The 113,648-nt window shown below is 57.3% G+C and carries 108 protein-coding genes, 1 tRNA gene and 1 riboswitch (2 of these 110 running past the window's edge); of the genes, 61 read left to right on the top strand and 48 right to left on the bottom strand.

From position 1 onward, the window contains the following. The 3 genes in view from EE949_RS18065 to EE949_RS18055 are tightly spaced (at most 3 nt apart) and all read right to left on the bottom strand, a layout consistent with a single transcriptional unit that may run on beyond the window. Positions 1-106 carry the 5' portion of an AdeC/AdeK/OprM family multidrug efflux complex outer membrane factor gene (locus EE949_RS18065; protein ID WP_122665516.1) on the bottom strand. Its footprint begins 1,355 nt before the window's first position, so only the first 106 of its 1,461 coding nucleotides appear in the window; the start codon lies at positions 104-106; its stop codon lies off the left edge, out of view. After that, complete coding sequence (locus EE949_RS18060) at positions 103-3,264, bottom strand: efflux RND transporter permease subunit (RefSeq protein ID WP_122665515.1); 3,162 nt, start codon at positions 3,262-3,264, stop codon at positions 103-105. The genes EE949_RS18065 and EE949_RS18060 overlap by 4 nt, the downstream gene beginning before the upstream one ends. Before the next feature lie 3 nt (positions 3,265-3,267). After that, a complete protein-coding gene (locus tag EE949_RS18055; RefSeq protein ID WP_122665514.1) occupies positions 3,268-4,422 on the bottom strand; it encodes an efflux RND transporter periplasmic adaptor subunit in 1,155 nt (384 codons plus the stop codon). Between the two features lie 249 nt (positions 4,423-4,671). On the opposite strand from EE949_RS18055, the gene EE949_RS18050 reads away from it, so the two are divergent. The 3 genes from EE949_RS18050 to EE949_RS18040 all read left to right on the top strand — a co-directional run bounded on the left by EE949_RS18050 (position 4,672) and on the right by EE949_RS18040 (position 7,675). Then, the gene (locus EE949_RS18050) at positions 4,672-5,304 is read left to right on the top strand and encodes a TetR family transcriptional regulator (protein ID WP_122665513.1); all 633 of its coding nucleotides are present in this window, start codon (positions 4,672-4,674) and stop codon (positions 5,302-5,304) included. A gap of 285 nt (positions 5,305-5,589) precedes the next feature. Then, complete coding sequence (locus tag EE949_RS18045) at positions 5,590-6,723, top strand: type VI immunity family protein (protein ID WP_430735942.1); 1,134 nt, start codon at positions 5,590-5,592, stop codon at positions 6,721-6,723. Between the two features lie 97 nt (positions 6,724-6,820). Further along, positions 6,821-7,675, top strand: coding sequence for a cache domain-containing protein (locus tag EE949_RS18040; RefSeq protein ID WP_122665511.1), 855 nt, complete (start codon positions 6,821-6,823; stop codon positions 7,673-7,675). Between the two features lie 115 nt (positions 7,676-7,790). Here EE949_RS18040 and EE949_RS18035 read toward each other — a convergent pair whose 3' ends face one another. Continuing rightward, the gene (locus EE949_RS18035; protein WP_205505005.1) at positions 7,791-9,281 is read right to left on the bottom strand and encodes an MDR family MFS transporter; all 1,491 of its coding nucleotides are present in this window, start codon (positions 9,279-9,281) and stop codon (positions 7,791-7,793) included. 556 nt (positions 9,282-9,837) lie between these two features. On the opposite strand from EE949_RS18035, the gene EE949_RS18030 reads away from it, so the two are divergent. Next, on the top strand, positions 9,838-11,475 hold the full coding sequence (locus tag EE949_RS18030; RefSeq protein WP_122665509.1) for a 5-guanidino-2-oxopentanoate decarboxylase: 1,638 nt from the start codon (positions 9,838-9,840) through the stop codon (positions 11,473-11,475). Positions 11,476-11,520: 45 nt separating this feature from the next. On the opposite strand, the gene EE949_RS18025 is transcribed toward EE949_RS18030, so the two are convergent. Beyond that, complete coding sequence (locus tag EE949_RS18025; protein WP_122665508.1) at positions 11,521-12,450, bottom strand: AraC family transcriptional regulator; 930 nt, start codon at positions 12,448-12,450, stop codon at positions 11,521-11,523. A 314-nt stretch (positions 12,451-12,764) separates the two neighbouring features. Between EE949_RS18025 and EE949_RS18020 the strand changes: the two genes are divergently transcribed. Together EE949_RS18020 and EE949_RS18015 are read left to right on the top strand one after the other, a co-directional pair. Beyond that, the gene (locus EE949_RS18020; RefSeq protein ID WP_122665507.1) at positions 12,765-13,106 is read left to right on the top strand and encodes an antibiotic biosynthesis monooxygenase family protein; all 342 of its coding nucleotides are present in this window, start codon (positions 12,765-12,767) and stop codon (positions 13,104-13,106) included. Between the two features lie 52 nt (positions 13,107-13,158). After that, positions 13,159-13,398, top strand: coding sequence for a hypothetical protein (locus tag EE949_RS18015; RefSeq protein WP_122665506.1), 240 nt, complete (start codon positions 13,159-13,161; stop codon positions 13,396-13,398). Positions 13,399-13,416: 18 nt separating this feature from the next. Here EE949_RS18015 and EE949_RS18010 read toward each other — a convergent pair whose 3' ends face one another. The 6 genes from EE949_RS18010 to bglX form a co-directional block, all read right to left on the bottom strand. Then, positions 13,417-14,040: a flavin reductase family protein gene (locus tag EE949_RS18010; RefSeq protein ID WP_122665505.1), complete on the bottom strand. Its 624-nt coding sequence runs from the start codon at positions 14,038-14,040 to the stop codon at positions 13,417-13,419. Positions 14,041-14,182: 142 nt separating this feature from the next. Next, positions 14,183-14,602 (bottom strand): hypothetical protein, encoded by a 420-nt coding sequence (locus EE949_RS18005; protein WP_122665504.1) that lies wholly within the window; start codon positions 14,600-14,602, stop codon positions 14,183-14,185. A 354-nt stretch (positions 14,603-14,956) separates the two neighbouring features. Next, positions 14,957-16,282: an MFS transporter gene (locus tag EE949_RS18000; RefSeq protein ID WP_122665503.1), complete on the bottom strand. Its 1,326-nt coding sequence runs from the start codon at positions 16,280-16,282 to the stop codon at positions 14,957-14,959. Between the two features lie 311 nt (positions 16,283-16,593). Further along, positions 16,594-17,922 carry a sigma-54-dependent transcriptional regulator gene (locus EE949_RS17995; protein ID WP_122665502.1) on the bottom strand — a complete coding sequence of 443 codons (1,329 nt, stop codon included), beginning with the start codon at positions 17,920-17,922 and terminating at the stop codon, positions 16,594-16,596. Then, positions 17,916-19,685, bottom strand: coding sequence for an ATP-binding protein (locus EE949_RS17990; protein ID WP_122665501.1), 1,770 nt, complete (start codon positions 19,683-19,685; stop codon positions 17,916-17,918). Before EE949_RS17990 ends, EE949_RS17995 begins: the two co-directional genes overlap by 7 nt. Positions 19,686-19,866: 181 nt before the next feature. Further along, entirely contained in the window at positions 19,867-22,176 is a 2,310-nt protein-coding gene (gene bglX / locus EE949_RS17985; RefSeq protein WP_122665500.1) for a beta-glucosidase BglX, read from the bottom strand. Between the two features lie 365 nt (positions 22,177-22,541). On the opposite strand from bglX, the gene EE949_RS17980 reads away from it, so the two are divergent. Continuing rightward, complete coding sequence (locus EE949_RS17980) at positions 22,542-23,759, top strand: class I SAM-dependent methyltransferase (RefSeq protein WP_122665499.1); 1,218 nt, start codon at positions 22,542-22,544, stop codon at positions 23,757-23,759. On the opposite strand, the gene EE949_RS29980 is transcribed toward EE949_RS17980, so the two are convergent. Beyond that, entirely contained in the window at positions 23,752-23,886 is a 135-nt protein-coding gene (locus EE949_RS29980) for a hypothetical protein (protein ID WP_275899020.1), read from the bottom strand. The two genes, EE949_RS17980 and EE949_RS29980, sit on opposite strands and share 8 nt — an antisense overlap. A gap of 83 nt (positions 23,887-23,969) precedes the next feature. Between EE949_RS29980 and yiaY the strand changes: the two genes are divergently transcribed. Beyond that, complete coding sequence (gene yiaY / locus EE949_RS17975) at positions 23,970-25,118, top strand: L-threonine dehydrogenase (RefSeq protein ID WP_122665498.1); 1,149 nt, start codon at positions 23,970-23,972, stop codon at positions 25,116-25,118. A 32-nt stretch (positions 25,119-25,150) separates the two neighbouring features. Beyond that, a complete protein-coding gene (locus tag EE949_RS17970; RefSeq protein ID WP_122665582.1) occupies positions 25,151-25,474 on the top strand; it encodes a DUF2025 family protein in 324 nt (107 codons plus the stop codon). A gap of 160 nt (positions 25,475-25,634) precedes the next feature. Here EE949_RS17970 and EE949_RS17965 read toward each other — a convergent pair whose 3' ends face one another. Next, positions 25,635-27,266, bottom strand: a complete 1,632-nt coding sequence (locus EE949_RS17965) for a methyl-accepting chemotaxis protein (RefSeq protein WP_122665497.1) — start codon at positions 27,264-27,266, stop codon at positions 25,635-25,637. Positions 27,267-27,375: 109 nt separating this feature from the next. Here EE949_RS17965 and EE949_RS29500 point away from each other — a divergent pair, with 109 nt between their 5' ends. Then, the gene (locus EE949_RS29500) at positions 27,376-27,516 is read left to right on the top strand and encodes a hypothetical protein (RefSeq protein ID WP_162874431.1); all 141 of its coding nucleotides are present in this window, start codon (positions 27,376-27,378) and stop codon (positions 27,514-27,516) included. Between the two features lie 16 nt (positions 27,517-27,532). Here EE949_RS29500 and EE949_RS17960 read toward each other — a convergent pair whose 3' ends face one another. The 3 genes from EE949_RS17960 to EE949_RS17945 all read right to left on the bottom strand — a co-directional run bounded on the left by EE949_RS17960 (position 27,533) and on the right by EE949_RS17945 (position 29,184). Further along, positions 27,533-27,775 carry a pyocin activator PrtN family protein gene (locus EE949_RS17960; RefSeq protein ID WP_122665496.1) on the bottom strand — a complete coding sequence of 81 codons (243 nt, stop codon included), beginning with the start codon at positions 27,773-27,775 and terminating at the stop codon, positions 27,533-27,535. Between the two features lie 297 nt (positions 27,776-28,072). Further along, entirely contained in the window at positions 28,073-28,324 is a 252-nt protein-coding gene (locus EE949_RS17950; protein ID WP_122665494.1) for a DUF1654 domain-containing protein, read from the bottom strand. 143 nt (positions 28,325-28,467) lie between these two features. Then, positions 28,468-29,184 carry an XRE family transcriptional regulator gene (locus EE949_RS17945; RefSeq protein WP_122665493.1) on the bottom strand — a complete coding sequence of 239 codons (717 nt, stop codon included), beginning with the start codon at positions 29,182-29,184 and terminating at the stop codon, positions 28,468-28,470. 196 nt (positions 29,185-29,380) lie between these two features. On the opposite strand from EE949_RS17945, the gene EE949_RS17940 reads away from it, so the two are divergent. The 23 genes from EE949_RS17940 (at position 29,381) to EE949_RS17830 (ending at position 45,803) form a co-directional block, all read left to right on the top strand. After that, positions 29,381-29,797 (top strand): hypothetical protein, encoded by a 417-nt coding sequence (locus tag EE949_RS17940; RefSeq protein WP_122665492.1) that lies wholly within the window; start codon positions 29,381-29,383, stop codon positions 29,795-29,797. Positions 29,798-30,287: 490 nt separating this feature from the next. Further along, on the top strand, positions 30,288-30,656 hold the full coding sequence (locus tag EE949_RS17935) for a putative holin (protein ID WP_122665491.1): 369 nt from the start codon (positions 30,288-30,290) through the stop codon (positions 30,654-30,656). Further along, positions 30,649-30,942: a phage holin family protein gene (locus EE949_RS17930; protein ID WP_238599512.1), complete on the top strand. Its 294-nt coding sequence runs from the start codon at positions 30,649-30,651 to the stop codon at positions 30,940-30,942. The genes EE949_RS17935 and EE949_RS17930 overlap by 8 nt, the downstream gene beginning before the upstream one ends. A 176-nt stretch (positions 30,943-31,118) precedes the next feature. Next, positions 31,119-31,289 carry a Com family DNA-binding transcriptional regulator gene (locus EE949_RS17925; protein ID WP_122665490.1) on the top strand — a complete coding sequence of 57 codons (171 nt, stop codon included), beginning with the start codon at positions 31,119-31,121 and terminating at the stop codon, positions 31,287-31,289. 182 nt (positions 31,290-31,471) lie between these two features. Beyond that, complete coding sequence (locus EE949_RS17920; protein WP_241152858.1) at positions 31,472-31,963, top strand: hypothetical protein; 492 nt, start codon at positions 31,472-31,474, stop codon at positions 31,961-31,963. Positions 31,964-32,150: 187 nt separating this feature from the next. Next, complete coding sequence (locus EE949_RS17915) at positions 32,151-32,741, top strand: phage tail terminator protein (RefSeq protein ID WP_122665488.1); 591 nt, start codon at positions 32,151-32,153, stop codon at positions 32,739-32,741. Next, a complete protein-coding gene (locus EE949_RS17910; RefSeq protein ID WP_122665487.1) occupies positions 32,738-32,929 on the top strand; it encodes a DUF2635 domain-containing protein in 192 nt (63 codons plus the stop codon). Before EE949_RS17915 ends, EE949_RS17910 begins: the two co-directional genes overlap by 4 nt. Continuing rightward, the gene (locus EE949_RS17905) at positions 32,926-34,422 is read left to right on the top strand and encodes a phage tail sheath C-terminal domain-containing protein (RefSeq protein ID WP_122665486.1); all 1,497 of its coding nucleotides are present in this window, start codon (positions 32,926-32,928) and stop codon (positions 34,420-34,422) included. Before EE949_RS17910 ends, EE949_RS17905 begins: the two co-directional genes overlap by 4 nt. 61 nt (positions 34,423-34,483) lie before the next feature. Continuing rightward, positions 34,484-34,831 (top strand): phage tail tube protein, encoded by a 348-nt coding sequence (locus tag EE949_RS17900; protein WP_087264743.1) that lies wholly within the window; start codon positions 34,484-34,486, stop codon positions 34,829-34,831. Continuing rightward, a complete protein-coding gene (locus EE949_RS17895; RefSeq protein ID WP_122665485.1) occupies positions 34,831-35,130 on the top strand; it encodes a phage tail assembly protein in 300 nt (99 codons plus the stop codon). Before EE949_RS17900 ends, EE949_RS17895 begins: the two co-directional genes overlap by 1 nt. Positions 35,131-35,259: 129 nt before the next feature. Then, the gene (locus tag EE949_RS17890) at positions 35,260-37,119 is read left to right on the top strand and encodes a phage tail tape measure protein (RefSeq protein ID WP_162874432.1); all 1,860 of its coding nucleotides are present in this window, start codon (positions 35,260-35,262) and stop codon (positions 37,117-37,119) included. A 24-nt stretch (positions 37,120-37,143) separates the two neighbouring features. Next, complete coding sequence (locus tag EE949_RS17885; RefSeq protein WP_122665483.1) at positions 37,144-38,385, top strand: DNA circularization protein; 1,242 nt, start codon at positions 37,144-37,146, stop codon at positions 38,383-38,385. 3 nt (positions 38,386-38,388) lie between these two features. Further along, positions 38,389-39,423, top strand: coding sequence for a phage baseplate assembly protein (locus EE949_RS17880; protein WP_122665482.1), 1,035 nt, complete (start codon positions 38,389-38,391; stop codon positions 39,421-39,423). 53 nt (positions 39,424-39,476) lie between these two features. Further along, complete coding sequence (locus EE949_RS17875; RefSeq protein ID WP_122665481.1) at positions 39,477-40,013, top strand: phage baseplate assembly protein V; 537 nt, start codon at positions 39,477-39,479, stop codon at positions 40,011-40,013. An 8-nt stretch (positions 40,014-40,021) separates the two neighbouring features. Then, positions 40,022-40,417: a phage GP46 family protein gene (locus tag EE949_RS17870; RefSeq protein WP_430735949.1), complete on the top strand. Its 396-nt coding sequence runs from the start codon at positions 40,022-40,024 to the stop codon at positions 40,415-40,417. Continuing rightward, the gene (locus tag EE949_RS17865; RefSeq protein ID WP_122665479.1) at positions 40,407-41,450 is read left to right on the top strand and encodes a baseplate J/gp47 family protein; all 1,044 of its coding nucleotides are present in this window, start codon (positions 40,407-40,409) and stop codon (positions 41,448-41,450) included. The genes EE949_RS17870 and EE949_RS17865 overlap by 11 nt, the downstream gene beginning before the upstream one ends. Next, the gene (locus EE949_RS17860; protein WP_122665478.1) at positions 41,441-42,046 is read left to right on the top strand and encodes a YmfQ family protein; all 606 of its coding nucleotides are present in this window, start codon (positions 41,441-41,443) and stop codon (positions 42,044-42,046) included. Before EE949_RS17865 ends, EE949_RS17860 begins: the two co-directional genes overlap by 10 nt. Next, entirely contained in the window at positions 42,046-42,702 is a 657-nt protein-coding gene (locus tag EE949_RS17855) for a gp53-like domain-containing protein (protein ID WP_122665477.1), read from the top strand. Before EE949_RS17860 ends, EE949_RS17855 begins: the two co-directional genes overlap by 1 nt. A 1-nt stretch (position 42,703) precedes the next feature. Then, on the top strand, positions 42,704-43,156 hold the full coding sequence (locus EE949_RS17850) for a tail fiber assembly protein (protein WP_122665476.1): 453 nt from the start codon (positions 42,704-42,706) through the stop codon (positions 43,154-43,156). Positions 43,157-43,291: 135 nt separating this feature from the next. Beyond that, on the top strand, positions 43,292-44,374 hold the full coding sequence (locus EE949_RS17845; RefSeq protein WP_162874433.1) for a hypothetical protein: 1,083 nt from the start codon (positions 43,292-43,294) through the stop codon (positions 44,372-44,374). Continuing rightward, positions 44,371-44,781 carry a hypothetical protein gene (locus EE949_RS17840; RefSeq protein ID WP_162874434.1) on the top strand — a complete coding sequence of 137 codons (411 nt, stop codon included), beginning with the start codon at positions 44,371-44,373 and terminating at the stop codon, positions 44,779-44,781. The genes EE949_RS17845 and EE949_RS17840 overlap by 4 nt, the downstream gene beginning before the upstream one ends. 93 nt (positions 44,782-44,874) lie before the next feature. Continuing rightward, complete coding sequence (locus EE949_RS17835; protein ID WP_122665473.1) at positions 44,875-45,312, top strand: cell wall hydrolase; 438 nt, start codon at positions 44,875-44,877, stop codon at positions 45,310-45,312. Beyond that, complete coding sequence (locus EE949_RS17830; RefSeq protein WP_122665472.1) at positions 45,309-45,803, top strand: lysis system i-spanin subunit Rz; 495 nt, start codon at positions 45,309-45,311, stop codon at positions 45,801-45,803. The genes EE949_RS17835 and EE949_RS17830 overlap by 4 nt, the downstream gene beginning before the upstream one ends. 74 nt (positions 45,804-45,877) lie before the next feature. Here the strand turns inward: EE949_RS17830 and EE949_RS17825 are convergent, their stop codons facing one another. From EE949_RS17825 to EE949_RS17810, 4 genes are all read right to left on the bottom strand, one after another. Continuing rightward, entirely contained in the window at positions 45,878-46,285 is a 408-nt protein-coding gene (locus EE949_RS17825; protein WP_122665471.1) for a type II toxin-antitoxin system HicB family antitoxin, read from the bottom strand. A 22-nt stretch (positions 46,286-46,307) separates the two neighbouring features. After that, a complete protein-coding gene (locus tag EE949_RS17820) occupies positions 46,308-46,490 on the bottom strand; it encodes a type II toxin-antitoxin system HicA family toxin (RefSeq protein WP_095094432.1) in 183 nt (60 codons plus the stop codon). 469 nt (positions 46,491-46,959) lie between these two features. Beyond that, positions 46,960-47,781 carry an alpha/beta fold hydrolase gene (locus EE949_RS17815; RefSeq protein WP_122665470.1) on the bottom strand — a complete coding sequence of 274 codons (822 nt, stop codon included), beginning with the start codon at positions 47,779-47,781 and terminating at the stop codon, positions 46,960-46,962. A 531-nt stretch (positions 47,782-48,312) separates the two neighbouring features. Beyond that, on the bottom strand, positions 48,313-49,203 hold the full coding sequence (locus tag EE949_RS17810) for a LysR family transcriptional regulator (RefSeq protein ID WP_027901660.1): 891 nt from the start codon (positions 49,201-49,203) through the stop codon (positions 48,313-48,315). Between the two features lie 168 nt (positions 49,204-49,371). Between EE949_RS17810 and EE949_RS17805 the strand changes: the two genes are divergently transcribed. The 3 genes from EE949_RS17805 (at position 49,372) to EE949_RS17795 (ending at position 53,349) form a co-directional block, all read left to right on the top strand. Next, the gene (locus EE949_RS17805; protein WP_122665469.1) at positions 49,372-50,457 is read left to right on the top strand and encodes a 4-oxalomesaconate tautomerase; all 1,086 of its coding nucleotides are present in this window, start codon (positions 49,372-49,374) and stop codon (positions 50,455-50,457) included. A gap of 124 nt (positions 50,458-50,581) precedes the next feature. After that, complete coding sequence (locus EE949_RS17800) at positions 50,582-51,886, top strand: CitMHS family transporter (protein WP_122665468.1); 1,305 nt, start codon at positions 50,582-50,584, stop codon at positions 51,884-51,886. 194 nt (positions 51,887-52,080) lie between these two features. Further along, positions 52,081-53,349 (top strand): OprD family porin, encoded by a 1,269-nt coding sequence (locus EE949_RS17795; RefSeq protein ID WP_240350579.1) that lies wholly within the window; start codon positions 52,081-52,083, stop codon positions 53,347-53,349. Positions 53,350-53,645: 296 nt separating this feature from the next. On the opposite strand, the gene EE949_RS17790 is transcribed toward EE949_RS17795, so the two are convergent. Then, on the bottom strand, positions 53,646-54,437 hold the full coding sequence (locus tag EE949_RS17790; protein ID WP_122665467.1) for a substrate-binding domain-containing protein: 792 nt from the start codon (positions 54,435-54,437) through the stop codon (positions 53,646-53,648). Between the two features lie 159 nt (positions 54,438-54,596). On the opposite strand from EE949_RS17790, the gene EE949_RS17785 reads away from it, so the two are divergent. The 4 genes from EE949_RS17785 to EE949_RS17770 all read left to right on the top strand — a co-directional run bounded on the left by EE949_RS17785 (position 54,597) and on the right by EE949_RS17770 (position 59,016). Continuing rightward, on the top strand, positions 54,597-55,274 hold the full coding sequence (locus EE949_RS17785; protein WP_122665466.1) for a response regulator transcription factor: 678 nt from the start codon (positions 54,597-54,599) through the stop codon (positions 55,272-55,274). After that, positions 55,258-56,631, top strand: coding sequence for a sensor histidine kinase (locus tag EE949_RS17780; protein WP_122665465.1), 1,374 nt, complete (start codon positions 55,258-55,260; stop codon positions 56,629-56,631). Before EE949_RS17785 ends, EE949_RS17780 begins: the two co-directional genes overlap by 17 nt. 100 nt (positions 56,632-56,731) lie before the next feature. Continuing rightward, on the top strand, positions 56,732-57,910 hold the full coding sequence (locus tag EE949_RS17775; RefSeq protein ID WP_430735943.1) for a D-alanyl-D-alanine carboxypeptidase family protein: 1,179 nt from the start codon (positions 56,732-56,734) through the stop codon (positions 57,908-57,910). 590 nt (positions 57,911-58,500) lie between these two features. Then, positions 58,501-59,016, top strand: coding sequence for a BRO-N domain-containing protein (locus EE949_RS17770; RefSeq protein WP_122665464.1), 516 nt, complete (start codon positions 58,501-58,503; stop codon positions 59,014-59,016). Between the two features lie 177 nt (positions 59,017-59,193). On the opposite strand, the gene EE949_RS17765 is transcribed toward EE949_RS17770, so the two are convergent. The 14 genes from EE949_RS17765 to EE949_RS17700 all read right to left on the bottom strand — a co-directional run bounded on the left by EE949_RS17765 (position 59,194) and on the right by EE949_RS17700 (position 77,497). Then, positions 59,194-59,676 (bottom strand): OsmC family protein, encoded by a 483-nt coding sequence (locus tag EE949_RS17765; RefSeq protein ID WP_122665463.1) that lies wholly within the window; start codon positions 59,674-59,676, stop codon positions 59,194-59,196. A 273-nt stretch (positions 59,677-59,949) separates the two neighbouring features. Further along, positions 59,950-60,023 (bottom strand) — tRNA-Gly (locus tag EE949_RS17760). 165 nt (positions 60,024-60,188) lie between these two features. Then, positions 60,189-61,082: an alpha/beta fold hydrolase gene (locus EE949_RS17755; protein ID WP_122665462.1), complete on the bottom strand. Its 894-nt coding sequence runs from the start codon at positions 61,080-61,082 to the stop codon at positions 60,189-60,191. Between the two features lie 301 nt (positions 61,083-61,383). After that, positions 61,384-62,076, bottom strand: coding sequence for a pseudouridine synthase (locus tag EE949_RS17750; RefSeq protein ID WP_122665461.1), 693 nt, complete (start codon positions 62,074-62,076; stop codon positions 61,384-61,386). A gap of 285 nt (positions 62,077-62,361) precedes the next feature. Then, positions 62,362-62,595: a cysteine-rich CWC family protein gene (locus EE949_RS17745; protein WP_122665460.1), complete on the bottom strand. Its 234-nt coding sequence runs from the start codon at positions 62,593-62,595 to the stop codon at positions 62,362-62,364. Next, positions 62,592-64,073, bottom strand: coding sequence for a sensor domain-containing diguanylate cyclase (locus EE949_RS17740; RefSeq protein ID WP_122665459.1), 1,482 nt, complete (start codon positions 64,071-64,073; stop codon positions 62,592-62,594). The genes EE949_RS17745 and EE949_RS17740 overlap by 4 nt, the downstream gene beginning before the upstream one ends. A gap of 132 nt (positions 64,074-64,205) precedes the next feature. Then, a complete protein-coding gene (locus EE949_RS17735; RefSeq protein ID WP_122665458.1) occupies positions 64,206-67,328 on the bottom strand; it encodes a dermonecrotic toxin domain-containing protein in 3,123 nt (1,040 codons plus the stop codon). A gap of 352 nt (positions 67,329-67,680) precedes the next feature. Continuing rightward, the gene (atzF, locus tag EE949_RS17730) at positions 67,681-69,498 is read right to left on the bottom strand and encodes an allophanate hydrolase (RefSeq protein WP_122665457.1); all 1,818 of its coding nucleotides are present in this window, start codon (positions 69,496-69,498) and stop codon (positions 67,681-67,683) included. 28 nt (positions 69,499-69,526) lie between these two features. Next, positions 69,527-73,201 (bottom strand): urea carboxylase, encoded by a 3,675-nt coding sequence (uca, locus tag EE949_RS17725; protein ID WP_122665456.1) that lies wholly within the window; start codon positions 73,199-73,201, stop codon positions 69,527-69,529. 251 nt (positions 73,202-73,452) lie between these two features. Then, positions 73,453-74,073 carry an urea amidolyase associated protein UAAP2 gene (locus EE949_RS17720; RefSeq protein WP_122665455.1) on the bottom strand — a complete coding sequence of 207 codons (621 nt, stop codon included), beginning with the start codon at positions 74,071-74,073 and terminating at the stop codon, positions 73,453-73,455. 11 nt (positions 74,074-74,084) lie between these two features. Then, the gene (locus EE949_RS17715; RefSeq protein ID WP_122665454.1) at positions 74,085-74,810 is read right to left on the bottom strand and encodes an urea amidolyase associated protein UAAP1; all 726 of its coding nucleotides are present in this window, start codon (positions 74,808-74,810) and stop codon (positions 74,085-74,087) included. 12 nt (positions 74,811-74,822) lie between these two features. Then, positions 74,823-75,587 (bottom strand): ABC transporter ATP-binding protein, encoded by a 765-nt coding sequence (locus EE949_RS17710; RefSeq protein WP_122665453.1) that lies wholly within the window; start codon positions 75,585-75,587, stop codon positions 74,823-74,825. Then, the gene (locus EE949_RS17705; RefSeq protein WP_122398367.1) at positions 75,584-76,399 is read right to left on the bottom strand and encodes an ABC transporter permease; all 816 of its coding nucleotides are present in this window, start codon (positions 76,397-76,399) and stop codon (positions 75,584-75,586) included. Before EE949_RS17705 ends, EE949_RS17710 begins: the two co-directional genes overlap by 4 nt. A gap of 27 nt (positions 76,400-76,426) precedes the next feature. Beyond that, positions 76,427-77,497 carry a putative urea ABC transporter substrate-binding protein gene (locus EE949_RS17700; RefSeq protein WP_122665452.1) on the bottom strand — a complete coding sequence of 357 codons (1,071 nt, stop codon included), beginning with the start codon at positions 77,495-77,497 and terminating at the stop codon, positions 76,427-76,429. Positions 77,498-77,556: 59 nt separating this feature from the next. Further along, positions 77,557-77,658, bottom strand: a riboswitch (guanidine-I (ykkC/yxkD leader). 384 nt (positions 77,659-78,042) lie between these two features. Here EE949_RS17700 and EE949_RS17695 point away from each other — a divergent pair. After that, a complete protein-coding gene (locus EE949_RS17695; protein WP_430735950.1) occupies positions 78,043-78,462 on the top strand; it encodes a hypothetical protein in 420 nt (139 codons plus the stop codon). A gap of 503 nt (positions 78,463-78,965) precedes the next feature. Here the strand turns inward: EE949_RS17695 and EE949_RS17685 are convergent. Further along, complete coding sequence (locus tag EE949_RS17685) at positions 78,966-80,078, bottom strand: enoyl-CoA hydratase/isomerase family protein (protein ID WP_122665449.1); 1,113 nt, start codon at positions 80,076-80,078, stop codon at positions 78,966-78,968. Positions 80,079-80,242: 164 nt separating this feature from the next. Here EE949_RS17685 and ung point away from each other — a divergent pair, with 164 nt between their 5' ends. Further along, positions 80,243-80,935 (top strand): uracil-DNA glycosylase, encoded by a 693-nt coding sequence (gene ung / locus EE949_RS17680; protein ID WP_122665448.1) that lies wholly within the window; start codon positions 80,243-80,245, stop codon positions 80,933-80,935. 94 nt (positions 80,936-81,029) lie between these two features. Here ung and EE949_RS17675 read toward each other — a convergent pair whose 3' ends face one another. The 4 genes from EE949_RS17675 to EE949_RS17660 form a co-directional block, all read right to left on the bottom strand. Continuing rightward, positions 81,030-82,064: an AbrB family transcriptional regulator gene (locus EE949_RS17675; protein ID WP_122665447.1), complete on the bottom strand. Its 1,035-nt coding sequence runs from the start codon at positions 82,062-82,064 to the stop codon at positions 81,030-81,032. Further along, positions 82,057-83,571 carry a tripartite tricarboxylate transporter permease gene (locus EE949_RS17670; protein WP_087264701.1) on the bottom strand — a complete coding sequence of 505 codons (1,515 nt, stop codon included), beginning with the start codon at positions 83,569-83,571 and terminating at the stop codon, positions 82,057-82,059. Before EE949_RS17670 ends, EE949_RS17675 begins: the two co-directional genes overlap by 8 nt. 3 nt (positions 83,572-83,574) lie before the next feature. After that, positions 83,575-84,033: a tripartite tricarboxylate transporter TctB family protein gene (locus EE949_RS17665; RefSeq protein ID WP_122665446.1), complete on the bottom strand. Its 459-nt coding sequence runs from the start codon at positions 84,031-84,033 to the stop codon at positions 83,575-83,577. A 61-nt stretch (positions 84,034-84,094) separates the two neighbouring features. Next, positions 84,095-85,084: a Bug family tripartite tricarboxylate transporter substrate binding protein gene (locus EE949_RS17660; RefSeq protein WP_162874477.1), complete on the bottom strand. Its 990-nt coding sequence runs from the start codon at positions 85,082-85,084 to the stop codon at positions 84,095-84,097. 432 nt (positions 85,085-85,516) lie between these two features. Between EE949_RS17660 and EE949_RS17650 the strand changes: the two genes are divergently transcribed. Both EE949_RS17650 and EE949_RS17645 read left to right on the top strand, forming a co-directional pair. Beyond that, the gene (locus EE949_RS17650; RefSeq protein ID WP_027899765.1) at positions 85,517-86,194 is read left to right on the top strand and encodes a response regulator; all 678 of its coding nucleotides are present in this window, start codon (positions 85,517-85,519) and stop codon (positions 86,192-86,194) included. After that, positions 86,181-87,569 carry a sensor histidine kinase gene (locus tag EE949_RS17645; RefSeq protein ID WP_122665443.1) on the top strand — a complete coding sequence of 463 codons (1,389 nt, stop codon included), beginning with the start codon at positions 86,181-86,183 and terminating at the stop codon, positions 87,567-87,569. Before EE949_RS17650 ends, EE949_RS17645 begins: the two co-directional genes overlap by 14 nt. Positions 87,570-87,712: 143 nt before the next feature. Here EE949_RS17645 and EE949_RS17640 read toward each other — a convergent pair whose 3' ends face one another. Both EE949_RS17640 and EE949_RS17635 read right to left on the bottom strand, forming a co-directional pair. Then, positions 87,713-88,534, bottom strand: coding sequence for an HDOD domain-containing protein (locus tag EE949_RS17640; protein WP_122665442.1), 822 nt, complete (start codon positions 88,532-88,534; stop codon positions 87,713-87,715). A 106-nt stretch (positions 88,535-88,640) separates the two neighbouring features. Continuing rightward, positions 88,641-89,582 carry a YgfZ/GcvT domain-containing protein gene (locus EE949_RS17635; protein ID WP_122665441.1) on the bottom strand — a complete coding sequence of 314 codons (942 nt, stop codon included), beginning with the start codon at positions 89,580-89,582 and terminating at the stop codon, positions 88,641-88,643. Between the two features lie 143 nt (positions 89,583-89,725). Between EE949_RS17635 and EE949_RS17630 the strand changes: the two genes are divergently transcribed. Continuing rightward, on the top strand, positions 89,726-89,980 hold the full coding sequence (locus EE949_RS17630; RefSeq protein ID WP_122665440.1) for a succinate dehydrogenase assembly factor 2: 255 nt from the start codon (positions 89,726-89,728) through the stop codon (positions 89,978-89,980). Continuing rightward, on the top strand, positions 89,964-90,434 hold the full coding sequence (locus tag EE949_RS17625; protein WP_122665439.1) for a protein YgfX: 471 nt from the start codon (positions 89,964-89,966) through the stop codon (positions 90,432-90,434). The genes EE949_RS17630 and EE949_RS17625 overlap by 17 nt, the downstream gene beginning before the upstream one ends. Here the strand turns inward: EE949_RS17625 and nadB are convergent. After that, positions 90,403-92,019, bottom strand: coding sequence for an L-aspartate oxidase (nadB, locus tag EE949_RS17620; protein ID WP_122665438.1), 1,617 nt, complete (start codon positions 92,017-92,019; stop codon positions 90,403-90,405). The genes EE949_RS17625 and nadB overlap by 32 nt on opposite strands. 496 nt (positions 92,020-92,515) lie before the next feature. On the opposite strand from nadB, the gene rpoE reads away from it, so the two are divergent. From rpoE to pdxJ, 11 genes are all read left to right on the top strand, one after another. Beyond that, positions 92,516-93,097, top strand: coding sequence for an RNA polymerase sigma factor RpoE (gene rpoE / locus EE949_RS17615; RefSeq protein ID WP_020288878.1), 582 nt, complete (start codon positions 92,516-92,518; stop codon positions 93,095-93,097). Positions 93,098-93,128: 31 nt separating this feature from the next. Continuing rightward, positions 93,129-93,719, top strand: coding sequence for a sigma-E factor negative regulatory protein (locus EE949_RS17610; protein WP_122665437.1), 591 nt, complete (start codon positions 93,129-93,131; stop codon positions 93,717-93,719). Between the two features lie 8 nt (positions 93,720-93,727). Then, entirely contained in the window at positions 93,728-94,690 is a 963-nt protein-coding gene (locus EE949_RS17605; protein WP_122665436.1) for a MucB/RseB C-terminal domain-containing protein, read from the top strand. Positions 94,691-95,040: 350 nt separating this feature from the next. After that, the gene (locus tag EE949_RS17600; RefSeq protein ID WP_240350610.1) at positions 95,041-96,429 is read left to right on the top strand and encodes a DegQ family serine endoprotease; all 1,389 of its coding nucleotides are present in this window, start codon (positions 95,041-95,043) and stop codon (positions 96,427-96,429) included. 352 nt (positions 96,430-96,781) lie between these two features. Then, complete coding sequence (gene lepA / locus EE949_RS17595; RefSeq protein ID WP_122665434.1) at positions 96,782-98,578, top strand: translation elongation factor 4; 1,797 nt, start codon at positions 96,782-96,784, stop codon at positions 98,576-98,578. 9 nt (positions 98,579-98,587) lie between these two features. After that, positions 98,588-99,442, top strand: coding sequence for a signal peptidase I (lepB, locus tag EE949_RS17590; protein WP_122665433.1), 855 nt, complete (start codon positions 98,588-98,590; stop codon positions 99,440-99,442). Positions 99,443-99,554: 112 nt separating this feature from the next. Next, a complete protein-coding gene (locus tag EE949_RS17585; RefSeq protein WP_122665579.1) occupies positions 99,555-99,932 on the top strand; it encodes a DUF4845 domain-containing protein in 378 nt (125 codons plus the stop codon). Then, positions 99,929-100,618 (top strand): ribonuclease III, encoded by a 690-nt coding sequence (gene rnc, locus EE949_RS17580; RefSeq protein WP_122665432.1) that lies wholly within the window; start codon positions 99,929-99,931, stop codon positions 100,616-100,618. The genes EE949_RS17585 and rnc overlap by 4 nt, the downstream gene beginning before the upstream one ends. Next, on the top strand, positions 100,611-101,513 hold the full coding sequence (gene era / locus EE949_RS17575; protein ID WP_122665431.1) for a GTPase Era: 903 nt from the start codon (positions 100,611-100,613) through the stop codon (positions 101,511-101,513). Before rnc ends, era begins: the two co-directional genes overlap by 8 nt. Before the next feature lie 75 nt (positions 101,514-101,588). Further along, positions 101,589-102,275, top strand: a complete 687-nt coding sequence (gene recO, locus EE949_RS17570) for a DNA repair protein RecO (RefSeq protein ID WP_162874435.1) — start codon at positions 101,589-101,591, stop codon at positions 102,273-102,275. A gap of 50 nt (positions 102,276-102,325) precedes the next feature. Then, the gene (gene pdxJ, locus EE949_RS17565; protein ID WP_122665430.1) at positions 102,326-103,072 is read left to right on the top strand and encodes a pyridoxine 5'-phosphate synthase; all 747 of its coding nucleotides are present in this window, start codon (positions 102,326-102,328) and stop codon (positions 103,070-103,072) included. Positions 103,073-103,186: 114 nt separating this feature from the next. Here pdxJ and cmoB read toward each other — a convergent pair whose 3' ends face one another. The 4 genes from cmoB to lon all read right to left on the bottom strand — a co-directional run bounded on the left by cmoB (position 103,187) and on the right by lon (position 107,891). After that, entirely contained in the window at positions 103,187-104,146 is a 960-nt protein-coding gene (gene cmoB, locus EE949_RS17560; protein ID WP_122665429.1) for a tRNA 5-methoxyuridine(34)/uridine 5-oxyacetic acid(34) synthase CmoB, read from the bottom strand. Beyond that, positions 104,143-104,919 (bottom strand): carboxy-S-adenosyl-L-methionine synthase CmoA, encoded by a 777-nt coding sequence (gene cmoA, locus EE949_RS17555; protein ID WP_205504980.1) that lies wholly within the window; start codon positions 104,917-104,919, stop codon positions 104,143-104,145. Before cmoA ends, cmoB begins: the two co-directional genes overlap by 4 nt. Positions 104,920-104,978: 59 nt before the next feature. After that, positions 104,979-105,371 carry a protease inhibitor I42 family protein gene (locus EE949_RS17550; RefSeq protein ID WP_122665427.1) on the bottom strand — a complete coding sequence of 131 codons (393 nt, stop codon included), beginning with the start codon at positions 105,369-105,371 and terminating at the stop codon, positions 104,979-104,981. 99 nt (positions 105,372-105,470) lie between these two features. Continuing rightward, complete coding sequence (gene lon / locus EE949_RS17545) at positions 105,471-107,891, bottom strand: endopeptidase La (RefSeq protein ID WP_122665426.1); 2,421 nt, start codon at positions 107,889-107,891, stop codon at positions 105,471-105,473. Between the two features lie 266 nt (positions 107,892-108,157). Here lon and EE949_RS17540 point away from each other — a divergent pair, with 266 nt between their 5' ends. Genes EE949_RS17540 through EE949_RS17525 form a run of 4 tightly spaced genes read left to right on the top strand, consistent with a single transcriptional unit; the run spans position 108,158 to position 112,469 of the window. Further along, complete coding sequence (locus EE949_RS17540) at positions 108,158-108,832, top strand: methylamine utilization protein (protein WP_122665425.1); 675 nt, start codon at positions 108,158-108,160, stop codon at positions 108,830-108,832. Then, on the top strand, positions 108,829-111,180 hold the full coding sequence (locus EE949_RS17535; protein WP_122665424.1) for a bifunctional diguanylate cyclase/phosphodiesterase: 2,352 nt from the start codon (positions 108,829-108,831) through the stop codon (positions 111,178-111,180). Before EE949_RS17540 ends, EE949_RS17535 begins: the two co-directional genes overlap by 4 nt. 3 nt (positions 111,181-111,183) lie before the next feature. Further along, entirely contained in the window at positions 111,184-112,047 is an 864-nt protein-coding gene (locus tag EE949_RS17530) for a DUF3034 family protein (protein ID WP_122665423.1), read from the top strand. A 2-nt stretch (positions 112,048-112,049) separates the two neighbouring features. Beyond that, positions 112,050-112,469: a group I truncated hemoglobin gene (locus tag EE949_RS17525; RefSeq protein ID WP_122665422.1), complete on the top strand. Its 420-nt coding sequence runs from the start codon at positions 112,050-112,052 to the stop codon at positions 112,467-112,469. 174 nt (positions 112,470-112,643) lie between these two features. Here the strand turns inward: EE949_RS17525 and EE949_RS17520 are convergent, their stop codons facing one another. Beyond that, positions 112,644-113,648 carry the 3' portion of a glucose/quinate/shikimate family membrane-bound PQQ-dependent dehydrogenase gene (locus tag EE949_RS17520; RefSeq protein WP_122665421.1) on the bottom strand. The gene runs 1,410 nt beyond the window's last position, so the window shows 1,005 of its 2,415 coding nt (coding positions 1,411-2,415); its start codon lies beyond the right edge, outside the window — the gene reads right to left on this strand; it ends in the stop codon at positions 112,644-112,646.

Below are 113,648 nucleotides of genomic sequence, written 5' to 3'. Positions count from 1 at the left end.
GGTACTGCGCCGCGACCGGAGCCGCAGGTTGTTTGTATTCAGGGATCAACGAGCAACCACTGAGAATGACCGCAGTGACTGCCAGGGAGATCAGGGACTTGCTCATTGGCCAGCCTCATCATGTGATGTTTGTTTCTCGTGTTCCTTGTCGTACTTGCTCTTGAACATCGACGACACGGCAACGTAGAACATTGGGACCCAGAAAATTGCCAGGACGGTGGCGGTGATCATACCGCCGATTACGCCCGTACCGATTGCGTGCTGGCTACCTGAACCGGCACCGGTGGAGATCGCCAGCGGTACCACGCCGAGGATGAACGCCATGGAGGTCATGATGATCGGGCGCAGACGCATGCGGCAGGCTTCCATCGCCGCATCCACCAGACTCTTGCCCTGTTCATGCAGCTCTTTGGCAAACTCGACAATCAGGATCGCATTCTTCGCCGCCAGCCCGATCGTCGTCAACAACCCGACCTGGAAGAACACGTCGTTGGACAGGCCCCTCAGACTGGTTGCCATAAGTGCACCGATGATACCCAGCGGTACAACGAGCATGACCGCAATCGGAATCGACCAGCTTTCATACAGGGCTGCCAGACAGAGGAACACCACCAGCATCGACAGGGCATACAGCGCAGGCGCCTGGGAGCCGGACAAACGTTCTTCGAAAGACAGGCCGGTGAAGGCATAGCCGATACCCGATGGCAGCTTCTTGGCAATCGCCTCGACCTCCGCCATGGCTTGACCCGAGCTGTAGCCCGGAGCCGGTGTACCGAGAATTTCCATTGCCGCTACGCCGTTATAACGCGACAGCTTCGGCGAACCGTAGATCCATTTGCCGCTGGCAATAGCCGACAGAGGCACCATGGTCCCTGCGTCGTTGCGTACATACCATTTGCCCAGATCTTCAGGGGTCATGCGGCTGGCCGCTTCACCCTGCACGTAGACTTTCTTGACCCGACCGCGGTCGATAAAGTCGTTGACGTAGCTGCCACCCAGAGCGATAGACAAGGTCTGGTTGATGTTTGACAAGGTAATGCCCAGGGCACTGGCCTTTTCATCATCGACAGTGAGCTCGTACTGCGGCTCATCGCCCAGACCGTTCGGACGTACGCCTGCAAGGATCTTGCTTTGCGCCGCCATGCCGAGGAACTGGTTACGTGCTTCCAGCAGTTTCTCGTGGCCTACGCCGCCCTGATCCTGCAGGTAAACGTCGAAACCGGTGGCGTTACCCAGTTCGAGTACCGAAGGTGGAACGACTGCGTACACCATGGCGTCACGGAAGCTGGCGAAGTGTGCCTGAGCACGTTGAGCAATCTTGAATACGGTATTTTCCGAGTCACGCTCGTCCCACGGTTTGAGCATGACGAACGCAAGGCCCGAGCTCTGACCACGACCGGCAAAGTTGAAGCCGTTGACGCTGAACACCGAGTTCACGCCGTTGCCTTCACCGTTTTCCTTGTCGAGCAGGAAGGTACGCATCTCGTCGATGACTTTCTGCGTACGCTCGGCGGACGAGCCCGCGGGGGTTTGAACCTGAGCGAAAATCACGCCTTGGTCTTCTTCCGGCAGGAACGCGCTCGGGATGCGGGTGAACAGGAAGATCATGCCCGCAACGATGAGCAGATACACGCCGAACGCTGGCAGCTTGTGAGTCACCATGCGTTTCACGCCGCGCTCGTAGCTGTCTACGCCACGATCAAACGTACGGTTGAACCAGCCGAAGAAGCCTTTTTTGGGTTGGCCGTGTTTTTCCGGATCAATGGGCTTGAGCATGGTGGCGCACAGCGCCGGGGTGAAGATCAGCGCAACCAGAACCGACAGGGCCATTGCCGAAACAATAGTGATCGAGAACTGTTTGTAAATAACCCCTGTAGACCCGCCGAAGAACGCCATTGGCAGCAGCACCGCCGAGAGCACCATGGCGATACCCACCAGTGCGCCCTGGATCTGGCCCATGGATTTCTTGGTCGCCTCTTTGGGCGATAAGTGCTCTTCGGCCATGACCCGTTCGACGTTCTCCACCACCACGATGGCATCGTCCACCAAGAGTCCGATGGCCAGAATCATGCCGAACATGGTCAGGGTGTTAATCGTGAAACCGAACGCTGCGAGGATGCCGAATGTACCGAGCAATACCACCGGCACGGTCATCGTCGTAATCACGGTGGCGCGGAAGTTTTGCAGGAACAGGTACATCACCAGGAACACCAGCACGATCGCTTCGATCAGGGTGTGAACAACCCCGGAGATCGATTCGGTCACGGTTGGTGTGGTGTCGTACGGGTAAACCACTTTCATGCCAGCCGGGAAGAAGGGCTCCAGGTTGGCGACAGTGGCGCGAATGGCCTTGGCAGTGTCCAGAGCGTTGGCGCCGGAAGCCAGTTTGATCGCCATACCTGAAGCCGGCTTGCCGTTGAACTGAGCGTCGATGCTGTAGTTCTGGCCACCCAGGCCAATACGGGCGACGTCATGCAGGCGTACTTGCGAGCCGTCGGTGTTGACCTTGAGCAGGATGTTGCCGAACTGCTCAGGTGTCTGCAGACGTGTCTTGCCGATGATCGTGGCGTTCAGCTGGGTGCCGGGCAGGGCAGGGAGACCGCCCAACTGGCCTGTGGCGATCTGAACGTTCTGTGCCGAAATCGCCGTGCTCACATCAACCGGTGTCAGCTGGAAGTTGTTGAGCTTGGCCGGGTCCAGCCAGATACGCATGGCGTATTGCGAACCGAACACCTGGAAGTCACCCACACCGGACGTCCGGGAAATCGGGTCCTGGATGTTGGAAACGATGTAGTTGGACAAGTCTTCCCGGGTCAGACCGCTGCCGTCTTCGGCAACCAGACCGATTACCAGCAGGAAGTTCTTCACCGACTTGGTAACGCGCAGGCCCTGTTGCTGTACTTCTTGCGGCAGCAGCGGGGTGGCCAGGTTGAGCTTGTTCTGGACCTGAACCTGAGCGGTATCCGGGTTGGTACCCTGATTGAAGGTCACGGTGATGGTCATGCTGCCGTCGGAGTTACTGTCCGAGGAAACATAACGCAGGTTATCAATACCGTTGAGCTGTTGCTCAATGATCTGAACGACGGTGTCCTGCACAGTCTGCGCCGAAGCACCTGGGTAGGTAACCTGAATGTCGATGGCTGTCGGCGCAATGGCCGGGTATTGGTTGATCGGTAGTTTCAGGATCGAAAGCGTACCCACCAGCATGATCACCAGGGCTAATACCCAGGCGAAAATGGGGCGGTCGATAAAGAATTTAGACATCGGTTACTCACCTTTGCCAGTGGCGGCAGGGGCGGACTCAGCGGACTGGGCTGGCGTGAGGTTGGTCGCTTCCTTGACCGTCACTTCTGCGCCTGGCTTGACGAATTGCAGACCTTCAGTGATTACGCGATCACCCGGTTCCAGACCTTTCTCGATCAACCAGTAAGCACCAGCAGTGCGGTTGGCGATGAGTTCACGCTGTTCAACCTTGTTGTCTTTGTTGACCACCAGGGCAGACGGCTTGCCGCGCATGTCACGGGTCACGCCTTGCTGTGGAGCAAGGATGGCTTCGCTTTTCATGCCAGCCTGCAACTGAGCGTGAACAAACATACCTGGCAACAGGGTGTGATCAGGGTTCGGGAACACAGCGCGCAGGGTCACGGAGCCAGTCGCCTGATCTACCGAAACTTCGGAGAATTCCAGTTTGCCCGGCTTGCTGTATTCGCTGCCGTCTTCAAGGGTCAGCTTGACCGACGCCGCGTTGTCACCTGCCTTTTGCAGTTTGCCGCTTTCCAGGTCGCGACGCAGTTTGAGCATCTCGGTGGACGACTGAGTCACGTCAACGTAGATCGGGTCCAGTTGCTGGATCGTTGCCATGGCGTTGGTCTGACCGCTGGTAACCAGTGCGCCTTCGGTCACATCGGAACGCCCGATACGGCCGGAAATCGGTGCCATCACCTTGGTGTAGCGCAGGTTGATCTGGGCAGTCTGCAGAGTGGCCTGGGCTTCCTGACTGGAGGCCAGAGCCGTGTCGTATTCCTGACGGCTCACCGCTTGCTCGTTGACCAGTTGCTTGTAGCGATCTGCCAAAGACTTCGCCGATTGCAGAGTCGCTTTTGCGCTATTGGCGGTGGCTTCGTAAAGCGCTGGGTCAATCTGATACAGCTGTTGGCCGGCTTTGACATCGCCGCCCTCTGTAAACAGACGCTTGAGAATGATGCCGTTGACCTGTGGCCGAACTTCAGCGATGCGGTAAGCCGTGGTACGGCCCGGCAGTTCCGAAGTCAGGGTGTAGGGCTGAGCTTTGATGGTCACGACGCCGACCTGAGGAGGTGCAGCTGCAGGAGCTGCGGCTTCTTCCTTTTTACTGCATCCACTGAGCAGTGTTGCCAGGGCGACGGCAGTGACCAGTACGGTAACAGCTGGCTTGAATTGCATGAAGATCCTCGGGTCAGGAGCCTGGGTGCTCAAGAAAAGTGAAAGGGTGTGAAAAATTCTGGCTGGATAAGTAGTAGGCTAATGAATATACTTACATTCACGGTTGTTTGTAAATACCTTATCCTGTGCCGCGAAGCCGCGCAGGGCGGGGATTGCAGGTTCGGGACAAGGCGATACAAATGCCGCCCGGTGTTGCTTCAGTGCCACATGATTCGTGGTGTGTAGCATTTTCAATGAGGTTTTAATGCCATGGTCCGTCGTACCAAAGAGGAAGCTCAGGTTACCCGCAGCCAAATTCTCGAGGCCGCTGAAAAAGCGTTCTATGAGAGAGGTGTTGCGCGTACGACTCTGGCGGACATCGCAGCCTTGGCAGGTGTGACACGCGGCGCTATTTACTGGCATTTCAGCAACAAAGCTGATCTGGTGCAGGCGATGCTCGACAGCATCCAGGAGCCTCTGGAAGAGATGGCCAGGGCGAGCGAGAGCGAGGACGAAGCCGACCCATTGGGTTGCATGAAAAAACTGCTCATTCATTTGTTTCATGAAATTACACTGGACCCAAAAACGCGTCGCATTAACGAGATCTTGTTTCATAAATGCGAATTCACCGATGAAATGTGTGACTTTCGCCACCAGCGTCAGGTTAATGCCCTGGAGTGCAACGACCGTATTGGCCTGGCATTGAGCAATGCGGTCCGCAAAGGCCAACTGCCTGCAGACCTGGATACCGTCCGCGCCTCCATCGCCCTGCATGCTTATATAGATGGCATGCTCGGTCAGTGGCTGCTTGTCCCGGACAGCTACTCGCTCAATGACAGGGCCGAAAAATGGGTGGATGCCGGGCTTGACATGCTGCGCCTAAGTCCCGCGCTACGCACCTGAAACTTCTGTCAGATTCTCCCCCGCCAAACGCACTGCATATCTATATCGAAATATGCAGTGACTGCCCAGTCAGTTTACCGACTGCTTACACTGGTGTCGCAATGCTACTACGACTGTGGTTAGTCGAAAGCGTTCGGCAGAGGCTATTTTTGTAGGATTTGAGTAGGACACTTCTTGAAGTGTGTAGCTGATTTCCCAAAGTGCTTTTCCCGTATTGTTCACGCTGGCAACTCCCTTCACTCTTCCGTCGCATTCTTGTTTCTGGATGACCGGGAGAATAAAAACGTGTTGCAAACCGTATCTGAAGCATCAGGAACTCTGGGAAGGCTCAAGTGCCAGGCCAATCAATTACTGACCGACGCTGCGCAGTGCCGACCTGCTGCCCGACTTGGGTTGATGACGACGTTGTACTTCAAGCAAGGCCATACAGCGCAGGCCCGGCAACGGATCGAAGCGTGTTTTACGCATTTTTACGAGACGTTTCGGCCCGCCCTTGAATGGCAGTCTTATCAGCGGCTCCGAAAGCTGTCCCCCAGCAGTTTTTCCATCTGCCGACGGCAAGTGCTTGAAAGCTCGCCTGACCAGCCACTGTTATGGTCGATTTCCAGTGCCCGGCCAGTTGAGGCCGCGACTCATTGCATATCGGTCATGGCTCCTCCCCGGAGCCAGGCGGCCACTGATCACTCTTGCCTGAAAATGCTTCTGCCGTGGACCGTACTCATGGAAAGGGACGGAGCCAAGGTATACGAGGGGTGGATCAAGTACCTGTGCAATCAGACCCAGGCCGAGCACGGCTATGGCAGTCTCGTCTGTGTCTTGCCGGGCGATGGTCTGCGATACCTGCCTCTGGAGTACGAGCTGGCGCAACGTTATGTGGGCTTGATGGTGGACGCCGGCCCACATATGGAGAGCCTGCGTTTGCTGGACCGGATCAAGGGCGTCAGTTGGTACAGCGTTTTGGGCAGCCGCTTTGTTCAGCAGTTGGGAGGCAGCGACCGGCTGCGCAGTGTGCTCAGTGCTAACAGCGATGTGGTTTTTCACACCTATGAAAGCGGCCTTATGATTCGTGCGGGTGTGTTGCCGATGCTGGGGAGCAGGGGCGAGGGGCCGTCGAGCGCCTATATGGCGGTCAATAAGGTACTCAAGCCCATCCGGGTGCAGGATACCGGGTGCTTGCACCCTTGTCCGGGGCGCGGGATTGGTTTTACGGAGCAGTCCACTGCCCAGTGGTATGCACGTTTCGATGAAAAACCCATGGCCTCGGTACGTGCCGGTCAACCATGCCCGCAGACCGGGCACTGGTTCAGCAGCGCCATGGCGCGCTCTCGCCGTTTCTTCAATAAAGGTGAAGTCATGCCCGCTTTCGAGCACCTCAAAGCGGATCGAACCCAGTGGTTCTGGACTGATTTCAGCGGGTGACGGAGCGGCGGCGCTCACCTCTTCCTCATGAATGATTCTTCATCATCCGGCGTTTGGCTAAGCTCTGCACAGACTTATAAAAATGAGGGGGCCTGTCATGCAGTTTTCGCCACGACGTTTCGGTGTTGTCCTGGGGTTTCTATGCTCCGCCTGGCTTGGCCAGGCCGGGGCCGGCGTCGAGAGCCCGGAACAGGGGCCTGCTGCGAGGGCGCTGCTGGAGAAGGCAGTGGCACGCTACCAGCAGGCCGGGGACAAATCATTTGCCGAGTTCAGCCGTCAAGGCGAGTTCGTTGACGGGGAGCGCTATGTGTTCGTTGTCGACACTCATGGCGTCATGCTCGCCAGCGGGGGTCCCTCGGTGGTGCTGATAGGTCGGGATGTATCTCAGGTGCTGGAGCCGGACCTGCAAAAGGCGTTCAAGGAAGTTTTGCAAACCCCCGAGAGCAAAGGTGTGCAGCAGGCCGAGTACCGCTGGCATAACTGGGCTGACGGTAAGGTCGAGCGCAAGCGTGTTTACTTCCAGCGTGTTGGCGAGCGGATCCTCGCGGTGGGCTACTACGTTCCTCGGGCTTCGCCTGAGCAAGCCAGGGCATTGCTGGATAAAGCAGTCAGTGAACTGAATCGTGACCAAAAAGGCACCCTCAGTGCGATTAATAGCCTGCGAGGCGGCTTTCTGCAGGATGACCTTTATGTGTTCGTGGTCGATCTGAACAGCAAGCGTTACGTCGCGCACGGTACCAATCTGCGACTGATCAATACTGACTTTCGCAAGGTAAAAGACCCTGAGGGCAAACCTGTTGGCGAACCGATGCTGGCTTTGATCGAAAAACAGGACGCCGCTGAATACGAATACCGCTGGCGCAACCCGGTAACCGGCAAGGTAGAGAACAAGCATGCGTATGCGCGCAAGGTTGGGGATTACCTGGTGGCGGTGGGGTATTACAGCAAGTAGTTCCTGTGGGAGCAGAGCTTGCTCGCGATGCAGCGATGCAGTGCTTCAGATAACACGGGTTGTGCTTATCGCGGGCAAGCCCGGCTCTCACAGGACCGTTCGACCCAAACTCATTTCAGGCTTCCTTGTGCTCCTTGCCCCGCAACAGATTGTTGGGCATCGCCAGTGCGGCAGCCAGGCCCAACAGCGAGATTGCTGCGCTGACGATCATCAGGTGGCGGAACGTCAGCGACAGTTCATCACGCAAGGTTTGCAGGGCAGGGCCGCTGGCGGCGTTGAGGCTGTCCATCAGGACATTGCCGGATGCGCCCTCAGCGCCGCCGATGGAACCTGTGGTGACGCCGCTCAGCCCGGTTTCTTGCAGCATTGCCAGCAATAGCGCAGACATCATGGCCACTCCCACTGCACCGCCCAGAGAGCGGAACAGATTGGTGGTGCTGGTTGCCACACCCATGTCGTTTCTCGCAACCGAGTTTTGTGTCCCGACGAGCGAGGTCGGGAACTGCATGCCGCTGGCAATTCCCGTCATCATCATGAACAGGCTGGTCAGCAGCAACGATTGCGGCGGCGTGAACGCCATGCCCAGGATCGCTATCGGCATCAACATCGCGCCGGTAAGGATCATCGGCTTGTAGCGGCCGGTGAGAGACGTACGACGGCCAGCAAAAAAAGCCCCCATCGGCATGCCTATCGCCAAAGGTAAAAGGTGTACTGCAGCGCTGTCGGCACCACCGCCGGTGACCGTCTGGAAACGCAGCGGCACCAGAACGATCAGCGAAATAGCCTGGAAACTGGTGAAGAAAATCGTGCACCAGCAAAGCACGGCGCTACGGTTGGCGAACAGGTGCATCGGCAGGAGAGGCTCAAGTGTGCGACGTTCGTACCAGACAAAGCAGATCAGGGCCAGCAGTGCCACGCCGAGCAGCGTCAGCACTTGCCCATCACGCCAGCTGTGGCCCTGGCCAATTTCAGTGATGCCCAACAACAGCGCGCTCAGGCCGATAATCATCAGCACTGTTCCAAGGTAATCGATGACGGGTTTACGTTGCGGGACGGGCAGGCCGAGAAGGGTACGTTTGGCGAACCACCAGGCGATCACGCCCAGTGGCAGGTTGATCAGGAATACCCAACGCCAGGACAGGTACTGCGTCATGACGCCCCCCAACAATGGACCCGAAACACTGGCCAGAGCGTACATGCCGCTGAAATAGCCTTGGTAGCGTCCTCGCTCTCGCGGTGGCACGAGGTCACCGATGATTGCCTGACTGACTGAAACCATACCGCCCGCGCCAATCCCCTGAATAACCCGCGCGAGTACCAATTGCTCCATGCTTTGCGCCATGCCGCAAAACAGCGATGCCAGCGTGAAGAGCCCAAGCCCGAACAGCATCAGCTTGCGCCGACCATACAAGTCGCCCAGTTTGCCGTAGATAGGTACTGCCACAGTCAGCGCCACCATGTAGGCGGAGATCACCCACGCCAACAGGTCGAAGTCATTGAACTGGGTGGATATGGCAGGAATGGAGACGGCGACGATTGTCTGGTCCAGCGCACTGAGAAATACGGCCATCATCAACGCAACCAGGACGCTACGGATGGAAGGCATGGTGGGGGGAAGACTGGTCAAGGCAGAACCTGATCGACAGTAATGCCCGCCGAATACCGACGGGGGAAGCAGTCAGTCTAAGCCGATAGCTCCCTAATCGATAGGTGCCTCATACAGTTCTCGCGACTTAAACGCTTCAGCCTCGTTTCATCGCAATGCGCTGAATGTCGCATTACTGGGGACGCAATGACCAAAGTTGCAGGTCGCGACTTGCGGCGCCTGACGGGCCAGTTCATTGCGATATACGCCTGCCGCATACACTGCGATGACGGCGCTGATACCCAGTACAGTGACGCATCTTTTTATTTTTATGTTCATGCCGCTTCCCTCATTCCGACTACATGACAGTTCTGAAAGGATTATCAGAAGTGTAGGGCAGGCGTTTTAAAGCTGTAGGAAAGAATTGATCTAGCAGGCATGGCTGAATGCCTTAAAAGTTATAGCCATGTCGAAGCTAATGTACGTTGAGCACGATATTTGCTTTTTCAGCTGTAGCACTGGCGTTTCAAGTGAACACGTATCGGAGCGCCTTCCGGTCAATTGAGGATCAATAACAATGGCAACCTGCGGCGAAGTGTTGGTGAAGTTACTGGAAGGTTATGGTGTTGAGCGGGTGTTCGGCATTCCAGGTGTGCACACCGTTGAACTCTACCGTGGGCTGGCGAGTTCGAGTATCAGGCACCTCACGCCGCGACATGAGCAGGGTGCGGGTTTCATGGCTGATGGATACTCACGTACCCGTGGCAAACCGGGGGTGTGTTTCATTATTACCGGCCCTGGCATGACCAACATCACCACGGCCATGGGCCAGGCTTATGCGGATTCGATTCCCATGCTGGTCATTTCCAGCGTGCAGTCACGCAACCAGTTGGGCGGCGGGCGCGGCAAGTTGCATGAATTGCCCGCGCAAGGTGCGCTGGTTGCCGGCGTCGCGGCCTTTTCCCACACACTGATGTCCGCCACTGAACTGCCGGGAGTCCTGGCGCGGGCGTTCGCGGTATTCCAGGCCGGACGTCCGCGGCCGGTCCATATCGAAATTCCGCTCGATGTATTGGTGGAGAATGCCGATGCGCTGCTGGCTTGCGAGCCGGTCAGGGTCAGCCGCGCCGGCCCTTCACCGGCAGCCATTGCGCAAATGAGCCGCCTGCTCGCTGGCGCCCGACGGCCTTTGATCCTTGCCGGAGGCGGCGCTATTGATGCTGCTGCCGCGCTGACTCGTCTGGCCGAGCAACTGGATGCTCCCATTGCGCTGACGATCAACGCCAAAGGCATGCTGCCTGCCAGTCATCCTCTGCTGATCGGCTCGACTCAGGCACTGGATCCGACGCGTGAGTTGATCGAGGCCGCTGACGTCGTCTTGGCGATTGGCACCGAGCTTGCGGAAACAGACTACGACATCACCTTTCAGGGGCATTTCAAGATCCCGGGAACGCTGCTGCGTATCGACATTGATCCCGACCAGACCGTGCGTAACTTCCCGCCAACGGTGGCGCTGGTCTCTGATTCCAATGCTGCTGCACAGGCGCTGCTCACAGAGATGGCACACGAAACACTCAGCGAGCGCCTGTCAGACTGGGGCGCCAGCCGCGTGCGCGCATTGCGCAAAACCCTTCATGCGTCATGGGACGCGGCGACCCTTGGGCAGACGGTCTTTTTGCGAACGGTATTGGAGGTGCTTGAAGGGGTGGTCATCGTGGGCGACTCCACCCAGCCGGTCTACACCGGGAATCTGACGCTGGACCTGGATCAGCCGCGGCGCTGGTTCAACTCTTCCACCGGTTACGGCACGCTGGGCTACGCGCTGCCAGCCGCGATAGGGGCGTGGCTGGGGAGCGTCGATGCGGGGGAGCAGCGTCCGGTGGCCTGCCTGATTGGCGATGGAGGCCTGCAGTTCACGTTGGCGGAACTGGCCAGTGCAGTCGAAGCGCGCACGCCGATCATCATCCTGCTGTGGAATAACCAGGGTTACGAAGAGATCAAGAAGTACATGGTCAATCGTGCTATCGAGCCTGTAGGCGTGGATATTTATACGCCCGATTTTATCGGCGTCGCCAAAGCGCTGGGGTGCGAGGCTGAAGCGGTGGAAGGCGTGGACTCGCTCAAGGCTGCTTTGCGTGTCGCGGTGGAACGGCCAGGGCCGACCTTGATCGAGATTGATCAAGGTGCATGGATGAGGGCGATGGTGGCTGGGTAACGGGGCCTGCTAAAGAGCTCCTTGAGAGAGCCCCGCCACACCAGGCTAAACCGTCGCTCTCAGTCGAGCGAGGTCGCGAAGCGGCGGGGCTCCGAACAGTCGACTGTATTCCCGGCTGAACTGCGAAGGGCTTTCGTAGCCAACTTTGTAACCAGCCGCCGAAGCATCGAGGCCATCGGCAAGCATCAAACGTCGCGCTTCCTGAAGTCGCAGCTGCTTTTGATACTGCAACGGGCTCATTGCCGTCACCGCTTTGAAGCGATGGTGCAGGGTTGAAACACTCAGGTTCACCTCTCGGGCCAGTTCTTCTATGCGCAATGACTCAGTGAAATTCTGATTGAGCCACCTGATCGCCTGGGTTACGCGATGCGTCTGGCAGCTGGTGATAGCGATTTCATAAAGACGGTGACCTTGAGGGCTGCGCAGCAGGCGATAGAGGATCTCGCGTTTGATCAGCGGCGCAAGCATGGAGATGTCCTTCGGGCTGTCCAGCAGCTTTGAAAGACGCAGCACCGCATCCAGCAACTGCGCATCGATTCGTTCTATATAAAGACCGCGTCCGCTGGGACGGGTAGGGACGCTCATGGGGCCTGCTTCGGCAATCAATGCGTTGATGTCCGCAGGATCAATATCCAGCCTTAGCGCCAGGTTTGGATTTTCCGGAGTGGCATCAAGGATTCTGCCGCTCAGAGGTAATGCCACGGACAACACCAGATAGTTGAGCGGATCGTAGGTGTAGGTCTCATCACCCAGGCGCACCTCTTTGCTGCCGTGAGCAAAGATGCACAGCGCAGGCTGGATAAGGCTAGGCAGCGATTGCGCCGGGCTTTCATAACGCACCATGTGCAGGGGCGAGATTGCGGTCTGGAAAGCACCTTCAGAGGGCGCGAAACGGCGAATCAGCTCAGCCAGTTCTGCACGCTGCTTTTCCATGTCTTCGCTGACCGGTTCTGTGGGGTGTTGGAGTTGCGACATGGGGAGTCCTTAATCCTTCGTTAATGTGCCCAGCTTATTTTTGTGCAAGCCAAAGCACTACGCCAATCCTGCGGGATGATTGCCTGATCCTGCCGGTGTGCAGCATTCGGGCCGCAGGATCGGATCAAGCATTGCCTGGTACTGTTCAGAGTGACCACCCGGATGAGGCAATGTCCTTAGGGCCGTTTCAGCAGTGCTGCAGGATCAGGCAAGAAGCCGACAGGAACCGACTAACGATGATTGCGCCCAGGCCCTAATCTCGGTTCCTGCCGTCAAACCCTGAAAATCATCCTGATACACAAGGAGCCATGACCATGCCTCAGTCATCAACAGTGAGCCATCTGGTTTTCGCCCGCGCCAGGACAGGTCAAAGCGAGCAATTGGGCGAGCGTCTGCTCTGCCTGGTCGAACCCTCGCGTAACGCCGACGGTTGCCTGAGTTTTACCTTGCAGCTTTCACTCAAGGACCCGGATCTATGGCTGATTTCCGGCTGTTGGGCCAGTGAAGCAGCAATGAACAGCTGGCTGGCCGCTCCTGAGTTGCAAGTGTTTTCCGACGTCATCCAGACCTATAGCGTCAGCAGCCTGGATTTCCGAACGTTCTCCACGCCTGATGGCGCAGACATTGAAGTCGCTCGCTGGATGAACACAGTCTGAGCGCTGCCGGTTAGAATCCCCTGTTTTAAAGCATTAAGCAGGATCACTATTCATGGCACGCAAAGAACTCAATGGCTTCGAAGCCGTTTCCGCAGTGGTCCCGGGCGAGGGTGGCTACGATGCCGCTATCGCAGTAAAGGGGCTGGGAGCCGGTGGCGCACCGGTATTTCATCGGATACTGCCAGGCCAGAAATTCAAGACCGCCTACGATGCCGACGTTGCAGCCACTGCCGAGCTGGACCGTCTGGTCGACATTGATGCGGAGGGCGGTCTGTCATTTCAGACGCTTTGATCTGTCTTCAATCAATTCTCAGGCTTTAGGGCGGTGCATCCTGAACAGCGCTTCGGGTCCCAGCTGGAAGTAGTCGGCCGGGCCGCCGCCACGCAGAATAGGTTCGCCTGCTGCCGTGTCGTAAATCCCGTCCTTGAGCAGCGACTTGGCAATATGCACTGCCACCACCTCGCCAAGAATCAGCCAGCTGGGCACAAGCTCTTTATCGGCGCGCTGTAGCTGGATGATTTGGGTGACCTTGCATTCGAACGAAACCGGCGTCTCCTTCACGCGTGGAACCGCCACGATCTGCGATGCCAGAGGTGTCAGGTTCGCCAACTCAAACTCACTGACGTCAGCTGCAACGGGGGCACAGCTCTGATTCATGGCCTCTGCCAGCGAGCGTGTGGCCAGGTTCCAGACGAACTCGCCGGTCTGTTCGATATTGTTCAGGCTGTCTTTGCGGCCAACACTGCAAAACCCGATGATTGGCGGGATGTAGTTGAACGCGTTGAAAAAGCTGTAAGGCGCCAGGTTCAACTTGCCGTTGGTATCCTGCGAGGAGATCCAGCCGATGGGGCGGGGGCCCACGATGGCATTGAACGGATCGTGAGGCAGGCCATGGCCTTGGGAGGGCTCATAAGAGTAAATATCGTCAGACATGATAAGGGTCCTGTTTAGCCGCTAAGGCGCATGAAATTTTGCGTCCATAGTGCCTGACAATTCGCCGTGCCTGACAGTTCTGCGTGGTTCAAAAACGATTAAGCCCGGCACGAGGCCGGGCTAAAGGGGACACGTCGAGCGATTACACTCGACGGTTTGCACCAACGCGATCTGCACCATCTGCAGCGAGACGATTTGCACCGACGTGATCAGCGCCATCAGAAGTCAGGCGGTTTGCGCCAACGCGATCAGCACCATCTTCAGCCAGACGGTTTGCACCGACGTGATCAGCACCATCGGAAGTCAGGCGGTTTGCACCAACGCGGTCTGCACCATCTGCAGCCAGACGATTTGCACCGACGTGATCAGCACCATCAGAAGCCTGGCGAATGCCACCGACGTTAGTGTGTTTGCTACCGCCTTCAGCAACAGTCAGCGTCGAAGTCTGCTCAACCGCATTAGTGTGGTCGTTACCTGGCAGGCTTGGCAGTTGTGGAGAAGCGAATGCGCTTGAAGCCAATACAGAGAAAGCAAGACCAAAAATCAGTTTGTTAGTTTTCATGATGTTTACTCCAATCGAGTTGTTTGTCAGTTCGGTATGGAGTGAATGCTACGCGCCTGAAATTTATTCAGAAGTGAATAGGATTGCTAACGACCATCGTTAAAAATGATAGTAAGCCGCTGGGCGCTGTTTTCGGGCTGTGAGAGGTGGATTGCATCAGTGTGGTGCATTTACCTGAAAAACTTTGTAATAAGCCCTCTTGACAAATTTTATTGTTTGTTAAATTTGCGGATATCTCAGGTTTTTTAGCCTCAAATTGCACTGATCTGGAAGCAGCTGGTACGCCGTGCTGCTGATAAAAAAGGGCGGCCGCAAAAAATGCGGCTGCCCTTCATCATTAGCGATGATATGACCTTAGTCAGTCTCGATCCGCGAATGCTTGCGAGTGTCCTTCATGAAGACATACACCAGCAGCGAACAGGCAATGCAGGCTGTGACGTACCAGTAGTAACCGGTCTCCATGCCAATGCTCTTGAACCACAGTGCGATGTATTCGGCGGTGCCGCCAAAGATCGACACGGTCAGGGCATAGGGCAGGCCGACGCCCAGAGCGCGAATCTCCGTCGGGAACAGCTCGGCTTTAACCACTGCGTTGATCGAGGTGTAGCCGCTGACGATGATTAGCGCCGCCATGATCAGGAAGAATGCTCCCCACCAGGTTTGAATCGTATGCAGCGTCGTGAGGATCGGTACGGTACACAGCGTTCCCAATACCCCGAAGGCGATCAGAATCGGTCTGCGACCGACTTTGTCCGACAGTGCGCCTACCAGTGGCTGGATCACCATGAACAGGAACAGCGTCGCTGCCGAGATGGTGGTCGAGTCACTGATGCTCATGCCGACCGTGTTCACCAGATACTTCTGCATGTACGTGGTGTAGGTATAGAAAGCCAGCGTACCGCCCATGGTCAGACCGACGACGGTCATCAGCTCCTTGGGGTGGCGCATCAATGTGCGCATCAGGCTTTCCTGTGGTTTTTCTTTCTTCTTGCGGGTGAACGATTCCGTCTCTTCCATACCGCGACGCAGGAACAACGCAACCACCGCACACAGCGCGCCGATTACGAACGGCACACGCCAGCCCCACGAGTACAGTTGCTCGGTGGTCAGCGTCTGTTGCAGCACGATCAATACGGCAAGAGCGATGAGTTGCCCGGAAATCAGCGTCACGTACTGGAAACTGGAGAAAAAGCCGCGGCGTTCCTTGGTCGCCATTTCACTGAGGTAGGTTGCCGAGGTGCCGTATTCACCACCCACCGACAGGCCCTGCAGCAAACGGGCGAATACCAGAAGGATAGGGGCGCCAACGCCGATAACTTCGTAGCCCGGCGTCAAGGCAATGATCAGGGAGCCGAAGCACATCAGCAGTACCGAGGCCATCAGCGCGGCCTTGCGACCTTTGCGGTCAGCGTACAGCCCCATCAGCCAGCCGCCGATTGGGCGCATCAGGAAGCCTACGGCGAAAATAGCGGCGGTGTTGAGCAGTTGCGCAGTGGTGTCGCCTTTGGGGAAGAAGGACTTGGCGAAGTAGAGGGAGAAGGCAGCATAGACGTACCAGTCATACCACTCGACCATGTTGCCGACCGAGCCGCTGAAAATTGACTTGAGACGACTTGAGGTGGTTTTTGCGGCCGCTGGTGCGCTGGCCGACCCGATAGGGGCAGAGTTGGGAGTGTCCATCATGTTCCTTTTATTCATTGTTTTTAGAATGGCGCGTCAATGCGCAACCTTGCTATGGCTATAGCAGGAGCTGTGCCATGTGAAGAAAGGCCGGTTTAGAGGGGATGTAGCAAGCTGGATGAGCGGAAATCCGCTTATTGAAGGGGGTGGCGTAAGCGGAAAGTTGCCGATGACTCATCGCTAACGCTAATACCTGTAGGAGCTGCCGGAGGCTGCGATGGCGTTATGTCAGGAAAAAAGCTTCGCAGCCTTCGGCAGCTCCTACATGGACTGTGTTTTCAGATTGATCAGTAAATGCCCATGAGGCAGATCTACTCGACAAACATCTCTCGCAACAGACCATGCCGCTGCATCTTCTCGTTCAGCGTGCGGCGAGGCAGTTGCAGTTCTTCGAGGACGGCTTTGATATCCCCTTTGTGCCTTGTCAGAGCAGCACGCAGGCACTGGGCTTCAAACGCCTCTTGTTGGGCGGCGAGGGATTGCCCGGTATCACCATTCATCAGAGGGGCCGATTCCAGGCCGAGAATCTGCCTCTCTGCCGCATTGGCCAGTTCGCGAACGTTGCCGGGCCAGTCGTGACTCAGCAGTTGGCCCAGTTGTGCGCCGCTGAGTGGCGGGGCGTTGCGGCCCAGGCGCTGCGCTGCCGTACTCGCGAAGTGCGCGAACAATAGCGGGATGTCTTCACGACGCTCGCGCAGTGGCGGCAGGCGCAACTCGGCAACCGTAAGCCGGTAAGCCAGGTCTTCGCGAAAGCGTCCTGCACGGGCCTCTTCCAGCAGGTCTGGCTTGGTCGCCGCGACGATACGCAGGTCGACATCAATGGCCTTGTTGGACCCCAGACGCTCAAGCTTCTTGTCTTGCAGCACCCGCAGCAGTTTGACCTGTTGTGCCAGCGGCATGCTTTCGATTTCATCGAGAAACAGCGTACCGCCATCGGCGTATTCCAGCTTGCCGATGCGTTTGCCCTGGGCGCCGGTAAACGCCCCGCTTTCGTGGCCGAACAGTTCGGCTTCGAACAACTGCTCCGGGATCGCCGCACAGTTCAATGCCACAAAAGGTTTGTGCGCCCGGGGACCAAAATCATGCAGGCAGCGAGCGACCATTTCCTTGCCGCTGCCGGTTTCACCTCTGATGACCACGTTCACCGGCAGTTGCGACAGGTCCAGCACTTGGCGGCGCAGGGTTTGCAGGCCGGGTGAGACGCCCAGCAAGGTCGCTTCCAGCTGGGTGCGGGAGTCGGCCTGATCATGAAGGCGACGGTTTTCCAGAATCAGCTGGCGTTTCTCCAGGGCGCGTCGCAGGTTACGTAGCAACGTCTCCGGGCTGAAGGGCTTTTCGAGAAAGTCATAGGCACCTTCACGCATGGCGTCCACCGCCATGGGTACGTCGCCATGGCCGGTCAGCAAAATAACCGGCAGGTCGGCATCAATCGCCTGTAATCGGTTCAGCAACTCCATACCGTTCATTCCCGGCATGCGCACGTCAGTGAGGATTACGCCGGGGAAGTGCTCCGGCAACTGCGCCAGGCAATCCTCGGCGCGGCTGTAAACCTGAACGTTGAAGCTCGACAGCGTCAGCCATTGCTCTACCGCTTCGCGAATCGGAGCTTCATCGTCGACCACAATTACTGAGTTCAACATGCGGGGGCAGGCTCCAGATAGTCGTTGGGCAAGCTGAACCAGAACAGCGCTCCATCGTGCTTGTTTTCGGCGCTGAGCCGACCGCCCAATTCATGGACGATGGCATAAGACACGGCAAGTCCCAGGCCTAGACCATCGCCAACCGGTTTGGTGGTGAAAAACGGGTCGAAGATGTTTGCCAGATGATCTTCATCAATGCCGCCACCGCTGTCACTGACGCTGATAAGCCAGCGTGTCTGTTCAGGGTGGATGCGGATTTCCAGGCGTTTAACCGGTTTGTCGCGCATGGCGTCCAGAGCATTGCGCAGCAGATTGATCAGCACCTGCTCAAGACGGATCGCATCGCCACGTACCCAGGCCGGTCGCGTCAGATTCAGGACGCAATCGACATGCTCATCGCGCAACCGTGAGTCCAGCAGCAACAGGGCTTGATCAACGACGGCTGCGAGATCCAGCCTTTCGCGCAGTCCACCGGGGCTTTTACGGGCGAATGTTTTCAGGTGACCGGTCAACGCCGTCATCCTGACCAGTTGTTGATCCAGCGGTCCGAGCGCTTTATAGGCATCGTCAACACGTCCGTGATCAAGCAACAGCCGGACGGTCGCCAGCTGCATGCGCTGAGCCGTCAGGGGTTGATTGATTTCGTGAGCCAACGCTGCGGACATCTGCCCCAGCGCGGCCAGTTTAGTGGACTGTACAAGGCCTTCTTGTGCGGTGCGCAAGTCCCGGGTGCGCTCCTGTACCTGACGCTCCAACTCGTCACGGCTGCTTTCGCGCAATCGTGCCAAACGCCAACGCTGGTAGAGAAACAGCCCCAGAAATATCAGGGTCAGCCATGTGCCTGCCGCTGCAAGGCCAGCGTTGCGGGCGTCTTCGCTGGCCAGTTGAGGTCTGCGCAGCAGGTGCAGAGTCCAGTCTTCGCCCGTGAGTGGCATGGATTGCCACAGATAATCGGCTCTGCCGTCCGGTCCATCCACGCGAGTCAGGTGGCTTTGCTTGCTGAATTCGCGTATCTCGGTGCGTGGCAGGGGAGACAATGGTTGTTTGTCGTATTGGCGCGTTGTGGCCAGTTCGGCGCGATCCTTTACCGAGATGGGCAGCAGTTCGCGATAACGCCAGCGCGGTTGGTTGGCAATGAAGACGATGCCTTTGGCGTCACTGACCAGTAGCAAGTCATCGCCCTTGGCCCACTCGTGTTCAAGATCGGGAAACTCCAGCTTCACGACCATTGCACCCATAAAATCGCCTGCATCAGTGGTGACCGCGTGGGACAGGAAATACCCAGGGATGCCACTGGTTACGCCGACTGCATAAAAACGCCCTACACCGGTGGCTTTGGTTTGCTGGAAGTAAGGGCGGAACGCGTAATTGTGACCCACATAGCTGGTCGGTAGACGCCAGTTGCTGGCACCGATAGCCAGGCCATTGCGATCCATCAGTTCGAGGGTCGAAGATTGGGCGGCACCGTTGATCTTTTCCAGTTTGCGGTTCAGGGCATCCTGGGACACGGCAGTGATCGGGCCATTCAAGGCAGCGCGCAACTCCGGATCAAGGGCCAACACGGCGGGCAACGCCCGGTAGCGTTCAATGAGCGTGTGCAGGGTGTTGGCGTAAAGTGAAAGCTGATCCAGCGCACGCGTGGCTTCCTGCTCCACAGCCGCGCGTTGCGCATGACGCATGGCAAGGCTGGCCGACACCGCCGCACCTGCCAGAATCAGCAGGACATACAGGGTTATGCGCAGGGGGCGGGAAGTTGAGGGCATGAGTGGGGCAGCCTGGATTCCGCATTGAGGCACGGTCTTGTAGGAGAGCTGCCGAAGGCTGCGATGCGATAACTGGATCAGATCGCTATCGCAGCCTTCGGCAGCTCCTACAGATGTTGCGCGGTACTCAAATATTGTTTTATTCGTCGAAGGCAGTGTGGTTGCCCTCGACAACTCACTCTTACAACAAATTAAAACTCGTCTCTTTAACCGTCGCAGAATCCAGGCCAATCATCAGCTTGAACTCACCGGCTTCGGCTGCGTATTTCAACTGCGGGTTAAAGAACTTCAGGTCTTCTTCGCTGAGGGTGAAGGTCACGACCTTCTCTTCGCCCGCTTTCAGCATGATTTTCTCGAAGCCCTTGAGCTCTTTGACCGGACGGCTGATGGACGCTGCAACATCACGCAGGTACAACTGAACCACTGTTTCGCCCGCGACTTTGCCAGTGTTCTTGACGGTCACGCTGGCGGTCAGCTTGCCTTTGCGGGGCAGGTCTTTGGCCGACAGGGTGATGTCGGAAACATCGAACTGCGTGTAGCTCAAGCCATAGCCAAACGGGAACAACGGGCCGTTGGTTTCTTCGAAGTAATGCGACGTGTAGTTGCCAGGCTTGTCCGCTGAATACGGACGACCGGTGTTCAGGTGTGCGTAGTAAATCGGCAGTTGACCGATCGAGCGCGGGAACGACATCGCCAGTTTGCCCGACGGGTTGTAGTCACCAAACAGTACGTCGGCCACGGCATTGCCGCCTTCGGTGCCCGGGAACCAGGTTTCCAGCATCGCATCGGCCTGCTCGACTTCGTCGACCAGTACCAGTGGACGACCATTCATCAGCACCAGGACCAACGGTTTGCCGGTGGCTTTCAGGGCCTTGATCAATGCCTGCTGCGTTGCAGGGATATTCAGGCTGCTGCGGCTGGCGGATTCGTGAGACATACCGCGAGACTCGCCGACTACGGCAACGATCACATCGGCCTGCTCAGCGGTCTTGACCGCTTCGTCGAGCATTTCCTGTTCCGGACGCGGATCAACTTCCACTTCATGTTCAATGAAGTTCAGGTAGTTGAGGATGTGTTCGTTGTCGCTGATGTTGGAGCCACGGGCATACAGCAGTTTCGCCTTGTCGCCGACAGCGTTGGCCAGACCATCATAAACAGTGACCGACTGGTTCGGGCGGCCAGCGGCAGACCAGCTGCCGAGCATGTCCAGCTGACTCTTGGCGAGGCTGCCGATTACGGCGATGGTGCCTTGTTTTTTCAGCGGCAGGGTTTCGTTCTGGTTTTTCAGCAGCACCAGGGTTTTGCGGGCTACGTCACGCGCTTCGGCGCGGTGCAGACGGTCGTCAGAGTAAGTATCGGCCGGGTCCTGAGCCGCATCGCCAATACGCAGGTACGGGTTGGCGAACAGGCCCATGTCGTACTTGGCGCCCAGTACTTCGCGCACCGCGTTGTCGATTTCCTTCACGGACACTTCACCACTCTTGACCAGGCCAGGCAGCTCTTCACCGTAAGCCTTGTCGTTCATGCTGAGGTCAACGCCAGCCTTGATGGCCAGTTTTGCCGCTTCGCGGTAGTCCTTGGCGACGCCGTGGTCGATCAATTCCTTGATCGCACCGTGATCGCTGATGGTTACACCCTTGAAGCCCCAATCCTTGCGCAACAGGTCTTGCAGCAACCAGTTGTTTGACGTGGAAGGTACGCCGTTGATCGAGTTGAGCGCGATCATTACCCCACCCGCGCCTGCATCAATACCTGCGCGATACGGCGGCAGGTAATCCTGATACATGCGCGTCGGACTCATGTCCACGGTGTTGTAGTCCCGACCGCCTTCTACTGCGCCGTACAGGGCGAAGTGTTTGACGGCGGCCATGATGCTGTCGGCAGAAGCGACGTTAGCGCCCTGAAACGACTTGACCATTTCTTTGGAAATGCGCGAAACCAGATAGGTGTCTTCGCCAAACCCTTCGGAGCTGCGGCCCCAGCGTGGGTCGCGGGAGATATCCACCATCGGTGCGAAGGTCATGTCCAGACCGTCGGCACTGGCTTCAATCGCCGAAATACGGCCGGTCTCGGCAATGGCTGCCATGTCCCAGCTGGCAGCCATACCCAGGCTGATCGGGAAAATGGTCCTATGACCGTGGATCACGTCATAGGCGAAGAACATCGGAATCTTCAGGCGGCTTTTAGCGACAGCTGCTTCCTGAAGCGGGCGGTTTTCCGAGCGGGTAATGGAATTGAACGTGCCGCCAATGCGGCCCTCAGCAATTTCCTTGAGAATCATCGGCTGCGGCATTTCCTGGCTGATACTGATCAAGCGCAGTTGACCGATCTTTTCGTCGAGGGTCATTTGCTTCATCAAGTTGGCGATGAAGGCGTTTTTTGCTTGCAGCGTGGCCTGGCTATTGGCCGCCGGGGCGTTGACATTGTTTGCAGCCAACACTGGCTGACTGGCCAGACCGACCAGAAGGCCGAGTAAACACAGCTTATTCATGAATGATTTCTCAAGGCTTTGCCCGCAACTCGCATTAAATAACAGGCAGCCATATTTTATGGGTTTAGACCTTTGGTATTGCATGTCGGCCAGGGCTGCAGATTGCCGCTGCGCTTATCATCGCACCGAGTATCTGTAGCGCAGGTTTTCGACATCTTGGCGTAGGCGACGGATTATGCAGGGGAACTTCAGTTTTGGCTAAAGTCACTTCAGCCATTCGGAATCAAAAAGTAACAAACAGACGATAGGCTCGCCAATCCGAGTTCATTCTTCCAGACCAGCGCCCTTCAATTAATCCAACCTTCAACGCCTTAACCCGCCTAAAATAGCCGCCTTTGCTATCTGCTCGTTTCGAGGCGTTTTTGATGTCAGTCACAGTTACTTCGACCCAGCCCGCGCCAGATCATCGTGCGCAGTTTTTGAGCCTGCTGGAAAACAGTCTTTCCCAGAACTCGTTCATCAAGCTGGTACTGGCCAAGTACGTAGGCGCCGAAGCCGAGTTGCAGCGGGTGATCATCAAAGCGCTGACCGTTAAGGATCAGTCTTGCCTGTCCTTCGTTTATCGCTACAAGACCCGTGATATCACCAAGAACTTCCCGTTGGTGGAAGCGGTGCAGGTCATTGCCGATCTGTTGCCCGAATCATTCAAGAACGCGCACTTGTTGTCGTTGACCGATGAGGTCCAGCTGGAGTTCAGCAAGAAAGGCAAAAGCACTCTGTTCAAGAGCAAAGCGCAGCAGGAGCGTGAAGCGCCGTCTGCGGGTCATGACCGCGAGAAGAAGCGTTATCTGGAATTGACCCGACCGTTTCTGACTGATTTGGGCGTGACCAACAAGCAGCATGAGTTGATTCCGTCCATGTCGCGCAAATGGAAGCAGATCAACAAGTTCATTGAGGTCTTCTCCCACGCACTGACGTCTTCACCACTCAAGCTAGATCAGCCGATCAAAGTGGCGGATTTCGGCTCGGGCAAGGGCTATCTGACCTTCGCTATTCACGATTACCTGCGCAATACGTTGCAGGCTGACGGTCAGGTCACTGGCGTTGAATTGCGTGAGGACATGGTCACCTTGTGCAACAACGCAGCAGGCCGGCTTGAGCATCCGGGTTTGACCTTCGAATGCGGCGACGTACGCAGCGTTGCGCCCAGCGCACTGGACGTGATGATCGCCTTGCATGCCTGCGACATCGCCACCGATTACGCCATCCATATGGGCATTCGTTCCGGCGCGTCGATCATCATGTGTTCGCCGTGCTGCCATAAGCAGATTCGTCTGCAAATCCAGAGCCCGACGCTGCTGCGGCCGATGCTGCAATACGGTCTGCATATGGGGCAGCAGGCTGAAATGGTCACCGACAGCCTGCGTGCATTACTGCTTGAAGCCTGTGGCTACGAGACCAAAGTGTTCGAATTCATCTCGTTGGAGCACACCAACAAGAACAAGATGATTCTGGCCGTGAAGCGCGCCGAGCCGCTCAAGTCCACTGAAATTCTGGCGAAAATCCAGGAGTTGAAAGTGTTCTACGGCATCCAGGAACAATGCCTGGAAACGTTGCTGCAGGCGGATGGGTTTATCAAATGACACCAAAACCCTTGTAGGAGCTGACGAGCAACGCGAGGCTGCGATAGCGACCTGTCTGATACACCTCTATCGCAGCCTCGCGTTGCTCGTCAGCTCCTACAGGTGGCGTGCTTGCTTCTTCATTCATTGAGCCAGATCAATTCACCCTTCCTCGGCGCGCGCATGCTGTAAGCATTCTCCACGCGCAGGCGACCACGCCGAGGTTCCATCATGAGCAGCACCTTTTTCATTCCCGCCGTGAACATCATGGGCCTCGGCTGTCTCGATGAGGCCATGCAGGCGATCCGTAAATACGGCTTCCTCAAAGCGCTGATTGTCACCGACGCAGGTCTGGCCAAGGCTGGGCTCGCTGCCCACATCGCCGGTCTGCTGGTGGAGCAGGGCATTGACTCGGTGGTGTTCGACGGTGCGCAACCCAACCCGACGGTGAGCAATGTCGAGAGCGGCCTGGCGCTCTTGCGTGAGCGGGAATGCGACTTCGTGATTTCCCTGGGCGGTGGCTCGCCTCATGACTGCGCCAAAGGCATTGCGTTGTGCGCCACCAACGGCGGGCATATCAGCGACTACGAAGGAGTGGACCGTTCGCAAAATCCGCAATTGCCGTTGATCGCCATCAACACAACGGCAGGCACGGCGAGTGAGATGACCCGCTTTTGCATCATCACGGATGAAGTACGCCACGTAAAAATGGCCATCGTTGATCGTAACGTGACACCGCTGTTGTCAGTCAATGACCCGGCGATGATGGCCAAAATGCCCAAATCACTGACTGCTGCTACCGGCATGGACGCGTTGACGCACGCCATCGAAGCTTATGTCTCGACCGCCGCCACGCCGATCACCGATGCCTGCGCTCTGAAGGCTATGGCGCTGATCGCCCGTAATCTGCGCCGTGCAGTGGACGATGGATCAGACATGGAGGCACGAGAAAACATGGCGTATGCCCAGTTTCTCGCGGGCATGGCGTTTAACAATGCGTCTCTGGGTTTCGTGCATGCCATGGCTCACCAGCTCGGTGGCTTCTATGACTTGCCGCATGGCGTGTGCAACGCGGTATTACTGCCTCATGTGCAGAGTTTCAATGCAAGGGTCTGCCCGGCGCGCCTGACAGATGTGGCGCATGCCATGGGTGCTGACATTCGTGGTCTGTCGCCGGAGGAGGGAGCCCGTGCCGCGATTTCCGCGATTCGTACGTTGGCGGGCTCCATCGACATTCCACCGGGGCTGACTGCCTTGGGCGTGAAGGAAGAGGATTTCCCGATCCTGGCGGCCAATGCCTTGAAAGACGCTTGCGGCCTGACCAACCCGCGCCCTGCTGATCAGGCGCAAATAGAAGACATCTTCCGCCGCGCACTGTGAATAGCGCCCCACTCATTGAGGCAGAACTGTTGATGAAAACCACCTCCAGCGCTATTTGCGAAGCAGCCGATGACCTCGCAGGCTTCGTCGGTTACCACCACAAGGCACAGCGATACATCGTGCGTTTCAGCGAAGATTCGTTCGGCATGGATGTCAGCGATGACGGCATTATTCCGGCCTGTGAATTCGTCTGGACGGCCGGGAAAGATGAACTCATGACCCTCAGTCGGGATCGCCTTCAACTGCTTTTAGAGCAGAACATCGACGACCGCTTGCGCATCAGCGAGCCCTTGCGGGTGTATATGCGACGTCTGGATTTGCCGGAGATAGTGGTGGAGCGGCGGGTGAGGGTTTAGAGCTAAATGCATCCTCAGGATTGGAATGCATTTCTGTAGGAGCTGCCGAAGGCTGCGATCAGTTATCGCTGACACAGCGCAATCGCAGCCTTCGGCAGCTCCTACAGTTCCAATGTTTCCGTGAAACTACGCCGTGTCAGGGGCACGGCGCAGCTCATCCTCACATCTTGAAGCGCAGCGCCAGCTGATTCAGGCCCACCGCCAGTTGCGACAGCTCGCTGCTGGCTGCCGAGGTCTGGTTGGCACCTGCCGATGTCTGCAGGGACAGGTCGCGGATGCTGGTCAGGTTACGGTCAACTTCGCGGGCGACTTGTGCTTGCTCTTCGGTTGCCGAGGCAATGCTCATGTTGCGTTCGTTGATCTGCACAATCGCCGCGGTGATTTCAGCCAGTGCCAGACCTGCCGCTTCAGCGACATCAAGGCTCGCGCGTGCGCGTTCGCTGCTGTGGCCCATGGCGCTGACTGCTTTACCGGCACCGTCCTGAATCGAGGCGATCATTTTTTCGATCTCGGCAGTGGACTGCTGAGTACGATGCGCCAACGCGCGAACTTCGTCCGCTACCACCGCAAAACCACGACCGGCTTCACCCGCGCGTGCCGCTTCAATCGCCGCGTTGAGTGCGAGCAGGTTGGTCTGGTCAGCAATACCGCGAATCACGTCCAGCACGCCGCTGATGCCTTGAACCTGCACGGCCAGGCCGTCGATCTCGACCGCGGTGACACCGACCGCCTGGTGCAGCTCATTGATCACACTCACGGTTTCGCCGACACGCTTGCTGCCGTTTTCTGCCGACTGGCTCGAATCACGCGCAGCTGTGGACGCCAGCGAAGCGTTGCGTGCTACTTCTTCAACCGCTGCGCTCATCTGATTAATGGCTGTTGCAGCCTGATTGATTTCATCGTTCTGACGCTGCACACCACGCAACGAGTCCTCGGTAACGGCGGTCATCTCTTCGGAGGTCGATGCCAGTTGCGACGAGGAGTCGCCCAGTTCACCGAGTGTGCGGCGCAGGTTTTGTTGCATCACCGACAGCGCTTGCAGCAGTCGACCTGGTTCGTCCTTGCCATCAATGTCGATCGGCTGGCTGAGATCGTTGGCGGCGATTTGCTGGGCAACGGCCAAGGCCTTGGCAATTGGCGCAGCCAGGCTGCGGGTAAACAGCGCAGCCAGTGCCAGTGTCGCGGCCAGTGCGATCAGAATCGCGGCAATGGTGACGTTACGGGATTGGGAGTAGGTCTGGTCTGCCGCGGCGTCAGATTCAGCCATTTTCAGGTTTGCCAGGCGCGAAACCTCGGTGATGTCCTTACTCAATACGTCCGCTGAGAGAGTCATTTCTCCGGTAGAAATCGTCATCGCATTGATAACGTCTTCGCGTTTTTGTTCGACGGCATCCAGGAAGCGGCTGTGAACACCGAGGTAAGCCGACAGGTGCTGCTCCATACTGGAGAATGCTTTCTGACCAGTTTCAGTGATCAGCAAAGGTTTTAACTTGCGGACATCCGCTTCCAGGCTTGCACGAGCCTGGCTGATGCGTTCGAGCTGACGTTTGACACCCTCAGCATTTTGCGCCGCACGTAGACCTGTGTTGCCCAGGCGGATGGTCATCAAATCAGTCTTGATCTGTTCAATGGCTTGAATAGTAGGCAGTACGTTGTCCTGCAGCGTCTCTCGTGACTCTTTCAAACCAGTGGACTGCTGCAAGGAGAACAGACCCAAGGCTGTAATCAATATGGCAAAAAAGCCAAAGCAAAGCAGCGACCGGGGGGCGATGTTGAGGTTTCTCAGGTTCATGCGAGGGGCCTGTCGGAAGGGAAACGTTAGTAGCCTATCGACGTTAAACGGTTCAGCTTGAGGCCGCCTAGCTGATTATTTGGAAATATCCAGTAATGAGCCGAAAAAAATGATGAAAATCAATGTTGTGACGAAAACCGTTGAGATAGACGCTTCTCTATGTAAGCAAAGCAATCCAATTTTTGAGCTCCAGGCTGATATGTCAGCGCGATTGTTGCCTGGTGAGCATGAGCGTGATGCCGCTGTGTGACAGCGGCGGTCTCGGGTCACGCGGCCTGTAACTGGTCCTGAGCATCCAGATAATCCGCAAGATTGTGCAAATACACGACAGGCTGACCTTTGCTGGAGCCGCCAAGTCGAGTGACTTTGAGGGCAATTGTGCCATTGCTGATTTTTCGCATCAGGTAGCGATCGCTCGATATGTGGGAGAAATACCGTTCCCGAACGGCGCTTAACGTCGGGCACGGCGTTGCGAATTCAGACCGCAGTTGGTTGAGTGTCTGGCTCATGCTACGTCACCTCCCCAAGGGTTGATTTCATCCGTACGTGTTAACGGTGCGTTGCTCTGTGCACGCTTTTTTTTCGGTGTGATGATCAGTAAAAGTCCGGCTTGCTGCTGGATAGCGTGGATCGCAGCAGGATTCGAAGTGGCTGCCGGGTGCAAGTACACCTGGCAGCGAGGGTGATGCGTTGGTTTTTTCATGTCTCGTACTCGGTAATGATTGGGTACGAAGTTAAATTAGCAACAGCTAATTATTTATACAATAGCATTTGCTAAATATTTCTTTGCTTGCGCCTTTTGTCCTTCAGTCTTGAGCGGGCACATCCCAGAAGACGCGGACAGACCCGTCGTCCTGAAGGGCTGCGTACACACCATCGGTCTCGGTGATGGCATCCATGATCTGATCCCAGTCCTCTTGAGATTCGTCCGGCGCTTTGTAAACAAGCGCGGCATGCTCCTTACGGGCGGCAGGTGATGTGAGGATTTTCTGAATACGCGCTCCCAGCATCTCCAGTGATGTTGGGGGGACGAGCGCTCTGGGTTGCGTCTTGGACATGAGTTCCTCCTTGGTGTTATGTATATACATACAGTAAATATCGGAGGGCCAATCGGCAAGAGAAAAGAGTACGTGTGTACTCTTTTTTCTGTGAGGCATTAAAAAGCCCGCATCGGCGGGCTTGTTACAGATCGCATTGAGAGCTACAGCTTTCGGGCGTTCCAGACCAGTAATACCCGCGCCTGAATATGGATTTTCTCAAGGTCAGCGCCATCGATCATGATCGGCGGATAAACCGGGTTGTCCGAAATCATGCGCAGCGCTCCACCGGTCATTCTCTGTAGGCGCTTGATGAACAGATCGCCGTCGAGAGTGAACACGTAAACCGCATCGGTTCGAATTTCGGTGATGCCTCGATCAACGAGCAGCGAGTCGCCGTCGCGAAAGGTACCTTCCATGCTGTCGCCATCGCCGGTGATGATCGCCAGGTTTTCGAGGCTTGAGTACGACATGCCTTGAGTTTTCAGCCAGTCGAGATGCACCGTCATTTCACGGATGACTTCAACCTGATGTTCCGGAACCAGGCCGTAGCCCATCGAGGCCGCCACGTTCAGATGCGGGATGGTGATGAACCCCAAAGACTCCATGACTTTCCGGGTGTCGACGGGTGCTGCTGCTTTTGGCTTCTCTCGCTCCAGCAGGTCACCGCTGTCCGAAGGCTCTGGAGAGACCAGTGTGCCTGGGGCGAGATCGATCTTGCCCTCCAAGGTAGCAGCCGCTTTTTCCCCTAGTTTTCGATGACCGTTCAACAGCTGCGACAGATAAGAAGCGTCGAGGCCGAACTGGTTGGCGAAGTCCTTCTGGGTGAGGCCGGCCATAGCATGGCGAAGGGCTCTGAGGCGTTGTTCGTAAATATCCATGGCTCAATCATCGCTTTGCGTTAGCAGACAGTAAATTACATTTTGCTATTGATGTAAATATTAGCGATTGCTAATCTTTTTGTTCATCCCACAGGTTCGCAACGATTTGCCTGGCTTCAGCCAGGTTGATTAATCACGCCTTGGGTTTTTCACGATGCCTGCTGTGCGGGTATGGAGTTGATGGAGAGCAACAACAATGATCAAGGAAATCGAAAAGCTGATGGTGCATTGGGGCGAGCAAACCCGCGAGCAAGGTTTGGGTGGCGGTTTAGGCAGCCAGTTGGGGGCATTGATCGAGTGGGGTGGGGCACCACCGCGCAGCACACCGGGCTCGCGCATTCTGGATGGCGGTGGCACAGGCATGGACACCATCGCCACAGCCATAGACCGTGCCGTCGCTCAATTGCAGCGCACACCGGGTCAGGCGGCTTTGGCCAGACTTGCCACACAACGCTATTGCGAACTGGTGCCGGTGCGCGAGCAGATGCGCACCGCGGGGATTGCCGAAGGCGCTGACCGGACTTACCGCAACCGGGTGCAGCGACTGCATGAGTTAGTGATGTCGATCGTGATGGCGAGTACGGGCAAGCGCGGCGCTCCGTCCAGCCTATAAAAAGCATGCTGGAACTCATCGACTTGTAGGAGCTGCCGAAGACTGCGAAGCATTTATCCTGACATACCCTCATCGCAGCCTCCGGCAGCTCCTACAGGTCCAATGTTTGCTGCGCGACAACGCGGTACCAGCAACGGGCGATCACCCGCCAAACACAACTTTCTAGACTGAACCCAATCTTGTAATCGCTCACCGAGGTTCAGTCTCTGGAATAACCGGCTCAGGCTGCACAACCAACCGTTCGTCGAGCTACTTTGTCGTGTTCTGGTCACATTCCTGTCGCGTTCCCGTCGCATCTGAACCACCCTGAAATCAGCACTTCCCATGCTTTCCGGCGGGAGGTACAAAGGCGGCACGATCTGAGATTTACGCCTGAGGCAGCAGCGACAGGCAGGCTTCTTAGCCACGTCATCGGGCCTCTACAGGCAGTCACCCACCCCGCTTCGGCGGGGTTTCTTTTTCCCCTCGGGAATAGCAATGGAGTATGAGCATGGCCGAGCCAGCGAGCACGGCCGCATCTGTCGTGGTCGCTGGTGCGGCCGGTGCGGGTTTCGCAGGATTATTGACAGGCATTGATACGCTCGCCGCCATCGGCGCATTGGCGGGCGCATTGGTGTTCTTTACCACCACAGAAGAAATGCCGGTCTGGAAGCGGATGGTCTTTCTGCTGGTGTCATTTGTAATGGGTTATTTGTTCGCCCCCGCTCTGGTGGATTTCGAGATTTGGGGGATTCGTCCTTTCAAGTATTCAGGGCCTGCAGCATTCGGGGCCTCCGTGCTGGTGGTCACTGTGGCGCTGGCAGCAATCAAACGGCGCGGCAGATTAGAGACCGGGCAGCCTGGAGGTCAGGATGGATAAGCCTTTGATTAGCGCACTGCTTACCCAGGTGACGTTCTGGTTGTGCATGGGCTTGTTCGTTCGGCTCTTCACGTTTCGCCGCAAAGGCGCACGGTTTCGCCGAAACATGAGCTGTCTGGCCTGGCTGGTCATGGTCAGCGCTGGCACGGTGATGGTTTACATCTGCAAAGGCATGCTGGTCATGCCGGTTCAGGCCTGGCCTCTGGTGATGATCCTGGCCGTATTTGTCGGCTCTGTTTACCAGAGCAACGGCAACCTGGCGCAAGTCTGGAAGATCGGTCAGTGACCCGGATACCTGAGCGCGGATAACTTCGGAGAGCCCGTATTCGCCGGGCTTCCCGAGCCACTTTTTATGAGCACAGCAAAGCCCCGTTCGCGGGGCTTTTGCGTTGCAGCGCAAAACAGGATGGCGACTTCGGATTGAGCCTGGCAGGGCCCGGCATAAATCAAAGGATTACGCATATGTTGAAAGATTGCAGATGTGGAAAGTGCAAAAGACTTCTTGCCCGAGTGGGTGAGTACACCGAACTCCAGATCAAATGTTCCCGATGCGGGACGTTGAATCATGTGAGGGCCGAGAGCCCCGAGTCATCGCCTCTGAGCGACCAGCGTGCGGATAGTCCGCGCAACTGATCGATGTCCAAATTCATACCTTGAGGTGAACTATGAAACTGTACAAAAAGCTTCTGTTGGTTACGGCCTTGTTGTCGTCCTTTGTTTCTGTAAATACCTGGGCTGCGGCTCAGTCGTGGAACCTGGCTCGTGATATGTATATCGCTACTGAAGCTGCCCCGCCGAGTTCGCCCTGGTCTTTCATGCAGAACAAGACAGCGGTAAATGCTTCGGCAAATTACACGCTGTTTCCGACGTTTTTTGCTGACACTTGCAACGGCAGCCCGGTCACTTGCTGGCGAGAAGGTTCAGTAGCCGGTTCTATCAGTATCGCCAAAAAAACCTTCACTCTCAGCGGCTCTGGTACGAACTACGTGCTGAAGCAGGGTGATATTTACGCTCACCCAGGCTCCAGCTTTCAGACCATCGTCCGCTGGGCCAGTCCGATCGCTGGGAACATCAATGTGTTGGGGCGTCTCAACGACCTGCATAACGCCTGCGGTGACGGGATCAAATGGTCCCTGAACCTGGGCGATACCGTTCTGCAGTCCGGCAGCTTTGCAAATGGCGGGAGTTCGCTGATCAAGGTGAATGATGTGGCGGTTACCACTACCTCTTTGATCTATCTAGTCATCGACAAAAAGGCTGACAACTCCTGCGATTCCACAAGTGTTGACCTGTTCATCACCAACTGAGAGACGCTGCGCGCCACTGGATAGCAGCCCGACGAAGATGTCGGGCTGCTGATCTAACGATTACCCCCCCCTCGGAACCTCTGAGAGCCCCGATCCACAGGGCCTGCTTAGCCACTTTTTACGACTACTACAAAGCCCCGTTTCCGGGGCTTTGTCGTGTCTGGAGTTCTGAAACTGGAGTTCTGAGATGAACGTAACAACTTTGATTACGCAGATAAGCGAGCGCTGCCCCGGTTTTCAAGGCCGTGTCACCGGTGGCCTGCAGTGGGACAGCGCTCGCACTGATGACCCACTGGCGATGCCCGCGGCTTATGTCCTGACGGCGGGTGACACCGCACAGGAATCCACCACCAATGTGGTCCGGCACGTCGTTCGTGAGCAATACCAGGTCAACGTGGCGCTGGCTAACCGTGATCAATACGGCCAGGCCGCGACTCAGGAACTTCACAGCATTCGCGTTCAGCTATGGGCCGCTCTGGTGGGCTTTCAGCCTGAGGCTGAAGACGATCCTTTGCAGTACAGCGGTAGCTCGATGTTGCTGATTGACGATAACCGGGTGGTTTACCAGTTCCGTTTTTTCACCGAGTTCATGTTGGGTCGCAGCGACCCGGCAGGGCCTCCCGAAACGTGGCAGGAGCAGTTCAACGATGGCCTTCCACTGCTTGAGGGAGTCGATATGGACATCGACTTCATTGACCCAATGGTCGATCAAAACCTGACTGATAGCGGCCCGGATGGCCGCATCGAATTTAAAACCCGTGAGGATATACCCCAGTGAAACGAGTACATGTGAAACCTGCCGAAGGCCGGGCTGTTCCGGATCCGGCCCGGGGCGGCGAACTGCTGTCCGTCGAGGGCTACGAAGTACCGCTGACTGCCTTTTGGCAGCGACGGATCAATGATGCAGACGTAATCGTGGGTATGGCTGCGAGCCTGCCCAAAGCGAAAGGGAGTGCCGCCAAATGACTGTAGGTTTCAGCCAGATTCCATCCGACCTTCGTGTACCACTGTTCTACGCCGAGCTTGATAACTCGATGGCCAACAGCGGTGCTTCCAGTCTGCGACGCCTGATCATCGGTCAGGTCAACGACGATGCCACCAGTGAAGATATCGGCCGCCTGGTGCTGATTTCGCGCAGCACCGAAGCGCGCTCCATTGGCGGCGCCGGTTCGATGTTGTGGGCCATGCACGCAGCGCATCGCAAGATCGATGTTGCGGGCGAGGTCTGGTGCCTGCCACTCAAGATCGAGTCCGGCACCAATGCGCAAGGCAAGGTCACGTTGACCGGTACCGCCACGGCGGCCGGCCTGCTGAACCTGTATGTCGGCGGCGTGCGTGTGCGAGCCATCGTGCCTGAACTGGCCACGGCCGCTGAAGCAGCCACTGCGTTGCTGAGCGCTATCAATGCGGCCACCGATCTGCCGGTTACTGCTACCGCCGAAGCGGGCGTCGTCACGCTGGTCAGCAAGTTCAAAGGCGAGCTGGGCAACGATATCCAGTTGAGCTTCAACCGACTGGGTGCTGCCAATGGTGAGCAACTGCCAGCCGGTCTGGAAGTCGTTGTGGCTGCGATGGCCGGTGGTGTGGGTACGCCGGAAATGGCCGCCGCGCTGGCCGCGCTCGGCGATGAACCGTTCGAGTTCATCAGCCAGCCATGGACCGACGCTGCAACGCTGGATTACTGGAAATCCACCATGGACTTCACCTCGGGCCGCTGGTCCTGGGCGAAGCAGATCTACGGTCGGGTTTACAGTGCCAAGCGCGGTACTTTGGGTGCTTTGGTAGCTGCGGGCAAACTGCGCAATGACCCATCGGTGTCTATCGGTGCCATGGAAAAAAGCATTCCGCAGCCTGTGTGGGAAGTCGCTGCGCAGTTCAGCGCACGCACCGCCGTGTTCATCAGCGCCGACCCTGCATGCCCGACGCAATCGGGGGCGTTGGGGGCCATCGAGCCTGCGGCGGTCAGTGACCGTTTCATGCTGGATGAATACCAGTCGTTGCTCGGCAGCGGCATCGCCACGTTCGAATATTCGGGCAGCGCGATGCGTATCCAGCGCGCGATCACCACGTATCAGCGTAACGCGTACAACCAGCCGGATGACTCGTACCTGGACAGCGAGCCGCTGCACCAGTCGGCGTATGTGTTGCGTTTCCTGCGCACCCGCATCACCAGCAAATACGGTCGACACAAACTGGCGAACGACGGCACCAAATTTGGCCCGGGCCAGCGCATGGTGACGCCGAAGGTCATCCGCGGTGAGCTGATCGCGGCTTATGGCGAGCTGGTACGTCTGGGGATTGTCGAGAACATCGACGCCTTCAAGGACAACCTTATCGTTGAGCGCGACGCGACCAATCCGAATCGCCTGAACGTGCTGTATCCACCGGATCTGGTCAACCAACTGCGCGTGTTCGCGCTGTTGTATCAGTTCCGCCTGCAGTATTCCGACGCGGCCTGAGCCGCTTAATCAAACGTCATTCCAAGCCCGCCCTGTGCGGGCTTTTTTAGTGGAGATTCACATGGGTCAGAAAGTTGCGGGTACTTGCTACATCAAGGTCGACGGCGAACAGCTGGTTATCACGGGCGCGGTAGAAGTACCGATGTCCCGGGTCAAGCGTGAAACCGTTGTGGTCGGCTACTTCAAGGAAAACGAAGTCACGCCGTTCATCAAAGTTGACGCGATTCGTACCGTCGATTTCCCACGGGCAAAAATCGAGACTGGCACCAACATGACGGTCACCGCCGAGTTTAACGACGGCACCACTTACGTGCTCAGCGGCGCGTACGCGGTGGATGACATGACCAGCACCAGTGAGGACGGCAAGGTCAGCCTCAAATTCGAAGGCATCTCGGGGGACTGGCAGTGATGAGCAAAGAGACCTTTACCCTGGCCGTCGCCATCAAGGCACACGGTCAGGAACTCACCGAGCTGCACCTGCGTCGCCCGACGGCTGAAGAATGCCGGGCGATCAAGGTGCTGCCTTACACGCTTTCCGACTCGTCGATGCCTGTGGCGGATATCGAAGCGGCCTGCAAATACATCGCGGTGTGCGCAGCCATTCCGGCGGGGTCAGTCAACCAACTGGACCTGGCGGACCTGAACAACCTGGTGTGGAAAATCATCGGTTTTTTCCTGCAGAGCGCTTCGGTGGCGTCGCCGACCTGATCGGCGTGGTGTACGACCTCGCTTACTTCTGGAGGTCGGACCCTGAGGTGCTCATGGGAAGACCTTTGGATGTAATTCTGGAAAGCGAGTGGCATGCCTTTCGAATACTCGAAGAGCAACGGGGGAATAATGGCTAATAACATTCAAGTCATGGTGGTCATGACCGGCGTCGACAAGCTGTCGCCCCAGCTCAAAAACGCGCAGAAAGAAATCTCGACCCTGAGTAAATCCTTGAGCGCCTTGGGCAACATTCCCTTCATGAATACTTTGACCGGCAAGGAGGGGCTGATGAAGCCCTTCGTTGATGGCGCTAAAGCCGCTATTGCCTTTGAAAGCTCCATGGTCAAGGTCAGGCGGGCGGTTGATTTTCAGACGCCCGAGCAGTTCAAGGCGATGAGCAAGGACGTGCTCGACCTGTCGGAAAAACTGCCGGTGTCCGCTGCGGGCATCGCGCAAGTGTTTGCGTTGGGTGGGAAATCGGGCATTGCCCGAGAGGAATTGAAAGCGTTCGCCGAAGATGCCTTGAAGATGGGCATTGCCTTCGATCAGACCGGAGAACAGTCCGGCGCGATGATGGCGTCATGGCGGACAGACTTCAAACTGAACCAGACGGAAGCCATGGCCCTGGCCGACCAGATCACTCAGTTGGGGAAGGCCGATGGTGTGGACGCGGGGAAAGTTTCCCGCATCGTCACCGCCGCAGGTTCGTCCGGATTGAGTTCAGGGCAGGCCGCCGCAATGGGCGCTGTTTTCGCCAAGGGTGGCGCTTCCGAAGAGGCGGCCGCGAGCAGCATGCGCAATTTTGCGCAAACACTGAACGCAGGCACTCTCGCAACCGAGGGCCAGAAGCAGGCGTTCAAGGCGTTGGGGCTGGACGCGCAAGCGGTGTCTGAAGGCATGTCCGCAGATGCCGAAGGTACGATCAGTAATGTGCTGACCAAGCTGAACTCGCTGGAGAAGGGCCAGCAGGGCGCGATGTTGTCGCAGTTGTTCGGTGATCAATCGGCTGCTCTGCTAGTGGCTGATCTCGACACGCTGTCGCGTAATTTCCATCTGGTTGGTAACAGTCAGCAGTATGCGGGATCGGTGCAGGAGGCTTACGCCGCCACTGCTGAGACAACCGCAAGTCGGCTGCAGGTGATGGATAACCGCACAACGCGTTTGGGGATTGCCATCGGTTCAGCGCTGTTGCCGCCGGTCAATGATTTCCTCGGCACGATCGGGCCGTTGATCAGCAAGGTTTCAGAGTTTACCGAGGCCAATCCCGGGCTGGTCAGAAGCATCGCCGGGGCGGCAGCGGGCTTTACGCTCCTGCGTTTGGCGGTGGTCGCGGCGACGGTGGCCAGCGCCTTTATGAGCGCTGTTATTGGTAATAATCCTGTGGGGCTCATCGTTCGTGGGATTGCTCTGGCAGCAGGCTTGTTGATTGCCAACTGGTCATCGGTTGCGGGCTTCTTTCAGGAGGTATGGACGACGATTCAGGCCGCAGGAGTGATGGCGTGGGAAGGGATGAAGACCATCTTTTCCTGGACGCCGCTGGGAATGATTATTCAGAACTGGGCGCCGATTACTGCCTGGTTCCAAGACCTGTGGACGACCCTTGAACCTATAGTTTCGCCGATGCTGGCGCTATTTGGTGGCGGGGCTGTCAAGGTCAATACGAACATCGGCGGTGGCACAGGCCAGTTCGTGAAAGCCAACGCTGCCCAGCTCGTCCGCGACGAACAAGCACAGCGCAATCTCACTCAGGGCGGTGCATCAGCTGCTTCACTGTTGCGTTCACCTGAGCAAGCCGGTGCGCCCGGCAGCCTGATCATGGCCGGGTCGCTCAATCAGCAGGCGGCGGCCAACAACCGTATGAGCCTGCAGGGCGCGTTGACCGTGCAGTTCCAGAACGCGCCGCCGGGGACCACCGTTGGCGAGGCTCAAACCAATCAGCCGGGCTTCTCGATATCGCAAAGGGGCGTTCGCAGCCTTTCGCAGCAGTAGCCTCTCGAAATAAAGGACAGCGACATGAGCAAGACTTGGCGGGATGACCTGCGGTCGGCCTCGTTCCGTGGCGTCGGCTTCTGGGTCGACAGCGACAGCACGACAGTGGGGCGGCGTACGCAGTTGCATGAATATCCCCAGCGTGATCGGCCCTTGGTCGAAGACATGGGGCGTAAAACCCGGGCGATAACGTTCGAGGCTTTTGTCATCGGTGACGATTGCTTCGTACAGCGCGACAACCTGTTACACGCACTGGATCAACCCGGTTCTGGGGAATTGATTCACCCCTGGTTCGGGCGCATGACCGTGACCGCGACCGAAGGCTGTCAGGTCAAACAGTTGCGTGTGGAAGGCGGCATTGTAAGGTTTGCTCTTACGTTCATCGAAGCCGGGGAAAAGGGCTATCCGGTCGGCGTAGCCAATACGGCCAGGTTGCTGGAAATGGAGAACGAAAGTTTTCTGAATTCAGCACTGGCTCGATACAAGAGCGCGATGGCACTGGTCAACAAAGCGCAAATCAGCATGACGGCGCTACAAAACGGTGTCGCCGGGGTGCAGTTGGCTATTCAGCGCGAGTTCAGTCAGTTGACCGGTTTTGTCAGCTCGGCGGCTTCGCTGGCCGACACACTGGCCAACTTTCCGGAAAACCTGTCGACGATGCTGGGCGCGCAATTTTCCAGCATGACTGGCGAGTTTGATCGCTTCAAAACCTCGCAACGCCAGGCCATGACCAAGGTGGAAACGGTGCTTGGGCTGGTGAGTCCGGCAACGGCTGCGGGAGGTGTGGCCACGGTCGCCACCGTTACCGCTACGCGAGAGCTGGTGCGTGACGGGGTGCTGGCCGATGCCCTCCGTCTGGCCTCGGCCATGCCGGTGGTTGCAGCACCTGCGCCGTTGCCGGGGGTGCCCAGCCTGGAGCAGCAGGTTGCAACGCCCGTAGCGCATCCCGAAGTACCGGTGGCGGCCGACATCATGCAACTGCGTGATGCTCTCAGCGATGCTCTTTGGCAAGCTGCGCTGCTGGCTGATCACGAGCACTTCGAGCGCATTGAAGCGGTTCGCAAACGTATGAGGGAGCACCTGACCGCCGTTGCGCGTTCAGGGGTAAACCTCGTTGACGTGACGCCCAAAGAATCTGTGCCCGCGGTGGTGCTGGCCTTCAGGCAGTTTGCCGACGCCACACGCGGCGATGAAATCGTCGCGCGTAACAGCATTTCTCACCCAGGCTTCTTGCCAGCGGCGACCCTTCAAGTCGCTCAGGAGTAACCCATGGACTCGCAAAACGTCGTCACGCTCAGCGTTGATGGCACGGACTACCGTGGCTGGAAAACAGTCAGCATCTCTGCCGGTATTGAGCAGCAGGCGCGGACGTTTACCTTGGGCGTGTCCTGGCGCTGGCCGGGCAAGGACATGGAAGTTGAGATCAGGCAAGGCGCCCGTTGCAAGGTTCGCATTGGCGGGGATCTTGTGCTGACGGGACACGTGTATTCGACCCCGGTCAGCTACGACGCTAACAGCGTGACCCGCGCGATTGCCGGGCGGTCGCTGACCGCAGATTTGGTGGATTGCGCGGTAACAGGGTCTGTTACTCAGTGGAATAAACAGAGCGTGCAGGACATTGTTCAGGCGCTGGCTGAACCCTATGGGATCAAGGTGCTCAGTGAGGTGGCACAGACTGCCAGGCTCGAAAGTCACCACAGTACCCCCGGCGAAACGGTGTTCGAGTCCATCGACAAGTTACTCACGCTTTCCCGGTTGTTTTCCACCGATGACGGCGAGGGGCATTTAGTGATTGTTGCTCCCGGCAGCAGCGGTCGGGCGGTTGACCGCCTGGAGCTCGGGAAGAATATTCTTACTGGCTCTGCGCAGTTGGACTATTCCGGAGTGTTCTCTCAATACCGTGTCACGGGGCAGCGCAAACGGGAAGACAAAGAGCCCGCCAGTGCAGCAGCACAGGTCGAGGCCTTTGCCTTCGACGACACGCCACCACGCAATCGGCTCAAGCACATTCATGAGCAGAACCAGTTGACCCAGACACTCGCTCAATCTCGCGCCGACTGGGAGCGCGCCAGCCGCAAGGGCAAGGCGTTGACCCGCACCTACAAGATTCAGGGGTGGCGGCAATCGAACGGTGACCTGTGGCGGGAAAACATGATCGTGCGCATCGTCGATCATTTGATCGGTGATGACCGGGACATGCTGATCAGCCAGATCCAGTACAACCTGGGGGAAAGCGGCACCACCGCAGACCTCACGGTCGCGCCCATCGAAGCGTTTCTGCCTGAGCCTAAAAAGCTTGAGTAACGCCACGTAAACCATCGCTCACCCATTTTTATTACCTACTGGAAGCCTTCGACATGAGAGAGCTGCTGAACACGCTCGTCCGCGGAGTCGTCAATCTGGTCAACCCGGCCGGGGCGATTCAGTCCCTGCAAATGACCCTGACTGCAAACGAAGTGAAGGACGGCCTCGAACACTTCGAGCCGTACGGCTACACCTCCAACCCGCATCCCGGCGCGGAGGGCTTGACCGCTTTTATCGGCGGCGACCGATCACACGGCGTGGTGATCTGCGTTTCGGACCGGCGTTTTCGTTTGACCGGTCTGAAGAACGGCGAAGTGGCGCTGCACACCGATGAGGGGGATTTCATCCACTTCAAACGCAATCGCGTCATCGAGTTGCAGACCCTGACCTTGCAGATCAATGCCACCGATTCCGTGGATCTGAACACCACAAACTTCAGCGTCAAGGCGAGCGGCGGAGTGACTTTCGACACACCGCTGATCAGCACCACCGGGCGCATCGAGTCGTCGGGCGATCAGGTCGCTGCGGGCGTCAGCCTGGTCACCCATGTGCATGAAGGCTCGGACAAAAAACCAGTGCCGGGAGGCTAGCCATGAGCGTGATCAATGAAGCAACCACAGAGCAGGCCTGGCGCCGCGCGGCAATCATCAGCCTGCTGACATGGCGACGGGCCGGGGTGGACGACAAGCTGGACGACCCCGAGCGTTACGGCTGGTGGGGCGACAGTTTTCCCACGGTCACCGATGACCAGATTGGCTCGCGGCTGTACCTGCTGCGTCGCCGCACGCTTACCGCGCAAACCGAACGCGATGCCCAGGATTACGCCCGTGAAGCACTGCAATGGATGCTCGATGACGGCCGTGTTTCGGCCGTGCTGATCGACATCACACGCGGCGCCGAGCGGCTCGACATGCGGGTGAGGCTGGCCTTGACGGGCGGCGCCACGGTGGAAATTTATCTCGATAATTTATGGCTGGTGATCAATGCCGTTTAAAACTCCCTCACTACCCGAACTGATCAGTCGTGCGCGCAGTGATCTGGCCGGTTCAAGTGCGCTGCTGCGCTCTGACGCCGAGGTCCTGGCGCGCATCAATGGCGCCGCCTCTTATGGTCGTTACGGGCATCAACACTACATTGCTGCGCAGATCCTGCCGGACACCGCCGATGAAGAAAATCTGCTGCGCATGGCACTGCTGCGGCTCAGGCGCAGCTATCTGCCCGCAGTGAGCTCAGCCGGTACGGCCAGCTTCACCGGAGTGGTGGGCGCGGTGCTGGATGCCGGGACATTGCTGCAACGTGAAGGTGATGGTGCGCTGTTCAAGGTGTCGCTGTCGGTCACGCTCACGGCGTTGAGCAGCTCGGTGAAACTGGAAGCCGTGGTGCCAGGCATTCTGGGTAATACGTCGGCGGCGACTCGCTTGACCACGGTTTCGCCGGTGGTCGGTGTCGCCAATACCTTCGTGGTGCTTGACCCCGGTCTGACCGGTGGCACCGAGCAGGAAAGCCTTGAGGCGCTGCGGGCCAAGGTCATGCGTTCTTATGCGGTGGTGCCCCATGGCGGCAATCAAAGTGACTACGTGACCTGGGCGCTGGAAGTGCCCGGCGTGACGCGGGCCTGGGTACGCAGGCACTGGATGGGGCCGGGCACGGTTGGCGTGTTCGTGGTGCGCGACGGCGACATTGACCCGATCCCCAACGCCGAGCAACTGCAGCGCGTCTACGACTACATCGAATCGATGCGTCCGGTGACTGCAGAAGTGCGGGTGTTCGCACCGGTCGAGCTACCAATCCAGTACGAAATCAAACTGACCCCGGACAGCGGTGCGATTAGGGCTGCCGTGGAGGACGCGCTGATTGACCTGCACAGCCGCGAGGCAGACCTGGGCGTCGTGTTGCTCGGCAGCCATATCGCCGAAGCGATCAGCGGCGCGGCTGGCGAAAAGGATCACACCCTGTTCGCGCCACTTGGCAACGTGCAACCGGACGCCAACGAGCTGCCCACCTTTGGAGGCATCTTATGGCGATAAGAACAACCGCTGCGTATTACGCGCAGCTCAAGGCACTGCTGCCGCCCGGTCCCGCATGGGATGCAGAGCGGGTGCCGGAAATTCATCAGTTGCTCGAAGCCGGGTCCCTCGAACTGGCCCGGGAAGATTTGCGCCTGGCTGACCTGTTGGGTGAAAGCGATCCAAACCACGTACGTGAACTGGTCCCGGACTGGGAGCGGGTCATGGGTCTCCCTGACCCGTGTCTGGGGGTGAACCCCAGCTTCGAAGACCGGCAACTGGCCGTCCGCCGTCGCCTGACAGAAGTCGGCGGGCAGACCCCCGCGTTCTTCGTGCAATTGGCGATATCGGTGGGCTATCCACACGCGACCGTCACCGAATACCGCACGCCGCGCTTTGGCAATGCCCGCTTCGGGAAAGCACGTTTCGGCACCTGGTCGGCGCAGTACATGTGGACCCTCAACACAGGCCCGCGCCTGCGACTGGGTCGGCGTTTTGCGGTCACTCACTGGGGCGAGCGCTTCGGAGTTAATCCCAGCAGCGCATTCGAATGCGTCATCCGCCGCGCAGTCCCTGCGCATGCACATGAGTTTATAAATTACGGGGTAAATGAATAATGGATTTTCCAAAAAGTGTGCCCAACGTCGGGCTGGTTGACGGTCGGTTCGTCGACGAAAGCAACATCACCGGTCAGGTCGGATCATTGATCACGGCGGACTGGGGCAATGCCATGACGTCGGAGATTATCAACGTGATTGAGGCGGCGGAGTTGGTGCCGACCGAGGGGCAGAATGATCAGTTGGTGGTGGCGATTGAAGAGTTGACAGAGCGGAAAGTCGAGGGTTGGTTTGCGAATGCTGTTGTGCAAGCTACAGAGAGCGTTCGTGGTTGGGCGAAAGTAGCAACCCAGGCGTTGACCGATGCGGGTGTTGATGACTCAACGTTCGTTACACCAAAAAAGCTTAGGAGAGGCGTGTCTTATATAATCGGTCCGAACGGGTATGTTGCTTTGCCTACATGGTTAGGGGGACTGATTCTGCAATGGGGAACAGTAACCGTTCCCGCGTATACAAGCGTAGTGCAGTTTACGAGTCCGTTGACAACTACCTATCCAAGTGAGTGTTATGGTGTGGTCGCTATGAATATAACCTCAGTTAACATTCTAGCCTTGGTTTCTAAGACTACTTCAACATTTACAATGGGCGCTAATACCCGTGATCAGGGTAGCTCAAATCCTGTTTCGTCAGCTTTTTTTATAAGTTTGGGGGTCTAGTGTGAATTACTATTCTTATGAAACTTGCGGCTTTTATTGTACGGATATAGTCTCTTGTTATCCTGAAGATGCGGTAGAGATTAGTGATGATGAATTTCGGCGTTTGTTGGAAGGGGTACGGAATGGAAAGGTCATAGTACCCGGCAACGCTGGGAATCCTATTTTGATGGATGCTATTGACGCATCGGGGGGCACTTGTGAAGAAACTTCTGCTCAGAAGCTGCTTAGGCTCAAATCTATTGCGAGCGAGCGCAGGGCAGCGTTAGCTATTCGTATTGAGGAGGTTGAGGATGCCGTATCGTTGGGCATGGCTCTGAACTCTGAGTTGGAGGAGTTAAATTCATGTAGTTTAGCGCTTGTTGAATGGAGGCGTTATTCAGTTTTTCTAGCACGTATTGATGGAAGTGATGGGGCATCTGATGAAGTAGATTGGCCTCCCGTACCCATTGCGTGAATCGCCAGCGCTGTCTGCTCTAGTCTTATGCCCAATATGTGGGTTCTATTTTAATAGGAGATTCGGTGGCGCCTTGATCCGGACGCAGGCCTTCGCTTGCAAAAAATATTTTATAAATTATAGGGTTTACGACTTATGGATTTTCCAAAAAGCATGCCAGACATTGGCCTGGTTAATGGCCAGTTTGTCGATGAGGATATCACACTTGGCCAAGTGGGAACTTATATACCCAGTTCTTGGGGTAATGCGGTGACGCAGGAAATTATCAATGTTATTGAGTCTGCCGAGCTCAAACCGAGGGAGGGTCAAAACAATCAGCTAGCATTGGCTATTGAACAATTGATTGCGGATAACCTGGCAGGCGCTGCGACTGAGGAAAAATCCGGTGTAGCGAAAATTGCGACGCAGATGCAGGTTGATACCGGCACAGACGATTTCGCCATAGTCACTCCGAAAAAGCTGGCAGAGAAAGCAGGCGTCGGCATCAGAGGCAGTTACTCGAACCTTCGAATATCTACGACGGGAATGAGTTCGGTCATTACTATCACTGCTGATCGTTTGGTAGTAGAGGGGCCTAATCTCACAATGCGTACGTTGAGCGATATTTCGCTTTCATGCAATCTCGCTGTTTCAGGCATTGGTGGTCTGGATAAAGACTCCGTATTAGCTTCAGCGTGGTATTACATTCACGTTATCTACAACCCAGTATCGAGAGCCGTCGCGTCTATCGCTTCGCTCAGTAGAACGGCACCGTTGCTACCGGTAGGGTTCTCATTTAGTGGAGTGGTGAAAACCGTGAGAACTGATGATACGGCCAACAGATTTCCACTCGCTTTTATAAGTAGCGGTGGCTCTACCCAATACACTCCACGTCTGGGGTCTAATACGTTGCGTTTCCCTCTTGCTGCAACTGGTGCGGCCATTGGAAGTTTCGCAGCAGGAGGGCTTGTACCACTAAATCTCTCGAATATTGTCCCTCCTACAGCCAAGGCCGTGACACTGTTGCTGGTTTCTATTGGCGCCAACATGAGTATTGCTCTCGCGCCCAGTAATAACTTTGGTGCCGCTGACAATGCTCCAAGTCCACCCATTACAACCGATGTTGCTGCCGGCGGTACTCAAGGAGCTTTCACCATAATGCTAGAGTCGTTGATCGTCTATTACGCAGCGAACAGTACTTATTCAATTAACGTAATAGGATGGGAGGACAGTCTATGATGGGCTGGGCAGTCATGATTCAAGAAGGTGTGGTGGTCAATAAACGCTCAGTAGATGTCACTATGGATTTGTTTGATGGTGAATACTTTCATACTGAGAATGATGGTCCGCCTCCTGACCCGGTACTTCCTCCCTCACGGTTGATGGAGGTGTTTCGTACTGCAATTCAAAAGCACTTGGATGCAGCGGCTGTCGTTGTCGGATACGACGATATCAAAACTGCCGTTACCTATGCAGAGGAACCGGCGGTGCCGAAGTTTCAGGCCGAGGGGCAAGCGTTACGTGCCTGGCGTAGCCGTGTGTGGGACTACTGCTTTGCGCAGATAGCAGCAGTGCATACGGGTGAGCGTGAATTGCCATCTGCAGATATGTTGATCGCCGAGCTTCCTGCTTTGGTGATGCCGTGATTCCGTGATGGCTGAAAAGCCTTAACTCCTTCGGCTAATCCTTCCCAAGTATTGAACCCGTCAAGTACGGTTTTTTTTCGCCCGGAGAAATCCATGACCGCAACAAACAAAGACCACGAAACCCTTGCCCGCACCCTCTGGGGCGAGGCTCGTGGTGAAGGCCTGGCGGGGATGATCGCTGTCGGCTGGACCATCCGTAACCGGGTGGAAATGGATCTGCATAATGATGGCAAACCGGACTGGTGGGGGGAGGGCTATGTGGCTGTATGCCGGGCCCCGTATCAGTTCAGTTGCTGGAACCGTAACGATCCCAATTATCCGTTCATGAGCGGCACGAAACCCATTCCTGTCGCGCAATTCGCACTGGCTTTGCAGGCGGCTTCGGCCGTCATGGCGGGCGAGCAATCTGATCCCACTGGTGGCGCGACTCATTACTACGCCACCAGCATGCCCAAGGCTCCGGCCTGGGCATCGATGGCCCGGCGGACGCTCAAGCTGGGTCGTCACATTTTTTTCCGGGACGTGCCATGAGCGCGTTCTTTAAATGGATCCCCGTCTGGGGCTGGGTGCTGCTGGCGCTGTTAACAGCCAGCGGCTACCTGGCTTTACGTCTGGACGCGGTGACAGCCGATCGCGACGTCGTTGCCCTAGAGCGCGACGCCGAACGAGAAAAGGTCCGTCGGCTCACCGCTGCCAATGAATCCCGCAAAAAGACCCAGAAGCTGCTGCTCGATCTGGACACCCGTCATACACAGGAACAGGCCCGCGCCGATGAACAAAATGATGCCATGCTTGCTGCTGTCGCTACTGGTGCTCGGCGGGTGTACGTCAACGCCCGTTGTCCCGCAGTGCGAACCTCCGCCAGCACCGCCCGCCAGCCTGATGAAGAAAGTCGAGCCCAACTTGACCCGGCGGTTGCAGAAAGAATTCTCCATACCGGTGTCGACGGGGATGACGCCATCCGTCAATTGAGTGCGTTGCAGGAGTATGTCGAGAAGGTTTGCCTGGGCCCTGCTGGTTAGTTGATCCGCATGTTTTTGCGCGTCTCACTACATCCGATTCGAGCGGTACCGCCGCTAGCTGCCGGCCCCTGTTCTTAGTGTTCGCACCGTAATTCTTTCAGTGCCGCAGCAGCCAGAAAACCAGAGCGTGATGCGTAGCGTCGATCGTTCTTCACGCGATCATCAATGCGCAGCAACAAGTTTTCCGGGAGCGTCGCGTTGAATCGGACCGCTTTGCCGAAATAGGGTGTCACATCGAACTCAACCACTGCCCAGATCCCGTCTGCGTAATCCGGATTTGCGATATGAATATCTATGGCCTGAGGTGACGGCAATGGATAGCCATCTTCGACGAGGCCTTCGAAGTGAAGTGAAAGGGCTTCCTGGACGTTATCCAGCGCCTCGATGACCGAGCTTCCCGCTGAGAAGCAACCGGGCACGTCCGGCACAATCACCCCGTAGTCAGAATCGGCATCTTTATGCAGGACGACTGTGAATTTCATATGCTCGTACCTATCTCGCGAATCATTTCAGGCCCGCCTGTTTCAAAATGCTATTGATCGTTTTGATCGGGATATCTGAATCTGGATGCTTAACGGTGACCCTGCCAGGTTTGGTTGCATGCTTGTACTGCCTATGGCTGCCCTTGGTTGCGACCAGATACCACCCGTCGTCCTCAATTGCTTTGATCATCTCTCTGCTGCGCATCGGCTCATCCCTTAGCTTAGTCGCGGTGTGTATAGTACACACTATTTTTTTGCGTGCGTAGCATGCTGCCATCGCCGTCCATTTGCTCGAGTGATGGATAGAACAAATCAGCGGGCAAAGGATGCTCTCCTTTCGCCTGTGAGTGGGATAGTACTGAGTTTTTTATGCGTCAGGATGAGTGCGGTTTAGCGCGTCACCCATTGCATGCGGGACCGAAACGCAGAGTAAGAAATTGGCGATGGGGAGGACGGACATGGGACTGTTGACGTGCTGCTGTTTGGCAAACAAGTCCCCAGGGGGAGATTCTATGTTCGCGTACAGGATGCGTCGATTCTGTGGGTATTCCAGGTTAAGCACTGCTGGGGAGAGGAGAGCCAACTTGTTGGCGGGGCGTCAGGCCTGCTGAATCAGAACTGTCGCCTCGCCAACAAGTTAGCTCCTGCCAGAGTGGTTTTTGACGCAAAAACCATCAGCCCTTGATGAACGCCAACAGATCTTCGTTGATCACTTCCGGGTGGGTCGTGCACATGCCGTGCGGATAGCCTTTGTAGACTTTCAACGTGCCGTTCTTGACCAGTTTGATGGACAGTTCGGCGGAGTCTGCGATCGGCACGATCTGGTCATCATCGCCGTGCAGGATCAGCACCGGTACGGTGATTTTTTTCAGGTCTTCGGTGAAGTCGGTTTCCGAGAAGGCCTTGATGCAGTCGTAATGAGCTTTGGCGCCGCCCATCATGCCCTGGCGCCACCAATTGTCTTTAGTGCCTTCGGAGACTTTGGCGCCTTCGCGGTTGTAACCGTAGAACGGGATCGGCACTTCTTTGTAGAACTGCGCCCGGTTGGCGGCGAGTGCTGCGCGGAAGCCGTCGAACACGCTCATTGGCAGGCCGCCCGGGTTGTTGGCGGTTTTGAGCATGATCGGTGGCACTGCGCCAATGAGTACGGCTTTGGCTACGCGGCCAGCACCGTGCTGCGCGACATAACGAGCGACTTCACCACCGCCAGTGGAGTGGCCGATGTGCACGGCGTCTTTGAGTTTCAGGTGGGTCACCAGGGCTGCCACGTCCGCGGCGTAGGTGTCCATATCGTTGCCAGTGGCGGTCTGGGTCGAGCGGCCATGACCGCGACGGTCGTGAGCGATTACCCGGTAGCCTTTGGACACGAAGAACAGCATCTGGGCGTCCCAGTCATCGGAGCTGAGCGGCCAGCCGTGGTGGAAAACGATAGGCTGACCCGTGCCCCAATCCTTGTAGAAAATCTCAGTGCCGTCGCTGGTAGTGAAACTTGTCATGTCGTTATGTCCTTTTCCAGTAGGGGCTTTAGTTGCCGCTTGAGCAACGTTGCTGCCAATGGCCATTGCCGAGAGTGAGCCTGCAGCCAGCGCAGTGGCGCCAACCTTGAGAACTTGCCTGCGGGAACTCGTTGGGGTATTTGGAGTGTTATTGCTCTCTGACATAAAACCTCCAGCTCTCGGCTGGGCACGAGAGGCTGACTCAAGACGTTAGCTCAATCCATGAGCGGGGTTGCAGCAACCGACGATTGCGCAGCAGGCATCAGGGCCTGGGGCACTTAACTTGGGTGGTTGCAGTTTTAAGTGATAAACCGGGACGCAAAATACAGTCCGAGTTGAACCCGAAATCAGCAACACCGATGTAACGGATGTGCTGTTGTCTGGGCAAAACTATACGGCGATGAGCGGGAAAGAATAACGAGGCAGGAACTGACTGATTGTCGCTCTGGTGTTGACAGTTGTGGCGCCCGGGGCAGCTTGAAATGTGCAGTCTCCGTAGGGCTCAAGAGCCGGCGCAAGGCCGCGACGGCGTCACTGCGGCCACTGCTCCAGCAGCATCGCCACGAACTTCTCCGCTGCCGGGGACAGCGAAGCCCCACGCCTCGACACCAGCCCCAACGTTCTGTCGACCACCGGATCCACCAGCGGCACGCTCACAAGAGTGGGGTGACCTTCGGCTGGCATTGCCAGGCTTGGCATGGCCGAAATCCCCAAACCTGCCTCGACCATCCCTAATGAGGTCGACAAATGCTGCACCTCATAAAACCACTTCGGCCGCCAGCTTAGACCCGCCAATGCGTGGTCAAGAATCATCCGGTTGCCGCTCAGACGTCCGACACCAATAAGGCGGTATTCGCTGAGTTCGATCCAGGACACGGACTCACGTTTTGCCAGTTCGTGGTCGCGTCTACAGGCGAGGACGAAGGGCTCTTTGACCAGCGGCACAAATTCGATATCCGGGTGCTGTCCACTCATCATGTTGATGCCGAAATCTGCTTCCCCGCGTAGCACTGCTTCCAGACCTTCGTTTGCGCTGAGATCCAATAAGCGGATGCGGATTTTTGGATAGCGCTCGTTGTACAGGCGAATCACTGACGGCAAAAAGTAGAACGCTGCGGTGGGAATACATGCGAGGGTCACCTGACCTATCTGGCGTTCTGCCAATTCCCGAATGTTCAGAATCGAGTCTTCAAAATCGTCGAGCAGGCGTCGCGCCTTGGGGAAAAAGTCACGACCCACGCTGGTCAGGCTGACCCTGCGAGTCGTGCGATCCAGCAATGAAGTCCCTAACCCCTGTTCAAGCTTTTTGATGCGGCGGGTCAACGCTGGCTGAGAAATATGCAGCACTTCTGCAGCTTCATGGAAACTGCCAAGTTCGGCGATTTTCACGAACGATCGAATATCTTGCAGCTCATATTCCACTTTTTATTCTCCTGTAGGTGGTTGGTAATGGGCGTTTGTGAGGTTAAGTTATTATTTACCAAAATGGAATAATCGCTACGATCTTTGCATTGGATAAGCGAAAACATCCGTGGGACTCTTGCTTTCAACACATCAATTACCCCAATTGATCAACAAGAGTCTGCACATATGCAACCGATTCCCTGCGTTCTGATGCGCGGCGGCACCTCCAAGGGGCCGGTTTTTCTTGCCAGTGATTTACCTGTCTCGACTGCTGAGCGTGACGAGCTTTTGTTGGCGCTGATGGGCTCCGGCCATGAGCTGGAGATCGACGGCATCGGCGGTGGCAGCCCGCAAACCAGCAAGGTCGCGATTGTCAGTCCTTCGACCCACGAAGACGCCGATGTCGATTACCTGTTCGTGCAAGTTATGGTTTCGCAGCGCCGTGTCGATACCGCGCCCAACTGCGGCAACATGCTCTGCGCTGTTGGTCCGTTTGCGGTGGAGCAAGGGTTGGTCAAGGCCAGTGGCGATGTCACTCAGGTGCGAATTCGTAACCTCAACACCGGCACTTTTGTTTGCGCTGACGTCAACACGCCCGGTGGCCAGGTCAGCTACGAGGGCCAGACCAGCATTGATGGTGTGCCCGGTTCGGCGGCCCCTGTTCAATTGACCTTTCTGGACGCAGCGGGCAGCAAGACCGGCAAACTTTTCCCCACGGGTCAGCAGACTGACATCCTTGATGGCGTGCCGGTAACCTGCATCGACATGGCGATGCCGATGGTCATCATCGAAGCGTCGTTGTTAGGCAAACGGGGTGATGAGACGCCCGCCGAGCTGGACGCTGACAAGGAGTTTCTGCGTAAGCTTGAGGCACTTCGCTTGCGTGCAGGTCTGGCGATGGGGCTGGGCGATGTCAGCGATAAAGTCATCCCCAAACCCGTACTGGTTTCGAAACCCGATGCGGGCGGGACCCTCAAGGTTCGCTACTTCATGCCGCATAACTGTCATAAGGCGTTGGCCATTACCGGTTCGATCGGTCTGGCTACAGCGTGCGTCAGTGACGGAACCGTTGTCGCCAGGTTGCTGGGCCTGGGGGCTGATTCATCGCGCTTGCAGCAGGTCCGGATCGAGCATCCCAGTGGTTCGATTCAGGTGGCCCTGACTTATGTCGGTGAGAACGGACAAACGATTCGAGCCTCGGTGATCCGGACCGCGCGCCGTCTCTTTTCCGGTGAGGTTTATGCGCCTGCCGTGCAACGGCTGGCTGGCTAAAAGTTTTGTAGTGACACCCACTCCAATCGATCGCCATTCGAGCAGATCGGGTATCGTTCAGACGGTTCTCGGCAAGCCCGGCTGCATTCGCTTGGCCAGAAAATAACAACAAGAGAATATCCATATGCTTGCCTTCCTTGGCCTGGCCATGGTCGTGGTGTTCACCTACCTGATCATGTCCAAACGTTTGTCGCCCATCGTTGCGTTGACCATCGTCCCGATAATATTTGCAGTCATTGGCGGCTTTGGTGGTACCACCGGCAAGATGATGCTCGATGGCCTGAAAATGGTCGCGCCATCAGCCGCGCTGTTGCTGTTTGCGATCCTGTTTTTTGGCTTGATGATCGATTCCGGATTGTTCGACCCGCTGATTCGCAAGATCCTCAAACGGGTGAATGGCGACCCGATGAAAATCGCGGTGGGTACTGCGTTGTTGTCGCTGACCGTGGCCCTTGATGGCGACGGCACGACCACTTACATGATCACCTGCGCGGCGATGCTGCCGCTGTACAAACGCATTGGTATGAACCCGATGATCCTCGGCATCGTGGCGATGCTGTCGTTGAGCATCATGAGCGGCATGACTCCTTGGGGTGGCCCTGCAACCCGAGCTATTGCTGCGTTGGGGCTGGATGCCGGGGAGTACTTCATTCCGCTGCTGCCGACCATGATCGGTGGTGCGGCGTGGGTGGTGTTCACAGCCTTTTTGCTGGGCCGTGCCGAACGCAAACGTATCGGTAATGTGAACCTGCAAAGCGGAGGCGGTAACTGCTACATCGAAGCGATTCTGGGCGATACCCCGCACAAGCGCCCGAAGCTGGCTTACGTCAATCTGGCGTTGGTCATCGTGGTGATGGTCGCGCTGGTCATGGGCCTGATGCACTCGGCGGTTCTGTTCCTGATCGGCTTTGTGCTGGCGCTGATGATCAACTATCCGCAGCTGGATATTCAGAAGGAACGCATCCTCGCTCACTCCGGCAATGCCATGACCGTGGTGCTGCTGGTGTTTGCGGCCGGTGTGTTCGCCGGGATCTTCTCGGGCACCAAAATGGTCGACGCATTGGCGCAGACGCTGGTGGCCTGGATTCCGCCGGAGTGGGGTCATCTGTTCCCGTTGGTGGTTGCACTGACCAGCATGCCGCTGACCTTCGTGCTCTCCAATGACGCTTACTATTTTGGCGTGGTACCGATCCTTGCCAACGCCGCAGCCGCGTACGGCATCAGCCCGCTGGAAATCGCGAGGGCTTCGATTCTGGGTCAGCCCGTGCATCTGATGAGCCCGCTGGTGGCTTCAACTTTGCTGCTGGTCGGCATGATCGACCGCGATATTGGCGACTTCCAGAAAGCCACGGTGAAGTGGGCGGTGCTGACATCTTTGGTGGTCACGGCCCTGGCGCTGCTGACCGGTGCGCTGACGTTGTTTGTTTGATTTAGAAACTGAAATGCATTTTCTGTAGGAGCTGCCGAAGGCTGCGAGAGCGGTCATCCTGACACACCGCTTTCGCAGCCTTCGGCAGCTCCTACAACAACTCTTTGTGCTCCCACCTACTACTGAACCAACCACACGCCCCTGACAGGGCGTGCGGATTACTGCATCTCCAATAACAACAATGAGTATTGAGCATGAGTATGTTTTCCAAGTGTGGAACTGCAACTTTCATAAAGAGCGCGCCGCTGTTGACCTTACTGCCTTGGGTCGGCGTGGACGCGGCGGGTTTTGTCGAAGACAGCAAGTTGAAGTTGCAACTGCGTAACGTCTACTTCAATGAGAACTTCCGTGATGAAAACGGCCTGAGCGCTCGCGCAGCCAGTACCGCCAAGAGCGAACGCACCGAGTGGGCGCAAGGTTTTCTGCTCGACTATCAGTCCGGTTTTACCCAAGGCACATTGGGCGTTGGCGTTGATGCGCTGGGCCTGCTTGGTGTCAAACTTGATTCAGGCAAAGGCCGCAGCGGTACTGGCTTGCTGCCGGTGCATGACGATGGCCGCGCTGCGGATGAGTTCGCTAGCCTGGGCGCGGCGGCGAAAGTGCGTCTGGCCAAGACCACGCTGAAGTACGGCACGCTGTTGCCCAAAACGCCGGTACTCATCTACAACGATGCACGGCTGTTGCCTCAGACGTATCAGGGCACTCAATTCACCAGCACTGACATTGAAAACCTGACCCTGACTGGCGGTCACCTGGATCAATTCAAACTGCGCGATTCGTCGGACAGCCGCTCAATCATTCCCGACGGATTCACCGGCCGAGGTTCGGACTTCTCGTACGTGGGCGGCGATTACAAACTCGGAAAAAACATCAAACTCAGCTACTTCTACGGCGAACTGGAAAACTTCTACCGGCAGCAATTTGCATCGATCCAGCATGATTTGCCGTTGGGATCAGGCGTGCTGACCAGCGACCTGCGCTACTTCAACAGCGTCGATGCCGGAACGGGGCGTGGCGGCAAAATCGATAACGATATGCTCAGCGGGCAATTGACCTATGCACTGGCCGGGCACAGTTTTGGCGGCGGTTATCAGACCTTGAGCGGCGACGCGGGCTTGCCCTATATCAGCGGCGCTACCGTGTATTCGTTCAGCAACGTCGGGATCGGGAAGTTTATCGAGGAGGATGAAAAGACCTGGATGCTCAGCTATGGCTATGACTTCGCACGCGTAGGTGTGCCGGGTCTGACATTCTCGACGCGCTACCTGAGTGGCGACAACGGCAAGTCGGGCGCTGCGCAATTGAAGGAATGGGAACGCGATGCAGAGCTGGCTTACGTGCTGCAAGGCGGGACGTTGAAAGGGCTGGGAGTAAAACTGCGTAACTACGTGTACCGCTCCGACTTTGCCCGAGGTCGTGACAGCAACCGGATCTACATCACCTACGACATTGCGCTTTGGTGACCGGCCCCATTTATCGAAACAAAATTCGAATCATTGTATGGAGACGGTTTTACGTGGGGGATTCTATGTTGGTCTGCAAGCCCTAATCCCGGTGGGAGCGAATTCATTCGCGAAGGGGCCGGTACATTCGAAGCTTATGTATCGCTTTAACACCGCCTTCCCGAATGAATTCGGTCCCACCTGGAATCGTATTTGCCGCGAGACAGCGCGGTGTCAGGGACACGGGGCGATCTTCTATCGAACACAATGCAATCCCTTTAGGAGCGACCGGGGTGGTCCTCCTACAGGTTTCCGGTCTATCGGGTTGTCACCGGCTTCAAACCGCTGTCTTCAATGGCTTTAGCGCCTTCCTTGGAGGCCATGTATTTCAGCAGCGCCTGAGCTTCTTTTGCATGTTCAGTCGAGCGGGTAACAGCACCCGAATAAAGCGTCATTTGCTGCGCTTGATCCGGGATCAGGCCAACGATGTCGATGCCTTCAACAGGCTTGAGTTCGCTGAGCTGCTGAAAGCCGAGTTGCGCTTCCTTGCGGGCGACAACGGCACCGACCGGTTCGGCAGGAATCATCCGCGCCTTGGCAGTGAAGTCAGCGCCAAGGGTCATTTTCGGGAACAGAATGCGCGAGAGGTAAACGCCGCTGGCGCTGTCGGAGTAGGCGATGGACTTGCTGTCGAGCAGCGCCTTGCGAAATGCTTCCATTGTGGAAATGTCAGGCTTTGCCTCGCCCTTGCGCACGGCCATGGCGATGTAGGATTTGCCCAGATCGACTCTGCTGGCTTTATCGACCTGATCTTGCGCGACCAGTTTGTCCAGGGCAGAACCGACCATCAGCACAACGTCGGCGGGTTCTTTACGATCCAGGCGGTTGGGAATGGCTTGGGGTGTTTTCCCCATGGAAGGCGACGCTTCAATGTTCAGCTTCACGCCCGTGGCTTTCTCGTAATCCGGGGCGATGCCCTGAACGGCACCCATGATGCCGCCGGAGCTCAGAACAGTCAGAGTGGTCGGTGTGGGCACCGGCGCTGCATGGGCCGCGAGGGCGGTGAGCAATGCACATGAAAGGGCGAGGGGCGTGAGCAAGCGTGGCATGGCAAGGGGACTCGTCGAAGAAAAACGCGACACTAAACGCCACGGCCACCCTGAAAAAGTTACCCTGCGTTAATAAATATTTAGTTTACCCACCGTGACCAACTCCCTAGGCTCGCGGTTCTTTAACGCCGCATGCGCGGACTGTCAGCGGGGATATTCATGAATCAGGCGCTGGTCATCGAAGATGATGAGGTGACCGCACAATCCATCGCCACCGAGCTGCAAGCTCATGGTTTTGACGTGCAACGAGCCAGCACCGGGCGTGACGGGCTGGCCATGGCAATCGCGGGCAGCTATGACGCGATTACCCTGGACCGAATGCTGCCGGACTTCGATGGCCTGACTATCGTCACCACGTTGCGCAGCCTCGGCATCCTCACGCCGGTGTTGATGATCAGTGCGCTATCCGATGTTGACGAGCGCGTCAGAGGGTTGCGCTGCGGCGGTGATGATTACCTGACCAAGCCGTTTTCGATGGTCGAAATGGTCGCGCGTCTGGAGGTGCTGTTACGGCGCCCGACTGGCGAGTCGCAAATCCATCAGCTCAGCGTTGGCAACCTGACCCTCGACCTGATCGAAAACAGCGTGTCGCGCTCCGGCGAGCGCATCACCTTGCTGCCTACCGAATTCAAACTGCTGACCTACCTGATGCGTCATGCCGGGCAGCAAGTGACGCGCACCATGTTGTTTGAAGAGGTCTGGGGGTATCACTTCGATCCCGGCACCAACATCATTGATGTGCACATGGGCCGCTTGCGCAAAAAGATAGAAGGCCCCGGTGCGCCGTTGATTCATACCATTCGTGGATCGGGGTACGTGCTTGGCACTCAAGACTGAGCGCTGGCGCTCCAGCAACAGCCGGCTGATTGGCCTTTATGCACTGTTCTTCGTGGCATGGGGCGCGGTGTTCACCGGCGTTCTGTACTGGAAGATATCCGGTTATCTCGGCACTGTGGCCGAGCGCACCTTGATGCAACGCGCGCACTATTACCAGAAGATCGACGACGCCGACCTGATCAATGAGTTGCAGGGCAGCGAGGCGTACTCGATTCCCGGTATCGACGCTTATGGTCTGTTCGAAGGCAACGGTCAGTATGTGGCTGGCAACCTGTTGAAACTGAGGTCGAGCCTGCCTGATGACGGTCGTGTGCATTACCTCAAGCGCGGTTTGAGAATCGCCGACACGCTGAGTGAAACGCGCAGCAGTCACGCTTTTTTGCAGCGCCGCAAGGACGGGCGAATACTGGTGCTGGCGCGTGACGGCGGTTCCATCTCGGCGGTCGCAGGGATCATCGGCCAAGCGCTGTTCTGGGGGCTGTCCCTCACCCTGATACCGGGTTTGATCGGTTGGCAATTACTCAGGCGCAGGCCACTGCGTCGGGTCGAAAGGCTGCAGCGCAGCACCGAGCGGATCGTCTCAGGCAACCTGTCAGAGCGGCTGCCCCTGTCGCCCGCACGGGATGAACTGGACATGCTGGCCAGCGCCGTCAACACCATGCTCGAACATATCGAACGGCTGCTGCACGAGGTCAAAAGCGTCTGCGATGGCATCGCCCATGACCTGCGCACCCCGTTGACGCGTCTGCGTGCGCGGCTTTATCAATTGCAGCAATTGCCCATGACCGATGCTCATGCATCAAGCCTCAGTCTGGCGCTGGAAGAGAGCGAAGCGATCATGTTCCGGTTTCAGGGCTTGCTGAGGATTTCCGAGCTGGAAGACACCCGACGGCGACTGGCCTTTGCGGTGTTTCAGCCCGACGCATTACTACGCCAGGTCCATGAGTTTTACGAACCCATGGCGCAGGAAAAAGGTCAGGTTCTGGGGCTCGAACTGGGTGCAGATTTACCCGCCATAAAGGGCGATCAGGCGCTGCTGTTTGAGGCGCTGACTAATCTGCTGGATAACGCGATCAAATTCACCTCGCCGGGTGGGCATCTTTGTCTGCGGGCCAATGTGGTGGGCGACAGTCTGCGCATTGAAGTGATTGACGACGGTCCGGGCATTCCTGAGGCCGAACGGGAAAGCGTGTTGCGCCGGTTGTATCGCGGTGATGCCAGCCGTCAGCAACCGGGTTACGGGCTTGGGCTTTCGTTGGTGGCTGCGGTCGTTCGTCTGCACACGTTCAACTTGCGAATTCAGGCTTCTGAATCCGGTGGTACGCGCGTAGTCATCGACTGCCCACTGATTAGCTAACGCGTTGGCGCGCTTAAACTTTTCTTAACTTTGCTTAATTTGAGACGGGACAGGTCATCACCTAGTTTGGCGGACCCTCTGCCAACCCGGACCTGTTTCTGTGAAACCACTGATATTGCGGATCAGCCTGATCTGCGTTTGCACCCTCTGGGCGAATGTCGGCGTGGCCGCTCCGTCTCGGGGGGCCATGATTCCTTCGCCGCCCCAGTTGTCAGCGAGCGCCTGGGTGTTGATGGACGCCAACACGGGTCATGTCATCGTCGAGCACGACGCGGACGAGCGTTTGCCTCCCGCCAGTCTGACCAAGCTAATGACGGTGTACGTGGCCACCCGGGATATTCAGGCCGGGCAATTAAAACCGGACGAACTGGTCACCGTCAGCGAAAACGCCTGGCGCACCGAAGGCTCCAGAATGTTCCTCGATCCGGGCAGTACCGTCAGCGTTCACGACCTGCTGCAAGGCATCGTCATCGACTCCGGCAACGATGCCAGCGTGGCGCTGGCCGAACACATCGCGGGCAGCACCGACAGCTTCGCCAGCCTGATGAACAAAACGGCGCAAAGCCTTGGGCTGAGCAACACGCACTTCGATAACCCGACAGGCCTGCCGGAACCCGACCATTACTCGTCCGCTCATGACATGGCGATGCTGGCCCAGTCCATCATCAACGACGAGTCGGCGTACTACCCGCTCTACAAGAAAAAGCACTTCACCTGGAACGGTATTCGGCAACCCAATCGCAACTTGCTGCTCTGGCGTGACAAAACCGTTGACGGCCTCAAGACCGGGCACACCGAAGCGGCAGGTTACTGCATGGTCACCTCCGCCGTGAGGGATGGTCGGCGGTTGATCACTGCGGTGTTCGGCTCCAGTTCAGCGCTGGCCCGTGCGACGGATACCGAGAAACTCCTTACCTATGGTTTCCGCTTTTACGAAAACCAGACCTTCGAGAAAGCGCTTCAGCCGTTGAGCCATCCGAGAGTCTGGAAGGGCACTGAAAATACCCTTGCCGTGGGCGTTCTAGACGACATTACGCTGACGACGCCCAAGGGTTCGCACAAGCCTGAAACCCGCGTCCGCATCGATGCCCCGCTGATTGCCCCTGTGGATAAAGGCGCAGTGGTCGGCAGCATTGACGTATTTGATGGCGAGCAGAAACTGGCAACCCGGCCGTTGATCGCGTTGGAAGGTGTTGAAGCAGGAAGCTGGTGGAACCGCTGGACGGATGCGGTGCGGTTGCTGTTTCACGGGTGGTTTGCGGGGTTCGCAGAGGATTGAAGTCTATTTTTGTAGAAGGCAACTTGTTGGCGAGGCGGTATACCTGACGCTCCGCCTCGCTAACAATATGCAAACTACTGGGTTGAAATGCATTTTCTGTAGGAGCTGCCGAAGGCTGCGAAACATTTATCCTGACACACCGCGATCGCAGCCTTCGGCAGCTCCTACAGAAAACGGTGCAGTCAGGCATTGGTTGAATGCTTGAAATGGTGGTGACTATAACCACTAAATCGAATTTAGGGATGCGCGCTGCTCTTGGCATCGAGTTCTGCTGCTTGTCCCCAATGGACACTGCTGGTTCGATGGCCCGGTTTTTACATTTCTTGCCTTGCCTGACCAAACGCCGCGCCGTACCCTCCGCAGCTGCTGAATAACTCAGCACTGGATTTGGCGATCCGGCTAGCAATGATGTATAGCGTGTACCATTCGGAAGCGGGCAGTTATTGCCCGTGATCCGCTATGGCGGTTGTACGTGGGAGACCTTCGGGTCTGCCGGTTCTTTGCTCCGGTTCGCCAACCTGCGTACAACTGCCACCCTATTCGTTTGGCGACGGTAGCTGGCAGTCTAACCAGCAAAGAGAAATAGACTGATGCCGACAACTGAAACGACACCTTTCATCCCAACCCTATTCACCCGCCAAACCCTCCCGCTCCACGCGCTCATGCTGGAAAACCAGGCCTGGTTCTGCGCACGCGATCTGGGCCGCTTGATGGGCCTGTTCATCGACGAGCGCAAAACCCGCAAGCTCGGACGTGATGAGTGTCGCACCTTGCCGCTGCACCGCTATGGCTCGACTCAGGACACCCTGATGGTTAACGAGTCCGGCGCCTACGCATTACTGATTTATCACCCCTCTGCGCAAAATCGTGAACTGCGCGAATGGCTGACGCTGCAGGTCGTGCCTGTGTTGCGTGACATCCAAAATCCCGGCCGCACCGAACGCCCAATCCTCGGTGTGCTGGATTGGGACGGTGCCTCGATGAACCTGCTGCATTGGCAGGACGAGTCGTGGATTCGTCTGCGAGACATGCCCAACATCCTGCTGCACGAAACCCGCGAGAAACGCCCGTGGTGGAAAAGGGCGACGCGGTTTTTGTCGATGTAATCAGAGGTTGTAAACGCCAAATCAGTGAGAGCGAATTCATTCGCGAAAGCGTTGTGTCAGACACAGAGGTTTTACAGACCGGATGCCTTCGCGAATGAATTCGCTCCCACGGGAAACGGCGTATTCAGGTATTTATGCTGTGGAGGGTAGTGCGCTGGCGACGCCCCCCTTGGCTGTCTATTTATCTGCAGTGACCGAAATGACCGGCGCATGGCTGACCGGGAAATTCACCGAGCGCGCGATGAAGCATTTCTCATGGGCTATGTGGTGCAAGGTATGGGCTTTGTCGACGTCGGAGCCCGCAGCCAAAATGACGTTCGGCTTTAATACAACCGAGGTGAACTGGCCCGCGCCATTGCTCTCCTCAATCATTGTGCCTTCTGCATGGTCTTCATATTCAAGCACCACAATCCCTGCTTCGGCGCACAGGCCCAAATACCAGAGTTTGTGACAGGCCGATAAAGATGCGAGCAGCAATTCCTCGGGGTTCCAGCGTGCTGGATCACCACGGAAGCTTGGGTCGGACGAACCTTCAATGGATGGTTTGCCGTTGGCTTTAATGACATGTGATCGACTGTAACCACGGTAGGACGAAGTTCCGGTGCCTTCGTTGCCAGTCCAGGTGACCTGTACTGCGTAGTGGTGTGTTTTGTCTGCCATTTGCTGCTCCCGGGGAAAAGGTGCCCGGCAATGATGTTACCGCGAAGGCTCATCAATGCTGCACGCCATTTTTGAAACGCATTCCTTGTAGGAGCTGCCGAAGGCTGCGAAGCATTTATCCTGACACACCGCTATCGCAGCCTTCGGCAGCTCCTACAGGGAACAGTGCAGTCAGGTATTTACGCGGTTTTTAGGCGAGTGCGGCTGAAGCGATAAGAATAAGCAGGAAGGTACAGAGGTGATGCAAGAAAGGCCCAAAAGCCTTGAAGGAAATGGAGCGGGTGGAGGGAATCGAACCCTCAACTAAAGCTTGGGAAGCTTTCGTTTTACCACTAAACTACACCCGCTCTGAAGCGGCTGACTTTGTACCAGAACGGCACGCTGAATTGAAGCGCTAATTTCTCTCCTCCTGTTTTAATCCCTTGAAAACTAATGCCGAACGGAGCCCATCCGCGCTTGTCTGTGCATGCTGCACGGGCGGATGGGTTCCCTTGCTCGGTCGTGCGTCAGGTTCAGAGGGCGAAAGCATGTACGGTTTGGGCCTGTTGGTAGTGGTAGGTTGATCGGCTGCGGGACTCAGGTTGTGGAGTCAGGAAGTCCATCAGCGCGTCCCGCGAGTCGCGGCAAGCGGATTTGTGCTCCATGTCCAGAAAGTGCCCGGTGCTCTGCAGGGTGCTGAAGGTGCTGTGCTGGATAACCGGGGCGAACAACCGGGCGTCGGTGGCAGCGGTGTACTCGTCCCACTCACCGTTAAGAAACAGCACCGGCACGTTAATGTTCTGCGCGACCGTCAGGTAGTTCGCGGTATCCAGGGTCAGTACGTCGTTGATGTGAAAGTGCATCTGGTCGTATTCGTGTGTGTCCAGGTTACTCACGTGACGATGATTGAAGCGCTTGAACAACGGCGGCAGGTGTTTGCCGATGGTGCTGTTGACCAGATTGCCGACCTCGTAGCGGTCATGGACGCTGAGGTGGGTGATGCCGCGTTCCAGATAATCGCGCATGTGTACGTTGATCACGGGGGAGAACGAGCTGATCACAGCCTTTTCGATTCGTTTGGGCCTGTGGGACAGAGCAACAAGCGTGGCCGCGCCACCCCACGAGAACGACATGACGTGTTCAGCGTTGAAATGGTCGATCAGCTCCAGCAGGATTTGCCCTTCCAGCTCTTTGGTCAGTGGCCTTTCGTTCAGGTTGTGCGGCTTGGATTTGCCCGCGTAAGGCTGATCGTAGAGCACGACGTTGAATTGCGGGTGCAGGTTGCGCACGGTCTGGGCGAACGATGCAGTGGTGGCCAGTGAGCCGTTGACCATGATGATGGTCTTTTCGGCCGCCTCTGCCCGATAGAACTCCGTGTAAACCCGAAACTCTCCCTGTATATCAAGCACAGCGATTTCTGGCCTCATATGTGTGTCTCCTGGCGTAAACAATATGTGCGCGCAAACAACGTTGCACGAGTTTCGTGACAGGTAGGCATTGCCTTGCAAAGGGGCCCTTGTCGATCCGAAACGATCTTGCCGACAGGTTTTATTATTGGCGGGCGATTTGCCGTGAGCGTTGGCTCGGGGCGGCAAAAGGTTTCTTGGAATACACACATGACTCACCGGTCACATGTGGACCGATGATTGGATTCAAGCAGTGGATCCGGTAACCCGCAAGTGCCGTTCGTAGTTTGTTTGGCCGGTCTGCCGAGCGGTAGGGAAAGGTTTATACGCCCTGAATTTCCGAAGGCTCTAGCGCGCGGTATTGACCTGGTTCGAGTTCTGGGTCGAGCTTCAGATGAGCCATGCTTTCCCGATGCAGACGCAGGACTTTGTTATCGAAATGGCCGAACATGCGCTTGATCTGATGGTAGCGGCCTTCGACGATGCTCAATCTTGCGCAACGCGGACCGAGTACGGTCAGCTGTGCGGGTTGGGTGGTGAGGTCTTCAAAGGCGAAGTACAAGCCTTCGGCAAAAGTCTGTACATACCGCTCATCGATCACTTGCTCTGTTTCGACGTAATACACTTTCGGCAGCTTGGTCTGCGGTTGGGTCAGGCGTCGTGACCACTGGCCGTCGTTGGTAAGCAGCATCAGCCCGGTGGTATTGAAATCCAGCCGTCCGGCGATGTGCAGTTCGTGCTTGTCGGGCTCGTGCAGCAAGTCCAGCACCGTGGGGTGTTGCGGGTCGGTGGTGGCGCTGACGCAGCCCTGAGGTTTGTGCAGCATGAAGTAGCGCGCAGGCTTGCCAGCTTGCAGGACTGCATCATCGAACTCTACCCGGCTGAACTCGCGCACATCGTGATGCGGATCGCTGACCTGTACCCCGTCCACCTTGACCCGCCCGCCAATCAACGCCAGACGTACGTCTTTGCGATTGAAACGCGGCAGGTTGCTGAGAAAACGGTCGAGGCGCATGGAGATTTTAGTGTGATGGCGAGGAGGGCGGGTATGTTACCTGTTCCCGCGCAAGATCCATTAGCTCGAGTGAGTACTGTCGCTGATCCGGACAGTTTCCTGTAGGAGCTGCCGAAGGCTGCGAAGGCGGTTTTTCTGACACACCGCAATTCGCAGCCTTCGGCAGCTCCTACAGATCAGGCGCCATTAACCATGGGCGAAGGATTTTTGCATGCACCGGCCTTTTCGCGAATTCTGTGGGAGCCGAGCACGGATCGCGGGCTAACATAGAGTTTCCCACAGGGTTCAGTCGGGGCACGGGTCAGTCTTATCCGAAAGCGCATCACTGATCCCCGCGCAACGCGGGCACAGGCAGGCTTTGTTGCGCAGTTCTTGCGGCAGGGCCTGGATCACCGCCGGGTCGATGCTCACCGAAAAACACCAGCACGCCTGATCCGCCGTGCGCGGGTCGGCCAGGGTGCAGGCATTGCTTGCACCACAGGCAGGACAGTGTTGCGCGGTATCGGCTGAGGTATTCATGAAACAGGCAACGTCTCCATGCAGATCTGGTTTCGACCGTTTTGCTTGGCGCGGTAAAGCGCGCTGTCCGCGCGTGCGATCAGGCTTTGCAACGTGTCATCGGGACGTAACTGACTCAGGCCAATGCTGACTGTCACGTGCAGCGGCTGACCGGCGAAAATGTAGGCGTGCTGCTCGGCCAGTAAACGAATTTTTTCCGCGACGTCATGGGCATTAGCGGTATCGGTGCCCTTGAGCAGGATGATGAACTCTTCACCTCCCCAGCGACAAATGATGTCCGACTGACGTAGACAGCTTTTAAGATCGTCAGCGAAGCCGGCGAGTACTTCATCGCCCGCCAGATGGCCGTGCGTGTCATTGAGCCGTTTGAAGTGGTCCAGGTCCAGGAGCATCGCCGTCAGCGGGCGTGACTCGCGCTGCGCATCCTTGAGAGTCTTGAGTGCCCAGAGGTTAAAACCGCGACGGTTGGGCAAACCGGTAAGGCTGTCGAGGGTCGCCTGGGCTTCGATCCGGTACTGGAAGCGGCTGACCACCAGATTCAGCAGATAAACCACTATCAGCGTGATGACCAGGCAAATAAACAGATTCAGGTACAGCGAGTGGCGTATGTCGTTCAGCGCAGACTCTTCTTCCTTGTCGACGAACAAATACCAGTTCAGCTCCGGTATGTAACGCACGTTAAGGAAGTGTTCCTTGCCATTGACCCGGTGCTCGTAAGTGCCGCTGAGCGGTTTGGGCATTTTGCTGAGCAGGTCGGACATGCTCGGCAGTTGAGTGATGGACTCGCCAATAGCCGCGCCTTGCGGGCCACCGTCGGCACCGGTCAGGACGATACGGCCAAAGGTATCGACGAAATACACGCTGCGCTGATAACGCTGTTGATAGCGGTCGATCAACTTGATGACCGCATCGACGGTCAGGCCGACGCCCGTGGCACCGATGAACTTGTTGTTGTAGTCGAATACTTTGTAATTGATGAAGAAGGTCAGGTTGTCCTTGTTGGCCATGTCCGGGTCGACATTGATCTCATAAGGTGCCTCCATGTCCCGGACCCGGTAATACCAGACGTCCCGGGGCTCACGGGCGTCGATCTTCTTCAGGATGCCTTTGGCCTGGTAATAGGTCAGGGTGCTGTCGGACACGAAAAACGAGGTGAACGCCCCGTAATGGTCCATGACTTCTTTCAGGTAACGGGTGATTTGTTGCGGGTTGCGCTCGCCTTCCACAACCCAGTCGCGCATGAACGTGTCACGGGCCATCATCGAAGAAATCAACACGGGGCGCACCAGATCTTTCTGGATTTCCGAATACACGGTGTCGGACGTCAGCGGCAGCTCGGTATTGATGATGTTGTCGCGAATGGACGTGCGCGACGCGTAATAGCTGAGCAGCGAAGTTGCCAGAAAGCCACAGCCCAGCACGATCACCAGCGTAAACAGAAGCGAGCGTTGCGAAGGGCCAGCAGAGCGAAAAGCCATAACGTGTCCGATTGTTTTGCCTGTCCGTGAAAGCTGGCATGCTAGCCCGCCGCCATTCTTTTCGCTATCGCGACATTAAATGTTTTTCGCCGATTTTGAGCTCACGCTATCAGCAAATTCGTAGTTTTATGCTCATGGCACTCTGTACACCGGGGCGATGCCAAACAACGACTTGAACGCTGAACAACGACAATGCAGCAGCAGAATCCTGTCGTAGTGAATACCTGCGTCAGCCAGTGCATTAAAAAACTGGTCCAGAGCAGGGGGTGCCATGCCGAAGCGATTTCTAACCGTCATCACGTCCATGGGGGTTGGTGGCAGCGTGTTCCGCAGCGGCGATTGATTGGAGTTGCGCACGACATGGCTGATGTCCTGATAGCTTTCGCCATAAGGACTCTGAAATTTTGACAGGATGTAGTTTTTTATCATTCCCGGCCGTGAAGTGCCTGCCAGCAGTTTGTCAGTCAAGACGTAGGGATGGGCCAGCGAGCTTACGAGTGTTGGGCGCTGCGTATCGAGGAGGGCGAACGGGCTTGCCTGTTTACTGACCGCCCGATGCAATCCGGGGTCGACCAGTTCATGGCCATGCGGCGCGTAGACCTGCAGTTCAGTGCCGTTGGGGATGGCTGCATTTTTACTCCATGGCAGGTAGTAACCGTGGCTACTGACCACCAGCGTGCGCGCTTGTCGGGTTTCGGCGGTCCATAGCAGAAACTGACGTTTGAGCTTCCAGGCTTTCACTGCCAGGGTGGAGAACCCGGCGTGACCTGGAAGGGTCCAGGCTTTCAGCACCGTGTCAGTATTGAAAAAACTTTCCATACGGGTTTCGCGGTTCAACATCGAACGGTTGAGCCAGATGCTAAAACTTTTAGTGCTTGAAACTGAAGTAATCGCAGGCGTTAACGCAGGTTTGACCGGTGTTGCCAATTTGCGCAGAGCATTGGTCAGACGGGGCATGGCAGGCGGCAATTGCAGTAATCCCACAGACAGAGCACTGAGCAACGCTTGCTGCTTCTCGGCATAACGCGCACCAGGCAGGTTCGCCGAAGCGATATTCAGCGCTGTTAGACCCAGTTCGGTCGCCAGCGAGGCAATCAACGCAGGCGTCAGCAGTATCGACATCGGGGCGATCAGAAACTGCAGTTGATGGAGCTGCCGCGTCCAGTACCGAAGTGACACTTCCTGGGAGGTAACCACGGTGTCATCCGCATTCCAGAGACTGTTTTGCCTGAGCATACTGACTATCTGAGTAAACGGAGAGCCGGTGACGTTTCGCTCGCTCAACTCCTGCGCCAGCGCTTTGCGGGTGTCGTGATTGAGCAAAACGTCAGTCCATGGGCGCATCAGGGAAACCGGCTCGCTGGGAGCCTGATCGCCAGCCCAGACTTTCAGAATGTAAGTGAGCCGCTCGTGGTGTCGCACGGGGACGTAATCAAGCAGGGCACCTCGCCACGTTTGACTGCGTGCGGCATGACGCAGGTAACGGTTGAGCAGCTCCTCGTTTTCGAACTCGATAAATGCCTTGAGCGCACCTGCCTGGTAGAGCACCCGCTGCGTTTTGCCAGGATGGCTCAGTACCAAAAGGCTCGGGCAGTATTGGGCGGTCGGGCCGTCGAACAGAGAGTGCTGTAGATACAAACCGGGTATCGACCATTCGATCCGAGCGCCCCGGGTTTCGATGTTCAGTTGCTCCAGCGCTTTGACGATCATATCGAACCCGTGACGCTGCACGGTGCGTTGCTTGAGGCATAGCAATGCCTGGGTCACGAACTGGCTTTGCAGGGTCGCCTCGATGGCTGCCTTGTGCTGCGCCCAGAACTCATCGATTTCCTGGCGCATCACCTTCAGAAAGCTGATCTCACGAATGACACTCTCAATGGCCTGAACGTCCATGGGCAGCTCTTGGCGCGCGTCCCACTTGCCCGTGCCGGTGACGTCGAGATACACCGCATTACGGCCTCCGTTATCGATGTAGCCGGCTGGCGATGCGACGCGGTAATTGCTCACCAGTGCCTCGCTCAGGCTAATGGGTTTTTCATCCGGGACCTGAATGTCGAGGGCGGGGTGCCGGGCGTCACCTAGCGGAGTGGTGGACTGACCCCGCAGATAACGAATGAACACCTGATCGGGGTTAACCACCCAATGGTGTTTTTCCCGCAGTGCCTTGGCCATGACTTTGGCGGCCGTGGCCAAGGGGACCGGGATCTGCTGCAGAACATCGGGGTGCGACTGCCATACATCCATCGCGCCGAGCAAACTCAGGCCACGCTCTATGGTTTTGAATGGATGGGGCTGAGCGCTTAGGCCGATCTGTGTCTCGATATAGTCCAGCGAGCGTTTTTCCTGGGCGGCGGTGATAGCCGAAAAAATATCACCGTCGACTTCGGTGAGACTGACTGGCCCGGAGTAGTCATGCAGGCCAGGGAGCGTCTTCATGGCATCAACGAACTTTTTACTCATGTGTGCCGGTACATCGCTGATGTATTCCACAGGCGCAGTTCGACCTCCCGGCATGTGGATATAGCAATGTGATGTGTTGTTAGACCGTAGCTGAAAAGCGTCGGGTAAATCCTGTTCATTGATCGACAGCAGGTGCGCAACGGCGCGCTGTCCTCGGGCGGATATTTCAAGGCACGCTGCCGAGTCCGGGAATGCCTCCAGCCCCAAGGCGTCAAGCGCGAGTTCATAGCCTTCGCGCGTGATCAGTTTGCGAGCGTACTGCCGCGCCAACTTATCCAGAAAAGACAGCTTGGCCAGCGCCCGGTAAGTGCCCCGGTGCCTGGCCCAGAAACTTTCCATCAGAGCGGGGTAGTCGAGGAACCAGCGGCTATTGATGATCAGGTTGAGCGCAGCTTGTGCGGTAAGGGCGGGGATTGATTTATCCAGAGGCTTGTCTGTGAAGCTGTACTGCAGAAGCGCACGCATCATCGCGCCGTTGAAGGACAGTACGCCGATATCCGTCAGCGTCATACGCCGCGAATAACGCTCACGGCCTTGGTTGTCGACCTCGGGATTGGTTTCAGTGCAAAAGCGGATACTGAGTTTGTCGGGGGACAGGGCTTTACCGGTGGTCTGTTGCAGCAGATGCTTCAATTGCTCGCGTATATAAGCGCGCAGGGGTGGAGGGTAATCCATATCCAGCTGGATGGCTTTGAGCAGCAGGGGCGAATGGGCGATGAGTTTGAAGCCGGGGCTTTTTGTGAGGTTTTCCAGGCGCTGGCGATGAGCGTCCGTATGCAGCGTTTGATCGTTCATGAAAAGGCCGACTTAGTGAGTTGAAGCGTCACTATGTCGGCTGGTTTTTTGTGATTGGGCTAATTATGTATGGGACCCAAGACTCTTTGCACTTATGAACAACATACAAACTACAGATTGAAATGCGCTTTTTGTAGGAGCTGCCGAAGGCTGCGAAGCGTTCATCCTGACACACCGCCATCGCAGCCTTCGGCAGCTCCTACAGGGGGCGTTCACCGCGTAAACACCCGTTTTTTGTGGGAGCGAATTCATTCGCGAATGCGTTTTTCCTGCAAAAAAATATGTGTCTGACACACCGCTTTCGCGAATGAATTCGCTCCTGCAAGGGTGTGTGTTTCAAGCCGATTTAGCGCTATTTATCAGCCTGCAAATAAGCCCGCCAGCCGCCCAGATGGCTGATGTTTTTTGCACCCTCCAGCCCATAAGCTTCGCAGATGAACCCGCACTCCCAACGTCCGTCGGCGAGCTGCACTTTGCCTAAACCCAGTGGCGCCGGAATTCCGGTGAGGAATGAGCCCAACTCGTGGCTCGGCAGTTCCCAGACTTCCACCTCAATGGCAACGCCACCTTGATCGACCCGGACCATACCCGGCCTGAACGGCGGGCCGCCTGCCAGTGCGTAGAGTTGGTAATCAGCAGAGCTTCGCGTGGTTTCAACCAGCCGAGCGCCGCGCTGTTTGAGTTGCCAGTTCAGCGCCAGGCCATCCAGATGCGCGCCGCACACCACTACGCGAGCCATGTCATTACGGGCGAGGGTAGCGGGTTTGTTCAGCGGCGTTTTCAGGCCCCCCGTCAGCGGCAATTCGGTATGCCGTTGCAGGGCGTCAGCAATGCTTAGCAGGTATTGATCGGTGAAGACCCGACCAAACAGCGTCACGCCCCATGGCAGCCCGTTATCCATGAAGGCGCTCGGTACGGCTATAGCGGCGTAATCCAGCAGGTTAACGAAGTTGGTGTAGTAACCCAGATCCGAGTTACGCAGTACGGGTTCGGCTTGCAGTTCGGCGTTGGTCACCGGGCGGGGGATGCTTGGCGTTACGACGAAGTCCAGACCTTCCATGGCTTTGTCGCAGATCGCCTTGAGCGCTTGCAGGCGGTATTGCGCGCGGAATGTATCCACACCCGTCACGCCGGGGGCCTTGGCCAGCACTGCTTTGATCACCGGCAGCACAGCGTCGGGACTGGTCTCCATGAGTTCGCCAGCGACGCTGTAACGTTCGGCGACCCACGGGCCTTCATAGAGCAGGCGTGCGGCTTCAAGAAACGGTGACAGGTCCAGCGTGACGGCTTGGCCACCCAGCGCGGTCAGGTGGTCAACGGCGTCGCTAAACAGCTGCGGGCCTTGGGTGCAGCCGAAGAACTCCAGGTCTTCTTCGCGTGGAACGCCGAACCGGAACGGGCGTGGCGCACCGAATGCCGAAGCATCGTTCCACAGAGGGTTGCTGCGGCTGTATTCGTCACGGGGGTCCAGTCGTGCGGTCAGGCTCAGCAACTGGCTGGCTTCGCGGGCGGTGGCGGTGAAGGTGGTCACGCAGTCCAGCGTGCGGCAGGCGGGCACGACTCCGGCGGTTGAGATCAGGCCTTTGCTGGCTTTCATGCCGACCAGATTGTTTAGCGCAGCGGGCACCCGGCCCGAGCCTGCTGTGTCGGTGCCCAGCGAGAAGCTGCTGACGCGCAGCGCGACGGCGAGTGACGAACCCGAGCTGGACCCGCCCGATGGATATTCTTTGAGCACGCTGTTCGGGCAGGCGCCATAGGGCGAGCGGCTGCCGTTCAAGCCGGTGGCAAACTGATCCAGATTGGTTTTGCCCATGGGGATCGCCCCCAGTGCCAACAGTTGCTCGACGATCGTCGCCGAGCGTTCAGGCGTGTAGGCATACGCCACGCAAGCCGCCGTCGTCGGAATACCTGCCAGATCGATGTTGTCCTTGATCGCGAAAGGGATGCCGTAAAGCGGCAGGTCCTTGATATCACGGCCCTCCAGTGCGGCGAGGTAGGGCTCCAGTTCGTTCGGGGTCAGCAGGTGAATGAACAGGTGATATTCGGGGTTCAACGCAGCGGCTTTTTCGCGCAAGGCGAGGATCAATTGACGGGGTGTCAGGTTGCCGGATTCATAGGCCGCACGGACTGAATCCAGGCGCAGGTCACGCAACGTTACTTCAAGGCTCATAGAAGAATTCCATCAAAAAGTAAAAGGATCAGTCGGCTTGCAGTACGACGACACGCTGACCTGCACGGACTGCCGAACCTGGCTGAACGCGCACCTCGCGGACCACGCCTGAGGTCGGCGCCAGCAGCGGAATTTCCATCTTCATCGACTCTAGGATTACCAATGCCTCACCTGCCTCGACACGCTGGCCGACCTCGACCTGCACCTGCCAGAGGTTGCCAGCGATATGGCTGTCGACGCTGTGTTCTCCTGCCTTGAGCGGGGCTTCTTCAGTCAGGGGGGCGACGGCTTCATCGCTTTCGAAATTAGCCTGACCGCTGGCAATCCAGCGTTCACGTTCAGCGTTGAATGCCGCTTGTTGCTGGCTGCGGAAAGAGGCGATGCCCTCGGCTTCGCGATTCAGGAACGCCTGATAATCGGCCAGGTTCAGCGTGCTGTGTTCGATCTCCAGGTCATAGCGACCTAGCGGGAAGTCACGACGGATGCGCAGCAGTTCGTCTGCGCTGACCGGGTAGAAACGGATCTGATCGAAGAAGCGCAGCAACCAGGGTTTGCCGTCGAACGCGGCAACTTCGCGGTAGCGATTCCACATCTGCAAGGTCCGCCCCACAAACTGATAACCACCGGGGCCCTCCATGCCGTACACGCACATGTACGCGCCGCCGATGCCCACCGAGTTCTCAGCAGTCCAGGTGCGGGCGGGGTTGTATTTGGTGGTGACCAGTCGGTGGCGCGGATCCAGTGGCGTGGCAACCGGAGCGCCGAGGTAAACATCGCCCAGGCCCATGACCAGATAGCTGGCCTCGAACACGGTGCGCTGCACTTCGTCGAGGTTGGGCAGGTCGTTTATGCGCCGGATGAACTCCAGATTGCTCGGGCACCAAGGGGCGTCCTTGCGCACGGTAGTCATGTATTTTTCGATGGCGAGCTGACAGGCCGGATCATCCCAGGACAACGGCAGATGGACGATGCGCGAAGGGACTTGCAAGTCCTTGGTCGCGCAGACCGCGTCCCATTCACCAGCGACGATATCGAGCAGTTGCGCCAGCGGTAGTCGTTCCGGCTGGTAATGCACTTGCAGTGAGCGAATGCCCGGCGTCAGGTCGATTACGCCTTGCAGATGCTTGGCTTCCAGCGCCTGCATCAAGGCATGGCCGCGGAAGCGCAAGACCAGATCCAGCTCCGGTGCGCCGATTTCCAGCAACAGGTGCGTGTCGCCTGAGAGGCGGGCGACCAAACGAGTGTCGTCTGCGCCAATGTCGAGCACGATAGGGGAGGTGAGCTGGAAAGGAGCCTGTAGAAGCGAGCTTGCTCGCGATGAGGCTGGTACAGCTGATACATTTGCAGCGTCTGAAATACCGCCATCGCGAGCAATGTGGAGCGCCACCCCGATCCTCCTACAGAGGTTTGCGGTTTCAGAGAACAAGCGGCGTGCCTGTTCAATACTCACCGCTTCAAACATCACCTTGTCCCCAGCCTTGAGCTGGCCCAGTTGCCACAGGTCCGCCTCGATGATGGTCACCGGGCAGACGAAGCCACCCAGAGATGGACCGTCCGGGCCGAGGATCACCGGCATATCACCGGTGAAATCCACTGCGCCGATGGCATACGGGTTGTCATGAATGTTCGACGGATGCAGGCCCGCTTCACCACCATCAGCCCGCACCCACTCCGGCTTCGGCCCGATCAGGCGCACGCCGGTGCGGCTGGAGTTGAAGTGCACTTCCCACTGCGTGGCGAAGAACGTCTGTATGTAGTTTTCAGTGAAGTATTCCGGTGCGCCGTGCGGGCCGTAGATGACTCGCATGTGACGCACTTCAGCAAGGTCTTCCAGTTGCTCTGAAGCGACTTGCTGCCCGGCGCTACGATTAACCAGTGGCGAAACATGCAGCACGTCACCCGCCCGCAAAGCGCGTCCGCCGTGCCCGCCGAACTGGCCGAGAGTGAATGTGCTTTTGCTGCCCAGATAATCCGGCACATCCAGCCCACCACGCACGCACAGGTAACTGCGCGCCCCGGCTCCGGCAATCGTGCCCAGTGCCAGTTGTGAACCAGCGGGCACGAACACTGCCGTATTCAGCGGCTGCGGTTCACCGTCCATCGTCAGTGGAATAACTGCGCCGGTGACCGCCACCACAGCATCGGTATTGAAGCGCAGTAACGGGCCGCTCATGGTGATTTCCAGTGCCGCGCAACCTTCGGCATTACCCAGCAAACTGTTGCCCAAACGCAAAGCACGGCTGTCCATCGGACCGGACGGCGGCACGCCTACTGCCCAGTAACCCAGACGCCCCGGATAATCCTGCACGCTGGTTTGCGTACCGCCACTGAGCACTTCAAAGGTATCGGCCTGATAGACCAGACCTTCCAGGCAGCGAGTCCATGGCTGGCCGCTGGCGAACGGTACGTCGGCGATAATCTGCCGCAGGTAGTCGCGATTGGTCTCCACGCCATACAGGCGGGTTTCGCTCAATGCATTGGCCAGTCCATCGCTGGCTAATTGGCGATTGGGTGCCCAACTGATCACCTTGGCGATCATCGGGTCGAAGAACGGCGGAATCTCGCATCCGGCTTCTACCCAGGTATCGATGCGCAAGCTTTTGCCATCTACAGCCGGGAAGTTCACCGCTGTCAGTAAGCCAGGACAGGGCTGGAAATCCCGCCCCGGATCTTCCGCATACAGACGCGCCTGTATGGCGTGACCGCTGGGCTTGAGCGCGGCTTGCAGCTCGCTCAACGGCGGCAGATCACCGGCTGCCAGTTGCACCATCCAGCTGACCAGATCGACACCCCAGACTTGCTCGGTCACGCCGTGCTCGACTTGCAGGCGGGTGTTCACTTCGAGGAAGTAAAAACGCTGATCGTCGCTGTCGAAAACAAACTCCACAGTTCCTGCGCTGCGATAGTTAACGGCTTTGGCAAGTTTGATCGCCGCCATGCACAGCGCTTCACCCATGCCGTCGGGCAGGTTTGGCGCGGGGGTTTCTTCGAGGACTTTCTGGTTGCGCCGTTGCACCGAGCAATCGCGTACACCAAGGGCCAGCACTTCACCACGGCCATCACCAAACACCTGCACTTCAAGGTGCCGGGCGCGCTGGATGTATTTCTCGATGAATACGCCGGAGTCGCTGAAATTGTTCTGCCCGAGTCGTTTTACGGCCTCGAAGGATTCGCTCAGTTCTGCGGCACTGCGGCAAACGCGCATGCCAATCCCGCCACCGCCTGCGGTGCTTTTCAGCATCACCGGGTAGCCGATGATTTCAGCCGCGCCCAGAGCGGCTTCGACGCTGTCGAGTAGCTCGGTGCCTTCGAGCATCGGCACGCCGTGCATCCTGGCCAGCGCACGTGCCGTGTGCTTGAGGCCGAAGACGCGCAGTTGCTCGGGCGTTGGCCCCACGAAGGCGATCCCTGCATCTTCACAGGCCTGAGCAAAGGCCGCGTTTTCCGAAAGAAAACCGTAACCGGGATGGATGGCTTTCGCACCGCTGGTTTTGGCGATGGCGAGGATTTTGTCCACCGCCAGATAGGTACCGGCTGCGCCGCCTTCACCCAGACTGTGGGCCTCATCGGCTTCCAGCAGGTGCAGACTGGCCGCGTCAGCCTCGGAGTACACCGCGACGCCTTTGACGTGCAGTGCACGAAGGGTGCGCAGGATGCGGCAGGCAATGGCGCCGCGGTTGGCAATCAGCAGTTTTTCGAACATGTCTTGAACCCCGGAAGCCGATCAGCTCGACCTCAAACTGGGAAGCGGGCCGTCCCGCTATTGATGTGTCTGCACGAGGGTCGTCCGTCGTGGTGTGTTCAGGTGCTGCAATACTTGAATTGCAATGCGGCCCTTGTGGGAGCGGTGCTTGCCCGCGATAGGCTGGACGCGGTTCCCTTTAGATCGCGTCCAGCCTATCGCGGGCAAGCACCGCTCCCACAGGTTCTAAGCAATCCCATAGCCCCGTGTAATCAATTCCAGACGTGCAATTCAGCCGGTGTCGGGTTGTAGCCATTGCACGGGTTGTTCAATTGCGGGCAGTTGGAGATCAGCACGATCACGTCCATTTCGGCGCGCAATTCCACGTACTTGCCGGGGGCGGAAATACCGTCTTCAAAGGTCAGCCCCCCATCAGCCGTGACCGGCACGTTCATGAAGAAGTTGATGTTTGGCCCGATGTCGCCTTTGCCCAGGCGACCATCGTGGGCACAGGCCCGCAGGTAGTTATCGCGGCAGCTGTGCATGTGGCGTTTTTCCAGAGCGTAACGCACGGTGTTGCTCTCTTGTGCGCAGGCACCACCGAGGGTGTCGTGGCGACCGCAGGTGTCATCGACGATGGTCAGCATCGGCTTGCCGAGGTTGGAATACAGCACGCTGCCCGTAGTCAGATAAACGCTGCCTTGACGGCGCAATGTGCGCTGTACGTCATAACGCTCACGAGGGTTGGCGAGGCTGAAGAACAGCGTATCGATTGCCTGGTTGCCTTCCAGATCAAGGATGCGCAGGGTTTGCCCGGCCTTGAGTTCGGTCAGCGACGGCTCGCCTGCCGGGATGTGAGTAGTGGTGGTCGGGATGTTGGTATGCAGACTCATGACAATGCTCCTCAGGCGAACAGGCGGTCGGTGTTGATGAAACCGCGCTCGTTTTCCGGGCGGGACGTGCGGCAGTGTTCGGCGACGCTGGCGTCGGCTTTCATCCAGCTCAGCTTGACCGGTTGTGGCGCGTATTCCGGGTTCGGGTCCATGGGGTGTTGCAGAGCGGTGAGCACCACCAGCGTGTCCATTGGTGCGTACAGCTCGATGTAGTCTCCGGCCTTGGAGTTGTTCGGCACGAAGTGCAGCTTGCCCGCGTCGTCAACGCTCACTCGGCTGAACAGGTTCAAGGTCATCAGCAGGTCGGACAGCCCTAGACCCCACTTGCCCAGCTCGACCAGCAGGTTGTCGACGCCGTTGCGGAAGAAGCCATTGCGCAGCTCCTGATAGCGACCCTGGCCATATTTTTCCGCGACTTCATCGGCGCAGAGCACGCCGCCGATGCTGTCGCTCCAGCCGCAGGTGTCAGCCGTAATCGCCGTCAGTACGCGGCCCATGTCCGAATACAGGCAGTGACCGCTGGTGAGCTTGGCGGTGTGTTGGCACTTGAGGCTGTCGGGCAGATTCAGCCGCTCGGTTTTTTCGTGTGCGTTGAGCATCGTCAGGCTGACGTTGGCATTGCCATTCAAATCGGTCAGGCGCAGTAGTTCACCGCGCTTGAGGATGAACGAACGATGGCCGCCACCGGGTAGCAGTTCTTCGGCGAATACGGGGAATAAGGTGCTTGATGTGGTCATGAGCAATGTCCTTTAAGCCTGTTGCAGCGAATCAAGCGCGGCGCGTGCGGCGCGGCGGTCGCTGTTCAGGGGGATGTCGTAAGTGATGCGCGCGCCGTAAGCGCCGGGGGCGTGCGGATCGATGCGCACTTTGTCGAATACCAACAGCCGGGTGCCGAGGTTGAAGCCTTCGGACAGGTCGTGAGTGACCATGAATACGGTCAGTCGGGTCTCGCGCCACAACTCCAGCAACAACGCGTGCATGTCTTTGCGAATGCCGGGATCGAGGGCGCCGAACGGCTCGTCGAGCAGCAGCACCCGAGGTTTCATGATCAGCGCTTGAGCGATGGCCAGCCGTTGTTGCATGCCGCCAGACAGCTGCGCGGGGTATTTATCCAGCGCGTGACCGAGGCCGACTTTGTGCAGCAGTTGCGCAGCCTGTTCCCGAGCTTCCCGCTTGGCTGTGCCAAACAACCGACCAAGGAATGCCGAACGAGGCAGTTCAAGACCCAGCGCTACGTTGTCCAGCACCGAAAGATGCGGGAACACCGAATAGCGCTGGAACACCACGCCTCGACTGGCATCCGGCTCGCTGGCCAGTGCCTTGCCGCCCAGTGTGATCGTGCCTTTGCTCGCCACTTCCTGGCCCAATAGCAGGCGCAGAAAGGTTGATTTGCCGCAGCCCGAAGCGCCCACCAGTGTGCAGAACTCGCCTTCGGCGACGCTCAGATTCAGGCCTTCGAGCACCACCAGATCGTCGTACTGCTGCCAGACGTTATTGACTGAAATGAAGCTCATCCGCGTGCCCCCTCATACCAGGGGAAGGCTTTGCGGGTCAGCGCCTTGAGGCCCCAATCCATGAGCCAGGCCAGCAGGGTGATCCAGACCACATAGGGAAGAATCACATCCATGGCCAGATAACGCCGAACCAGAAAGATCCGATAGCCAAGGCCGTCGGTGGAGGCGATGGCTTCAGCGGCAATCAGGAACAACCAGGCCGAGCCGAGCACCAGTCGCAGAGCAATCAGCAGACGCGGCAGCAACTGCGGCAGGATCACCCGCAGGATCAGCGTCCAGGTTGATGCGCCCAACGTTTGCGCCTTGATCAGCAACTCGACGGGAATTTCCCGGGCGCGCTGCTCAAGATCGCGGGCCAGAATCGGCGTGATACCGATCACGATCAGCATCACTTTCGACAGTTCGCCTAACCCGAAGACAATGAACAGGATCGGCAGAATCGCCAGCGGCGGCACCATCGACAGCACCGTCAGCAGCGGCGATAACGGCGCGCCGAATAACGGCAAGATCCCCGAGGCAATGCCCAGGCACAGGCCCAGCAACGCGCTGATGCCCAGGCCGATTCCCAGACGCTGCAGGCTGGAACCAGTGTCCTGCCACAGCAGATAGCCGCCGCTGCGTTGGTCCTCGGTGAAGGCCATGCGTTTTACCGCATCGGCCATCTGTACCGCGCTGGGCAACAGCTTGTCGTTGGGATTTTCCGTCAGCCGTGTTGCCGAGCCCGTGAAATAGGCGAACAGCAGCAAAGCGAACGGCAGGAGCACCAGAATCAAGCGGCTGGCGCGATCCGGGCGGCGATTTATCAAGCGCATGGCAAAGACCTTTGAGCAGAACGCGAATTACAACTTGCCGTCGGCAGCCATCTGCACATAGCTCGGATCGAAGTGCAGCTTCTGGTTGGCCTTGTCGCCGGAGGTCACCCCATTGGCGAAGGTCATGCCCACAGCGCTGGAGTCTTTGGCGCCTTCACCGAGCAAGCCATGCTCGAAAGAGAAGTTGGCGACTTTGCGCATGGTGTCCGGCAGCTGTTTGCTGGTGGCGAACTCAAGCGCTTCTTTGGGCGTAGCGAACAGCTTGGTGGTGTCCAGCTGTGCCTGGAAACCGGCCAGATCGGTGCCTGAAGCTTTGGCCATGTGCTCAAGAGCGGCTTTGCTCTGGGCATTTTTCGCGTTCATCAGTGCGACCACTTCAAACCATGCGCCGGTAAGGGCTTTGCCCAGGGCCGGGTTGTCTTTCAGGGTCTGGGTGTTGACCACCATCATGTCCATGATCTCGCCAGGGATCTGGCTGGAGTTGAACACTTCAGTCACGCCGGGCTTGGCTTTGATGTCGGCCAGCATCGGGTTCCAGGTGGTGACGGCTTGCACGTCGTCAGTGTTGAAAGCCGCGGAGATATCAGCGTCGGAGGTGTTGACGACTTTCAGGTCTTTTTCTGCAAGGTCAACGCTGTCCAGCGCGCGGGCCAGCAAGTAGTGGGAGACGGAAAGTTCGACCAGATTGACGTCCATGCCTTTGAGGTCAGCAACTTTCTTGCCGGTCCCTTTGAGGACGATGCCATCATTACCATTGGAGAAGTCGCTGACCACCAGTGCGGTGCTTTCCACACCGCCCGCAGCCGGGATCGTTAGCGCGTCCATGTTGGTCATGGTGCAACCATCGAACTGGCCAGCGGTGTATTGGTTGATGGATTCGACGTAGTCGTTGAGCTGGGTAACATCAATCTTGATGTCGTATTTCTTCGCCCATTTATCAACGATGCCTTGGGTGCCTGCGTATTCCCACGGCATCCAGCCGGCATAAATGGTCCAGCAAACGTTGAATTCTTTTTTTACGGCGGCGTGTGCCGGGGAGAGGATCGATGCAGCGATGAGGCCTGCGGTGAGCAGACCTAATAGACGGGACTTTTGCATGTTTACCTCCAGTAGCGAAAGAAAGGCGATCAGGAGCAACGCGACACCACTGGTGTCCTGTCTCCCGGGCTTTTATCCCGCCGTGTAACCTCTACTGGAGGTCGCTGACTCTCGGACCAGCCACTCGCCAGAAGCGAGCCGGAACCCTAGTCAGCTATTGCAAATTGTGGTGCCGCGAACCTGAGTTGACTCCTGCACACGGTTTGTTAAGCGAGAGTTGTGCCAAGTCGCGCGAAGGCCCGCATGCCGTGACTGGCAGCGATACTGGATGCTCATTCATGGCCAGATTTTGCTGTGCGATGGTGCGTGGGTGCACTGTGATGGGGCGGCAGCTCGTCAGGTGACGGGGGGCGCAGGGCACTGGACGGTCTTTTTAATGTCTTATTTTTCGTCCGTTGCTGTTTGGACGGGCGCCGACCAGCGTCGCTGGTGTGTGCACTATCGCGGTCCAGGAGGCCGCCATGTATCGACGAACCTTGCTCATCGTTTTGCTGGCCCTGAGTCTCGCCGGTTGCTACACAGACTCAGGCTACTATTCGTCCCGGGTGACGGCGCTGCCGACCACCTATGGCGCCACCGAAATCTATTCCTACGACAATGGCTACCGTTCCAATTACTACCAGGAACAGCGCATTTATGTCGCGCCACAGCCCCGCTACTATTCTGCGCCGCCGGTGCGTTATTACTCACCACCACCGGTACGCTACTACGCGCCGCCACCGGTCCCGCGCTATTACCAGCCAGGCCGGCCACCGGGCTACGGTTGGGGCGATAACCGCTACCGCGGTAATCCCGGTTATCGCAATTCGCCGCGTAACGACTATCACGGTCGTCCAGGCCGACCCGGTCCTTCGTGGGGCGATGGTCATGGTGATGGCAGAGGCCACGGCGGTCCCGGCAGAGGCGGTGGACGTGGTGACGGTCGAGGCGGTCGAGGCGGCGATGGTCGAGGCGGGCATCGGTAGGTGAATCGAAACGGCGCTCCTAGGGGGCGCCTTTTTTGTGATATCCCACCACAGATTCTATGCAATTCAGTGGGACCGGCTTTAGCCGGGAATAGGACAGTTCAGTTAATGAAAATGGAGCGTCAGAAATACCGCCTTCCCGGCTAAAGCCGGTCCCACTGGATTTGTGTCTCACATCAGCTCGCCATGCGGCCAGGTTGTTGCGCAATAGCAGCTTCTAAAGATTCAGAGCCTGTCGTTCGGGATTTTCGCGTCTGCGCTCAGGCGTAATGGTTTCATACTAGCCAAGCTCACTGACTCTGTGGGTTTGCGGACAATCCCTTTAAGGTCTCGTACAGATAGCGTACGAGCTAAGGGGTATGCCTCACGGTCTGCGAGCTTTCCAGACTCAGCCTCTGCGAACGGTTTGTCTTCTGGCATCACTAATGCTCCACGATTTTTCGTATTCTGAAGAATAAGCTGATCGAATCAAGCCGCGATGAGCATCCGGTCAGGAAAGAGCCTTAGTACCCCGACAAATCCGCCAACGGATGCCGTCCTTCCCACGCCTTGCTGAAGTGCGCATCAATCACCGCCAACGGAATCGTCGCTACGTCCTGCCAATGCCAGTGGGGCGTGTTGTCCTTGTCGATAAGCCGCGCACGCACGCCCTCGCTGAATTCCGGATGGCGGCAGCAGTTCAGGCTGATGGCGTATTCCATCTGCAGCACCTCGGCCAAGGACATGTAGCGGGCGCGCTGGATTTGTTCCCACACCAAATGCGCGGTCAGCGGGCAGCCCTGTGTCAGGTTTTTAGCGGCGCGGGCCATGAGTGCGTCGTCGCTGTGTTGCAAATGGCTGATGGCGTTCCAGGCGCAGGGCAGGTTACCGACGTCGAGCAGTTCATCAATCTGCGCTCGGCGGGGTAGCCACTGTGCCTCAGGCAACTGGCTGATGGCTTCATGTTGCAGGGCCTTGAGCAGGCTGTTGAGCTGAATCGACGTTTGCTCCTGCCAGTTCAATTGCTGCAGGCCTTCGATCAGGTCCTCTTGTTGTTCATCAAGCATGAAGCGGTCTGCCAGATACAGATCGAGCGCGTCGCGAGCGTTGATGTGAGCGCCGGTCAGGCCAAGGAATAACCCAAGCTTGCCGGGCAGGCGTGACAGGAACCAACTGGCGCCAACGTCTGGAAACAGGCCGATGCTGATTTCCGGCATGGCCAGCCGACTGCTGGGTGTCACAATGCGCGTGCTCGCCCCTTGCAGCAGGCCCATGCCGCCACCGAGCACGTAGCCGTGACCCCAGCAGATCAGTGGTTTTGGATAGGTGTGCAAGCTGTAGTCGAGGCGATACTCCGCGGCGAAGAAACTGGCAGCCAGCGGCGGGACTTCCCCAGGATGTTCACGGCATTGATCCACCAATGAGCGCACATCGCCACCGACACAGAAGGCCTTTGTGCCATTACCGCGCAGCAGAACGCAGACGATTTTCTCGTCGCTGGCCCAAGTATCAAGACGATCCTGCAGGGCGAGGATCATGGGCAGTGACAACGCATTCAGAGAGTGCTCGGCGTCCAGAGTGGCGATGCCGATGCGTGCGCCATCCTGAGCCGGAAGTTCTTCAAATTGCAGATTCATCGTGACCTCTCGAGGGCAATACAGGTGTCCAACACAGGTGTGATTACCCGGCGTCGGGTTAAGTTGCATGAGGTGCAGTGTAGGAAAAGGCTGGGGGCGACGAGCTGATTTGACATTGGCGGCCAGCTTTCCTAGTGTCCGCGCATTGATTTCAGGGTGTGACCATGACAAGCGACGACCGTATCAAACTTGACCCTAGCTGGAAGCAGGCGCTGCGTGAGGAATTCGAAAAGCCTTACATGGCCCAACTGCGTGAATTCCTGCGTCAGGAGCACGCGGCAGGCAAGGAAATCTATCCGCCCGGGCCGCTGATCTTCAATGCATTGAATTCTACGCCGCTGGACAAGGTCAAGGTGGTGATACTGGGCCAGGATCCGTATCACGGCCCCGGTCAGGCTCACGGCTTGTGCTTCTCGGTCCAGCCGGGCGTGCCTGCACCCCCTTCGCTGGTCAACATCTATAAAGAGTTGAAGCGCGACCTGAACATTGATATCCCTCGCCACGGTCACTTGCAATCCTGGGCCGATCAAGGGGTGTTGATGCTTAACACTACGCTGACCGTCGAGCGTGCCAATGCAGCTTCCCATGCAGGCAAAGGCTGGCAACATTTCACTGACAAGGTGATTGAAACGGTCAGCGCCCAGCAGCCGCATCTGGTGTTCATGCTGTGGGGCGCCCATGCGCAGAGCAAACAGAAACTGGTGGATGCCACCAAGCACCTGGTGCTGACCTCGGTGCATCCGTCGCCGTTGTCAGCCTATAAAGGCTTTCTGGGTTGTGGGCATTTCAGCAGGGCGAACAAGTATCTTGAGCAGAATGGCATGGAGCCGATTGAGTGGCGTTTGCCGCAGGATTGATGAGATCTCATCTTTTGTAGGAGCTGCCGAAGGCTGCGAAGGCGGTGTGACATGGAAATCGTTTCGCAGCCTTCGGCAGCTCCTACAGAAAACGTTAATCTCCAGCTCGCCGATCCCAATACCGAAAAATCGGCTCAGCCAGAAACAGTACGAACAACAACCTCATCACCTGCATCGCAGTCACCAAGGGCACGGAGAGTTGCAGGACTTCGGCTGTCAGGCTCATTTCCGCAATGCCGCCAGGCATCATGCCCAGGGTCAGTGAGCGCAGATCCAGATGAGTCGCGGTGCTCAGAGCAAATGCGGCGAGGGCGGCGATGGACATGGTCAGCGCAGTCCCGAGCAGCGTCCTGATCATGAAAGACGGTGCGCGACGAAAGAACTGACGATTGAAGTGGCAACCCAGCCCACTGCCGATCAGCCACTGACCGGTCTGGCTGCTGCCGTCCGGTAGGCCAATATGCAGATCAAAACTGACACTGATCACTGCACTGACCAGTAACGGCCCGAACAGCCAGGGATTCGGTTGCTTCAACCGTTGCCAGAGCCAGGCCACCGCCGCACCCAGCGGGAACAATACCGCCAGCCACAGCCAGTTAACGCTCCCGGCGTGGACAATCGGCGTGCCTTCGCCCATCAGGTATTTGAAAATGGCCGGAACGCAAAGTACCACCATCAGCACCCGCAGGCTTTGCCCTGCGGCAACGCTACTGAGGATGGCGCCATTGCGTGCTCCGAGGTTGACCATCTCTCCCGAGCCTCCGGGCATGCTTGAGAAAAACGCCGTTGCGCGGTCTTCTCCGGTGCGAAGCATGAGCCACACGCCTACCACACTGGAAATACTGGTGATCAGTGCAGCGAGAAAAATCAGCCCGAAATGCGCGGTGACCTGCTCGATCACCACCGGGGTGAAGTGCAGGCCAATACCGATGCCGACAATCCATTGGCCGCATTTGCGGCCGCCGGGTATTTCCGCCAGTTGCCAGGGAGTCAGGCAGCGAACAAGGATGATCGCCAATAGGGAGCCGACCATCCAGGGAAGAGGCCAGCCGACCAGGCTGGCGAGGTAGCCGCCAGCCAGACCGACCAGCGGTGTTGCCCACCAGCTTTTGAGGGGTCGATCAGACACTGGTCGCAGCACTGCGTTGGGCAGAGCGCTTGCGCCAGATACGAATGATCGGGAACAGCAGCATGAAAATGGTCAGCACCCAGACACCGATGGTGATCGGGCTAGACCATAGAATCTCCATCGCACCGTTGGAAATCGACAGTGCACGACGCAGGTTCTGCTCCATCAAACCGCCCAGGATGAAACCCAGCAGGATCGGCGACAGCGGGAAGTCCAGCTTGCGCAGGATGTAACCGAAGATACCGATGCCGACCATCAGGAACAGGTCAAAGGTGGTCGCGTGGACGGCGTAGACGCCAATCCCGGTGATGATTGCGATTACCGGCACCAGTGCCCAGTTCGGCACGTTGAGGATGCGGGTGAAGATACGAATCATCGGGATGTTGAGGATCACCAGCATGACGTTGGCGATGAACAAAGAAGCGATCAAGCCCCAGACGATATCTGGCTGCTGTTGGAACAGCATCGGACCTGGAGTGATGTTGTACAGCGACAGCGCGCCGATCATCACCGCCGTGGTACCCGAACCCGGTACGCCCAGCGTCAGCATGGGCACCAGTGCGCCGCAAGCCGAAGCGCCAATCGCGGTTTCCGGTGCTGCCAGACCGCGCATGTCGCCCTGGCCGAATTTGCCGCTGGCACCTGCCATGCGCTTCTCGGTCATGTACGCCACGGCGCTGGCCAGCGTTGCTCCGGCACCTGGCAATACGCCCATGATGAAGCCCAGCAAGCCGCAACGGATGTTGACCACGAACACCGCGCCCGCTTCCTTGAGGTTGAACAGCATGCGCCCGGTGGCCTGCACGGCTTCCTGACCACGGTGGGTTTTTTCCAGCAACAGCAGAATTTCGCTGATGGAGAACAGGCCCAGTACCAACACCACAAACTGGATGCCGTCAGTGAGGTGGATATTGTCGCCGGTAAAGCGATAAACACCGCTGTTGGCGTCGATACCGACTGCCGACAGAAACAAACCGATCAACGCCGCAATAAACGTTTTGACGGGACGATCACCTGCCATACCGCCCAGGCAGACAATGGCAAAGACCATCAGCACGAAATACTCCGCGGGTCCGAAGGCTATCGCCCACTTCGCCAACAGCGGCGCGAATAGCACCATGCCGCAGGTAGCGATAAAGGCACCGATGAACGAACTCCATGCTGACAGTGACAGAGCAACGCCTGCCAGGCCCTGACGTGCCATCGGGTAGCCGTCGAGGGTGGTCATGACGGTCGATGCTTCACCCGGGATGTTCAGCAGGATCGAACTGATCCGACCGCCGTATTCACAACCCAGATAAACCGCTGCCAATAGAATCAGCGCGGACTCCGGCGGCAGGCCCAGTGCGAAGGCAATCGGGATCAACAGCGCGACACCGTTGATCGGGCCCAGGCCCGGCAACAGCCCGACGACAGTGCCGATCAACGTTCCGCACAATGCAGTAATGAGGTTATACGGCGTCAATGCAACGCCGAAGCCCTGGCCCAGATAGCTGAAAGTATCCATTGATTAGTTCTCCAGAACGTCGAGCAGGCCCAGGGGCAACGGAACGTCCATGGCTTTATCGAAAAGCAGGTAAAGGCCGACGCTCATCAGAATCACCACGATCACGCTTGGCACCCAACGGCCGCCATACAGGCGCGCCATGGGGATGCCAATCAGAATGCTGCTGAGGATGAAACCCAGCGGTTCGAAAGTCCCGGCGAAGATCAGCAGCAAGACGACGCACGCGACGATCTTGATGATGGTTTCACGGTCCAGTGGAGGCTCTTCTTCGGTATGAACAATGGGCGCCGGGCGGAACAGCATGTAAATCAAAGCCAGGCTCATCAACCCGAGCATCAGCAGGGGGAATGCCCGGGGGCCAACCGGTTCGTAGGAAAACGGCGCCTGATAGGGCCAGGCCATTACTGCCAGGCCAGCACACAGCAGCAATAGCACTGCGGCGAAAATACGTTGGATCACCATGGTGAAAACTCCCGGGTTGCGCTGCCGCGCAGGCAGACGCAACCACTAGTCAGTCAATCGATCACTGAATCAGGCCGAATTCCTTGGCCAGGGTCTTGTAGTCAGCAACCTGTTTCTTCACGTAGGTGTCCAGTTCTGCGCCGGTCATGGCGAACGGGAACAGTTCACGCTGGTCACGCAGTTTGGCGAAGTCTTCCGAAGCCAGCAGCTTGTCGAACGCAGCTTTCCACCAGTCGTATTCGGCGTCGGTGACTTTTGGCCCGAGGTAGAAGCCGCGAACCACTGGCCAGACGATGTCGTAGCCTTGTTCTTTGGCGGTCGGAATGTTTTTCATTTCCGGCTCGTCCAGGCGGTTCTCGGAGAACACGGCCAGCAGGCGCATGTCGCCGCTGAGGATGTGCGGCATCGAGTCGGAGATGTCGGTACTGCCCACCTGAATGTGGCCGCCGAGCAATGCGGTTGCGATTTCACCACCGCCTTCGAGTGCCACATAACGCAAGTCGCGCGGGTTGATACCGGCTGCCTTGGCGATCAGCGCAGTCTGCATCCAGTCCTGGCTGCCCACGGTGCCGCCCGAACCGATCACGACTTTGCTTGGGTCGGCTTTAAGAGCCTTGACCAGATCGTCGAGGGTTTTGTACGGCGAGTCATTTTTCACCGCGATTGCGCCATAGCTGGTGCCCACCGCAGCAAGCCAGCGCACGGCGTTCTCATCGAAACGGCCAAACTTGCCTTGCGCCAGGTTCAGCAACGAACCACTGGACCAGGCGACCAGCGTGCCGGCATCGGCAGGGCGCTGAGCGACCACTGCGTTGTAAGCCACAGCACCAACGCCGCCGGGCATGTAAGTCACACGCATCGGTTTGGTGAGGATTTTTTCGTTGATCAGCGCGCTCTGTACCAGTTTGCAGGTCAGGTCGAAGCCACCACCAGGCGAAGCCGGGGCGATACATTCAGGGCGCTTGGGTTCGTCTGCCGCAAACAGCTGCGTGGCAAACATCATGCAGCCCGCGGCCAGCGCGACACGACGCAAGGATAAAGTCATGGTCAGTCTCCAGATTTTTGTTTTTGGATGTAGAACTGTGTTCGATTCGTTTTACGGGCGGCCACAAACAGGCCAGCCCGGACGTGCTTCATCGCAGTGAATGAATATCGAAAGCAAACGGAGGTGTGCCCGCAATGAAATGCGTGCAACTGAAAGCGTAGAGATAGGTTCTGCAGACGGGCGAGGGTGCCCTGGACATTGGCTGTGTCATGGTCGACTCCGTTCTTGTTCTTATTGTGAAAGCGCATCTCACGGCGCTTTTCTTTACGTCCGCTAAAGCGGCAGTTGCGTGATGCTAAACAGCGAAGCTTTCATAAACCTTTCAGCTACCTTTCAATGGCAACCTAAATTGAGTTTAGATTTGTTTCAGTGCTTCACAGCCTCTGGCGCGCCTGTAAACTCCGGTCTCCATAAAAGCCACGCTATCAGGAGAAGTCGATGCGTGTTCTTCTCGTTGAGGATCATCTGCAATTAGCCGAAAGCGTCGCCCAGGCCTTGAAGGGGGCCGGGTTGACCGTCGACGTATTGCACGATGGTGTTGCAGCTGACCTGGCATTGAGCAGCGAAGAATATGCTGCCGTCATCCTGGATGTCGGTTTGCCGCGCATGGATGGCTTTGAAGTGCTGGCGCGGCTGCGCGGGCGGGGCAAGAACCTGCCTGTGCTGATGCTGACGGCGCGCAGTGACGTGAAGGACCGCGTTCATGGCCTTAATCTGGGGGCTGACGATTACCTGGCTAAACCTTTCGAGCTTTCAGAGCTGGAAGCGCGAGTCAAAGCGCTGCTGCGGCGCAGTGTGCTGGGTGGCGAGCGGCAGCAGCGTTGTGGGGTGCTGGCGTACGATCTGGATACCCGGCGGTTCACTTTGGGCGACGAACTGTTGACCCTGACCTCCAGGGAGCAGGCGGTGCTAGAGGCATTGATAGCGCGGCCGGGCAGGGTAATGAGTAAGGAGCAAGTGGCCTCTCAGGTCTTTGGTCTGGATGAAGAGGCCAGCGCTGATGCTATCGAAATCTATGTGCACCGACTGCGCAAGAAGCTCGATGGGCATCCTGTAGCGATCGTGACGTTCCGCGGTCTGGGCTATTTGCTGGAAAGCCGTGATGAACAGCCATAACAGCCTGCGTTGGCGGTTACTGTGGAATCTGGGTGTATTGCTCACGGTATTGATGCTGGCAAGCGGTCTCAGCGCTTACTGGAATGGTCGGGAAGCTGCTGACATTGCATACGACCGAACCTTGTTGGCCTCGGCCCGAACCATTGCTGCCGGGGTCTCCCAGCGTGATGGAACCTTGAGTGCCGATGTGCCTTACATCGCGTTGGATACCTTCGCTTACGACAGTGCGGGTCGTATCTATTATCAGGTCAATGACATCAATCGAAAGCTGATCTCCGGCTACGAAAACCTGCCGCCCCCGCCCCCCGGCACGCTGCGCACGGATGACTACCCGGCGCTGGCCAGCTTTTATACCGCGCGCTATCAAGGGCAATCGGTGCGTGTGGTGAGCCTGCTCAAACCGGTCAGTGAACCGAATATGAACGGCATGGCCGAGATTCGCGTCGCCGAGACTGAAGAGGCTCGGGTCAGCATGGCGCGCAGCTTGATGGCTGATACCTTGCTGCGGTTAGGCATGTTGGGCGCGGGGGCATTGTTGCTGGTGTGGTTTACAGTCAGCGCGGCATTGCGTCCTCTGGAACGCTTGCGCGCCGAAGTGGAAGCGCGGCAGCCGGATGATTTGCGGGCTTTGCCTCTGGTCGAGGTTCAGCACGAGCTGCACCCATTGGTTAACGCGCTGAATCACTTTACCGAGCGTCTTCGGCAGCAGTTCGAGCGGCAAGCACAGTTTATTGCCGATGCGGCTCATGAGTTGCGCACGCCACTGGCAGCACTCAAGGCCCGGGTTGAGTTGGGGTTGCGCGATCCCGAGCCCGCTCATTGGCGCACTACGCTTGAGGCTGCGGCGCAGGGGACTGATCGCCTGACCCATCTGGCTAACCAGTTATTGTCGTTGGCCCGTATTGAAAACGGTGCCCGGGCCATTGCCGAGGGTGGGGCGCAGACTCTGGACTTGAGTCAGTTAGCCCGCGAGCTGGGTATGGCGATGGCTCCGCTGGCGCATGCCCACGGCGTCTCCCTTGCGCTCGAAGCGGATGAGCCGGTCTGGCTACAGGGCGAGCCTACATTGCTCAATGAGCTGTTGAGCAACCTTATCGATAACGCGCTGGCGCACACCCCATCGGGCGGCAACGTAATCCTGCGCGTCAGTGCGCCGGGTGTTCTCGAAGTTGAGGACGATGGTCCGGGCATTCCTGAGGCAGAGCGCAACCGGGTATTCGAGCGCTTCTACCGCAGTCGTCAGCAGGGCAAGGGATCGGGTCTGGGATTGGCGATAGTCGGCGAAATATGCCGCGCACACCTGGCGCAGATCAGCCTCCATGATGGTGTTGCAGGTGGGTTGAAGGTGCGGGTGAGTTTTATCGCAGCGCAATAGACCTTGATGCATGTGCGATCTGTGTGGGAGTGAATTCATCCGCGAATGCAGTATTAAGGCCGTTAGATTCCTATGGAATGTACCGGCCTCTTCGCGAATGAATTCGCTCCAGCAGGGTTCACGTCCGTCGTGCGAATTGCTCCCTAGTAGAGCATCATCTTCGCTTCGTCCATCTCGGCCCCCAAATGGCCGCCGCTCATGTCCAGGCCCAACTGATGGAATGCCGGGAGGCTGCTCATATCGATCTGGCTATACGGATGCCCGGTGCCTTGGTAGATGTGCACCGTCGCGATCTGAACCAGGTCGATGTAATCCGCCGATTTCGATACGCGAGTGAAGTCCTGGAAGCTCTTGGGCACACTCGCCAAAGGTTCGGGGAAGTCCCAGGAGCGCAACAATCGTTCACCGATGACCGGGTGGATAGCCTCAATGACATGGTTGAGGCTGACCGGATCCGATAGCAACTCGAAGTGATCTTCGGCGTAGGTCAGGATTGGTAACACGCCAATCAAATGGATCAGCCCGGCCAGGGTCGCCTTGTCCGGTTTGAGCTCCGAGCGCCGGTAGCTGAGTGCATAGCTGATGCCAGCGACTTGCAGGCTTTGTTTCCATATTTCGCGCAATTTGCTTTCTACCACTTCGGATTTGGCATGGAACATCTGTTCCACCACCAGCCCGATGGCAAGATTGCAGGTGTAGTTGACGCCCAGGCGGGTGATCGCCGTATTGACGTCGCTGACCTCAAAGTTGGGGCGCAGCAGGGGGCTGTTCACCACCTTGATCAAGCGTGCTGAAAGCGCGGTATCGCTACCAATCACGCGACTCAGCTCGGCAACGCTGATTTCGGTGTTCTCGGCTGCGAGGCGAATCTTTAGTGCTACTTCAGGGAGGGTAGGCAAGAACAAGGCATCTCTATCGATTGCCTTGATCAAGTTCCTTTGCACCTCTTCAGCCATCTTGCTCATGTCGCATCTCGTGGGCGTTTGGGTAGTCCCGCGCCTCGGCACACCCTGGGCGTGACGAGGCGGGACAGATATGCAGACATTTCCAGCGTGAAGGTGTTCGTCTGGATCAGCGCTGTGTTTCGAGTTTGCTGTCCAGCGTATAGGGCAAGTCAGCCAGTTGCAGGGCCGGACCTTCTGGTGAACCAAGCTGAATCTGGCCGTTTTCCACAGCGTCGGCCTGCAGAACGGCCAGCAACTCACTACCGCGCCCAGCCTTTGCCGCCAGAACAACGTTGCCTACAGCACTGGCATGCACTGGGGAAAACAAGGCCGTGCCCGGCTCGGGAAGCTCTTGATCCGCCAGTGTCAGACGATAGAGGCGACGTTTGAGCTTGCCGAGATACTGCATGCGGGCCACGATTTCTTGGCCTGTGTAGCAGCCTTTCTTGAAGCTGACACCGCCGACGGCTTGCAGGTTGATCATCTGCGGGATGAACTCTTCGCGCGTGGTGCCGAATACCTGGCCAATGCCTGCGCGAATCTGACCTAACTGCCAATCGTTGAGCGTGCCTTCACTCAACTGCGCAGCCAGACGCGATTGAGTTTCATCGGCATGCTCTGAGCGGACCCACAACTCAGCTCGCGCGGGAGAGACCCTGACCGCGATGAGGTCATTGGCGCGGACAACCGCATCGGTGTCCTGTGGTAGATCGAGGCCCAGGTTTACCAGGGCTCCGTCTCCATTGTGCAGGCCGAAACGCACCCAGGAGGCACTTTCATCGGTCAGTTTTGATTTGGAGAACACGGCGTACTTCTTCAGATCGGCCAGCTGTGCCTCGATCAGCTCGCTGGCCATCGCCAGCACGCAGCCGTCGCCTTCAAGAAGAATACGGAAGCTCGATTGCATGCGGCCCTTTTGCGTGCAACGGGCGCCAAGGCTGGCCCTGGCTTCGTTCAGGTAATCGAGATTGCAGGTCAATTGGCCCTGCAGGAATTTGCTGGCATCAACGCCGCGGACGGCGAGAACACCTTCATGGGAAAGCGGGCAGTAGAAAGCTGAGTCGGCCATGGGTCATCGCAACGGGAAAAAGTCTGGGGCACATGATAGTGCCGAGTCCGGATAATGGGTACATGAAAACTACTGCGACTATTGTGCGGTTCGCTGATACGCCTCGCGGCTGTATACTCGCCGCCTATTTTGAGGAGCGCTCCATGGTCGAAGACGTCGAACTCAACCGCCTTTACTGGCACAGCCGCCGCGGCATGCTTGAACTGGATGTGCTGTTGGTACCGTTTGTCCGGGAAGTCTATCCCTCGCTCAATGATGTAGACCGTGACCTGTATCGCCGCCTGCTGACCTGTGAAGATCAGGACATGTTCGGCTGGTTCATGCAGCGTGGCGAATCTGAAGACGCAGAGTTACAGCGCATGGTTCGCATGATTCTGGATCGTGTTCAGCCCAAGTGATCATTTTGAATGCCATTGGCATACCTCCCGTGGGTTGCTGGTGGCGTACGGGATCGCTCAGTTTCTGGCGTTGATCGCTCTTTATATGCTCGCAGTCCCTGGTTGGGCATTTTTGCTTGGCCTCGCGCTTTGCACGGCGCATTGCCTTTGGGTTGTACCGGGCTCGATCCTGCTTTCAAGCCCCACCGCGCTCACCGGGCTGCGGCGCAATGCCGAGGGCTGGCAGCTGTGGAGTCAGCGGGACGGCTGGCAGCCTGCGCAATTGTGCCGGGACAGCATGGCACTGCCGCTGTTTGTCGTGCTGCGCTTCCGTCTTGTGGGTAAAGGGGCTGGTGGTAGATGGCACGGGGTACGCGGTATTTGTATTCCTTGCGATGCCATGGCGCAGGACACCCACCGGCGCCTGCGTCTTCGCTTGAAGTTCAGCCGACGTAGGTGGGCGGCACCAGAATAGTATCGAGCGCTTCGGGCAGCGTCCGCGGATAGTCCAGTGTGTAATGGAGGCCTCGCGACTCTTTGCGCTCCATGGCAGATCTGATCATCAGTTCCGCTACTTGAGCAAGATTCCTCAGCTCGATCAGGTCTCTGCTGACTTTGTAGTTGCTGTAGAACTCATCAATCTCGTCAAGCAGCAGCCGTACCCGGTGCTGGGCACGCTGCAGGCGCTTGTTGGTGCGCACGATCCCCACGTAGTCCCACATGAAGCGTCTGAGCTCGTCCCAGTTGTGGGCGATGATCACGTCTTCATCTGAGTCAGTTACCTGACTGGCATCCCAGCTTGGCAAGGCAACAGTCTCGGGCGTTTGCGGCAGTTGTTCGAGAATGTCCGCAGCTGCCGAACGGGCATAAACGAAACATTCCAGCAGGGAGTTGCTGGCCATGCGGTTCGCCCCATGCAAGCCTGTACAGCTGGTTTCGCCAATCGCATAAAGCCCGGGCACGTCGGTCCGCCCGCGTTCATCGACCACCACGCCGCCGCAGGTGTAATGCGCTGCTGGCACCACCGGGATCGGCTGGCGGGTGATATCGATGGAAAACTCCAGGCAGCGCTCATAGACCGTGGGGAAGTGGCTTTTGATGAAGGCTTCAGGTTTGTGGCTGATGTCCAGGTAGACGCAATCAATACCCAGGCGCTTCATTTCATGGTCGATGGCGCGGGCTACGATGTCACGCGGAGCCAGTTCGGCGCGGGGGTCGAAGCGCTGCATGAAGCGTTCGCCGTTCGGCAGTTTGAGGTAGGCCCCTTCACCGCGCAGCGCCTCAGTCACCAGAAAGCTTTTGGCTTGCGGGTGATACAGGCACGTAGGGTGGAACTGGTTGAATTCCAGATTGGCAACTCGGCAGCCGGAACGCCAGGCCATGGCGATGCCATCACCGCAGGCGCCGTCCGGGTTACTGGTGTAGAGATAGACCTTGGCTGCACCGCCGGAAGCCAGGACCGTGAAGCGTCCACCGTAGGTGTCGACTTCGCCGCTGCTGCGATTGAGTACGTAGGCACCCAGGCAGCGTTGTCCGTCGAGGCCGAGCCTGGGCTCGGTAATCAGGTCAATCGCGACCCGTTGCTCAAGCAACTCAATATTTGGCCGTAATCTGGCCTGTGCGAGCAGGGTCTTGAAAATAGCTGCGCCGGTGGCATCTGCCGCATGGATGATGCGTCGATGGCTGTGGCCGCCTTCTCGGGTCAGATGGAATTCAAAGCTGCCATCTTCGGTACCTGGCGGGTCGTCGCGGGTAAACGGCACGCCTTGGTCAATCAACCACTGAATGGCTTCGCGGCTATGTTCGACGGTAAAGCGCACGGCGTTTTCGTTGCACAGTCCGCCGCCCGCATTCAGCGTATCTTCGACGTGTGATTGCACTGTGTCGCTTTCATCCAGTACCGCCGCGACGCCGCCTTGAGCCCAGAATGTGGAGCCATTGGCCAGCTCCCCTTTACTCAAAACAGCAACCCGCAAGTGTGATGGCAGTGTCAGTGCGAGGCTCAACCCTGCCGCGCCGCTGCCAATCACTAATACGTCGTGTTGAAAATGTTGGCTCATCTATGAATTCCGCATGCTGCGGCCACTAGTATAAGTAAGGGGGTAGCGGCACAATAGCCGCGCCTTTATGGCAATGTGAAACCATGAAGGGCCCGGATTGTGCTCCAGTCCGTGTCTGAATGCATACCGTTACCCGTCAGGTTGGTCGCAGATGTTGTAATACTGCAACTGATTTCCCACGCGGTAAGGGTATTGGTCTCACACCAGCGATCGAACTCCGGGAACTTTTTATGATGGCACGGGTTCCATAGCTGGTTGCCTGTAAAGGGACGGCGTCGGCTTTTGAGTGGGGCTGGAACAAGCTACCCATCGCGAATTCGACGACTAGATTATTCGCGCAGCCGACCTGGTTCGAGCTGCGTTTTTCGTGCGGGCCTTTGAGCGTCCGCAGGAAACTTGCCTGGAGGGGAGAACTTTTGCGAGAAGCCCGAGTCTATGTATGCAAGCCGACACACTGGCTGGTACAGCGCTCCTTCAAGCGTTATGAGGAGTGTTCATGCTAACCCAGGAAGAGGATCAGCAGCTGGTCGAACGCGTACAGCGCGGCGACAAGCGAGCTTTTGATCTGTTGGTGCTGAAGTATCAGCACAAGATTCTCGGGTTGATCGTGCGTTTCGTGCACGACACCCATGAAGCTCAAGATGTTGCGCAGGAAGCCTTTATCAAGGCCTATCGTGCACTTGGAAATTTCCGCGGTGACAGCGCCTTTTATACATGGCTGTACCGTATCGCCATTAACACGGCGAAAAACTATCTGGTGTCGCGCGGTCGGCGACCACCTGATAGCGATGTAAGGTCTGAAGACGCGGAGTTCTACGATGGCGATCACGGCCTCAAGGACATCGAGTCGCCGGAGCGTGCATTGTTAAGGGATGAGATCGAGGGCACTGTCCATCGAACTATCCAGCTTCTCCCGGAAGATTTGCGTACTGCCCTAACTTTACGTGAGTTCGACGGTCTGAGTTACGAGGACATTGCCAGTGTCATGCAATGTCCGGTGGGTACCGTGCGCTCCCGGATTTTCCGCGCTCGGGAAGCCATCGATAAAGCCCTGCAGCCGTTGTTGCAGGAATCCTGAGACAGCGGCGATAGCCAAGAGAGGAACCGCCATGAGTCGTGAAGCCCTGCAGGAATCGCTGTCCGCAGTGATGGATAACGAAGCGGACGAATTGGAATTACGTCGGGTATTGAATGCCATTGACGATGCGGATACACGTGCCACATGGTCGCGTTATCAGATTGCTCGTGCAGCCATGCACAAAGAGCTGTTGATACCTCACTTGGATATCACGGCTGCAGTTTCTGCCGCGATCGCCGATGAAGTCAGCCCGTTGAAAGCTGCTCGTGGTCCATGGCGCAGCCTGGGTCGTCTTGCAGTTGCCGCTTCGGTCACTGTTGCGGTATTGGCTGGCGTACGCTTGTACAACCAGGACGACATCGCTGGTGCACAGTTGGCGCAACAGGCTCCACAGCCTGCAAGCCTGTCTGTTCCACAAGTGAAAGGCCCTGCAGTACTGGCCGGTTACACTGAAAGCAGCGAACCTGTTCAAGGTCCGATGGTTAACGGTGTGCTGCAAGGTCAGGCTGGACAGGATCAACGTCTGCCAGGCTACCTGCGTCAACATGCTCAGCAAGCTGCGTTGAAGGGAACTGAAAGCGCTCTGCCTTACGCACGCGCCGCCAGCCTGGAAAACCGTTAAGGAGGATCATGCGCGCCATCCCTCTATTGCCATTGTTGCTTGGTGGATGGCTTGTCCTCCCCGCTCATGCCGATGATGCGCAGGATTCGCTAAAGCGTCTTGCGCAGGCTGAGCAGCAGCAAAGCTTCCAAGGCACATTCGTTTACGAACGTAATGGTAGTTTTTCTACCCATCGAATCTGGCATCGGGTCACTGATGGCAAAGTTCGTGAGCGATTGCTGCAGCTGGACGGTTCTGCTCAGGAAGTGTTGCGCGTTGATGGGGTAACCCAATGCGTCAGCGGCACTCTTGAGGCAGGAGTATCCAACGTTCCTGACTCTGCAGTTCATGCATACGATGTCAAAAAACTCTCCGCCTGGTACGACATGAAAGTTGTCGGTACTTCGCGTGTGGCGGGTCGTCCGGCAAAAATTATTGCCCTGGCACCCAAGGATCAGCATCGATATGGCATCGAGTTACACCTCGATGATGAAACCGGATTGCCACTTAAATCGCTCTTGCTGAGTGAGAAGGGGCAGTTGCTGGAGCGTTTCCAGTTCACTGAGTTCGACTCTGCCAGCGCTCCTGCTGATCAGGTGTTGCAAGCCAGTGCTGACTGCAAGCCTGTAGAAGTTGCCAAGGGCAAACCCGAAAATTCCAAAAAGCCGGCGCCGTGGCGTCTGGAGTGGATGCCTCCGGGTTTTGAACTCAGCAGCAGTGCAGTTCGCAAGGATCCGGCCTCCAGTGCTCCAGTCAGCAGCCTCATGTACGACGACGGCATCGCCAGATTTTCGGTTTTCGTAGAGCCCATTAGTGGCGCTGCGGTGACTGATACTCGCACTCAGCTTGGGCCGACCGTAGCGGTTTCACGCAGGCTCACGACCCCTAAAGGCGATGTGCTGGTGACGGTTGTAGGTGAAGTACCCATCGGCACGGCCGAGCGAGTTGCGCTTTCGCTTCGCAGTACTGACCTGCAAGCCAGCAAGAAGTAATTCGGAAAATTGATGGTCAGCGCCCAAGATGTAGAAGGTTTCATCTTGGGCCCGGTAGTCCCCAGAGCAAGCCTTTGCAGGTCATCCGGTCAGTTCGCCGAAATGTTTGGTGAGGTTTCCAGGTTGCAAAAACTCTCTTTTTTTTCTATAGGTCACAGCCTCGCAGCTCTGGCCTTTGTTGTTTTCGGGTCAGGAAAGTTGCTGCTGGAAATATGCACTCGGTCGAGTGCCATGGGCGCAGGCTCATTGGGCCGTTCGGTCTGTACTGCTTAACTATGCTCGTTGTGAACGGGAGCCGTATGTCTATACCAAGCTTGAAATCCTATCTCTCACTGTTTGCTACTGTGCTGATGCTCGGCCAGGTCGTCACGGCTCAGGCCGAGGCGTTGCCAGACTTCACCAGTCTTGTCGAGCAAGCTTCCCCGGCGGTAGTGAACATCAGTACCCGTCAGAAGATGCCGGAACGCTCCGTCGCTCAGAACCAGATGCCTGATCTTGAAGGTCTGCCGCCTATGCTGCGTGAGTTTCTCGAGCGCAGTGTGCCGCCAGGTTCGCGTCCGCCAGGATCGGGCCGTGGTGACCGTCAGCGAGAGGCTCAGTCTTTGGGGTCCGGGTTCATTATCTCGGCCGACGGCTATGTGCTGACCAATAACCACGTGATTGATGGTGCTGACGAGATTCTGGTTCGTCTGTCTGATCGCAGTGAATTGAAAGCCAAGCTGGTCGGTACAGATCCGCGTACCGATGTTGCAGTGCTGAAAATCGAAGGGAAGGACCTGCCAACAGTCAAACTCGGCAACTCCGAGAAGCTGAAGGTGGGTGAATGGGTGCTGGCGATCGGTTCGCCGTTCGGTTTTGACCACTCCGTGACCAAGGGCATCGTCAGTGCCAAAGGCCGTAGTCTGCCAAACGACACTTATGTGCCATTCATCCAGACTGACGTAGCCATCAACCCTGGCAACTCCGGTGGCCCGCTGTTCAACATGTCGGGTGAGGTGGTCGGGATCAACTCGCAGATTTTCACCCGTTCGGGTGGCTTCATGGGGTTGTCGTTCGCCATACCTATCGACGTAGCGCTGGATGTTGCCAACCAGATCAAAGCCAGTGGCAAGGTTAACCGTGGCTGGCTCGGCGTTGTGATTCAGGAGGTTAACAAAGACCTGGCTGAGTCCTTCGGTCTGGACAAGCCTGCCGGTGCACTGGTTGCTCAAGTGCTCGACAATGGCCCGGCCGCCAAAGGCGGCTTGCAGGTGGGTGACGTGATTCTGAGCGCCAATGGCACGCCTATCGTCATGTCTGCTGATCTTCCGCACCTGATCGGCAACCTCAAGGATGGCAGCAAGGCCGAGCTGGGGATCATTCGCGACGGTAAGCGTCAGAACCTGACTGTGACGGTGGGTGCTCTGCCTGATGAAGGTCAGGAAATGGGCAGCCCGGATTCCGCCGGCGCCGAGCGCAGCAGCAATCGCCTGGGCGTATCCGTTGTCGATCTGACCGCTGAGCAGCAGAAAAGCCTGGAACTCAAGGGTGGGGTGGTTATCAAGGAAGTGACCGACGGTCCAGCCGCCTTGATCGGCCTGCAAGCCGGTGATGTGATCACTCACCTCAACAACCAGGCTATCAATTCGGCGAAGAGCTTTGCCGAGATAGCAAAAGGTCTGCCGAAGAATCGTTCTGTGTCCATGCGCGTATTGCGTCAGGGCCGTGCGAGCTTCATTACCTTCAAACTGGCTGAGTAGCCGGTTCGACCAGCAATGAAGGGCGGTGCTTACCGCCCTTTTTTGTGCGTGGTGTATGCGTCTACCCGAAGGATGTAAGTGGCTGATCTGGAATGCTTTTCTGTAGGAGCGAGTTTGCTCGCGATGGCGTCAGCACGGGCAATGTATTCATCGACTGACAGACCGAATCGCGAGCAAGCTCGCTCCTGCAGTGGGCGTGTTTGCTTCGCGAGAGCTCGGTGTCAGGGACACTGGGCGATCTCTAATGTTGAACCAGTCGCCGCTGAACGTGACGCCCAAGCGTTAGTTCAGGTACAATTCCCGGCTATTTTTCGGCGGGTAATCTGCCTGCAACCTTTTTGAGTGTTGATCCGTGAGTGATTTGAGTCATATCCGTAATTTCTCCATCATCGCCCACATTGACCATGGCAAGTCGACGCTGGCCGACCGCTTCATTCAAATGTGCGGTGGCTTGTCCGAGCGCGAAATGGAAGCTCAGGTACTTGACTCCATGGATCTCGAGCGTGAGCGCGGGATCACCATCAAGGCCCACAGCGTTACGCTGCACTACAAGGCCAACGACGGTAAAACCTACCAGTTGAACTTCATCGACACCCCGGGTCACGTCGACTTCACCTATGAAGTCAGCCGTTCCCTGGCCGCGTGCGAAGGTGCCCTGCTGGTTGTAGATGCCGGTCAAGGTGTTGAAGCACAGTCCGTTGCCAACTGCTATACCGCCATCGAGCAGGGCCTTGAGGTCATGCCGGTGCTGAACAAGATGGACTTGCCGCAGGCCGATCCGGACCGCGTCAAGGAGGAAATCGAAAAGATCATCGGTATCGACGCCACTGACGCCGTAGCCTGTAGCGCCAAGAGCGGCATGGGTGTCGACGAAGTGCTGGAGCGTCTGGTTCACACCATTCCCGCGCCGACCGGTAACATCGAGGATCCGCTGCAAGCGTTGATCATCGACTCCTGGTTCGACAACTACCTGGGGGTTGTCTCCCTGGTGCGTGTGCGTCACGGCCGGGTGAAGAAGGGCGACAAGATTCTTGTTAAATCCACCGGCAAGATGCACCTGGTCGACAGCGTGGGTGTATTCACTCCCAAGCACACGGCTACGGCGGATCTGAAAGCCGGTGAAGTGGGCTTCATCATCGCTGGCATCAAGGATATTCATGGCGCGCCGGTAGGTGACACCCTGACCTTGAGCACTACGCCGGATGTTGAGGTTCTCCCTGGTTTCAAGCGTATCCAGCCACAGGTTTATGCCGGTTTGTTCCCGGTCAGCTCCGATGACTTCGAGGACTTCCGTGAAGCCCTGCAGAAGCTGACGTTGAACGACTCGTCCCTGCAGTACTCGCCGGAAAGCTCCGACGCACTGGGCTTCGGCTTCCGTTGCGGCTTCCTCGGCATGCTGCACATGGAGATTATTCAGGAGCGTCTGGAGCGTGAATACGATCTGGACCTGATCACTACAGCGCCGACCGTTATTTTCGAACTGCTGCTCAAGACCGGTGAAACGATTTACGTCGATAACCCGTCCAAGCTGCCGGATCTGTCCGCGATTGAAGACATGCGCGAGCCTATTGTCCGGGCAAATATTCTAGTACCGCAGGAACACCTCGGTAACGTGATTACACTGTGCATCGAGAAGCGCGGCGTCCAGCACGACATGCTGTTCCTGGGTACTCAGGTGCAAGTGACCTACGATTTGCCGATGAACGAAGTCGTCCTCGACTTCTTCGACCGTCTCAAGTCCGTGAGCCGTGGCTACGCATCGCTGGATTACCATTTCGACCGTTACCAGTCTGCCAATCTGGTGAAACTGGACGTGCTGATCAACGCCGAGAAGGTCGATGCTCTGGCGCTGATCGTGCACCGTGACAACGCGGCCTACAAAGGTCGTGCGTTGACCGAAAAGATGAAAGAACTGATTCCTCGGCAAATGTTCGACGTAGCGATTCAGGCTGCCATTGGTGGTCAGATCATTGCGCGTACAACCGTCAAGGCTCTCAGAAAGAACGTACTGGCCAAATGTTACGGTGGCGACGTGAGCCGTAAACGTAAATTGCTTGAGAAGCAAAAGGCCGGTAAGAAACGCATGAAGCAGGTCGGCAACGTGGAAATTCCACAAGAAGCTTTCCTCGCAGTGCTCAGGTTGGAATAGTCAGGTCCTATGTCACTAAATTTCCCGCTGTTGCTGGTCATCGCTGTATTCGTCTGCGGTTTGCTGGCGTTGCTCGACCTGGTCATCCTGGCACCTCGTCGCCGGGCCGCCATCACGACTTATCAGGGCAGTGTCAGCCAGCCGGATGTTGCGGTGGTAGAACGCCTGAACAAGGAACCTTTGCTGGTTGAGTACGGTAAATCGTTCTTTCCGGTGCTGTTCATCGTGTTGGTACTGCGGTCGTTTCTGGTCGAGCCGTTCCAGATCCCTTCCGAGTCAATGGTTCCGACATTGCGGGTAGGTGATTTCATCCTGGTGAACAAGTTTTCCTACGGGATTCGCTTGCCGGTCATTGATGAAAAGGTGATTTCGATTGGTGAGCCGAAACATGGCGATGTCATGGTGTTCCGCTTCCCAGGTGATCCGAGCATCAACTACATCAAGCGTGTCATCGGCCTGCCAGGCGACCGCATCGTCTACACGAGCGACAAGAAACTGTTCGTCAATGGCGAGCAGGTTGCCAAACAGTTGATCGGAAGCGAGCCTGGTGCGCTGGGTACTGCAGAGCTGTACACCGAGAAGCTGGGTGAGGTTGAGCATCAGATTCGCGAGCAGATGAGCCGTTACCGTGCTCCCCCTGGCGGCGAGTGGACAGTTCCAGCTGGCCATTACTTCATGATGGGCGACAACCGTGACAACTCCAACGACAGCCGCTATTGGGATGATCCCAACATTCCAAAGGATGAGCTGGGTATGGTTCCGGACAAGAACATCGTAGGCAAAGCGTTCGCGATCTGGATGAGCTGGCCTGAGCCGAAGTTCAGCAACTTCCCTAACTTCTCGCGGGTAGGGTTGATCAAGTAATCAATACGGCGCTGTGTTCTACAGCGCCGTATGTCATTTGGGGTTGCTCGAAAATGTACGGCGGTCGATGGAATATCGGCGTGTGCGATACGAGCTATCCTTGGGGTCGTACATGACGTTTGCCAGTTCGCAAAAGGGGTGGTCGTTTACAGGAGTATTGCTGGCAGTAGCGCTGGGAATATTTTTACTGAGTGTAGCGTTCAAGCTGGTCCCGCATTACCTCGACAATCGAGAGATGAAGAAAATCATCAATGCGGTCGATAGCAACCGGGCTCTTGAAATCAGTACGGTCAGCGAGTTTTACAGTTATGTCGGGAAGAGCATGCAGGTCAACAGTATTCGGGATGTGGATTTGAATAAGGCGTTAAGCGTGACGGTAGAGAACAACAGGTTCCTTGCCCATTTGAAATATGAAAAACGTGAACCACTGATCCAGAATGTCGATCTGGTGGTGATGTTCGACGACACCTTCAGCGTGGGTAAACCGTGAGCGTTTCCTTGAGTCGCCTGGAGCGTCAGCTCGGCTATACCTTCAAGGATCAGGAACTGATGGTCCTGGCCCTGACTCACCGCAGCTTTGCCGGGCGCAATAACGAGCGTCTGGAATTCCTCGGTGATGCCATTCTTAACTTCGTTGCTGGCGAAGCGCTGTTCGAGCGTTTTCCTCAGGCCCGTGAAGGCCAGTTGTCGCGTCTGCGAGCACGTCTGGTCAAGGGTGAAACGCTGGCGTTGCTGGCCCGTGGTTTTGATCTGGGTGAATACCTGCGTCTGGGGTCTGGCGAATTGAAGAGCGGTGGCTTTCGCCGTGAGTCGATTCTGGCCGACGCCCTCGAAGCGTTGATTGGCGCGATTTATCTGGATGCCGGCATGGAAATGGCCCGCGAACGCGTCCTGGCCTGGCTGACCACGGAGTTCGACAGCCTGACCCTGGTCGACACCAACAAAGATCCAAAAACCCGACTGCAGGAGTTTCTTCAGTCGCGTGCCTGTGAACTGCCGCGTTACGAAGTGGTGGATATCCAGGGCGAACCGCATTGCCGGACATTTTTTGTCGAGTGCGAGATCACCTTATTGAATGAAAAAAGCCGGGGTCAGGGTGTCAGCCGTCGTATTGCCGAACAGGTAGCAGCGGCCGCAGCACTTATTGCCCTTGGTGTGGAGAATGGCCATGACTGATTCAACCGCAACACGCTGTGGCTACGTTGCCATCGTCGGCCGCCCGAATGTGGGCAAATCCACGCTGCTCAACCACATCCTCGGTCAGAAGCTGGCGATTACTTCGCGCAAGCCTCAGACCACTCGCCACAACATGCTGGGTATCAAGACCGAAGGCGCTGTTCAGGCCATCTATGTCGATACACCGGGCATGCATAAAAACGGCGAGAAAGCCCTCAATCGCTACATGAACAAGACGGCTTCGGCGGCGTTGAAGGACGTAGACGTCGTGATCTTTGTGGTCGATCGTACCCGTTGGACCGAAGAAGACCAGATGGTTCTGGAACGCGTGCAATACGTGCAAGGTCCGCTGATTCTGGCGATCAACAAGACCGACCGTATTGAGGACAAAGCCGAGCTGATGCCGCACCTGGAGTGGCTGCAAGGCCAACTGCCGAACGCATCCATCGTGCCGATCTCCGCGCAACACGGGCACAATCTGGAAGCACTGGAAAGCCTGATTGCCTCTCATCTTCCGGAAAACGATCACTTCTTCCCTGAAGACCAGATCACCGACCGCAGCAGCCGCTTCCTGGCCGCTGAGCTGGTTCGCGAGAAGATCATGCGCCAGCTGGGTGCCGAGCTGCCGTACCAGATCACTGTTGAAATCGAAGAGTTCAAGCAGCAGGGTAAAACCCTGCATATCCATGCCTTGATCCTCGTCGAGCGTGACGGCCAGAAAAAAATCATCATTGGCGACAAGGGCGAGCGTATCAAGCGCATCGGTACTGAAGCTCGCCGCGACATGGAGTTGTTGTTTGATTCCAAGGTCATGCTCAACCTTTGGGTCAAAGTCAAAGGTGGCTGGTCCGATGATGAACGTGCCCTGCGTTCGTTGGGCTACGGCGACCTGTAAGCCTGCTTCATCCGGTGCGACTTGTCTGGTCGCACTGGCTCGCCTGCCTGCCTTTGCATTCCTAGAGCCACCTGCATGATCAGCGTGCCTATCGGCCAACCTGCTTACGTGTTGCACAGCCGGGCGTACCGTGAAAACAGCGCGTTGGTGGACTTCCTTACGCCCCAGGGCCGGTTGCGTGCCGTGCTGCGTAATGCGCGTGGAAAGGCCGGTACACTGGCGCGACCGTTCGTGCCGCTGGAGATTGAATTCCGCGGGCGTGGCGAGTTGAAAAACGTTGGCCGAATGGAAAGCTCCGGCGTCGCCAGATGGATGGTGGGCGATGCGCTATTCAGCGGGCTTTACCTGAACGAATTGCTGATCCGCCTGCTGCCAGCAGAGGATCCTCATCCTGCTGTATTCGATCATTACGCTGCAACGTTACAGGCGCTCGCCGAAGGCCGGCCTCTGGAGCCATTGCTGCGTTCGTTCGAATGGCGCTTGCTGGATGATCTCGGCTACGGATTTGCGTTGGACGTTGATATCAATGGCGACCCCCTCGACGCCAATGGCCTGTACCGCCTGCAAGTGGATGCGGGGCTTGAACAGGTTTATCTGTTACAACCAGGTCTGTTCAACGGCACCGAGTTGCTGGCCATGGCTGAGGCTGACTGGAGCGCCCCGGGTGCCTTGTCCGCCGCCAAGCGGCTAATGCGTCAGGCACTGGCTGTTCATCTGGGCGGTCGTCCATTGGTTAGTCGTGAATTGTTTCGCAAGTCGTGATCAGGCTTTATGCTCACCGACCTGTTTCGATCATATTTCAGGAGACACCCGTGACTCAGAGCACTCGCATCCTTCTTGGCGTAAACATTGACCACGTTGCCACGCTGCGTCAGGCCCGTGGTACGCGTTACCCGGATCCGGTCAAGGCCGCGCTGGATGCTGAAGAGGCGGGTGCCGATGGTATTACGGTGCATCTGCGTGAAGACCGTCGGCACATTCAGGAACGCGATGTGCTGCTGCTCAAGGATGTGCTGCAAACCCGGATGAACTTCGAAATGGGCGTCACTGAAGAGATGCTCGCGTTTGCCGAGCGTATTCGCCCGGCGCATGTTTGCCTTGTACCGGAAACACGTCAGGAGCTCACCACTGAGGGCGGTCTGGACGTCGCCGGGCAAGAGGCGCGTATCAAGGCGGCCGTAGAGCGCTTGAGCAAGATCGGCTGTGAGGTGTCGCTGTTTATCGATGCTGATGAACAGCAGATCGCCGCCTCAAAGCGTGTGGGCGCCCCGGCCATCGAATTGCACACCGGCCGCTATGCGGATGCTCAAACGCCCACTGAAGTTGCTGAAGAGCTAAAGCGGATTGCTGATGGCGTGGCTTTTGGCTTGAGCGAAGGTTTGATCGTCAACGCCGGGCACGGCCTGCATTACCATAACGTTGAGGCGGTGGCCGCGATCAAGGGCATCAACGAACTGAACATCGGCCACGCACTGGTGGCTCATGCGCTGTTCGTGGGTTTCAAGGCAGCTGTGGCAGAGATGAAAGCGTTGATTGTGGCGGCGGCTTATAAAGGTTAACCCCTATCTGTAGGAGTGAGCTTGCTCGCGATCCGGTATCAGCCGAAATGTGATTTGACTGATTTGACGCTATCGCGAGCAAGCTCACTCCTACAGGGGTAATGATGTAGAGATTTAAGGCTTTCGCCCTACAATCACTGCGCGCATCGGCGCAGGCAAGCCCTCAACGGTTTTGCTGTGATCGTCAGGGTCAAGGAAGTCGCTCAGTGACTGGTAACGCATCCACTCCGTCCCGCGCTGTTCTTCGACCGTGGTCACGCTGACATCCACGCATCGCACGTCAACAAAGCCTGCACGGCGAAGCCACAGTTCAAGCGCTGGCACTGATGGCAGGAACCATACGTTACGCATCTGCGAATAGCGGTCTTCCGGGACCAGGACCTGATGCACGTCGCCTTCCACCACCATGGTTTCCAGTACCAGTTCGCCGCCTTTCACCAGGCAGTCCTTCAGCGCGAGCAAATGGTCGATAGGTGATTTGCGGTGATACAAAACACCCATCGAAAACACGGTGTCGAAGCCTTCAAGCCGCGCAGGCAAGTCTTCCAGAGCGAAGGGCAGGTGCCACGCCGGTAGCTCGGGCAGGTATTTCTGCATGGCCTGGAACTGACAGAAGAACAACCAGTTCGGATCGACACCAATCACGCTATCAGCGCCGGCACCCAGCATCCGCCACTGGTAGTAGCCGTTGCCGCAACCCACATCCAGTACGCGCTTGCCCCTGAGGTCCAGGTGCGGCGAGACACGCGACCATTTCCAGTCTGAGCGCCACTCGGTATCAATGTGCACGCCGAACACATCGAACGGCCCTTTGCGCCAGGGCGAAAGCCCCATCAGAGCCGCATGGGTCTGCGTTCGGGTTTCTTCGTCGCAATCGACGCTCAGAGTAAAGCTGTCTTTAAGCTCTACACGAGTGGGCACCAAGTCCGGCAAGGCATTGAGAGCACCTTGCCAGCGCTCCAGGTCGCCATGACCCTTGGCCATTTTGGTGTCGAGTTGAGCCTGCAGGCCGTTGGCCCATTCAGCCAGAGGAGTGCCCGCCAGACGGCGGACCAGTGGGGCGAGATCAATCATGGCAGGGCAATCAACGAGGCAAAGTTAAGGCACTGGAACCACGGCACCACCTTGGAAAAGCCTGCGTCGAGCAAGCGTTGGCGGTGTTCTTCGAGGCTGTCGGGTTTCATCACGTTTTCGATGGCGCTGCGCTTCTGGGCGATTTCCAGCTCGCTGTAGCCGTTGGCGCGTTTGAAAGCGATGTGCAAGTCAGTGAGCAAGGTGTGTTCCTGCTCATCATTGAATCGCAGCTTTTCAGAGAGAATCAGCGCGCCACCCGGCACCAGTGCCTGACGAATACGGCCCAACAACGCCAGGCGCTGCGCAGGCGCGATGAATTGCAGGGTGAAATTGAGGGCCACCACTGAAGCGGGTTCGAACTCAAGGGCCAGGATGTCGCCCTCAATTACCTGCACCGGCAGCAACTCTTGAAACATCGAGTCCTGAGCGTTCAGGTATTCACGGCAGCGTTCGACCATGGCAGCTGAGTTATCCACAGCGATCACCTTGCAGCCCTCGACGCGTACGTGGCGGCGCAAGGCTTGCGTCACAGCACCCAGTGAACTCCCCAAGTCATACAGGACACTGTTGGGCCGGGCGAATTGCGCGGACAGCACGCCAAGGTTTTCGACAATCGTCGGATAACCGGGCACCGAGCGCTTGATCATGTCCGGAAAGACCCGCACCACGTCCTCGTTGAAGGCGAAGTCCGGCACCTGGGCAAGGGGCTGGGCGAAAATGCGGTCGGGTTCTTTGCTCACGGTGGTTCCGGCGGGGGCTGAAAAGTGCGGCATTTTAGCCAAATCCGCGCCCCGGCCGAAACCTCATCTCATCGAACGACAGGAAATCCTGTTCAGTTGACGGTAATAGCGCAGTCGAAGGTCTGTTCTGGAGGCACTTCCGGTGCCCAAGGCTGTTGATAGACCATCAACAAACGCCCGGTCCCCGCCGTCGAGGCCTGGTAGCGCCAGACCGATTGCCCGGCACTGCCGACGGTGTTGCGGTCATCGGAGTTGCTGTAGACCTCAGGTCCGAGGCTACGCAGGATGGATGGCGCAGCGTCCTGAGTCTGCCAGCGGTATCCGGTGGTGGGCGAACTGGGAAGGCTCAAGATCAAGGTTTGCCCGGTTTTGAGAGGCAGCGGGCAGTCGCTTTGATCTTCGAGGGTGACGATGTGTTTGGGTTGTTGCGCGCAGGCGGTGAGCAGCGACAGGCTGAGCAGGGCAAGCAGACGGGCAGGTGGCATGGTGGCTCCGGTCTTCGAACGAGACCGGAGCATAACCGATGAGTTGTTGGTGTGGGAGAGAGTTAGCTAGCACCGCTCCCACAAGGGTAATATCGCCCGTTAAAACAACACTTTCGCCACATCCGCAAAGCGCTTGGCGAAGTGCACGGTGATGCCTTCTTTGAGGTAGTCCGGCAGCTCTTCGAAGTTGCCGCGGTTAGGTTCCGGGAGGATCAGTTCATTGATCTTCTGGCGCCGCGCCGCAATGACTTTCTCTCGCACGCCGCCAATCGGCAGTACATGCCCGGTGAGGGTCAGCTCGCCCGTCATGGCCACGCCTTTTTTCGGTGCCTGGTTACGGGCCAAAGACAACAGAGCGCTGGCCATCGTTACCCCTGCGCTAGGGCCATCTTTCGGGGTAGCGCCTTCGGGAACGTGCAGATGCACGAACGCTTCGTCGAAGAAGGTCGGATCGCCCCCGAATTGCTTTAGGTTCGAGCTGACGTAGCTGTAAGCGATTTCCGCTGACTCCTTCATCACGTCGCCCAGTTGCCCGGTCAGTTTGAAGCCACGATTGAGGGTGTGAATCCGCGTCGCTTCGATCGGCAGGGTCGCGCCGCCCATGCTGGTCCAGGCGAGACCGGTAATGACACCGGTGCCTGCCAATACTCTTTCGTTGCGGAATACCGCCATGCCCAGTGAGGCTTCAAGGTCCTTGGGACCGATCTTGATGGTCGACTTGGGTTCATCAATCAACTTCACCACAGCCTTGCGCACAACTTTGCTCAGCTGCTTTTCCAGTTGCCGGACGCCAGCTTCCCGCGCATAACCTTCAATGATCGCGCGCAGTGCCGTGTCACTGATGCTGAGGCTGCCTTTGGAGACACCGGCCTTCTCCAACTGCTTGGGCCATAAGTGGCGCTTGGCAATGGCGAGTTTTTCTTCGGTGATGTAACCCGACAGGCGAATGACTTCCATCCGGTCAAGCAGTGGGCCGGGGATTGAGTCCAGGGTGTTGGCGGTGCAGACGAACAGCACTTTCGACAGGTCCAGACGCAGGTCCAGGTAGTGATCGAGGAATTCGACGTTCTGCTCCGGATCCAGGGTTTCCAGCAGTGCCGAAGCCGGATCGCCCTGAAAGCTCTGGCCCATCTTGTCGATTTCATCGAGCATGATGACCGGGTTCATGACTTCCATATCCTTGAGCGCCTGCACGAGCTTGCCCGGTTGAGCGCCGATGTAGGTGCGACGGTGGCCCTTGATCTCTGCCTCGTCACGCATGCCACCCACACTGAAGCGATAGAACGGGCGGCCAAGGGATTCAGCAATCGAGCGTCCGACACTGGTCTTGCCGACGCCTGGCGGGCCGACCAGCAAGACAATGGAACCGCTGATCTCGCCTTTGTAAGCACCCACCGCAAGGAACTCGAGGATCCGCGACTTGATGTCGTCCAGGCCTGCGTGGTGCTGATCCAGCACTTTACGGGCATGCTTGAGGTCCAGCTTGTCTTTGCCGAAAACACCCCAGGGTACTGAACTGGCCCAATCCAGATAGTTACGGGTGACCGCATATTCCGGAGAACCGGTTTCCAGCACCTTGAGTTTGTTGATTTCCTCATCGATGCGCTTGCGGGCCTGCGCGGGCAAGGTTTTGCCTTCCAGTCGCGCTTCGAACTGTTCGATGTCGGCGCTGCGGTCGTCTTTACTCAGGCCCAGTTCCTGCTGGATGACCTTGAGCTGCTCCTTGAGGAAGAACTCGCGCTGGTGTTCACCGATCTTGCGGTTCACCTCGGCAGAGATTTCCTTTTGCAGGCGCGCGACTTCGACTTCCTTGCGCAGCATCGGCAGGACTTTTTCCATGCGTTTGAGCATCGGAACGCAGTCGAGAACCTGCTGTAATTCGACACCGGTCGCTGAAGTCAACGCAGCGGCGAAGTCAGTCAGCGGCGACGGATCGTTGGGGCTGAAGCGGTTGAGGTAGTTTTTCAGCTCTTCGCTGTACAGCGGGTTGAGCGGCAGCAGTTCCTTGATGGCATTGATCAACGCCATGCCGTAAGCCTTGACCTCGTCGGTCGGCTCATTGGGCTGATGGGGGTATTCGACTTCCACCAGATAAGGCGGACGATGATGTTTGAGCCAGGTCTTGATCCGTACCCGGCTGAGGCCCTGGGCGACGAATTGCAGTTTGCCGTTTTCGCGGCTGGCGTGGTGCACTTTGACCAGCGTGCCGTACTCCGGCAAGGCCCCGGTATTGAAGTGCCGCGGGTCTTCAGGTGGCGTGTCCATGAAGAACAGCGCCAGAGAATGATGATCAGACTTGCTGACCAGCTCCAGGGTTTCAGCCCATGGCTCTTCGTTGACGATGACCGGCAATACCTGCGCCGGGAAGAAGGGGCGGTTGTGAATCGGGATGATATAGACCTTGTCCGGCAGGTTCTGCCCAGGCAAAGCGAGCGTGGTGCTGCTGGAGCTCAGCGTTACTTCGGGCTCGGCTTCTACGTCGTCTGGCAAATCTCGTGAGTCTGCTTGCTGGTCGCTCATGGGGCACCTGCACAATTGAACATGGAGCTTAGATGGGGCAGTCGCGCTCAGGTTTCAATGGCTCCTGTCGATAGCCTTTTGAGAGGAAGGAAAAACAAGCCATTCATGGCACCGGAACTACCTTTCGTCGAATCGTCATCGATGATGGCTAAATGCCTCTCCACTGTGCGTGATCTTCCGTCTGGCCGCAGCTACTCTGCGAGTGAGACCCTTCGTTGCCAAGGCTGGCGCTGTTTTATCCGGCTTTGCCGTTGTGGATTGAGCTTATGAGCAAATTATCGTCATTGATCGTTTCGACCTGTGTCCTGACGTTGTGTACAGCCTCGGCCTCAGCTGCCACGCTGACCGCCCGCGTGGTCGATCAACAAGGCAAACCGCTGCCTGACGCTGTTATTACCCTGAAGGGGCCTGCGGGCAAAAGTGCTGTTGTGCTCAATGCCAACATGGACCAGCGTGATCAGGAGTTTGTGCCCCGGGTGTTGGCTGTGCACAGCAATACAGAGGTCAAATTCCCCAATAGCGACAATATTCGCCATCAGGTTTATTCGTTTTCTCCGGCCAAGCGCTTTGAGCTGCGTCTCTACAGTGGTACGCCCTCTGATCCGCTGTTGTTCGACAAGCCGGGAGTCGTGGTACTCGGGTGCAACATCCACGACTGGATGGTCGGTTACATCTACGTCACCGATGAACCCTGGTTCGCCGTCAGTGATGCCAATGGTGTCGTGAAATTCGAAGATATGTCCGCGGGGCACTACTCGGCGACGTTGTGGCACCCGAAGACCATCGAGATGCAACCGGCGAGTGGTGGCGACTTTGATGTACCTGCTGCGGGGCTGAGCAAGGATTTCAAGCTGGAAGTGGAGCCTGGCGATGACGATAAATCCTCGGCGCCTGCCCCTGACGCGTTCGGCGATGCTTTTCATAAAGCTGCCCATCAATGAACCTGCGCACCAGTTTTCAGGCGCGAATCGCCTGCGTGCTCATCGCGTTGTTGCTGGTTGTAGTCGTGGCGGTGTTTCTCGCCGTCAAGGCTGCAACCGGCGACGCTGTTCGCTCCCAGGCGCAAACCCAGCTGGAGGTGGGCGCTCGGGTATTCGCCGATGTGATGGACATGCGGGGCAAGCGGCTGCGTGATGGCGTGCAGCTGGTTTCGGCTGACTTCGGCTTTCGCGACGCAGTGGCCAGTTCCGATGCTTCCACCATTCGCTCGGTACTGCTCAACCACGGCAGCCGGATCAGCGCCAGTGACATGTTTTTGCTGGGGATGGACGGCACAGTCATAGCCAGCACCATCGCGCAAATCGTTGAGGGTACAAAATTCCCGTTTGACCAGACGCTGCGTGACGCTCGCCGTAAAAGTCAGTCCATGGTGATCGTTCCGGGTGGCGGCGTGCCGCATCTTCTGGTTGAGAGCACAGTTCTGGCGCCTTTGCCGATCGGTCGGGTCGTGATGGGCTTCACGATGGATGCCGAACTTGCCCAGTCATTGCGCTCGCTCAGCGGTCTTGAGGTGTCGTTTCTCACCGTCGAGAACGGTGAGCCTGGGCACTTGATCAGCACGCAACCTGCAGAGCTGGATGCCAGCCTCATAGAGCTGATGCTCGACCCGGCTAAAAGTCGAGTGCACTTGACCGAGCATGGTGGCCTCAGTTTCTTGAGCCAGACCATGGTGCTGGACAGCATCGAAGGGGGACAGGAGCAAGTTTTTGCTCTGCTGCAGAGCCCGATTGATAAAGCGATGCTGGCCTTTGCGCCCTTGGACGAGAAAATCTTCTGGATCTCGATCATTGCGCTGCTGGCCTCGCTGATCGGCACTCTGGGACTGGCTCGCAGCGTCTCCCAACCGGTTCAGGAACTGGCTGAGGCCGCCAAGCGTATCGGTGAGGGCGATTATAAAACGCCTGTGACGCTGGCTCGCAGTGACGAACTGGGTCAGTTGGCTGTTGCCATCAACACCATGCAGCAAGGCATCGCCGTTCGCGAAGACCAGCTCGCCCACAACGCACTGCATGACCCGCTGACCGGTTTGCCCAATCGCGCTCTGGCGATGGAGCGTCTGAGCAGTTCCATTGCTGCGCAGCGGGCCATGACGCTGCTGTATCTGGGGATCGATAACTACCTGGCAATCAGCGACGCGTGTGGTGCAGCCGGTGTCGATCAATTGCTGCAACAGATCGGCCAGCGTCTGCAGGATACCTTGCAACCAGGCGATACCCTGGCGCGGTTGACGGCCAATGAGTTTCTGGTTTTGCTGGACCATACGGGCAGTGATGGCGCAGTGGGGCGCGCGGATCGGCTGCAACGTTTGCTGGGGCAGCCCCAGCATGTGGATGGCAACGACGTTACGCTGGAATGCAGTATCGGCATTGCCAACTTTCCAGAGCATGCGTCATCCGCTGACGAGCTGTTCAAGCGTGCAGCCATTGCGCGTCAGGACGCGGCGAACTTGCCGGGCCGTTTGCAGGTTTATCAGGACGGTCGGGATCTTGCCCACCAGCGTCAGATCAACCTTATTCGTGATCTGCGTCATGCCGCGAAAAATGGCGAATTGATGCTTCATTACCAGCCAAAGCTGGATATCCGGCAAGGAACTGTGCGTCAGGCCGAAGCCCTGTTGCGCTGGACGCATCCGCAGTTCGGCAACGTGTCACCGGCAGAATTCATCGTATTGGCGGAGCGTACCGGCAGTATTCACCTGCTGACCAATTGGGTCATCGAAGAGTCCATGCGCCAATTGGCCGAGTGGTCGACGCGCGGCCTGCACTTGCAGGTTTCGGTGAATATCTCCGCTGATGACTTGCTGGGTGAGCACTTGGTCGACCGCGTCATCAGGCTTCTCAAGCAGCATCGGGTACCCGCCGAGCAGTTGATTTTCGAGATTACTGAAAGTGCCGTGATGCGCGAGCCTGAGCATGCACTGGTCGTGCTTAATCGTCTGCGCGACCTGGGCATCAGCCTGTCGGTAGATGATTTCGGCACCGGCTACTCATCGCTGGCGCACCTCAAGCGCCTGCCGGTGCAGGAACTGAAAATCGACCAGTCATTCGTACGCAATCTGGATGAAACCAGCGAAGACGCGGTAATCGTGCGCTCCACCATCGAAATGAGCCATAACCTTGGGCTCAAGGTGGTCGCCGAAGGCGTTGAATATGAACACAGTCTCAAGTTACTGGAGCGCTGGCACTGCGATACGGCTCAGGGTTACCTGATCAGCCGTCCACTCCCCGCAGTCGCCTTCGAGGCCTGGATGGCCAAGTCCTTGTCCTCACCCAGTCTGATGGTCCATTGAGCTATGAATTACAAATATTCGGTCGTGCTGAGCTGTGTTCTGGGCGCCTTCATGCCAATTGCAGAGGCTGACAATGGTCGTTTGATTGCGACGGGAGGTGCATCCAGCATTGAAGGTGCAGCGGGTGGCGGGATTATTCCGTGGGCCGTGCTGACCGGTTATGGCGAACAGGGCGAGTGGGGCACCAGCGTCTTTGCGACCCATGTCGACCTGCCGGATTACACGCTGGACGTAGCGGGCATGTCGGTCGCTTATGGCAACCGCGTGGAATTGTCTTACGCCCATCAGCGTTTTGACCTGGGTACGCTGCAAAAAGATCTGAGCTTGCCGGAAGACAACCTGACCCAGGATATCTTCGGTGTGAAGGTGCGATTGTTTGGTGACCTGATCTACGACACCTTGCCGCAAGTGTCATTGGGCATTGAATACAAGAAGCAGAATGACTTCCTGATCCCCAGCCTTATTGGCGCCAAGCGCGATTCGGACGTCGAGGGCTACCTGACTGCCAGTCGCCTGTTCATGGGGGCGGCGTTTGGTTACAACCTGGTGGTTAACGGCGGTGTGCGTTACAGCCGCGCCAATGAAACCGGTTTGCTGGGGTTCGGCGGTGATCGTCGTGATACTCGCAGTGTGCTCAAGGAGGGTTCAGTTGCGGTGCTGTTCAACCCGCGCTGGGCTGTGGGTGTCGAGTACCGTGAGAAACCGGACAACCTTTCTTTTGCCGGCGAGAGCGATTGGGCTGATTTGTTTGTGGGCTATTTCCCTAACAAGCATCTCTCCGTGGTGCTGGCTTACGCCAAGCTAGGAGAAATCGCTACGCTTGAAAACCAGAACGGGGCCTATCTGTCCATTCAGGGGAGTTTCTGATCATGCGCCTGCTGAGCTGGTTTCTGTTTGCGTTGCTGGTCGGTTGTGCTCAGCAACCGCCCAAGGATGACAGTCTTTATCAGGGCCTTGGACAGCGCGCCGGGATTCAGCGCATCGTCGAAGGCATGCTCATCATTTCAGTGAAAGATAAGCGCATCGGCGAGCACTTCAAGAAAATCGATATCGTGCGTCTGCGCGACAAACTGGTTGAGCAGTTGTGTGTCGAAGCGGGCGGCCCTTGTAAATACACCGGTGACACCATGGCCGAATCCCACAAGGGTCAGAACCTGACACGCAGTGATTTCAACGCGCTGGTTGAAAACCTGATCGACGCCATGGATGCCGAGGGTATCTCAGTACCCAACCAGAATCGCTTGATCGCCCGGCTGGCGCCAATGCGCGGGGACGTGATCGAGAAGTAAGTCGGCGCAAAACTCTAAAGGGGATGATACCTGTGGGAGCAGAGCTTGCTCGCGATAAGGCTGGACGCAATCTAAGTTGAACCGTATCCAGCCTTATCGCGAGCAAGCTCTGCTCCCACACAAAAAAGGCGGCCATCTTTCGAGGGCCGCCTTTTTCATTGCATCAGCAAATCATCAATCCGGCAGTTTGAACGCCATCACGTAGTCGCCTTGCTTGGTGCCTAGCGAACCGTGACCGCCTGCAACAACCAGCACGTATTGCTTGCCGTCCTTGCCGGTGTAGGTCATCGGTGTGGTTTGTGCGCCTGCTGGCAGGCGGCCTTCCCACAACTGCTTGCCGTTACGAACGTCGTAAGCACGCAGGTATTGGTCCAGGGTACCGCTGAGGAACGCTACGCCACCGGCAGTGGTAAACGTGCCGCCCAGGCTTGGAACACCCATGGACAGTGGAATCGGAACCGGCGAGCTGTCACGCACGGTGCCGTTCTTGTGCTTCCAGATAGTCTGATGGTTGGTCAGATCAACTGCGGCCACGTAACCCCAGGCCGGTGCCTGGCAAGGCAGGCCCATCGGCGACAGCAGCGCTTCAAGGATTACGCCATATGGCGCGCCTTTGTTCGGCTGTACACCTTCGGTTTCGCTCTTGCGACCCGGGCCGCCTTCGACTTCTGCCGCGGGTACCAGTTTGGAGCGGAAAGCCATGTAGCTCGGGTTGACAAATGCGATCTGGCGAACCGGATCGACCGAAATACCGCCCCAGTCGAACACGCCGAAGTTACCTGGATAGACGATCGAACCTTGCAGCGATGGCGGCGTGAACGGGCCGTCGTAGCGCAGCGATTTGAAGTCGATCCGGCACAGCGCCTGATCAAATGGTGTCACACCCCACATGTCGCGTTCTTTCAACGGCGGCGGCATGAAGTTCAGGTCGGACTTGGGCTGGGTTGGCGAGGTGCGATCGCCCGCTACTGCGCCTTGTGGAACCGGTACTTCATTGATCGGGATGATCGGTTGACCATTGCTGCGGTCCAGCACGTAGATGCTGCCCTGCTTGGTCGATACCAGTACTGCCGGCTTGATGCCGTCGGCGGTTTTCATGTCCATGAGGGTCGGCTGACCGCCCACGTCCATGTCCCACAGGTCATGGTGAGTCAGTTGCATGTTCCAGCGGACTTTGCC

Origin of the sequence: Pseudomonas viridiflava (assembly GCF_900602065.1) — a bacterium.
GTDB lineage: Bacteria > Pseudomonadota > Gammaproteobacteria > Pseudomonadales > Pseudomonadaceae > Aquipseudomonas.
The sequence above is the reverse complement of the archived record's forward strand: the minus strand, read 5'-3'. Positions and strand labels throughout refer to the sequence as shown.

What these genes read in the sequence shown, in the direction of transcription:
- EE949_RS17610 (WP_122665437.1), top strand. Translation starts at nt 93,129, where the DNA reads ATGAGTCGTGAAGCCCTGCAGGAATCGCTGTCCGCAGTGATGGATAAC.
- lon (WP_122665426.1), bottom strand. Translation starts at nt 107,891, where the DNA reads ATGAGCGACCAGCAAGCAGACTCACGAGATTTGCCAGACGACGTAGAA.
- EE949_RS18035 (WP_205505005.1), bottom strand. Translation starts at nt 9,281, where the DNA reads ATGCCTTCCATCCGTAGCGTCCTGGTTGCGTTGATGATGGCCGTATTT.
- era (WP_122665431.1), top strand. Translation starts at nt 100,611, where the DNA reads ATGACTGATTCAACCGCAACACGCTGTGGCTACGTTGCCATCGTCGGC.
- EE949_RS17915 (WP_122665488.1), top strand. Translation starts at nt 32,151, where the DNA reads ATGAACGTAACAACTTTGATTACGCAGATAAGCGAGCGCTGCCCCGGT.
- EE949_RS17790 (WP_122665467.1), bottom strand. Translation starts at nt 54,437, where the DNA reads ATGCCACGCTTGCTCACGCCCCTCGCCCTTTCATGTGCATTGCTCACC.
- EE949_RS18000 (WP_122665503.1), bottom strand. Translation starts at nt 16,282, where the DNA reads ATGGACACTCCCAACTCTGCCCCTATCGGGTCGGCCAGCGCACCAGCG.
- EE949_RS18060 (WP_122665515.1), bottom strand. Translation starts at nt 3,264, where the DNA reads ATGTCTAAATTCTTTATCGACCGCCCCATTTTCGCCTGGGTATTAGCC.
- EE949_RS17735 (WP_122665458.1), bottom strand. Translation starts at nt 67,328, where the DNA reads ATGAACGATCAAACGCTGCATACGGACGCTCATCGCCAGCGCCTGGAA.
- EE949_RS17645 (WP_122665443.1), top strand. Translation starts at nt 86,181, where the DNA reads ATGAACAGCCATAACAGCCTGCGTTGGCGGTTACTGTGGAATCTGGGT.
- EE949_RS17900 (WP_087264743.1), top strand. Translation starts at nt 34,484, where the DNA reads ATGGGTCAGAAAGTTGCGGGTACTTGCTACATCAAGGTCGACGGCGAA.
- EE949_RS17650 (WP_027899765.1), top strand. Translation starts at nt 85,517, where the DNA reads ATGCGTGTTCTTCTCGTTGAGGATCATCTGCAATTAGCCGAAAGCGTC.
- ung (WP_122665448.1), top strand. Translation starts at nt 80,243, where the DNA reads ATGACAAGCGACGACCGTATCAAACTTGACCCTAGCTGGAAGCAGGCG.
- EE949_RS17705 (WP_122398367.1), bottom strand. Translation starts at nt 76,399, where the DNA reads ATGCGCTTGATAAATCGCCGCCCGGATCGCGCCAGCCGCTTGATTCTG.
- EE949_RS17670 (WP_087264701.1), bottom strand. Translation starts at nt 83,571, where the DNA reads ATGGATACTTTCAGCTATCTGGGCCAGGGCTTCGGCGTTGCATTGACG.
- atzF (WP_122665457.1), bottom strand. Translation starts at nt 69,498, where the DNA reads ATGAGCCTTGAAGTAACGTTGCGTGACCTGCGCCTGGATTCAGTCCGT.
- EE949_RS17920 (WP_241152858.1), top strand. Translation starts at nt 31,472, where the DNA reads ATGCAGAACAAGACAGCGGTAAATGCTTCGGCAAATTACACGCTGTTT.
- EE949_RS17880 (WP_122665482.1), top strand. Translation starts at nt 38,389, where the DNA reads ATGGACTCGCAAAACGTCGTCACGCTCAGCGTTGATGGCACGGACTAC.
- EE949_RS17970 (WP_122665582.1), top strand. Translation starts at nt 25,151, where the DNA reads ATGAAAACCACCTCCAGCGCTATTTGCGAAGCAGCCGATGACCTCGCA.
- EE949_RS17865 (WP_122665479.1), top strand. Translation starts at nt 40,407, where the DNA reads ATGCCGTTTAAAACTCCCTCACTACCCGAACTGATCAGTCGTGCGCGC.
- EE949_RS17745 (WP_122665460.1), bottom strand. Translation starts at nt 62,595, where the DNA reads ATGAATACCTCAGCCGATACCGCGCAACACTGTCCTGCCTGTGGTGCA.
- EE949_RS17630 (WP_122665440.1), top strand. Translation starts at nt 89,726, where the DNA reads ATGGTCGAAGACGTCGAACTCAACCGCCTTTACTGGCACAGCCGCCGC.
- EE949_RS17935 (WP_122665491.1), top strand. Translation starts at nt 30,288, where the DNA reads ATGGCCGAGCCAGCGAGCACGGCCGCATCTGTCGTGGTCGCTGGTGCG.
- EE949_RS17635 (WP_122665441.1), bottom strand. Translation starts at nt 89,582, where the DNA reads ATGGCCGACTCAGCTTTCTACTGCCCGCTTTCCCATGAAGGTGTTCTC.
- EE949_RS17995 (WP_122665502.1), bottom strand. Translation starts at nt 17,922, where the DNA reads ATGTTGAACTCAGTAATTGTGGTCGACGATGAAGCTCCGATTCGCGAA.
- EE949_RS17535 (WP_122665424.1), top strand. Translation starts at nt 108,829, where the DNA reads ATGAACCTGCGCACCAGTTTTCAGGCGCGAATCGCCTGCGTGCTCATC.
- EE949_RS17540 (WP_122665425.1), top strand. Translation starts at nt 108,158, where the DNA reads ATGAGCAAATTATCGTCATTGATCGTTTCGACCTGTGTCCTGACGTTG.
- EE949_RS17950 (WP_122665494.1), bottom strand. Translation starts at nt 28,324, where the DNA reads ATGTCCAAGACGCAACCCAGAGCGCTCGTCCCCCCAACATCACTGGAG.
- EE949_RS17930 (WP_238599512.1), top strand. Translation starts at nt 30,649, where the DNA reads ATGGATAAGCCTTTGATTAGCGCACTGCTTACCCAGGTGACGTTCTGG.
- nadB (WP_122665438.1), bottom strand. Translation starts at nt 92,019, where the DNA reads ATGAGCCAACATTTTCAACACGACGTATTAGTGATTGGCAGCGGCGCG.
- EE949_RS17720 (WP_122665455.1), bottom strand. Translation starts at nt 74,073, where the DNA reads ATGAGTCTGCATACCAACATCCCGACCACCACTACTCACATCCCGGCA.
- EE949_RS29500 (WP_162874431.1), top strand. Translation starts at nt 27,376, where the DNA reads ATGATGAAAATCAATGTTGTGACGAAAACCGTTGAGATAGACGCTTCT.
- EE949_RS17685 (WP_122665449.1), bottom strand. Translation starts at nt 80,078, where the DNA reads ATGAATCTGCAATTTGAAGAACTTCCGGCTCAGGATGGCGCACGCATC.
- EE949_RS18010 (WP_122665505.1), bottom strand. Translation starts at nt 14,040, where the DNA reads ATGTCTGACGATATTTACTCTTATGAGCCCTCCCAAGGCCATGGCCTG.
- EE949_RS17805 (WP_122665469.1), top strand. Translation starts at nt 49,372, where the DNA reads ATGCAACCGATTCCCTGCGTTCTGATGCGCGGCGGCACCTCCAAGGGG.
- EE949_RS18025 (WP_122665508.1), bottom strand. Translation starts at nt 12,450, where the DNA reads ATGTCGCAACTCCAACACCCCACAGAACCGGTCAGCGAAGACATGGAA.
- rpoE (WP_020288878.1), top strand. Translation starts at nt 92,516, where the DNA reads ATGCTAACCCAGGAAGAGGATCAGCAGCTGGTCGAACGCGTACAGCGC.
- EE949_RS17800 (WP_122665468.1), top strand. Translation starts at nt 50,582, where the DNA reads ATGCTTGCCTTCCTTGGCCTGGCCATGGTCGTGGTGTTCACCTACCTG.
- EE949_RS17530 (WP_122665423.1), top strand. Translation starts at nt 111,184, where the DNA reads ATGAATTACAAATATTCGGTCGTGCTGAGCTGTGTTCTGGGCGCCTTC.
- EE949_RS17840 (WP_162874434.1), top strand. Translation starts at nt 44,371, where the DNA reads ATGATGGGCTGGGCAGTCATGATTCAAGAAGGTGTGGTGGTCAATAAA.
- cmoA (WP_205504980.1), bottom strand. Translation starts at nt 104,919, where the DNA reads ATGCCGCACTTTTCAGCCCCCGCCGGAACCACCGTGAGCAAAGAACCC.
- EE949_RS17700 (WP_122665452.1), bottom strand. Translation starts at nt 77,497, where the DNA reads ATGCAAAAGTCCCGTCTATTAGGTCTGCTCACCGCAGGCCTCATCGCT.
- EE949_RS17740 (WP_122665459.1), bottom strand. Translation starts at nt 64,073, where the DNA reads ATGGCTTTTCGCTCTGCTGGCCCTTCGCAACGCTCGCTTCTGTTTACG.
- EE949_RS17925 (WP_122665490.1), top strand. Translation starts at nt 31,119, where the DNA reads ATGTTGAAAGATTGCAGATGTGGAAAGTGCAAAAGACTTCTTGCCCGA.
- EE949_RS17765 (WP_122665463.1), bottom strand. Translation starts at nt 59,676, where the DNA reads ATGGCAGACAAAACACACCACTACGCAGTACAGGTCACCTGGACTGGC.
- EE949_RS17770 (WP_122665464.1), top strand. Translation starts at nt 58,501, where the DNA reads ATGCCGACAACTGAAACGACACCTTTCATCCCAACCCTATTCACCCGC.
- EE949_RS17845 (WP_162874433.1), top strand. Translation starts at nt 43,292, where the DNA reads ATGGATTTTCCAAAAAGCATGCCAGACATTGGCCTGGTTAATGGCCAG.
- EE949_RS17885 (WP_122665483.1), top strand. Translation starts at nt 37,144, where the DNA reads ATGAGCAAGACTTGGCGGGATGACCTGCGGTCGGCCTCGTTCCGTGGC.
- EE949_RS17890 (WP_162874432.1), top strand. Translation starts at nt 35,260, where the DNA reads ATGGCTAATAACATTCAAGTCATGGTGGTCATGACCGGCGTCGACAAG.
- EE949_RS17640 (WP_122665442.1), bottom strand. Translation starts at nt 88,534, where the DNA reads ATGAGCAAGATGGCTGAAGAGGTGCAAAGGAACTTGATCAAGGCAATC.
- uca (WP_122665456.1), bottom strand. Translation starts at nt 73,201, where the DNA reads ATGTTCGAAAAACTGCTGATTGCCAACCGCGGCGCCATTGCCTGCCGC.
- EE949_RS18005 (WP_122665504.1), bottom strand. Translation starts at nt 14,602, where the DNA reads ATGAAAACTAACAAACTGATTTTTGGTCTTGCTTTCTCTGTATTGGCT.
- EE949_RS18040 (WP_122665511.1), top strand. Translation starts at nt 6,821, where the DNA reads ATGCAGTTTTCGCCACGACGTTTCGGTGTTGTCCTGGGGTTTCTATGC.
- recO (WP_162874435.1), top strand. Translation starts at nt 101,589, where the DNA reads ATGATCAGCGTGCCTATCGGCCAACCTGCTTACGTGTTGCACAGCCGG.
- EE949_RS17940 (WP_122665492.1), top strand. Translation starts at nt 29,381, where the DNA reads ATGATCAAGGAAATCGAAAAGCTGATGGTGCATTGGGGCGAGCAAACC.
- EE949_RS17785 (WP_122665466.1), top strand. Translation starts at nt 54,597, where the DNA reads ATGAATCAGGCGCTGGTCATCGAAGATGATGAGGTGACCGCACAATCC.
- EE949_RS17895 (WP_122665485.1), top strand. Translation starts at nt 34,831, where the DNA reads ATGAGCAAAGAGACCTTTACCCTGGCCGTCGCCATCAAGGCACACGGT.
- EE949_RS18050 (WP_122665513.1), top strand. Translation starts at nt 4,672, where the DNA reads ATGGTCCGTCGTACCAAAGAGGAAGCTCAGGTTACCCGCAGCCAAATT.
- EE949_RS17830 (WP_122665472.1), top strand. Translation starts at nt 45,309, where the DNA reads ATGAGCGCGTTCTTTAAATGGATCCCCGTCTGGGGCTGGGTGCTGCTG.
- EE949_RS17855 (WP_122665477.1), top strand. Translation starts at nt 42,046, where the DNA reads ATGGATTTTCCAAAAAGTGTGCCCAACGTCGGGCTGGTTGACGGTCGG.
- EE949_RS17550 (WP_122665427.1), bottom strand. Translation starts at nt 105,371, where the DNA reads ATGCCACCTGCCCGTCTGCTTGCCCTGCTCAGCCTGTCGCTGCTCACC.
- EE949_RS17815 (WP_122665470.1), bottom strand. Translation starts at nt 47,781, where the DNA reads ATGACAAGTTTCACTACCAGCGACGGCACTGAGATTTTCTACAAGGAT.
- EE949_RS17715 (WP_122665454.1), bottom strand. Translation starts at nt 74,810, where the DNA reads ATGACCACATCAAGCACCTTATTCCCCGTATTCGCCGAAGAACTGCTA.
- EE949_RS17835 (WP_122665473.1), top strand. Translation starts at nt 44,875, where the DNA reads ATGACCGCAACAAACAAAGACCACGAAACCCTTGCCCGCACCCTCTGG.
- EE949_RS17525 (WP_122665422.1), top strand. Translation starts at nt 112,050, where the DNA reads ATGCGCCTGCTGAGCTGGTTTCTGTTTGCGTTGCTGGTCGGTTGTGCT.
- EE949_RS18030 (WP_122665509.1), top strand. Translation starts at nt 9,838, where the DNA reads ATGGCAACCTGCGGCGAAGTGTTGGTGAAGTTACTGGAAGGTTATGGT.
- bglX (WP_122665500.1), bottom strand. Translation starts at nt 22,176, where the DNA reads ATGAATAAGCTGTGTTTACTCGGCCTTCTGGTCGGTCTGGCCAGTCAG.
- EE949_RS18055 (WP_122665514.1), bottom strand. Translation starts at nt 4,422, where the DNA reads ATGCAATTCAAGCCAGCTGTTACCGTACTGGTCACTGCCGTCGCCCTG.
- EE949_RS29980 (WP_275899020.1), bottom strand. Translation starts at nt 23,886, where the DNA reads ATGAATGAAGAAGCAAGCACGCCACCTGTAGGAGCTGACGAGCAACGC.
- EE949_RS17795 (WP_240350579.1), top strand. Translation starts at nt 52,081, where the DNA reads ATGAGTATGTTTTCCAAGTGTGGAACTGCAACTTTCATAAAGAGCGCG.
- EE949_RS18015 (WP_122665506.1), top strand. Translation starts at nt 13,159, where the DNA reads ATGGCACGCAAAGAACTCAATGGCTTCGAAGCCGTTTCCGCAGTGGTC.
- EE949_RS17710 (WP_122665453.1), bottom strand. Translation starts at nt 75,587, where the DNA reads ATGAGCTTCATTTCAGTCAATAACGTCTGGCAGCAGTACGACGATCTG.
- EE949_RS17945 (WP_122665493.1), bottom strand. Translation starts at nt 29,184, where the DNA reads ATGGATATTTACGAACAACGCCTCAGAGCCCTTCGCCATGCTATGGCC.
- EE949_RS17755 (WP_122665462.1), bottom strand. Translation starts at nt 61,082, where the DNA reads ATGAGGCCAGAAATCGCTGTGCTTGATATACAGGGAGAGTTTCGGGTT.
- EE949_RS17980 (WP_122665499.1), top strand. Translation starts at nt 22,542, where the DNA reads ATGTCAGTCACAGTTACTTCGACCCAGCCCGCGCCAGATCATCGTGCG.
- EE949_RS17875 (WP_122665481.1), top strand. Translation starts at nt 39,477, where the DNA reads ATGAGAGAGCTGCTGAACACGCTCGTCCGCGGAGTCGTCAATCTGGTC.
- EE949_RS17605 (WP_122665436.1), top strand. Translation starts at nt 93,728, where the DNA reads ATGCGCGCCATCCCTCTATTGCCATTGTTGCTTGGTGGATGGCTTGTC.
- EE949_RS17960 (WP_122665496.1), bottom strand. Translation starts at nt 27,775, where the DNA reads ATGAGCCAGACACTCAACCAACTGCGGTCTGAATTCGCAACGCCGTGC.
- EE949_RS17820 (WP_095094432.1), bottom strand. Translation starts at nt 46,490, where the DNA reads ATGCGCAGCAGAGAGATGATCAAAGCAATTGAGGACGACGGGTGGTAT.
- EE949_RS17750 (WP_122665461.1), bottom strand. Translation starts at nt 62,076, where the DNA reads ATGCGCCTCGACCGTTTTCTCAGCAACCTGCCGCGTTTCAATCGCAAA.
- cmoB (WP_122665429.1), bottom strand. Translation starts at nt 104,146, where the DNA reads ATGATTGATCTCGCCCCACTGGTCCGCCGTCTGGCGGGCACTCCTCTG.
- EE949_RS17965 (WP_122665497.1), bottom strand. Translation starts at nt 27,266, where the DNA reads ATGAACCTGAGAAACCTCAACATCGCCCCCCGGTCGCTGCTTTGCTTT.
- EE949_RS17600 (WP_240350610.1), top strand. Translation starts at nt 95,041, where the DNA reads ATGCTCGGCCAGGTCGTCACGGCTCAGGCCGAGGCGTTGCCAGACTTC.
- EE949_RS17860 (WP_122665478.1), top strand. Translation starts at nt 41,441, where the DNA reads ATGGCGATAAGAACAACCGCTGCGTATTACGCGCAGCTCAAGGCACTG.
- EE949_RS18020 (WP_122665507.1), top strand. Translation starts at nt 12,765, where the DNA reads ATGCCTCAGTCATCAACAGTGAGCCATCTGGTTTTCGCCCGCGCCAGG.
- EE949_RS17905 (WP_122665486.1), top strand. Translation starts at nt 32,926, where the DNA reads ATGACTGTAGGTTTCAGCCAGATTCCATCCGACCTTCGTGTACCACTG.
- EE949_RS17990 (WP_122665501.1), bottom strand. Translation starts at nt 19,685, where the DNA reads ATGCCCTCAACTTCCCGCCCCCTGCGCATAACCCTGTATGTCCTGCTG.
- EE949_RS17585 (WP_122665579.1), top strand. Translation starts at nt 99,555, where the DNA reads ATGACGTTTGCCAGTTCGCAAAAGGGGTGGTCGTTTACAGGAGTATTG.
- EE949_RS17825 (WP_122665471.1), bottom strand. Translation starts at nt 46,285, where the DNA reads ATGAAATTCACAGTCGTCCTGCATAAAGATGCCGATTCTGACTACGGG.
- EE949_RS17665 (WP_122665446.1), bottom strand. Translation starts at nt 84,033, where the DNA reads ATGGTGATCCAACGTATTTTCGCCGCAGTGCTATTGCTGCTGTGTGCT.
- yiaY (WP_122665498.1), top strand. Translation starts at nt 23,970, where the DNA reads ATGAGCAGCACCTTTTTCATTCCCGCCGTGAACATCATGGGCCTCGGC.
- lepB (WP_122665433.1), top strand. Translation starts at nt 98,588, where the DNA reads ATGTCACTAAATTTCCCGCTGTTGCTGGTCATCGCTGTATTCGTCTGC.